The sequence below is a fragment of the Marinobacterium sp. YM272 genome, from assembly GCF_050908845.1.
Lineage (GTDB): Bacteria > Pseudomonadota > Gammaproteobacteria > Pseudomonadales > Balneatricaceae > Marinobacterium_D.
The window spans coordinates 4,235,403-4,349,961 of sequence record NZ_CP194171.1 but is presented as its reverse complement, the minus strand read 5'-3'; the positions used below and the strand labels follow the sequence as shown (position 1 = coordinate 4,349,961).

The following is a 114,559-nucleotide window of genomic DNA, read 5'->3' as shown; positions in this document are numbered from 1 at the left end:
TCAGCTACATGCCGCAACGCTTCGGTCTTTACGAGGACCTGAGCGTACAGGAAAACCTGGATCTGTATGCCGACCTGCATGGACTTCCGCAGGAGGCGCGGCACGAACGCTACCAGCGTCTGCTGCATATGACCGATCTGACCCGCTTCACCGACCGTCTCGCCGGCAAGCTCTCCGGCGGCATGAAGCAGAAGCTGGGGCTGGCCTGCACCCTGGTGCGCTCGCCGGAGCTGCTGCTGCTCGATGAGCCCACCGTCGGTGTCGATCCGCTGTCGCGGCGCGAGCTCTGGGAGATCATCCAGCAGCTGATCGACGAGGAACAGCTCAGTGTGATCGTCAGCACCTCCTATCTGGATGAGGCCAGCCGCTGCGACCGCGTCTATGTACTGCATGGCGGCGAGATGCTGGCGCAGGGAACGCCGCAGCAGCTGCGCCGCGAGGCCGGAGATAGCGCCTTTCTTGCCACGCCACCCCAGGACCAGCCGCCCCGTGAGCTGCAGGCGCGGCTGCTCGATGCCAGTGAGCTGATTATCGATGCCGTGCCCCAGGGCGGTGGCGTGCGCTTTGTCACCCAGCAGGACAGCGATAGCGCTGCGCTGGACAAACTGCTGGCGGGGGCGCCTTATCAGAAGCTGGAGCCGGACTTGGAAGATGGCTTTATGGTGCTGCTACGCCGGCGCCTGGGTGCGGTGGAGGCGAATCCCGAGGCGTTTGAGGCCGGTGGTGAAACCCGAAATGCTGAGGTTGTCATCGAAGTGCGCGATCTTGTGCGCAAGTTTGGTGATTTTACCGCCGTGGCCAGTACCAGTTTCGATGTGCGGCGGGGCGAGATATTCGGCCTGCTCGGCCCCAACGGCGCCGGTAAAACCACCACGTTCAGAATGCTCTGCGGGCTTTTGCCCTCGTCCAGCGGCTTTCTGCAGGTGGCTGGCGTTAACCTGCGCACGGCGCGGGCTTCGGCGCGCAAGCGGGTGGGGTATGTGTCGCAAAAATTCTCGCTCTACGCCAATCTAACGGTGCTGGAAAACCTGCGTTTCTTCGGTGGCGCCTACGGTCTGCGCGGACGCGGGCTGAAACAGCGCATCGATGCGATGCTCGATCAGTTCGATCTGCGCGGCCAGGAGAAAACCCCCAGCGGGCGGTTGCCGGGCGGTTTCAAGCAGCGCCTCGCCATGGCGGCGGGGCTGATCCACGAGCCGGAGATCCTGTTTCTCGACGAGCCCACCAGTGGCGCCGATCCGCTGGCACGGCGGGCGTTCTGGCGCCGTATTACCGCACTGGCCAAGGGCGGTACCACCATCGTCATCACCACCCACTTCATGGAGGAGGCGGAGTACTGCGACCGTATCCTGATTCAGGACGCCGGCAAGCGGCTTGCCATCGGTACGCCCCAGGAGGTGCGCGAATTGGTCGATGAGAAGGGCGGCAAGCTGAGCATGGAGGAGACCTTCATCGGCATCGTCGAGCGCAACCGTCGTGCCCAGCAGCAGGGAGCTGCCTGATGCCCAGCGGCGGCTTTCTCACCCGGCTGCTGTCGCTGATCCGCAAGGAGACGCGGCAGCTGCTGCGCGACCGCAGCAACCTGCTGATCGGCATCGGCCTGCCGATCATCCTGATCTTTATCTTCGGCTACGGCGTCTCTCTCGATGTGCGCAATATCCGCCTGGCGCTGGTGCTGGATGATCGCTCGCCGGCGGCCAGCGACTTTGTTTCCGGCCTGACCCTGTCGCGCTATTTCCACCCGGTACATGCGGATTCGGTGCCGGTGGCGGAAAAGCTGCTGCACGACGGTGCTATCGAGGGCTTCGTTCATCTCGGCAGCGACTTTGCCCGTGATCTCAGTGCCGGGCAGGCGCAGGTGCAGTTGGTCGTCTCCGGCACCGATGCCACCCGCGCCGGTTCCATCATCAACTATTTCAGCGAGGTGGTGGGGCAGTGGTCGGCCAAGGCGGCGGACCGGCAGGGTATCTCCAGCCCGCCGGGGCCGCGGGTCGAGGTGGTGGACCGGCTCTGGTTCAACGTGGCGAATACCAGCACCTGGTTCCTGGTACCGGGGTTGATCGTGCTGATCATGACGCTGGTGGGTACCTTCCTCACTGCGATGGTGATGGCGCGGGAGTGGGAGCGGGGCACGCTGGAGGCGCTGTTCGTCACGCCGGTGCGGCCCACGGAGATCCTGCTGGCGAAGGTCACACCCTATTTCTGCGTCGGTATGCTTGGCCTTGGTCTTTGCATCCTCGCCGCCCGGGTGCTGTTCGATGTGCCGATCGTGGGTGCGCCGCTGATGGTGTTGATCGGCGCCACGCTCTACATGCTGGTCGCGTTGGGGATAGGGCTGCTGATATCGGCGGTAACCCGCAACCAGTTCCTCGCCAGCCAGATCGCGCTGCTGGCCAGCTTTCTGCCGGCGCTGATGCTGTCGGGGTTTATATTCGATATTCGCAACCTGCCGTTGGCGGTGCAGGTGATCTGCCATATTCTGCCGGCGACCTATTTCATGGAGCTGATCCGTACCCTGTTCCTGGCGGGGGATTTCTGGCCGCTGATCATCAAGAACTGCCTGATCCTTGCCGGCTATGCGGTGGTGTTGCTGGGGCTGGCCCGTTTTGTAACCCGAAAGAGCCTGGACTGACGACATGGAAAGCCTGATCTCATTTATCTACCGGGTGATCAACCTCTGCCGTAAAGAGATGCTGGCGGTGCTCAAGGACCCCGCCAACCGGGTGATCCTGATCGTGCCGCCGCTGATGCAGAGCCTGCTGTTCGGCTATGCCGCCAACTTTGATCTGAACGATGTGCCCTACGTGGTGCTCGATCAGAGCAGCACCGCGTCCAGCCGGACCCTGCTCGACCGGGTCGATGGCACTGGGGTGTTTCACCGCGTCGCCACGCTGCACAGCAGTGCCGAGATCGAGCGCTTTATCGGTAACGGCGAGGCCTTGATCGCGTTGCACTTTCCCAGCGATTTCGAGGAGCGCCTCAACGCCGCCGACCGGGCGCCGCTGCAGCTGATCGTGGACGGGCGCAACTCCGCCACCGGCAACTCGGCGGTGGGCTATGTGCGCGCCATCGTGACTGACTTCAACCAGAGTCTGAACAGGGCCACAGCGTCGCCGGTGGAGGTGGTGGCGCGCAGCTGGTTCAATCCCAACCTGGAAACACGCTGGATGATCATGCCGGCGATGATCGCCGCATTGAGCATGATCCAGACCGTAATGCTGACAGCCCTTTCCGTGGCGCGGGAGCGGGAGCAGGGCACCTTTGATCAGCTGCTGGTGACGCCGCACACCCCGTTCGAGATCCTGATCAGCAAGGCGATCCCGCCGATCATCATCGGCCTGGTGCAGTCGACGCTGGTGCTGCTGGTGGCGCTGTTCTGGTTTCATGTCCCCATGGCCGGCTCGCTGGTCACGCTCTACACGGGGCTGCTGATGTTCACCATCGCCAGTGTCGGCATCGGCCTGTCGATCTCGGCGCTCTCGGCCAACATGCATCAGGCGATGCTCTACACCTTTGTGCTGATCATGCCGCTGATGCTGCTGTCGGGGCTGGCCACACCGGTGGCGAATATGCCGGATCTGCTGCAGACCGCCACCTACGCCAACCCACTACGCTTTGCCATACAGTTGGTGCGGGCGGTCTACCTGGAAGGCGCGCAGCTGGCCGATGTCTGGCGGGATATGATTCCTTTGATGCTGATCGCTGTTGTCACCTTGCCGTTGGCGGCCTGGCTGTTCCGCCACCGGCTGGTTTAGCTGGAGTGCTGAATGTTGCTTTATCCACCTCTGAGTTTTCCACACCGCCAGCGCCTGGGTTCGGCCGCCGCCGTGGTTCTGCTGTCGCTACTGGCGGGGTGCACCACGCTGGGCCCCGATTTCGAGACGCCGCAGCCGGATGCGCCGGACGCCTGGAGCCAGTGGCACAGTGGCGATCAGGCTACTGCGGATCTCAATGTGGATAAGGCTGCCAGTGCCGAACTGCTCTGGTGGCGCGAGTTTGATGATCCGCTGCTGGATCAGTTGCAAGCCCGATTGCTGGCAAACAACCCAGATCTGCAGAGCGCGGCGCTGAACTTCACCCGCGCGCGCCTGCAGCAGCAGATCGCCGGCGCCCAGGGCGTCGAGCTCGACGCCAGCGGCAGTCTTGGCCGTCAGCGGATCAGTGAGAACAGCCCATCCATGCGCATGGCCGAGATCTCCGCACCCGGTAACGCCGATCAGCTGATCCAGCGTCTCGCTAAGCCCTACACTCTTTACCAGGCCGGTTTCGATGCCAGCTGGGAGCCGGATTTCTGGGGCAGGATCAGCCGCGCAGTCGAAGCGGCGGAAGCCGAGATGCAGGCCAGCGCCGCCGAGCTTGCCGAGGTGCGTCTGACACTGAGTGCGGAGCTGGCGCGGGCGTACTTCCAGCGTGTTTCGACCGAGGCGCAGATTGACCTGCTGCAGAGCCAGATCGATCTGGCAGGGGAGCAGCTGGAACTGCTGCAGGCACAGCAGGCGGCGGGGGTGATCACCGAACTGCCGGTGGAACGTCAACTGACCAAGCTGCGTGAACTTAACGCCGGCCTGCCGCCGCTGCGCAGTCAGTCCGCGGCGCTGGAAAACGCGCTTGCCCTGCTGCTCGGAGAGCGCCCCGGCGCTTTGGCATCCCAGCTGGAGCCTGCAGGCAATCAACAGCCGGATACGCCGTTGGATAAACCGTTCAAACTGGGCCTGCCCTCTGAGTTGGCCCAGCGTCGCCCCGATATCCAGGTGGCGGAAGCACGACTGCATGCCGCGGTGGCGCAGATCGGCGTGGCCCGTGCCGACCTTTATCCACGCATCACCCTGAATGCGGGGTTCGGCGTCGAGTCTTATCGCGACAGTGCCATCAGCGAGTGGGCCAGCCGCCATTGGAGCATCGGCCCCGGGTTCTACCTGCCGCTGTTCAACCAGGGGCGCCTCAGAACCCGGGTGCAACTCAGCGAACTGGCGCAGCAGCAGGCCGCGATCCGGTACCGCAAAACCGTCCTCGCCGCCTGGCAGGAGGTCGACAATGCCCTGACCGCCTACAGCGCCGAGCTGGAACGCTATGCAAGGCTGAAACAGCAGAAGCAGAGTCTGAGCCGGCAGCTGGAGTTGATTAGCGCCAACCGGGACGCCGGTCTGACCGATAGCAGCGCCGCGCTTCAGGCCCGCGCCGTATTAATCGGTGTGGAACGCCAGTTGGCTGACAGTCTGGCACGGCTGAATATTCAGCGAGTGGTGGTTTACAAGGCGGTGGGCGGCGGTGTTTAAAGTTGATACCTGGCCGGGTGAGTTGCCTCAGGGTGTGCGGTTTGGATAGATGTGATAACGGTCTGTATCTGTCCGTTCGATAATGACCTGATCGCCGGCTTTGAGCTTGTGAGCTTTAAAGAATTCGCCCACCCAGGCTCGCTTCCTGAAGATCTTTTTATCGCCGGCAATGTCGGTGATGACAGGCTGTCCCAGGCCAGAGTAAAGTTCCAATAGCCTCGGGGCCTGGCTGGACAGGTTTGGCCCACCGATAGACTGCGGTGAAAAGAACTCTATCACTGAGGAAAGGTAGAGGTGGTTGTTGTTTAAGTTTCCCTGAGTGAGTTCTATTTTTACGTAAGCTATAAAATCCCTGAATACGTTTTAGCGTACCAGGGATTTTATCCAGCCTTTTCAAGCGGTTGTAATTGTATTGCTGGAGCGTACCGAGGTTGCTCAGAACGCTGGCTGGAACGGCGGCTTCGGCTGGCGCTCGGTCACGCAGATAAAACCTGCCACCAGTGTGAGCACGATGGCCAGTGCGGTAATCATCGCGTAAACCCCTGCCAGGCTGCCGCTGCTGTCGCGGACGAAGCCAGCGATCAGGTTACCCAGCGCACCGCCGAGGCCGAAGGTCACCATGCCGATACCGTTGATCTGCATGGTCGCCTTGGAGCCATACTGCTTGCTGACCCAACCGGCGATGATGCCCCACATCGGGAAGTACATCAGACCGTAGCCGAAGCCTGCCACGGCGGCGAAGCGCGCCGGGGAGTAGGCGAAGGCCACCAGGCTCAGGGCGAAGCCGCCAAATACAGCGAGCAGGGCCAGGCCGTGTCCGCGGCGGTCGGCCAGTTTACCGATCAGAAAGCCGGCGGCCATGCCGGTGAGACCGGTGACTGTCCAGGTGTAGCCGCCCAGTGCCGGCGGCAGTGCCATCTCGGCCAGGTAAGTGTTGAGCCAGGTCGAGAACGGCATGGTGGATGCGCCGACCAGAAAGCAGATCAGGCAGGCGCAGAAAGCGGTACGTTCGCGCAGGATGGTGCGGAACAGCTGCAGCGGGCTCAGGGCGGCGCTGGTTTCCTCGACCAGATGGTTGGCGTGACGCTGTTTCAGGCTGCGCAGCAGCGACAGGGTCAGCAGCAGGGTCGCTGCGCCAAGAACACCGGCCAGAATCCAGCCACTACGCCAGCCGAACAGCGGAATCACCAGCAGAATCAGCAATCCGTTCAGGCCATAGCCCCAAGCGGTGCCGCTGGACGCGGTGGCCAGGTTGGTGGCGCAGTTTTCCGGGCGACCGAAGCGAGTGATCAGTTCCACGATAGCCCCCCAGCTGATCGCGGCGCTGGCCGCCATGATGGTCAGTACCAGGGTGATAACCATCGGGTCGTTCAGCGTTGCCATGCTGAACAGCAGCAGTGTGGTCAGAGAGCCGGTCACGAGCAGCAGACGGCCGGAGTTTACATGATGGCCGATCAGACCCAGGAGCATGGCGCCGGCCAGGTAAGACAGCTGTGTCAGCGCGCCGATGGTGGCCAGGTGCCAGTGGCTGATCTCGATGGAGGTCTGCATCAGGGGCACGAGTGCCGCAAACAGAAACAGGCCGAAGCCGTGGCTGATGATCTGGTTGATCCCGAGCGTAACGGTCATGCGCATTGAATAAGCTCCGCAGGTTCAGGGCCCTTATTGAAAGTCTTGTTCAGGCCAGTGGCGCGATATTAGGCTCTTGCATTCGTTCGGAATATCGATAAATATTCAAATCTACATTCGGTTTTATTGAAGACAGATCTGATGCGAGATTTACCGATCAATCTGCTGCGTACCTTCATGGTGGTAGCGGATACGCTGAACCTCACCGAGGCCGCGAAATACCTGCATAAGGCGCCTTCCACCATCAGCATGCAGCTGAACCGGCTGGAGGATCTGGTAGCCAACCCGCTGATGGAACGTGGCCAGCATGGCGTCCGGCTGACCGCGGCCGGCTTGCAGCTGAAATCCCATGCCCAGCAGTTATTGAATCTGCACGACCAGATCGTGGGCTCATTCCAGAACATCGATATCGGCGGCAAGGTTCGACTGGGCACCCATGACCAGTACGCCAGCCGCACCCTGGCACCGCTGCTGGAGGAGTTTATCCTCAGCTACCCTGAGGCGGATCTGGAGGTGTTCTGCGATCACCGCCCCGATCATCTGGTCGCTATGCTGGAGAAGGGCAAGCTGGATATAGCGCTGGTGGAGATGCTCGCGGATACCGAAGGCGGTACGCGTCTGCGGCGCGATGAGCTGGTCTGGGTCAGCTCAAAAGGGCATAACGTGGAGCAGCAGCCGGTGTTGCCGCTGGCGGTGTTTGATGAGGGCTGCTACCACCGGCTTTATGCCTGCAAAGCGCTGGATGAGGTCGGGATCCGCTACCGTATCGCCTTTACCAGCCAGAGCAGGGCGGGGGTGCTGGCCGCAGTGCGCGCCGGTATCGGCATCGCCATCATTCCGCATCACACGGTGGAGGATGATCTCAATGTGGTCGAGGATATGCCGGCGCTGCCGGATACCGAGGTGACGCTGTTCATGGCGCCAAAAGTGAACGAGGCGACCCAGAGACTGGGGCGCATTATTGAGGACAGCCCCATGTTCTCCGGGGCGGCTGCCTCTGCCTCCTAGGGTTTGTCCGCCCCGTAGGGCGTTCCACAGCGGTTCAGCCCCCTGCAGGCGAATGCAGGCGGGCTGACTGCAGGCGGGCTGACTGCAGGGGGGGGGGCTCAGCTGGAGAACCCCAGACCTGCAACGGGCAGCTCAATTGCCGCGTTTTCGCCGTCGCCCGTTTCCTGTGCGGGTTTCACGCCCATATGATTCATCGACCAGGCGACGCGTTCCTGCGGCGTGAAGTGTGGCCGGCGCAGTGCTTCCACGGCGCGCAGCCGCGGCAGCAGTCCGGTGCCGTTGGCCATTTGAATGGCCAGCCCCGGGCGCGCGTTAAGCTCAAGTAACAGCGGACCACGCTGTGCGTCGATGACGATATCCACACCCATATAACCCAGGTTGGTGGCCTCGAAGCAGCGGCTCGCCATCACCAGCAGCTTGTGCCAGTTTTCGATGCGGATGGCGTTCAGCGGTTGCCCTGTATCGGGGTGATATTCGATGGAACGGTCGTGCTGCACCGCATGCAGCGCCTTGCCGGTACCGATATCCAGACCCACGCCGACGGCGCCCTGGTGCAGGTTGGCCTTGCCATCTGAAGCCTGGGTGGAGAGGCGCAGCATCGCCATCACCGGGTAACCCTTGAAGGCGACGATACGGATATCCGGCACCCCCTGGTGAGAATAGCCCGCCAGGGTCGGCTCGCAGCGCACCAAAGATTCGACCACCGCCACGTCGGGGGAGCCGCCCAGGGAGTAAAGCCCAGCGAGAATGTTGGAGAGGTGGCGCTGGATATCGGCCAGATCCACCTTGCTGCCGGAGGGTTTGACGAAGGCGTCGCCGTCGCGGCCGGTGATCACCAGGATCCCCTTGCCGCCGGAACCCTTGGCCGGCTTGATGGCGAAGCCGTCGAGCTGCTGCACCATCTCACGGAAGCCCTTGATCTCGTGCTGCTCGGTGATCACCTCCAGCAGCTTGGGGGAGCTGACATCGTACTCCGCCAGCACCAGCTTGGTTTTCAGCTTGTTATCCACCAGCGGATAGGCGCTGCGGTCGTTGTAGCGGGCGATATAGTCCACATTGCGTTTGTTCATGTTCAGAATGCCCGCCTGCTTCAGCTGCGACGGGGCGATCCAGTCCTTGAACAAGCGCTGTTTCAGATTACGGATCACAGGTACCTCCTCACTGGTGAGAAGCGGCGCAGCTCGGTGAGCTTGTAGCCGGTGTATTGACCGAGCAGCAGGATGGCGCCCAGCACCACCAGGTGCAGCTCGGGGAAGTTGAAACTAAGGTGTTCTGCCAGTCTCGAGCTCATCACCAGATAGGCGACGACGGCTACCAGCAGACTGCCGCCGCCCTGAATCAGGACCTCGCGGGCGCCTTCCTCCTCCCAGAGAATGGAGACGCGCTCGATGGTCCAGGCCAGGATAACCATCGGGAAGAAGGTCACGGTCATACCGGTGGAGAAGCCCATCTGGAAGCCGATCACGCTGATGCCGACGGTGATAAACAGCACCAGTACTATCAGCGTCGAGATACGCGATACCAGCAGCAGGTTAAGACTCGACAGGTAGCCGCGCATCAGCAGGCCCAGTGTCACCACGCTGATAAAGGCGGCCAGGCCCGGCAGCAGTGAGGTTTGCACGAAAGCCACGGCGATCAGCACCGGCATGAAGGTGCCGGAGGTCTTGATCCCCACGAGGATACGCATCAGGCAGACCACCAGTGCGCCGAACGGCAGCAACAGCAGCATACGGAACATGCTCTGCTGCTCCACCGGCAGCTGGTACAGGCTCAGCGCGCCGAGGTTGTTGCGGTCGGCTTCGGCGCGGGCGACCTGCAGCGCCGGGATGGTCTGGCGCAGCATGGAGAAGTGCACCTGGGAGTCGCTGGCGCCGATCACATCGAGCAGTGAGCCGCTCTGCTGGCGCCACAGCAGGGTGTTTTCCGGTACGCCCTGCTCGCCGGTGCGCGGGTTGAAGGTGACCCAGTGGTCGCCATCGAAGATCTGGATATAGGGCTGCAGGCTCTGTGCCCGGCGTGCATCCTCAAGCACCAGGCCTTCAGCGATTCGCGCCGGTGTATTGGCGTAGTTGAGCAGCTGATCCAGGGTCTGGATTTTCGAGGTGTCACTGAGCAGAAGCTGGGTGTTCTGGTCAGGCTGAGGCGCATTGAGCAGGGCAATCAGCTCGCGGGTCAGGCTTGTTGGGGTGCTGGAGCGGCTGCCGGCCTGGTCGATGAGCGTCAGCGCGGCGGTGGCCCGGGGCTCTTCAAGGAACACCGGCGTCGGTTGCGGCGGCGTATTCACAGCCCCCTCCCGCGGAGACGGCGTCGAGGTCGCCTCGCTGGGGATCAGGCGGGTCTTGAAATAGAGCGTCTGTGGGCCGCTGGCCTCGCGAATCGTCCATTCGGCGCGGCGATCACCGTTGTTTTCGGTGATGGCGAAGCCGTAACCGGGGGAGGCGGCCTGTTCCGACAGGGTATGAAAGCCCGGTGCGCGATCCGGCACGTTGAGGCTCACGGTGACCGGATCTCCCCAGGCCTCGAAGTCGATGCGGGCTTCGACCAGCCAGACCGGCTGTTGTACCCCGGGCAACCAGGGGACGCCCATGGACTGGTTACGCAGCACGGCCAGCGCGATGCCGACCAGGATCAGCATCAGCGTGGTGATGTAAAACGGCGCTTTGGAGTGGCGGGTCATTCGTCGCTGTCTCCCACCTTATCCAGATTTTCCGGCAGGGTTGTCACGTTTTCCCGGCCCACATCGACCAGCATCACGTCACGCAGCACGTTGCGGCCGATCAGCAGCGAGTAGGTGAGCTGATCACGGTCGGTCAGGGTGAATTCGGCGCTCTGGCGGTGGTCGCCGATCATGAACGGCAGCTCGACGACAGCGCGGCGCTCTGACTCATCGGCGGAGGCCTGGATGATCCGCACGTTACGCGACAGCTGTCGCTCCAGGGTGATCGGTTTCTCGTGATTCGGATCTTCGATATCGAAACGGACCCAGCGCTCGCCGTCCCGTTCGAAACGCTCGATGTTGGTGGCGTGCAGGGAGGAGGTTTCCGCGCCGCTGTCGATGCGTGCTTCATAAATGACGCCGGGTATTGCCAGGTAAACCGGCTCCAGCTCACCCACCACCAGCTTGCCCTGGTAGCGGCCGCCGGCCGGAGCCTGGGTGTTGAGGCGGTTGCGCGGCTCGACCACGGGGGCGGGGCGCTTCTTGATCAGGGCGCGCTGCTCCTGCAGCTGGGCGTTCAGGTCACTCTGGCGAAGCTGCTGGCGGGTTTCCAGCAGGTCGAACTGTTCTTGTGTCTGTTGCCGCAGAGCGGTGATTGCAAGCTGTTGTTCTGCCATCTGTTTCTGCAGAGGTGCCAGATCCGCGCGGTCCAGAAACAGGTACTGGTCCTGGGCACAGGCGGTGAGCAGGAAGGTCAGGGGAAGAAGGATCAGCAAACGGAGTGAGCGAAACGCTGAGAACGACGGCGTGGAAATACTGCGAAACATCGAGGGTGTCTAATCCTGAAAGTGATAGATACTGAGGCTGAAAAAGACAGGAGGCGAAGAGGAAAGTTTCACTCTTTGACGTTTTTTTGAACAAAAAACGTTCAAGTCATCGGTTTGCCTGATGGGGAGGGCTCGAATTTCCGAACGGCAAGTTGATTAGCAGAGTGTTATATTTGCCGCCTGTCAGAACGGAGTGATTGTACCATGTTACCGATCAATGTCTGGGGCCTGGCGCTGGGACAGGCGCTGCTGGTGAGCGGAAATATTTTGCTGGTCGCGGTGACCGCGCTGATCGGTCAGTCGATCGCGCCGGACCTGGGGCTGGCGACGCTGCCGGCCTCGCTTCAGTTTCTCGGTCTCATGAGCGCCACCCTGCCAGCGGCGCAGTTGATGCGCTGGTTTGGCCGCAAGGTCGGCTTTCTGGCGGGTAACCTGATCGGTGTCGGCGGCGCCACGCTGGCCGCGTTCTCGCTGGCGCAGTCTGACTTCACGCTGTTCTGTACCAGTACCTTTCTGCTGGGTATGGCGATCGGTGTCGGCCAGCAATACCGCTTTGCCGCCATCGAAAGCTGCTCGCCGGCGCAACATCCCAAGGCGATAGGTCTGGTGATGGGCGGTGGTGTACTGGCCGCTGTACTGGGGCCGAACCTGGCGATCTGGGCCCAGGGACTGGTGCCGGACAGTCAGTACCTGGGCGCGTTTTACGTGCTGATCGGACTCTATCTGTTTACCACCCTGTTGATCGCCATCCTGCCGCTGCCGCCGGTCAACCTGGCGGAACGGCAGGGCGAGACTCGCCCCTATTCACGACTGCTACGCCAGCCTGCTCTGGTGGCGGCGGTGACGGCCGGCGCCATAGGTTACGGTGTCATGGTGCTGGTGATGACCGCCACCCCGCTGGCCATGGAGGCCTGCGGCTTCGGCTTCGGCAGTACCGCCAGCATCATCCAGTGGCACGTGCTGGGAATGTTTCTGCCCTCGTTTTTCACCGGCAAGCTGATCGCCCGTTTTGGCGATACCCGGGTGATTCAGAGCGGCTGTCTGCTGCTGATCGCCTGTGTGCTGCTGAATCAGCTCGGGGTGACCTATTGGCACTTCTTGCTGTCGATGGTGGCGCTGGGGATGGGCTGGAACTTCGCCTTTATCGGCGCAACGACGCTGCTGACCCATACCTACTACCCGGCGGAAAAGGCCAAGGTGCAGGGGATGAACGACTTCCTGGTGTTCGGTTTTTCGGCGCTGGGCGCCATGCTGTCGGGTAAGCTCCAGGCATTGTTCGGCTGGGAGCTGCTCAACCTGCTGATGCTGCCGGCTATCGCTATCGCCATGCTGATGGTCTGGGACAGCGGGCGCCGGCGGGCGCTTGAATCCCGCTCCGATGCAGCGGTGCAGTGATACTCTTGCAGACGCCGAGACCTCTCTTAAAAGTCGTTTAGTATTTTGTGCTGGCGCACTGTTGGATCCAGGTTGTAGTGGTCAACTAATCCCGGACACGGTTTTAAGTTTTTCTTCCGCCGCCACCGGACTGATGCCGCCATTGGCACGATGTGGCCGCTGGCGGTTGTAGTAATCCATCAGATACCGACCCATATCCATTTTGGCGACCATTAGCGAGGAATAACCGGTTTCTGGCACCCATTCCGTTTTCAGGCTGCGGAACAACCTCTCCATCGGCGAGTTGTCCCAGCAATTTCCACGACGGCTCATGCTTTGCTCCATGCGGTAGCGCCAAAGCCGCTGGCGGAACTTCAGACTGGTGTACTGACATCCCTGATCCGAATGGAACATGATGCCTTCAGGGTGCCCACGCCGGTTCCAGGCGTCATCCAACGCCTTGATGACTAGACTCGCGTCGGCTGTCGTGGAGACTGCCCAGCCAACAACTTTGCGGGCGTACAGATCCAGAACGACGGCTAGATAAGACCACTGAGATCCTGTCCAAATGTAGGTGATGTCACCGCACCAGACTTGGTTAGGGTGTAACACATCAAATTCACGGTTCAGCCGGTTGGGTATGTCCACATGCTCAATGGTCGTCCGTTTGTATTTATGGCGGCCTGGCTGCTTACACACTAAGCCGGACTCTTTCATCAGGCGACGGACTAAATAGCGGCCGGCAACGATCCCTTCTGAAGCCAGAAAGTCACAGATACCCCGGCTTCCCAGCGCGCCACGGCTGAGCTTGAAAGCACGGTTTACGTGGGCTTTAAGCTCAAGGCGTTGCGGCTTGATACGCCGCTTTGCCTTCCTGTAGTCATAATAACTGGAACGTTTGATACCAAATGCCTGACAGACCAGATCAACAGGCTTTAACTCTCTCAAACGGTCTATCAGCGCATACGTTTGAACTCGTCTGACATTAAGAGAGCGGAAGCCTTTTTTAATATGTCCTTTTCTTGCTCCAGGCGTTTAACCCTGGCTTCCAGTTCCTGGATGCGCTTCTGCTCGGGCGTCATAGCTTTGCTGGCGGGCGTTTCCCCGTCACGTTCGGCACGTAACTGATCCACCCACCGACGCAGTGCGGTATCACCGATACCAAGTGACCGGCAGGCCTCAACGATGGAATAGCCCTGATCCAGTACAAGACTGGCGGCTTCCAGCTTGAACTCGGGCGTGAAGGAACGACGTTGTTTTTTCATTGAACACCTCTTGGGTGGCAAGGTTACCACCTATCTGGGTGTCCGGAATCATTGAACCACTACAGGTTTCGCCTACTGGCGAGTTAAGGGATTTTGCGAAAAATCCCTTAACAATCCCTAGTCGCCCCTGCAGTTTGGTCGGCTGCGCCGACTGCCCTGTGCTTCTCGACTGAAAGAGCGGGACAGACTCTTAACCTTACAGGAAGTCACTCCTTCGTCGCTCAAACAGCCTGTCCCTTGTTTCTCTTTCAGTCTGCGATGCTCGGCTGCACTGAAGGGGATATTGCTGCGCTTAGGTGGTTGGGCAGCAAGCTGTTGTTACACGTGCGGTTTAGGAAGTGGCGAAGGGGAATTGGTGGGGCAGGGGAAAGTTTTTCCCCTGCCAGTGGCGTCTTATCGCAGGATATTGAAAAGCGTTATCGAGGCCGCCGAGGCAAGCGGAACGCCGCCTGTTTTTAACGCAGCATTCGGCAACGCAGATAGCTTTTAGATATCGAGTACCAGACGCTTGCTCTTGGCGCGGGAGCAGCAGGGCGCGAACTCCTCGTTGGCGGCGTGCTCGGTCGGCGTCATGAACACATCACGGTGATCCGGCTCGCCTTCGAGCAGGCGCACTGCGCAGGTACCGCAGACGCCCTCTTCGCAGGAGAAGGGTACATCCACGTCTCTTTCCATCAGTACTTCCAGCACAGTGCGGTCGGCGGGGATCTCGATAACATCGCCGCTGCTGGCCAGCTGTACCTCAAAGGCGGTGTCGCCCTCCTGGCTTGTTGCTTCGGCGGCAAAGTGCTCGCGGTGCAGGCGCTCTTCCGGCCAGCCGCATTCGCGGGCGGTGTCGAGCACATGATCCATAAAGCCGTTGGGACCACAGACATACAGGTGGGTACCGGCTGCCTGGGCTTCCATCACTGCCTTGGTGTCCATGGTGCTGGGCGTGTCGGTGTGGCTGTGGTGGAACTCCACCCGGTCAGCAAAGGCTGAGTTGCTGATGCGCTCGGCGAAGGCGGTGGTTTCCGGGGTTCGTGTGCAGTAGTGCATCTCGAACTCGCCGCCCTGGTGGTTCAGGCGCTCCGCCATGCAGAGGATCGGCGTGATGCCGATACCGCCGGCGATCAGCAGGTGGCGTTCCGCCTTGGCTTCCAGCGGGAAAAGATTGCGCGGTTCGCTGATCTGCAGCGTGGTGCCCTCGTTCAGCTGCTCATGCACATAGCGCGAGCCGCCGCGAGATTCCGGATCGTTGAGCACCGCAATTTCGTAGCGGTGGTCTTCATTGGGGTGGTTGCAGAGCGAGTACTGGCGGATCAGGCCGTTGCCCAGGTGCAGGTCGATATGTGCGCCGGCACTGAAGGCGGGCAGGGCCGAGCCATCAGGGCGGGCCAGCTCGATAAGGCAGATGTCCGCTGTTTCGCGGCTTTTCTTCGTTATTTTTGCGTCGATCACAGCATGTCCTTTGGCCCGCAGCCCGGGCCGGAACTGTCAGGAGACGCGATGCTTTAGCACCGCGTCTCCCGAATTATTGTTATAGGTTGGAACCGATCAGGCGGAAGCCGTCTTGATCAGATTGGTGTCTTCCTGCTCGGCCTCGATCATGCGATCGATGATGCGGCGGGCCTGAACGCCACCGGCGTCGATATCCAGCTTGAGCAGGTTGCGGTCCGGGAACTCGAGCAGGTTGCGCTGCTGGCGCTCCAGCATCTCAAGATCTTCGGTGAAGATCTTGCCCTGGCCTTCGCGGATCTTCGCGGTCAGCTCGGCGTCCTGCGGCTTGAAGTTACGCGCCATACCCCAGAAGTACCAGTGGCTGGTTTCGGTTTCCGGCGTGATGAAGTCGACAACAATGCTGTTGGCACGTTTGTCGGCCGGTGCATCCGGACCACCTTCACCTTTCAGTGCCACACCAACGTCGATCAGAACGTGGCTCGGCGGAGTGAAGCGGCAGACCTGCCAGCGGTCCACGTCGGCATCAGGGTCCAGATCGTTGGCTTCGAGAGCGGCCTGCCAGAACGGCGGCGCCTTGATATCTTCCATGTAACGGCTGGTGCGAACTTCACCATCGACAACCTTGGTGCGAACCGGTGCTTCGTCGATCTCTTTCTGACCGATGCTGGTGGAGTGCACGTAGGTTTCGTGGGTCAGGTCCATCAGGTTGTCGATCATCAGGCGGTAATCGCACTGGATGTGGAACAGACCGCCACCGTAGGCCCAGTCATCGCTGACAGCCCACTCCAGGTGATGGATTTCGCTCGGGTCGGCCTTGTCGGCGTCGCCCGGCCATACCCAGATAAAGCCGTAACGCTCTTCAACCGGGTAGCTCTTGACGCAGGGGAAACCGCCTACGCGCTGTTTCGGCATGGAGGTGGTCTTGCCGTCACGACCCATCTTCAGGCCGTGGTAACCACAGGTCAGCTGACCGTCTTCAACATAACCGAGGGAAAGCGGTGCGCCGCGGTGCGGGCAGAAGTCTTCGACAGCGGCAACCTTGCCTTCGCCATCGCGGTAAAAAGCCATGCGTTCGCCGCAGATCTGACGGGCCAGCGGCTTATCTGCAAATTCGTCGGGGGTACAAGCGACATACCAGCAGTTTTTCGGGAACATGACAGGGCTCCTAATTTGTGTTTGTTCTACTTATGGATCCAATTTGAGTGAATAATGCACTAGATAGTGTGTGTTTTGCTAGTAATGGATCCAAAAAATTAAGTTGTACTTTAGGTGTATTTACACGGAGCGGGTCCTGCTTATAGCCCGTTTTTTCTGCTTAATACAATGTATTTAAAAGGGTTTTATGAAAATATTTTGCTATTAATCAGGCCGAAGCTGTTCTATAAATTGAATATTGCTGTGCATTTATTGGATCCACACAGGTGTCATAATTGTTTTTTAGGGCGCAGTCTTCAATCCGGACGAACTGGTGTAATGAGCTTCAGTGCCATCAGTAAGTGATATGAGTAAGTGCAATGAACAGATGTGAACAGAAGCGGGGTAGCGACAGCCTATGAGCAGAGCCGGTCAGCGTGTGCTGAGCACTTTGAGGCAGATGATCATTTCCGGTGAACTGGAGGCGGGTGAGCGTATCGCGGAAATTCCCACCGCAGAAAGGCTGGGTGTTTCACGTACGCCGATCCGTATCGCTTTCCGGGCCCTGGAGCAGGAAGGTCTGCTGACCAAGCTGGAACGGCGCGGCTACCGTGTGCGTGAGGTGACCCAGGACGAGGTCAGTGGCGCCATTGAAGTACGCGGGGTGCTGGAAGGTCTGGCCGCACGCCAGGCGGCGGAGCTGGGCGTGTCAGCAGAGATCCGGCGCGGCCTTCTGGAGTGCCTCTCCGAGGGCGATCAGCTGTTCGACAAGGGCTATGTCAGTGAAGAGGATATCGAGGAATATCACGACCTGAATCAGCGCTTCCATGCGCTGATCATAGAGGCGAGCTGCAACCCGGCGATCAGCACGGCCATGTCACGCAACGAGCACCTGCCGTTCGCCTCGGTCACTTCGATCGCCTTCGACCAGAACAATATGAAGCAGGAATACCGCCGCTTTAACTTTGCCCATATGCAGCACCATGCGGTGTTCGATGCGATCGACCGGGGCCAGGGCACCCGTGCCGAGGCAATCATGCGTGAGCATGCCAACGCCACGCTGCGATATGCCGATATTTTCGCTGACAAGGATCCTGACGAGAGTGAGGTTCGGGTGATCGGCAAGGGCGCACCGAGCTCCGATGAGGATGGCTCGGCGGCGCACTGATTGATGCCGCTCAGGCGCTTTTCATTAATGCTGTCGCTATCGCGGCACCCTGGATCGCGGCCGTACAATGACTGCGGCCGTGCGGGAAAGGTAAGCGGCGATCAGGCCGAAATATAAGGTGCACTGCTTACGCGAGCAGGCTCGCGCCGCATGATAATCTCACCCTGACGTACCGACAGCAGCACCTCGCCCTGCTTGCGCAGCACGCTGTAGTCATCTTCACCGTCGAGCAGAATAAAACTGCCCGGCTTGCCGGTTTCGATGCCGTAACGATCCTGTATATTCAGGGTGCGGGCGCTGTTGTCGGTGATCAGGTCCAGCGCGCTCTCGAAGTCGCGGTATCCCATCATCTGGCAGATATGCAGACCGAAATCCAGGCTTCGCAGCAGCTTGCCGTTACCGAGGGAGTACCAGGGATCGAAGATCGAATCCTCGGCGAAGCAGACATTGATGCCCGCTTCACGCAGCTCTTTTACCCGGGTCAGGCCACGACGCTTCGGATAAGTATCAAAGCGACCCTGCAGGTGGATGCTCTCGGTGGGGCAGGAGATAAAGTTGATGCCGGAGTTCTTCAGCAGGCGGAACAGCTTGGAGCAGTAGGCGTTGTCGTAGGAGTGCATCGCCGTGGTGTGGCTGGCGGTGACCCTTGAGCCCAGCTCGTTGAACAGCGCCTCGCAGGCCAGTACCTCGAGGAAGCGGGAGCTGGGATCGTCGATCTCGTCACAGTGCACATCGACCAGGCGGTCATATTTCTTCGCCAGTTCTATGACGGTTTTCATCGACTCGACGCCCAGCTCACGGGTGTATTCGAAATGGGGAATACCGCCGACCACATCGGCGCCAAACTCCAGCGCCTCCTCCATCAGCTTAAGGCCGTTGGGGAAGGAGAGCAGGCCGTCCTGCGGAAACGCCACCACCTGCAGGTCGATCTTGTCTTTCAGCTCATCACGCAGGGTGCAGAGCGTTTTCAGGCCCACCAGGCTGGGGTCGGAGATGTCGGCGTGGCTGCGGATATGCTGCACGCCGTTCTGCACCAGCAGTTCGATGGTTTCCAGTACGCGGCGGCGGATATCGGCCTCGTTCAGCATCGGCTTGCGCTCGCCCCAGCGCTCGATCCCTTCAAACAGCGTACCGCTCTGGTTCCAGTTGGGTTCGCCGGCGGTCAGCGCCGCATCCAGGTGGATATGCGGCTCGACAAACGGCGCGCAGAGCAGCTTGCCACCGGCGTCGATGGCGCCTTCCGGGCATTCTATGCTGCCGCTCTGTTCACTGATCTGGCTGAACAGCCCGGCGGTGATCTCCAGGGTGTGGAGCAGGGGCTTCTGTCGCAGACGGGCATTAACGATTTTCATAGGAACCTCTTCAGTGATCTCCAGCTGTGGGGAGCTGGCTGTCGATATTGTGGTGCTGAAACAGGATTTGCTCGATCAGCAGGGCGTTCTGCAGGTTAAGCCGCACGAAGGCGTCGCCGAGGCGGTGGCCGATCAGCTGCTCTATCCGTTTCAGTCGATGTCTCAAAGTGTTGCGGTGAATGCCCAGGCTCTCGGCGGTCTGCTGCTGGTTGCCGAACAGATTCAGGTATTGGGTCAGGGTCTCTTTCAGCATCAGCGACTGGTCGTCGCGGGCGAAACAGAGGCTGCCAAGCTGCTGCTGGCAGAACTGGGCCAGCAGGTTGCGCTGCGGGATCGCGGCAAACAGCCGGGCGATGCCGAGCTGATCATAGAAAAACAGCCGCTGGCCGCCATGCTGCACGGCGAACTGCACCGCCTGGCGGGACTGCTCCACGGCAGATGACAGCTGGCTCAGGCCCGGCTGCAGATCGCTGGCGCCGGCGTACAGCTGCAGCTCCGGCATCCGGTTCTGAAGCTGATTCAGCGCGGAATCTATTTCGTCGGCCAGGGCGCTGGCGTGGTCTTTCTCGGCGGGCCAGATGGCGATCAGGTCCTGCTCCAGTACCAGTACGGGCCAGTCGATACCGCGCCGTTTGAGCAGTTCGCCGAACTGCTGTTCCAGCTGATTACGCTGGTGGATCAGCTGCCAGTGCTGATCCCGGTCCTCGCTGAGCAGGCGCTGGTGAAAACCGGAGATACGCACCGAGACCACCGCGTAGGGGCGGTTATCGTTCAGGCCCAGCTCGGCAGCGCGCAGGTGGATAAGCTCCGGCGCATCGGCAAAGCCGTTGATCAGCCGGGTCAGGAACAGCTTGGTGGACTGGCCGATCAGGTTGTCCTGCACGATGGCGTTGGAGATCACCTCGGTGACCACTACCATTTTCAGCGAGTAGGGCTGTTCCAGAATCGGGAAATTCAGGGTGTTGGCGAGCTCCAGCACACCGGCAGGAATCTCGCGGATAAATTCGGGCCCGGTGAGGATCACCAGCCCCGCGACCTGATGCTCAACTGCTTCATGTACCAGCTGCTTCAGGTTGGCTTCCGAGCGGGGCCGGTTGATACCGGTGACAAACACCAGTTCGCCGCCTCGAACCCAGGGGGCGATGCAGTCGTTCTCCGCCACGTAGGGCCAGCGGACAGGTCGGTTACCGCCCTGCAGACCGGCCCGGAAGCGGATCTCTTCCAGGCCGGGCAGGCGCGGTATATCGGCGCAGCTTATTGTCATATCAGCCTTCGGCCGCGTCCATTGCCGGGCTGGCAAACGGCATTTTTACCAGGATGCTATAGCAGAGCGCGGCGACGATCACACCCACCAGCGGCGGCAGTACCGGCGAGAAGTAAGCCGCGGCGGAACCTACTACATAGCCACCCAGCCCGATCCAGTTGAACGCCGGCAGACTCACATCGGCGAGCTTTGGATACTTGCCCTTATGGTTGACCCAGAAGTCCGCCATGATCACGCCGCCGATCGGCGGGATGAAGGTGCCGAGCAGTACCAGGAAGGGGATCAGCAGGTTGTACATGCCGCCCACTGCCAGCACGGTGCCGATGGCGGCGCCGGTCACGGTGACGACCTTGCGCTTGTCGGTGCGCAGCAGGTTGCAGCCGGCCACGGCGAAGTTGTAGATGGTGTTGTCCTGGGTGGTCCAGATGTTGAGGAACAGCATCAGCACCGCCAGTACCACAAAGCCCTGGGCCAGCATCACATCGACGATATCCGCCTGCTGGTAGATCATCGCGCCCAGTGCGCCGGTCAGCACCATCAGGCCGTTGCCGACAAAGAACGCAGCCAGGGTCGCGATCACGGCGATCTTCGGCGTTTTGGCAAAGCGGCTCCAGTTGGTGGCCTGGGTACCGCCGCTGATAAAGGTACCGATCACCACGGTGATCGCAGCGGCAAAACTCATGCTTTCCGACGGGCTCTGGCCGAGCAGGCCGGAAACGCCGCCCACATCGACCATGCCGGTGTAGAGGCTGATCAGGATAAACAGCATCATCGCCGGCACGGCAAAGCGCGACAGCAGATCCAGGCCTTTGAAGCCGATCATGGCGGTGATGCAGAACGCCATGCCGAACAGGATCATCAGCGGAATCTCCAGGGATTCCGGCATCCCGGTGGTTTTTACCAGCACCACGGCGATGGTGGCGGTACCCCAGGCGTACCAGCCGATCTGGGTAAAACCGAGCACAAAGTCGGACAGCTTGCTGCCGATCTCGCCGAAACAGAAGCGCCCCATCAGCACAGAGTTAAGACCGCTTTTGCAGGCGATATACGCCAGGGCCGCCGCGTAGGCGCCCAGCAGCAGGTTGCCGATCAGGATCACCAGCATCAGCTCGCCGAAGTCGAAGGCGCTGCCGAGAGATCCGCCCGCCCACATGGTGGCGGTAAAAAAGGTAAAGCCGAGCAGTACAACCGAGGTGGAGAGCAGCCCCTTGCGCTCGCTGTTGGGCACTTCGCTCAACGGGTAATCTGAGTTTTCCATAGCGTGCTCCGCAATGATAATAAGAGTTTGCTTTACGACACTGCACACATAGCAAGGCCTGTTCCAGTCCGGGGTGCGGTGGCGGAGGTGAAGAAAGATTGTGGAATTCCGACGAGTGTTACGTCAATGGCTTGTGCAGAGTGCACAGTAAAGCCGCTGGGGCGCGGAGGCGTTCTGATGTAACACACTGTTCTTGCCCCTCTTCGGTTCATCAAATGTATCATCAGAGTGCGGCGGGGCTGATTGCGGACGGAACTCCCGGCCAGCCGCCGGGATCAGATAATCGCGCAGCCTGTGCTTAAGTCGGCTGGATAAATAACACCCCTGATCGGTTGAAAGGAAAGTAATGCGACTGCGATTTTTTAGTTTCTGGGTCTTGCTGCTGTTGGCGCTGACGCCCCTGCGCGCGGCAACGGATACGGCGCTGCAGACGGCACTGGCGCAGTCGCCCCAGGGCGCCCAGGTGGCGCTGCTGGTGCGGCCGCTGGATGGCGGAGCACTGCAGGCGGAGCATAACAGCGATCTGCTGCTGCCTCCGGCCAGCACTCAGAAGCTGCTCACAGCCCTGGCATCAGAGCTGCAGCTTGGCGCTGATTATCGCTTCAAGACTAGGCTGCTGGGCCAGGGCCGGGTCAAGAACGGCAGTTGGCAGGGTGATCTCAAGCTGCTCCTGAGCGGTGCGCCCGACCTGAGCCGGGCGCAGCTGGGCGAACTGCTGGACCAGCTGCAGGCTAAAGGGATTACGCGGATCGATGGCGATCTGCTGCTCGATGGTCGTGTCTTCAGCGGTTACGAGCGGGCACGGGGCTGGCCCTGGGATAACCTGGGCGTCTGCTACAGCGCCCCGGCGTCGGCTTTCACCATCGAGCACAACTGCGTCGCAGCGAGTCTCGATACAAAGGTGAACGGCAACAAGGCGCGTCTGTTTGTGCCCGAACATCAGCCGGTTGCTGCCGCCGCTGACGTGGAACTGGTCAGTGCCAGCGAGAAGCAGGAGAGCCTCTGCGATCTTAGGCTGGAGCGCGGCCCCGGCAACCGCTATCAGCTGAGTGGCTGTATCACCAAAGCGCAGCGACGTTGGCCGCTGAACTTCGCGGTCAATGATACGGCAGCCTACCTGGGGGATATCCTGCAGCAGGAGCTGCATCAGCGCGGTATTTTGCTTGCCGGCACAACCCGCCGCCTGGAACAGTCAGCCAGCGGCGAGCAGTGGCAGACGCTGGCGCAGGTCAGCTCCGCACCACTGTCTAGCCTGCTCGAAGAGGTGCTGCAGCATTCCGATAACCTCTATGCCGACAACCTGCTGAAGACGCTGGGCGCGCAGCGTAGTGGTATCGGTTCATTCGAGGTTGGCGCCCGCGAGGTCATCCAGATCCTGCGTGAGCAGGCCGGGCTGGAGCTGGGGGTGACTACCCTGAAGGATGGTTCCGGTCTGTCGCGGGATAACCAGCTCAGCGCCCGGCAGCTGGCGGCCGTCCTGAGCTTTCTGAACCGCAATCCGCAGATGGCTGCTTACCAGGCGCTGCCGGTAGCGGGGCAGAACGGTACCCTGAAGTACCGCCGTAGTCTGCGTGAAGCGCCGCTGAGTGGCACCATCCGCGCCAAGAGCGGCACGGTGAACGGTTCCTCCAACCTGGCCGGCTTTCTCCAGGCGGCATCGGGAAAACGCTACCTGTTTGTACTGATGGTATCGGGCATCGCCCGTGGGGATGATCCGGCAGAGATGCGCAGGGCGCGGGCCGAGTTTGAGCGTAACCTGCTGGTCACTATCCATAACCGGGGATGAGTACAGTGCCATGCTGAGCAATAACCTGCTGCGCAAACTGGATATCCAGGATATTGCGATCTTCCTGTCGCTGTTCAAAACGCACAACGCGCGCAAGACCGCCGAGGAGCTCAGCGTCAGTCCGCCCACGGTGAGCTATTCGCTGAAACGCCTGCGCGAAAGCCTTGGCGATGAGCTGTTTGTCCGTGACAGCAGCGGTCTGTTGCCCACGGCGCGGGCGCTCTATATCGAGCCCTACCTGCGCAATGCGCTGGAGGCGATCAACCGTTCAGCAGAAGGCTTGGGCGATGCGGATGACCGGGAACTGCCGCTGGAACTGTGCGTGCCGGAGGCCTTTGAGCTCCTGCTGCTACCCCGTTTGATGAAAGCCGCGCTGGAATGCTCACCGCGCCGCATCCTGCATATGCAGAAGCTGCGTGAAAAACTGCCCACCGAAGAGTTGCTGGCGGGCAAGGTGGACCTGTTCTGCGTGCCCGGTCCCGGCGCCTATTTTCAATTGCATCCGCAGCTGGAACGGCAGCCGCTGTTCGAGGACCGCTTTGTCTGCATGGCGCGGGGCAACAGGCCCAGGCAGATCAGTATCGATGAATATTGCGATGCTCTGCATCTGTATCCCTCACCCTGGCAGTCGCCACGTAACATGGTGGACCTCTGGCTGGAGCAGCTTGGCCGCAGCCGTACGGTGGTGGCCTGGGCCAGTAACTATCAGGCCTGTCTGAATATGCTGGAGCAGTTGCCCTGCATGATGATGCTGCCGGAAAGCCTGCTGCCCGCGCTGCGGATTCCACCTGGAGTACAGATCAACCAGCCGCCGCTGGGCTGCCCCAACTTCACCTTCGATATGGTCTGGGCGCCCTCCAATGACAGCCCCGGGCGGCGCTGGTTGCGGCAGCAACTGGTGCGGATCTGCGAGAGCGAGCTGCAGCTTGGCGGCAGCGGCTGAGTGCACCTCAGGCCAGGGCGGCCAGCTGGCTCCAGGCGGTGCTCAATTCCTTGTCTGCACTTTCCGGCGACAGGTCCAGACCTTGTGCTATTACGCGATGAAAGCGGCTGATACCTAGCAGCCCGAGCAGCTGTTCCAGTGCCGGCAGCTGATGATCATCCTCAGGTGCGAGGATGCCGCCACGGGTGGATACCAGATACACGTCTTTGTCCTTTAGCAGCCCTTTGGGCCCCTCGGCAGTGAACTCGAAACTGACGCCGGCGCGGGCCAGCAGATCGAAATAAGCCTTCAGCTGTGACGGGATCCCGGCGTTATACAGCGGCAGGGCGATCACCACCGCATCGGCCCTGTCGAACTCGTCGATCAGGTCATCGGAGAGACGCCGGTAGATGATCTGGTCGGCGTTCAGCTTATCCACAGGCAGACGCAGCGCATCCCACTGCGACGGGCCGAGGTGGGGTAGCGGGTCGCTGACCAGGTCCCGTGTCAGGAGCCGGGTGCGGGGTTGGTTCTCGATGCGTCGGGCGATAAAGCGCTCACACAGCAGGGAGGATCGGCTGCGCTCGGCGTTGGCGCTGGTCTTCAAGTACAAAAGGCTAGTCATGCTGTTCTCCATCGGTCTTGTATGAATGAGTTTTCCAGACTAGCGACAGGCCAGCCGGCCGGAGTCGGAAAATCCGAACGCGCCTTTTAATCTTTAAACCCCGCCAGTGCGCCGCTGGCGCACTCTGTTCATCTACTCCCCGCGCCCGGCAACGCCTGGGGTGCATAAACAGCTATGGAGAATGATGATGAACAGTTTGATGAAAACGCCGCTCGGCGCGCATCTGATGATGCTGCTCTGGGCTGTGCTGGTGGGCGGATCCTTTCCGTTGGCGGCCACCCTGGATGAAGCGCTGTCGCCGCTCTGGCTGACCGCGGTGCGCTTTCTTATCGCCGCGGCGCTGATGTATCCCTGGGTGGTTAAACAACCTGGCTGGTGGCCGAAGAACACCAGGGCCAGGCTGGGTTACACGCTGCTGGGTGTGTTTCTGGCGGCGTTCTTCGGCTCGCAGTTTATCGCCCTCAACCTGACCTCGGCGCTGTCGGTGGCCGCGCTGTTTGTCACCCTGCCCGCCATCGCCTGGCTGTTGGCCCGGCTGGTGGGTATCGAGCGCTCAGGCGCAGGCCGCCTGCTGGTTTTACTGATCGGTGCTGCCGGCGCGCTGGGGCTGAATCTGCAAGGACGTGCCGGCAGCCTTGGTAGTTTTGGCGCAGGGGAGTGGCTATTTCTGGCCGGCTGTGCGTGCTCGGCCGCTTACTCGGTTTCTTCCCGCGTACTGGTGCTGCGCGACTGGCTGCCGGCCAACCCGCTGCTTGCCACGTTCTGGAGCCTGTTGATAGGCGCACTGCTGATGACAGGCTTGGCGCAGTTCGAATCCGGCGATGGCAGCCAGTTCTGGCAGCTGCTGAGCCTGGGCGATATGGCGGTGCTGGGGTTGCTGGCGCTGTTCGCCAGCTTTATGACGTTCTGGATATTGCAGAGCGCCATGCAGGTGCTGATGCCGAGCAGTGTAGCGGCCTACAGCTACCTGACGCCGCTGGTATCGCTGGGGCTTGCGCTCTATGCGGGCAGCGCGCATCTGAATCCGGTGACCTGGGGCAGTCTGGGGCTGCTGCTGATAACCCTGTGCTGGCTGATCGGGTCGGAGCGGGGCTGTGTTGATGCCCGCTGCCAGCCCGGCCGTAGTTGATCAAACAGGCCACAGGGCAGTCCTGTGGCCTGAAAAGCTTAGATGACCTGAAAAGCTTTTATGGATTAAAAGACTTTGGTCAGCGTCAGGCGCAGCAGGCTGCCTTCGAAATCCTGATCAGCGCTGTATTCGTCGTAAACGGCCAGGTTCAGGCCGGTCATTGTCTGCGGCCAGAAGTAACCGGCTTCGATGCCGATGCCGTGCTTTTCCTGGTCGCCGCCTTCGAGCTGCCAGCGTTCATAACCGGCCAGGCCCACCTCCAGTCCAGTGGCCAGACGTTTGCTCAGTGCCCACTCCAGCAGCAGCTCATCCTCGATGGCGCTGTCGTCGGCGATCGAGTAGCGTCCCAGGGTGCTGAACGCCAGATCCTTGCTGTCGTTGAGGTAGACGTTGCCGCCGAAGGTTAACATGGTTTCGGTGTAACCCAGGCCCGGATCGGCGGGTTCGTCATCCCGGCCGGTCTCGGTCCAGACGCCTATGCCGCCGACGGCATCCCAGCGTTCGCCGTGCCAGCCCAGCACGCTGCCGAAAAAGATATCGCCCAGGCCCCACTCGTCGCTCTCAAGCGCGCCACCGGCGATGGACAGGTCGGTCTGGATAACCGGGATGATGGTTTCAAAGGTGAGGTCGCCGCCCAGGAGTTTCTGCTCGGTCACCCAGATAAAGCGGTTGGCCAGGGCGTTGACGCTAACCTCGCTATCGGCGGGCAGTGCCGTGTTTTCGTCTGCGTCGTAGCGCACGGCGTAGCCTTTGTAGTAAAGGCCGGGGCCCGGCACGACAGCGGCGCGGATCGCCTCGACACCCGGCGTATAGTGGCCGGCGCTGGCGGCGGCAGGAAAGACGGAGGCGAGAGCAGCGGCTAGTATTGTTTTTTTCATTGTGGTGTTTTTCTCCAGGTTCACGGGTTGTCGGCAGGGTTAAAAAGGGCGTGCCGCAGGGGCTGCACGCCAATCCCGAGGCGACAACAACGGAAAACGGGGTTGATAAGGGGGCCGGCACGGAGAGAGGGTCGGCTCCGTGCCGGTTCGGGGGTTAAAGTGTGAAGTCGTTGTTCAGGTCGATGCCCGACTTGCCCGGCGACAGAATGTTGTTCGGGTCCAGTGCACGCTTGATGGCGTGTTCAACCCGTCGTTTCGTTGTGCCGTAGCTCTGCGCGACCCGGTCCTGGAACTGGGTGTTGACCCGGTAAACGGCGTAACCGCGTTTCTCGAACTCATCGAGAAGCTCGTTGAAGCACGCCTCGGCGCGGGCGCGTTCCTCGTCGTTGGTGCGGTCATAGAGCACGTCGATCACGTGGTGCATATCGCGCCAGCCGACGATGAACTCGCCGACATAATCCAGGCCGTGTTTGTTGAGGATCTGTTTCGCCAGCCCGTACTGTTTGTCGCATTCACTGCCTCGCGCCTGGCTGACCGGTGCGAACCACATGGAGCCACCGCCGCCGCGCCAGTTGTACAGGCCAAACTCCTGCAGGTTGGGTACGCCGGTCATCAGCTTGGAGCGGTAGGTGAACGGCTCGGTGCCGCCGGCTTCCTCCGCGGTCACCAGCTTGCCTTTGCCCAGCTGCTTGAGCGCGCCCTGGACGATGTTCCAGTTCACCTCGACCTGTTCCGGCGTACCGTACAGGCAGGCGTAGACGTTCCAGGCACCCAGGTCCTTGTCCTTCTGGATCTGCTTGAGGATCGCCTCGGAGGTGGCGCCCGGTTCATCGGTATAGTCCGAGCGGCGGGTGTTGCAGGTGGCGGCCTCCCAGAGTACGCCGGCAATCACCACGGCGTTGGGGATCACCTGAGCGATGCGCAGCGGACGGATGAACTCGACGATCTCGGCGATATCGGTATCTTCCTCGAACTTGATCTCGAACGGCTTGGAAACCGGTGGCTTGGGCATCAGCCAGAAACCCAGCTTGGTGCAGATGCCGTAGTTGGCCTGGGTGAACATGCCGTCCAGCGTCGGGCCATAGCCCCACTTGAACACCTGCCAGGCATTGTCGCCCTCGACGCCACCCATGCCGCTGCGATAGATCTCGCCGTTGGCCAGGACCAGCTCCATACCGCACTGCATCAGGAAGTGCTCGCCGTACGGGGTGTAGCCGACACCCCGGTCCATGGTGTTGCCCAGGGGACCGGCGATGGCGGAAGGTGCCGGGAAGGAGAGCATCAACGGCAGGTTGTTCTCCTCCAGGTAGTCGTAAAGCTGCTGATAGGTGACACCCGGCTCCACCAGTGCGGTACCCAGATCCGCATCGATATGGATGATTTTGTTCATCTTTTTAAGGTCCAGCACCACCTGGCCGCGCTGGCCGGGAGCGGCGCTGCCGTAGCCGAAGTTGTTGCCGGTGGAGATGGTCCACACCGGGATGCCGTAGCGGTTACAGATCCGGACCACGCCCTGCACCTGCTCTACGCTGGTGGCGGTGACCGCGGCAGAAGGGGTGTTCCGCTCCACATCGCCGGGCATCATGATCTTGGTGTAGGGGGTGAGCTGTTCGCTCTGGATCAGTACATTCTCCTCACCCAGCAGGGCGCGGAACTCTTTGACGGCGGCGTCGAAATCACCGGCGCTGACATCTTTGGGCAGAACGGTATTGGTTTGCTGACTCATCGTTTCAAACCTCAATTACAAAAGAGACAAAGTGGCCTTCAAGGCGCTCGCTGCGCAGCTCCAGGGTGGCGCTATCAACGACGGCGCCCGGTGCTGCCAGCGCATAGCCAAGGTGGCTGGCCCAGCGCGTGGAGAGCCTGCCGGCGCGTTTGCCAGCCAGGTCGAGATTGCGCTTGTGTGAGAAGGGCTGGCGCGCACTCAATGCAAAGCCGGCCGGGGAGTGCTGGAGCTGTTCACCCAGCTCCAGAGCGGCTCCCTGTGTACCCTGGCTGTTGATGACCTGGTGTCGGGTCTGGCCGCGGCTAATGGCGTGCTCGCCGAGCCAGTGCAGGCGGGCGCCGGCGCGGCGGGCCTGGGCGATAAGCAGCTCACCAAGGGCATCGTCGACCATGCCGATCAGGCGTATCGGGCGGCCGCTGTTAAGCGCGGCAACAGCCGGGTCCAGCAGGTTGCTGTGGTCGGCGCGGAGCTTGCGCAGCGAAGTGCCGTTACCCAGAGCCGCCTGGACACCTGCGCCGAAGCTGGCCTCGACAGCGGCGTCGCTGCTGAGCAGCAGAGTCGCCACGCTGCTGGCGGGGTTCAGGCCTGAGGCCGCCCGGGACAGGGCTGGCGCGCCGAGCAGGGCGCCGCCGACGCCGGAGGCCAGCGCGCTCTTGAGGAGAAAACGTCGTTTCGGATCCATCGCTTACTCCTCCCCGGTCGCAGGGCTCTGGTTGATAAATTCAGCCACCGACAGCAGAGCCTGATCGTCGATAAAGGATGAGCGCAGTGCCGGCATGGCACGGAAACCATGGCGCACGATGGCGGTGATATAGGCCGGCGGCAGCTGGCGCCCCTTGATCACTGGGCCTATGCCTTTTTCATGGCAGTGACCGCACACCTTGGCGTAAACCTGTTCACCGTCTTTCCAGGGGCTTTCGGCCTGTGCCAGCGTGCTGCCCGTAAGCAGGACCGCTGCCAGGATAAGTGGGCGCATGAATGGTCGTTTTATTGTCGTTGTCATCGCTATCTCCTCGCCATCAGAAGGGGTAGTGGCGCTGTTCGTGCTGCAGGGTGATCCAGTGATCGGTGGTGAACTCGTCGATCGCCCAGTCACCGTTGAAGCGGCCGACACCGGAGTTTTTCTCGCCGCCGAACGGGGCGTTGGCGTCATCATTGACCGGGATGTCGTTGATATGGGTCATACCGGCGCGGATACCGAGGGCGAAGCGGGTTCCGCGTTCAAGGCTTGAGGTAAATACAGCGCTGGAAAGGCCGTAATCGGACTGGTTTGCCAGGCTGAGGGCGTGTGCTTCATCAGCTGCACACTGGATACCCACCAGCGGCCCAAAGATCTCGTTAAAGGCGATATCCATATCCGGCGTTACATCGGCAAAGACGTGGGGTGGCAGAAGGTTGCCCTGAGCCTCGCCGGAAACCAGCAGGCGGGCACCTTCGGCCTGGGCCTTTTCGATCTTTGTGATCAGGCCCTCGAGCTGACGCTGGTTGATAACCGGGCCGATCGCGGTGTCGATCCGGTCAGGATCGCCCACGCTCAGCTCGCGTACTCGCGCAGCGAAGCGTTCACAGAACTGCGCATAAAGTGGCTCTTCAACAATGATGCGGTTGATCGCCATGCAGATCTGGCCGTTATGCAGAAACTTGCCGAAAACCGCCGCATTCACCGCCTGCTCCAGGTCAGCATCGGCGAGTACCACGAACGGGCTGTTGCCGCCCAGCTCCAACGCTACATGTTTGAGTGTGTCGCCGCCGCTGGCGATACGGCCGATATTGCGGCCCACCTCGGTGGAGCCGGTAAAGGAGATCAGGGCCGGAACCGGATGCTCGACGAAGGCGTCGCCGATCTCGGACCCCGAGCCGACAACAACACTGAACAGGCCCGCGGGAAGGCCGGCTTCCTCGAAGATGCGGGCCAGTAGCAGGCCGCCGCTGACCGGCGTATCACTGGCCGGCTTGACCACAACCGCGTTGCCCAGTGCCAGAGCCGGCGCGATGGAGCGTTGGGTCAGGTGCAGGGGGAAGTTCCAGGGGCTGATGACGCCGACCACGCCCAGCGGTCTGCGGTATACCCGGCTCTCCTTGCTGGCCACGCTGGATTCCAGGATGCGGCCGTGAACGCGGTTCGGCATGCTGGCCGCTTCCAGTGTGATGGCGCGGGCGGCGCCCCACTCGATGCTGGCCTTGAGACGGGTGCTGCCGGATTCGCGGATCAGCCAGTCGATGATCTCGTCACGACGCTGGTCAAAGATCTGCACCGCGTTATAGAGGACCTGGGCGCGTTCGCCGGCGGGCAGGGCTGCCCAGGCGTGTTGCGCCTCGCTGGCCTTGACGAAGGCGGCGTCCAGATCGGCACGGTTGGCCAGGGGGATCTCCAGCAGTGACTCGCTGTTGTAGGGGTTGGTGACCGTCAGAACACGGCCGCTGCTGCCGTTGCGCCAGTCTCCGGCGAGGGGCTGGAGCGCAAGGTTTTGATACGCGTTGGGTGTCTCTTTCATTGTTATCTCTCAGATGACGGGGTTGCCTGTAAGCACTAAGAGGCTGGACCCGCTGGATTTCTTATATGGCGCTGAGGGTGGGGCCCGTCAGACGCTCTCGTTGGGATCGCGAAAATCCACAGCGCCTTAAAGCAAACCGGGTGCCAACTGAGATTCTTTTAAATTAGTCTATATAAAACATATTGTTATGAGTTTTTTGGTTTTTGAGTGAGCGCTTGGTAAACAGGGGTGTTAGAATTTTATTAATAAAAATATCTAGCAGAATGGATAAAAGTAGTCATGAGTCCGAAGCGCTTTCAGGGGCTGGAACATGAGTTTCTGAGCCTGCTCAGGCAACGCAATGCCGGCCTCAGAGTGCATAACCAGCGCGAGTTCACCAGCGGTGGTACGCCCTCCGCCGATGACCTGGCAGCAAGCTTTCACTTCACCGGTAGTGACAACAACATCTGGCTTGCCGGTCAGCGCGTCATGCTGCTGCAGGCTGATATATTCGGTGCCATCCGGCGGGAGTTGATCGACCGCCTCGGCATCGATGCCAGCCGCCGTTTTCTCAAGCGGATGGGCTGGCAGGCGGGCGCCCGTGACGCCGCCAAGGTCGTTGAGCTCTGGCCCAACGGCGATGATGAAAGCCTGTTTTCGGCGGGCCCTCGCTTGCACAAGCTGAAAGGGCTTATCGATATCGAGGTGGTGCAGATTGAGATCGATAACGCCCGCGGTCACTTCTATGGCGAGTTTCTCTGGTACAACTCCATGGAAGCGATGCAGCACCTGGCCACCTACGGTATAGGCAGCGAACCGGCCTGCTGGATGCAGCTGGGCTATGCCAGTGGTTACGCCTCAGGTCTGCTTGGACGCAACGTGATTTTCCGCGAGGTGGAGTGCAAGGGCTGTGGCGCAGCGCACTGTCGCATCATCGGCAAGCCCGCCGACGAGTGGGACGAAGCCGGTGACGAGCTGTTTACCGAGACCGAGGTGGCGCTCTATTCCGAACTGCACGAGCCAGCCCATCCCCATCGTCTGATGGTGGGTGGGTCGCCGGCCTTTCTGGCGGCTACCCGACTGCTATCGCGCGTGGCACCCACCGACGCCAGCGTTCTGTTGACCGGCGAATCGGGGGTAGGTAAGGAGATTTTCGCCCGGGCGCTGCATCAGCAGAGCGAGCGTTCAGACAAACCGCTGATCGCGCTGAACTGCGCCACGCTGCCGGAGAACCTGGTCGAAGCGGAGCTGTTCGGCGTGGAGAAAGGCGCCTTCACCGGGGCTGATCGCCTGCGCCAGGGCCGCTTCGAGCGGGCCAGCGGCGGCACCCTTTTTCTCGATGAAATCGCCACCCTGAGCCTGTCGGCCCAGGGAAAAATTCTGCGCGTGATCCAGGAGGGCGAGCTGGAGCGGCTCGGCGGCGGTAAAACCATCAAGGTCGATGTACGGATCATCGCGGCCACTAACGTGGATCTGCGGGCGGAAGCCCAGGCGGGCCGTTTCCGCGAGGACCTGTTCTACCGCCTGAACGTATTTCCTATCCATCTGCCACCGTTGCGGGAGCGGCGCGAGGATCTGCCGCTGCTGATGAACCATTTTCTTCAGCACTACTGCCGCCAGTACGGGCGCAGCCTGACCGGCTTTACCAGCCGGTTGGTGCATACCCTGTTGAACTACCCTTTCCCCGGCAATATCCGCGAGCTGCAGAACCTGATAGAGCGCGGCGTGATCATCGCCGAGGATGGCGAAGCGCTGGATATCAATCACCTGGCGCTGGGAGGCGAAACCGAGAGCCTGTCCTGGCCACAGCGTCATCCTGCAGCGGAGATGGGCGCTCGGGCGCAGGCTGAGGGTTCTGAGCGGGCAGCGGACAGGGAAGCAGAACGTCACAAGCCTCTTCTGGATGCTGCCGGTCAGGCCATGGCAGAGGAACATCGGCCGCTGGCGGAGCTGGATGCCTTTTTAAGTGGCAGCAGTGAGCGGCTGGAGACCTCGCTGTCGGAGGTGGAATCCCTGCTGATCGACGCCGCCATGGACAGATGCGAGGGCAATGTCTCCGCGGCTGCGCAGATGTTGGGTATGACCCGGGCGCAGCTCAGTTATCGGCTGAAAGGGAAGGTCTAGGCTCTTTAACGCGGATATGTCGTGCTCAGAGGTTCATGCTATGGCGCTGAACCTGGCCGTGTTCGCGGACCAACATTTCTGCGCGAGCCCCTTCTCTGCGACGCAGCGCTTCAACGATAAAGTGGTGTTGGCGATGGGCGTAGATCAGATCGTCATGGACCAGTTTCAGATCGGAAGAGCTAAATACCATCTGTAGCGGTGACGCGAAGGGTACAATATTGCAGCGGTTCACCAGCTCTGCCAGCAGCGGTGTTTCCGAGCCCTCGATAATCAGCTGGTGAAAGCGGTCGTTCATTTCACCGTAGGCATTCTCTTCCGCTTCACGAATCTCTTCACTGGCGACGATGGCGTCCCCCCTGTCCAGGCACTCCTGAAAAGCCTCGTCCAGTTCCGGGGTTAACCCCTTATCGGCAATCATGCGTGCGGCCATCCCTTCAAGCAGAGTTCGCGTTTCCAACGCCGTACGACACTCCTCCTTGGTAAAGGCTCGTACCGCGTAGCCACGCTTGCCAGCTGAGGTCAGCAGTCCGTCCTTGGCCAGTCTCGGTAAAGCCTGGCGGATCGGTGTGCGCGAAAGTCCCAGCCTTTCTGCCAAAGCGGCTTCTGTTATGCGTTCCCCCGGTGCCAGCTCGCCCCTGAGTATCAGCTCGCGAATCTTCGCGGCTGCGATGGAGTGCAGCTTCGCTGGGGTGGCTTCAGACATGGGGCGGTGCTCCTCGGGGGTTATGCTCGGGTTCTTGTCGGGGCGGATGATTACCCCACAGTTGGGATCCCAAAGCAATATATTCTGCTGTCGAAGTTGACAGTTTGTTGGTCTCGAACCTAATATGGGATCCCAAATGAACGGTAAAGCTTCCTGGAAAGGCTATTGTGGCCGGTTTGGGATCCTAATTATAAAAACGTCAAATTTGGAGCTGCACCTTATGAAGACCCCGCTACTACAGGTTCGAGTGGTTGGGATACGCCATCTCACTCCCCGTATCAGCGAATACCTGCTCGAATCCATCGACGGCAATCCCCTGCCGAAATACGACGCGGGTGCCCACATTGAACTTCACCTGGAAGCGCCCGAAATGGGCCGTTTCGTTCGTCACTACTCGCTGATCGGTGGTGACCGGATGGTGAAGGATCCGGCCAACCGATACCGCATAGCCGTGCAGCGGGAGGATCGCGCCAGAGGCTCGGCCTTTATCCACGAGCATCTGGATATTGGTACCGAGTTGAGTATCTCCTGGCCGAAGAATCATTTTGTGCTCGGGCACAACGACCCCCGGGTGCTGCTGATCGCCGGCGGTATCGGTATCACTCCGATCTACTCCATGCTGCAGAGCCTCGCCCGTCGTGGGCGTGACTACTCATTTGTCTACTCCGGGCGTACCGAAGAGGGTATGGCTTACCTCGAGGAAACTATGGCCCTGGCTGGTGAGCGTGGCGAAGTTCACCTCAGTGGCGAGCCAGCGATCGATCACCTGGATCTGAAGGCGCTGTTGGCCGCGCAGCCAGAGAATTGCATTGCCTATGTCTGTGGTCCGGAAGCGATGGTCAACGCGGCCTATGCCGCAGGCGCCGAGCTGGGCTGGCCGGAAGAGAGAATTCGTAGCGAGCGCTTCGGCGTGGCCGCAGCGGGTGAGGATCTGGCGTTCGAGGTTGTACTCGAGCACTCCCAGAAACGTGTGGCTGTTGGTCGCAACACTTCAATTCTGGACGCCGCCGAAGCAGCGGGATTGAGCCTGCTGTCCGACTGTCGCCGCGGTGAATGCGGGCTCTGCTCCCTGCCGGTTATCAGTTCATCGGGTCCTATCGATCACCGTGACCGATATCTCTCGGATGAAGAGAAAGCCAGCGGTGATGCCATCTGTTTATGCGTATCGCGAATCCAGGGCGGAACCCTGGTTATTGACGCCTGAATAAAGCAGGAGTGAAAGATGACTGTTTCAAATGCACAGAACACTCAGGCAGAACGCCTGATTACCAGTACTGGATTTGCCGACCATGAAACTCCCCTGGTGCGTAACTGCTGGTATGTGGCAGCTCGCAGCAGCGAGGTAACCCGTGAGGTGATCAGCCGCCGTCTGCTGGGCGTTGATGTCGCCATGTATCGCACCCTGGACGGGCGTCCTGTGGCCGTTCGCAACCGCTGTCCACACCGTTCCTTCCCGCTGGCAAAGGGCAAGCTGGAAGGGGATATCCTGGTTTGCGGCTATCACGGCATGCAGTTCGACCCTTCCGGTCGCTGCGTCAATATGCCGTCGATGCCGCTGACCCCCTCTAATGCCAACGTGCGCGGTTACCCGATGGTCGAGAAGGGGCCGCTGATCTGGATCTGGATGGGCGACAAGGATCTGGCGGACGAAAGCCGGGTTCCCGATACCCACTGGCTCGATGGTGGTGAGTTCAAGAGCGTGACCGGCTATTACCACATGAAGTCCGACTATGTGGCGATGCACGAAAACCTGCTGGACCAGACCCACTTTCCGTTTCTGCACCCGGGTACCGTGGGTACGCCGGAATACGCGCGCTCCAAGCTGAAGGTGCGCGAGGAGGGTGACCAGGTTGTGATCGACCGGGAACTGAAAAACTCCGCGCCGCCGGGAATCTACGGAATCCCAGCAGGCATCATGGAGAAAAAGGTCGACCGGTTGTCCGAAGCGCGCTTTATATCACCGGCGATGCATGTGGCCTTCGCAAAGATTATCGATCATGAGCCAGCTGAGGGAGCGCCTGAAAGATACCGTTTCAACATTACGCACCTGATCACCCCTGAGACCAATCACAGTATCCATTACTGGTGGTTCAACTCCCGAGACTTCAAGCACGACGACGCGGAAGCGGACGAGTTTCTGAAGTCCGCTTCGGAGCAGGCTTATCTGGAAGACGTCGAAGCGCTTGAGTGGATTCTTGAGGTAGTGACCAGCGATACGGAACCGCAGACGGACCTGAACTTCGCACCGGACAAGCCGGGACTCTTCATGCGCCGGACCCTGCACAACCTGGCGGTGGAAGAGAGCAATGCCTCCTACCACGACGAAAGCGTCCATTGCGGTTAACCCCCTTGTTCCCGTCACCAGTGACGGCCGTTCATCCGGCCGCCGGTGCGGAACGAAGGCAAAATAAGAGTAATAAGAATGAGTACAACTAACCCAACTTTTCCCCTGAATGCCTGGTACGTGGCTGCCTGGGATGCTGAGGTCGGAAGAACGCTGCTGGCGCGCACCATCTGTGACAAGGAGATGGTGTTTTACCGGCGCCTGGATGGCACCGCTGTGGCATTGGCCGATGCCTGCTGGCATCGCCTGCTGCCCTTGTCTGTAGGTAGCCTGGACGGTGATGAGGTCGTCTGTGGCTACCACGGCCTCAAGTTCAACGATGCCGGGCGCTGTACCCATATGCCCTCGCAGGAGACACTGAACCCTTCGGCCTGTGTGCACTCCTTCCCAGTGGTCGAACGGCACCGTTTTGTCTGGGTCTGGCCCGGTGATCCCTCCAAGGCTGATCCTTCACTGATTCCGGACCTGGGCTGGTTCGATGACGCGGCCTGGGCTGGCGATGGCCGAATGACCGAGGTTGCTGCCGACTACCGGTTGGTGATCGATAACCTGATGGATCTGACCCATGAAACCTATGTGCATGCCTCGAGTATCGGTAACGAGGCGTTAGCCGAGGCGCCGTTCGAACCCAGCCATGGCGAGCGCACCGCAACGATCACCCGCTGGGTCCTGAACGAAGAGGCGCCGGCGTTCTGGGCCGCCCAGTTGAACAAGCCGGGCCCCGTGGATCGGTGGCAGTACATCCATTTCCTGGCGCCGGCCACCATTGTGCTTGATGTGGGCGTCGCGCCGGCAGGAACAGGCGCGCCCGAGGGGGATCGCAGTCAGGGGGTGAGCATGTGGGTTGTGCATATTCCGACGCCATCCACGGAGAACACCTGTTACTACTTCTGGTGCCATCTGCGTAACTACCGGGTAGGCGAGCAGGGGCTGACACGTCGAATCATGGAAGCGGCGGTGGGTATCCTGCGTGAGGACGAGGATGTGATCGAAGCGCAGCAGCGGGCCATCGACAAGAATCCGGGGCGTGATTTCAATAACCTGAATATCGACGCCGGCTCCCTTTGGGCGCGGCGCCGGATCAACGACATGATCGCCAAAGAAAATCCGCAGCAGATTCCCGCTGTGTCGGTCGAGTAAGGAGTGCGTTATGCGAAATCTTAGTGTCTGGCACGAAGCGCAGGTTATCGACGTACAGAACATCACGCCGACGGTGAGGGAGATTCATCTGCAGCCCGCCGCCACGGAGTCGGCGCAGCCCGGTTCCCATATCAACGTAAAGGTGATGATCGATGATCGGCCGGATCACCGCTCCTATTCGGTGGTGCGCCAACTGGATAAGGGGGGCCTGGTTATCGCAGTAAAACAGCTGCCCGACAGCCGCGGCGGTTCCCGTTACATGTGGACGCTGGAGCCGGGTGCCCGGGTCAGCGTCACACCGTCCGCCTGTGATTTTGAACTCTCTTACGGTGCCACAGAGTATCTGCTCATTGCTGGTGGTATCGGTATTACCCCCATCTTCGCCATGGCACGTGCCCTGGCTTCCCGCGGTGAAAAGGTGCGGATGCTTTACGCTGCCCGCAGCCGGGATGAGTTGGCCTACGCAGAGGAATTGGGTGCGCTTCTCGGCGATAGTGTTCAGCTGTTTACCGATGCCGATGGTACCCATATCGATATCGCCGCCGAGATCGAGAATCTTCATGCAAAGGGAGAGCTCTACATCTGCGGCCCGCTCGGTCTGATGGAGGCCGTGCGCGGACAGTGGCATAAGCAGGGCCGTGCGCCTGCGGCCTTGCATTATGAAACCTTCGGTTCCAGTGGCCGCCATCCATCGGGACCCTTCACGGTGAAGATCCCGCGCCTTGGGTTGGAGGTGACAGTGCCTAAGGATCGCTCGATCCTGGATGTGCTGACCGAGGCCGGGGTTGAGGTGCTGTCCGACTGCCGACGAGGCGAGTGTGGTCTGTGCGCCATGGAGGTGACCGCTATCAATGGCGAGATCGATCACCGTGATGTGTTCTTCAGTGAAGAGCAGCACAGCGAAAATAAACAGCTTTGTACCTGTGTGTCGCGCGTGGTCAGTGGTTCGATAGCGGTAGACCCGGCCTGGAAAGGAGATCCGGAGCTACGCAAGTAATCCGCTGGGAGCATGTCGCAACGGAAGACGATGATGAGTTCATGGTCTTCCGTTGTTAATTTGGGAACACCAACCTCTATTTTCCTCTCTTGCAGGCTTTAAGTCTTTGCCTCAGTAGCACAGATCCATTAGCGATATTTCTATCCCATTTTAGATGAACTTTTTATCAATAGTGGTTGATGTGGATAACGTCTCGTGACAATATGTAACCCAGGTTAACAGTAACCATAGTTTACTTAAATTTTCTGTTATGAAATCCCGTATATAAATGGCTTTATTATCATTTTAATAAAGTGGTGTTTTTTTTCTTTTAAGTAAATAAAAGGCTTCGATTTATATTTTGGAGGTTTGAGGGTTAAAAATAAATTAATCAAAAAATAAAATGCAATTTGCAAATAAAACCATAAATAAAAATAATGAGGTTCGAATGCATATCAAAAGCAAACTGGCTGCTGCTGTCATGGCGGCTTCTATGGCTGGTCAGGTTTCGGCAGTGGAACTGGGTGAGTTCAATGGCACCAGCTTCTCCATAGGTGGCTATGTCAAAGCTGAAGGGATGTTCACCCAACCTGATGATGGAGATAACTCTTTCGAGGGCAGTGTACGGCAGAGCCGTCTGAACTTCGCCGCGAAGCGCGATATCGAGGGACACAAGGTTATCGGCTTTATCGAAGGTGACTTTTGGAATAACAACACCGAAGAAGAAAGCTCCTATGCGCTTCGCCTGCGACACGCCTATATCAACGTGGATAACCTGACGATCGGTCAAACCTGGAACGGACAGTTCTTGGCGTCGGCTCCCGTCGACGTAGGTGCGATCAACTTTTTCGGTGCCGGTAACGGAACCTTTGCCGGCAGTGGCTCGGAGATAAGGCCGGACCTGGTCATGCATTACACCCTGGGTGGTGCCCGCTTCACGCTTCAGGATCCGTATTATGACGACGCAGACTTCCCCGATTTGGTAGCGGCCTATACCTGGCGCACAGAAGGCGGGCATATCTTCAATGTCGCTATGAGTGGTCGTGAAGTTTATACCGGAGTTTATACCGGAGAGGACGACTCCGACTATGGCGTGGCGCTGGCCGCCGGTGCCAAGTTCAAGTTTGGCAATACCGACGTTTCGATCAACGGTTTCAGCGGCAAGGGCGCAGCTGCTTATACCAGTTGGGGTTATAACGGTGCTAAGGGGCCAGCGACCTCCGATGTGAACGCAGAAGGGGAGCTGATTACCGTTACCGGCTTTTCCGCCGGCGTTGCTCACCAGTTTACCGACAAGCTAAAGGGCATAGTGCGCTATGGCCAGGTCACCGCTGATGAGTTCGATGCGGCGGTCGCGTTTACTGATGACGATACGCTCAAGTCCACAAACGTTTCGCTGATTTACAGTTACCTTCCCCAGCTGGATCTCGGAATCGAGTGGCGTGATCTGAATGCCGCGACTCGCCCGCCGACTTCCGCGTCCTCTTCGTTGCGACCGGCAGGTACCCAGGTTGAGCTGATGGCCATGTACAAGTTCTGAGCATAGGTTCTGAGTTGGTCCCACCGGTGGTACACCGGTTCTCAAGGCGCTTCGCAGGTTTGTGAAGCGCTTTTTTTGTGCCCGTTTTACGGTGACTCTTGGTTTTTTTCCGAGTAATAGGGAGAGAAGCCAGCGGTTGTTGGGAGGCTCAGACGTGATAACGGCGATGACGAAAAAAGAGAGGAGGCTATCCTCTCAAGGACCTCTCAGGCGAGGAGTAAAGCTGAGACCGGAATGGGGATTGGACGCCAGCCGGGGGGGAGGGCTGGCGTCTGTGTTCAGGCGGCGACTGAACCGTGAGGGTCGATAACAAACTTGGTTGCCGCACCGCCATCGAAATCGGCATAGCCCTGGGGTGCCTGGTCGAGAGTGATCATCTTCACATTGACGGCATCGGCGATCTTGACCTTGCCAAACAGGATCGCCTGCATCAGCGGACGGTGGTACTTCATCACCGGGCACTGGCCAGTATGGAAGCTGTGGGATTTTGCCCAGCCGAGACCGAAACGCATGCTGAGCGCGCCTTGCTTGGCGGCTTCATCGACAGCGCCGGGGTCCTCGGTGACGTAGAGTCCCGGGATACCGATCTCACCGCCGGCACGGGTCAGTTCCATGGCAGAGTTGAGTACGGTGGCCGGTGCTTCCTTACCGTGGTTGCAGCCACAGGCGTGGGCCTCAAAGCCGACGCAGTCCACAAAGGCATCGACCTCACGCTCGCCGAGGATCGCTTCCACTTTATCCGCCATATCGCCCTCTTCGGTGAGGTCGATGGTTTCACAACCGAAGCTGCGTGCCTGCTTCAGACGCTCTTCATTCATGTCGCCGACGATAACGCAGGCGGCGCCGAGCAGTTGTGCGGAAACGGCGGCGGCAAGGCCGACAGGGCCGGCACCGGCGATATAAACGGTAGAACCCGGGCCGACGCCAGCGGTTACACAGCCGTGGAAGCCGGTCGGAAAAATATCGGACAGTAGCGTCAGGTCCTGGATCTTCTCCATCGCCTGGTCGGCATCCGGGAATTTCAGCAGGTTGAAGTCAGCGTAGGGCACCATGACGTACTCGGTCTGACCGCCGACCCAGCCGCCCATGTCGACGTAGCCGTAAGCCGCGCCCGGACGCGCCGGATTGACGTTCAGACAGATGCCGGTGTTGCCTTCTTTGCAGTTACGGCAGCGGCCGCAGGCAATATTGAAGGGCACAGAGACCAGGTCGCCGGGCTTGATAAACTCCACATCGCTACCGCACTCCACGACCAGCCCGGTAATCTCGTGTCCTAGAACGAGGCCCGAAGGAGCAGTGGTACGACCGCGAACCATGTGCTGGTCGCTACCGCAGATATTAGTGGTGACAACTTTTAAAATGACACCGTGCTCGCATTTCCGGTTACCCAGTTCAAGCTTGGGATAGGGAATATTTTCGACAGCTACCTCGCCGGGGCCTTTGTAAACGACACCTCGGTTGGAATGAGAGTTGCTCATTGCTTTTCCTCTAAGAGTTTTTAGAATTTTATGCCTGAAGGTAAGGGAAATATTGATTTCCATTTGAAAAGTTACTCTTTGATATTTGCAATGACCAATACAGAATGATCTATAAGGTATACGTTTTTTTAATTGGCTTATTCTCGCTGTGTTCTTATTAATTGATCTATGGCTTTAGATGAAATTAGGTGATGTAATCTTTAACTGAAAAATAATTAGTGATAGTCGGTTATGAGCTTGCATTATTTTCAGGCGATTAATTAACGCCTGAAGGAACTATCGAAACTTAGACGGGGTATCGCGGACAGGATGTCCGGGTAGGGTACTTTGCTGTTTATTGAATTCGATCGCCTGGAAGCAGGCGCCAGGCGGATGACGGGACCGGCATCGGATTGGTTAGCCCCGTCGGTTTCTCCTGGCGCTAGATTTGTGGCGATGCTTCAGCCGAGATCATCTTTTCCAGCAGGGCGATGAGCTGTTTCCGCTCGGTATCGCTGAGGTTGGATGCCAGCAGGGCTTCGTATTTAAGCGTCTGCTCGGTCAGGAAGGCGAGCTCATCCTGACCAGGTTCGGTGAGGTGCAGTGAGTAGCTGCGGCGATCACCTTTCTTGGCGCGGCGCTCAATCAGGTTCATCTCCTCCAGCCGGTCAATCACCTTGACGATACCTGCACGACTGATATCGAGCTTTTTTGCCAAATCAGACTGGGTAATGCCGGCGTTTTTGCTGATCAGCGTCAGCGCTGTCAGCCGGGCCGGTGAGATCGCATCCTGACCGAAGGATTTGTAGAACAGATCGTATGCATAGACCTGAGCACGCTTGATGGCATAACCCAGAGCGCCATTCAAGATTGCCAGGCTGTCCGTGCTGTTTGTGCTGCTGGATAGGGCTTTCTCGCCAGACTGGGACTCTTTAAGTGCCACTAAGGGCCTCCTTCGGGTATTGGATTTATTGAGCGAAGGTTTCGCTGCCTGTGCTGGAAACATGAGATTGAGGTGTCTGGCTGCACTCCACTTTCAGTCTCACCTGAATTTTTTCACACCAGCCTGTTGATGTGGCCATCATACCATGACAATATGCTAACCAGGTTAACAAATAACACGGTTTACAAATCGGTCTGTCAAAACAGCTTGGCTGGCCGAGGATGCGGAGAAGGTGGTTAGCCCTCTCCGTGACAAGAATAAAAAAGCCAGTGTAAGGAGAATAATAATGACCGAAGTAACAGTTGGCACCATGCCACTGGTAGAGGTTTCCATTGATGAAGCCATCGCCACGATCACACTGAACCGTCCCGACAAACGCAACGCTCTGAGCATGACCATGGTTACAGAGCTGCAGGCGGCGTTTTCAGGGCTACCTGCTTCAGTAAAGGCCGTCATCCTCACCGGTGCCGGCGAACACTTCTGTGCTGGCCTGGACCTTTCCGAACTCAAGGAGTCGTCCTCCGCAGAAAATATCGAAGGCTCGATGCTCTGGTACGAGGCGTTTCGCCAAATCCAGTTTGGCCGTGCCCCGGTTATCACCGTACTGCATGGCGCCGTAGTAGGGGGCGGACTGGAGCTGGCATCCGCTCTGCACGTGCGTATCGCGGAAGAAACCGCCTATTTCGGGCTTCCGGAAGGGCAGCGCGGTATTTTTCTCGGTGGCGGCGGATCGGTCCGAATCACCAAGCTTATCGGTTTCTCACGGGTGGCTGAAATGATGCTCACCGGGCACGTGGTGGATGCTAAAGAAGCTCACCAGATCGGGCTTGCCCACTACGTGGTTAAACCGGGCGAGGGTATGAAAAAGGCTCGCGAACTGGCCGAAAAAGTCGCTTCCAACCTGCCGCTGTCCAACTTCGCCATTCTTAATGCGCTGCCGCTGATCGCCGAGCAGCCGATGACTCACGGCCTGTTTACCGAATCGCTGATGGCGGCGATCACCCAGGATGCGCCGGAAGCGAAAGAGCGTGTAAACGCCTTTCTGCAGAAGCGTGCCAACAAGGTGGTGCTCGAGTAAATCCCTATAGATCAAACAGTTCACTGTAGTTAAACGAACATCATAAAAATAATAGTTGAGGCTCGTTATGAATATGCAGAACAGTGCTGGCGCTGCTGGCCAGTCCATCCTGGGCGATGCTCGCCGGGATATCCGTCCCATCCTCAATCCTGAATCTGTTGCCATCATCGGTATGTCCAGCAAGCCCGGTTCCGCCGGTCAGGTGGTGCTGAACAACCTGCTTGAAGGTGGTTTCAAGGGTGAGGTTCATCTGGTAGGCCGTAGCGGCGGCATGCTGGGAGATCGTCAGATCCTGACCGATATATCGGAGCTGCCAGAAGGCGTGGAGCTGGCGATTCTGATGCTTCCCTCCGGTGCGGTGCTGGATGCGGTCAAAGCCTGTGTGGCCCGTGGTGTGCGCAGTGCAGTCTGTTTTGCCTCCGGCTTTGCCGAAATGGGTGCCGAAGGCCGCGAACAGCAGCGGATTATCGCAGAGACCGCAGCTGCCGGCGGCATGACTCTACTGGGACCCAATACCGTTGGCTATTTCAACTACGTCAACGCCTTCTACGTCATGATGGTGGAGCTGGATCTGCCAGCACCACTGGATCCCGAAGAGGGCCCCGCCGTGGCAGTTGTTGCGCAGAGTGGCGGTATCGGCGCACATATTGCCGCGTCGCTAAGGGCGCGCGGAGTGCCGCTCTCCTACATGATGACCACCGGTAATGAGGCGCAGACCGGGCTGGCAGATATGATCAGTCATTTCGCCGCTGATGAATATACCGGAACCATCGTCGTGTACGCCGAGCAGATCCGTTCAGCGCCGGATTTTGTCAGGGCCGTAAAAGACGCCCGCGCCCGTGGTAAGGGTGTCGTGCTGCTCCACCCCGGTCGCAGCGAACGCTCCCAGGAAGCGGCCAAGTCTCATACAGGTGCGCTAGCGGGCAACCATGCGGCCATGCAGTTGATGGCTGAGTATGCCGGTGTCACGGTGGTCGACAGCCTGGAAGAGGCGATCGATGTCAGCCAGCTGCTGCTGCGTTATCCCACAGCGCCGGTCGGTGGAATGGGGCTCGCGACAGCTTCCGGTGCCATCTGCGGTCTGACCCAGGATTACGTCGAACCTCTGGGGCTGGAACTGCCGCCGCTTTCGGAAGAACAGGTTGCGGGACTTAAGGAGCATCTGCCCGATTTTCTGCCGCCGCGTAACCCCCTTGATTTGGGTACCCTGGTCAGTTTCCAGCCCGATCTGATCGAAACCGGGGTCAAGGCCCTGCTGGCAGACACCTCAATCGGTAGCGCTATGATCTCCATGGCGATGCCGGGACCTGAAGCCTCACTGGTCTGGTTGAAATACTACCTGGCGGCTACTGCCGGTAGCGACAAGCCCGCCATTTTTGTCATGCAGAATGAAGATGTGCCGCTGTCCGCGGATTTTATCGCGGAAGCACGCCGCCATCGCGCCATCATTATGCGTTCTCCGGAGCGTGCCATCCGTGCGCTTGCCCGTATTACCCGTTTTGGTCGTCGCCAGGCGATGCAGCAACAGCAAGAGGCTGCAGTGAGCCGTGATGCATTGACCCGGCTCGAACTTGGCCGGGGTGTACTGCCCGAGTGGTCAGGCAAACAGATATTGCGTGAGCTTTCCATTCCTGTACCGGCCGGTGCATTGGCTCGTTCTGCGGATGAAGCGGTGAGCATCGCTTCTGACATCGGCTATCCGGTGGTGATCAAGGCGCAGTCGGCCAGGCTGGCGCATAAAAGCGAGGTGGGCGGTGTGCTGCTCAACATCGCCGACGAAGCGCAGCTGCGTAGCGCCTGGACACAGCTCTACGCCAATGTCCGCAAGGCTGAGCCGGATCTGGAGCTCGACGGCGCCCTGGTAGAGAAAATGGGTGAGCGTGGACTTGAGCTGGTCGTTGGTGCCAGCCGTGATCCGCAGTGGGGCCCGATTCTGATGGTCGGCCTGGGTGGCGTCTGGGTCGAGGCGCTCGGTGATGTTCAGCTGCTTCCACCTCAGCTTCCCCGTGAAGCCATTATCGAAAAACTGCACGGCCTGAAAGCCTCCAAGCTGCTGACCGGATTCCGGGGCGATCCCGCCGTGGATGTGGAAGCGGTGGCCGATGTGGTGGCCACGGTCGGGCAATTGATGGTCGAGCGTCCTGAGATCCAGGAGATCGATATCAACCCGTTGGTGGTATACGCGCAGGGCAAGGGCGTCGCTGCTCAAGACGTACTGATTGTTACTGAATAAGTCATTTTTCTAGCAACTGAATTTCTGATTCGTATCAAGGAGTACGTTATGCAGCTCGAAGGAACAGCAGTATTGGTCACCGGTGGCGCCTCAGGTCTGGGCGAAGCGACGGTGCGGCATCTGGCCTCTCTCGGCGCCCGTGTGGCCATTCTCGATATTCAGATGGAGCGGGCCGAAATGCTGGCCGCCGAGATAGGCGGTATCGCGATTCGTTGCGATGTGACCGATGCCGATAGTGCCAGCGCCGCGATTGCGCGGGCGAAAGAAGCGCAGGGTGTTGCCCGCTTGCTGGTTAACTGCGCCGGTGGCGGTGCGGCGAAACGGGTGGTGGGACGTGATGGCCCGATGCCGCTCGAGGACTTCACCAAGATCATCAACCTGAATCTGGTGGGCAGCTTCAACATGACGCGCCTGGCGGCAGCCGACATGATCGCCGCCGAGCCTGATGCCAATGGAGAGCGGGGTCTTATCCTGCTGACCACCTCGGTAGCAGCTTATGAAGGCCAGATCGGTCAGGCGGCCTATACCGCGGCGAAAGGGGCCTTGGCCGCCCTGCCGATCCAGCTGGCGCGAGAGTTTGCCCAGTTCGGAGTCCGTGCGATGGGCATAGCGCCAGGTATCTTTCATACGCCGCTGCTCGATACAGCGCCTCCGGAAGTACAGAAAGCATTGGGTGAGTCTATTCCCTTCCCTCAGCGTTTGGGGCAGCCGGCAGAGTTTGCTGACCTGGTCGCACATATAGCGACCAACAGCTATCTGAACGGCGATGTAATCCGAATCGACGGCGCCACACGGCTGGCTCCGCGCTAAAAGAGGAGATGATCTCATGTTGAAGTTCAATCCTCCTTTGCGTGACCTCCAGTTCGTTATTCATGACGTTCTGGATGGTGTGAGCGGGTTAGCTGAGCTTCCTGCTTATGAGGAGTTCGATGCTGAAACCCTCGATGCGATTGCCGATGAGGCGGGACGCTTCGCGTCGGAGCAGTTGCTGTCGGTTAATGAGCAGGCGGACAGGGTTGGATGCAGATGGAATGAGGGGACGGTCTCCATGTCTCCTGGCTTCTCAGAGGCCTGGAACGCCTATCGCGAGCTTGGATGGCCATCGATGTGCGCTCAGCCCTCTGAGGGTGGCCAGGGTTTGCCCAAGCTGGCGTTCAGTGTTGTCAGTGAGTTCCTGTCGGCGAGCAGCCATGCGTTCGTGATGATAGCGACCATTAATCACTGCACCTCGACCTGTCTGCGCAGCTCCGCCACACCTGAGTTGCAGGAGAAATGGATCCCGGCACTGACCAGTGGCGAGGTGCTGTCTTCGATGTGCATCACCGAGCCTCAGGCTGGCTCGGATGTGGGGTTGCTCTCCACCAAGGCTGAGCCCGATGGTCAGGGCACCTATCGCCTGAGTGGATCGAAGATCTTCGCAAGTGGCGCAGAGCACGATCTGACGAAAAATATTGTTCATCTGGTGCTGGCCCGGATTCCCGGGGCGCCGGCGGGAACGCGCGGCTTAAGCCTGTTCCTGGTGCCAAAACTGACCGATGACGGGCAGTCCAATGGCGTCCACTGTGACGGGATCGAGCACAAGATGGGTCTGCACGGCAGCCCGACCTGCTCCTTGCGCTTTGATAACGCCCAGGGATGGCTGGTCGGTGAAGAAAACGCCGGCTTAAAGGCGATGTTCGCCGTGATGAACGAAGCACGTCTGCTGTCAGGTTTGCAGGCTGTGGGCATGAGCGAAACTGCCATGCAGAACGCCTGGGAATATACCCTGGAGCGTCGTCAGGGGCGCTCTCCACAAGGTGAACAGCCCTGCCAGCTGATTGAGCATGTCGATGTTCAGCGCATGTTGCTGACGCAAAAAGCCTGGACCGAAGCGGGACGCTTCCTGTTGCATTGGACGGCTCTGCTGATGGACCAGGCCGAGTCGCATCCCCAGGTTACCAAGCGTGTTGAGGCAGCGGATCTGTTGCCTTTGCTAACCCCCATCGTGAAAGGGTTCCTGTCCGAAAACGCGCAGGAATCCACCTCGCTGGCGCTGCAGCTGTTTGGCGGCCACGGCTATGTCACCGAAACCGGTATTGAGCAACTGACCCGTGACGTCAGGATCACCACGATCTACGAAGGCACGACAACGATTCAGGGGCAGGATCTTCTGATCCGCAAGGTGCTGTCTGATGGTGGGCGTCGTCTCAATCGTCTACAGACCTCGATTCGACTCTGGCTGGACGAGCACAGCGGTCAGGCTCAGCTGTTGGCCTTCTGCAAACCCCTGGCTGAAGTTTCCGAAATGGTCGACCGGGTGACCCGTCAACTGATCGATAGACATACGGCGGATCCGATCTCTGTATTGGGTGCCTGCACCGCTTATCTGCGGCTTATGGGGCACCTGGTATTTGCCTGGGCCTGGGCCCGGATGGCGGCGGTCGCGCTGAGTCAGGGGGACGATGACTGGTACTCACTCAAGGTGGAAACGGCGCGTTTCTACTTCAACCAGTTATTACCGGAAATCAAAGCGTTGGAACTTGCGATCGCGCAGAGCCCGAAAAGTATCGGGCATTTGATGGGCGCATCCAGCAGCACTGAGGAGAAACGCCATGAGTCTTAAGGGACAGGCCTATGTTGTCGGCGCGTTCGAGCACCCGACAAGACACGCGGTCGATAAATCGCTGGGACAGCTGCATGCGGAAGCGGCCCTTGGGGCCCTGGATGATGCCGGGCTCAGCATTGAGGATGTAGACGGTTACTTCTGTGCCGGCGATGTGCCGGGCTGGGAGTCTCCCGGGATTGGCCCCCTGTCGGTGGTCGAATACCTGGGGCTTAAGCTGCGCCACCTGGATACCACCGAATCCTGGGGTTCTGCCTATATCAACCATGTTGAACACGCGGCGAGGGCGATTGCTGCCGGCAAGTGCAGGGTCGCTCTGATCACCCAGGCGGGCAGGCCGCGGGCGGAAAAATTTTCGCCGGCAGCGAGCCATCTGATGCAGGCGCAGACAACGGCGGAGTCCCAGTTTGAGCTGCCCTATGGTCCGGTGGTGACCAACGTGTATGGCATGTGTGCGGCAAGACATATGTACGAGCACGGAACCACCTCTGAACAGCTGGCGTGGATCAAGGTCGCCGCGTCGCACCATGCTCAGCACAACCCCAATGCCGTGCTGCCGAAAGTGGTGACCGTGGAGGATGTGATCGAGTCGCCGATCGTCGCGACTCCGCTGCACCGTCTCGACTGCTGTGTCATCAGCGACGGTGGCGGTGCGCTGGTGCTGGCACACCCCGAGGTGGCCAAGGGACTCAAGCGGCCGCTGATTACGCCAACGGGAGCAGGCTTCACCGTCAAACACCTTAACGGCGGTTACTTCGATATTCTCGCCTCGGGCGCGGTGCAGACTGGTAAAGAAGCGTTTGAACAGGCGGGTGTGACCCCCGGGGATATTCAGTACGCCTCTCTCTATGACAGCTTCACGATCACCGTGCTGGTGCAGCTGGAAAACCTGGGCTTTTGTGAGCCGGGGCAGGGCGGTCGCTTTGTGGCTGATGGCGGCCTCATCTCGGGCGTCGGCAAGCTGCCTTTAAACACCGACGGCGGTGGGCTCTGTAACAACCATCCGGGTAACCGCGGCGGTATGACCAAGTTGATCGAGGCTGTTCGCCAGCTGAGAGGCGAGGCCCATCCTGCTGTTCAGGTGCCCGATTGTCGTCTGGCGCTGGCCCATGGCACCGGCGGACAACTCGGTGCCCGTCACGGCAGCGCAACCCTGATTCTTGAGCGAGAGGACTGATGATGGAAAGTCGTATACCTGCTTCTCCGCAGCCCTGGCCGGAAACCGAGCGTTTTTGGGAAGCCGCCAACCAGGGCCGCTTCATGCTGCAGCGCTGCTGCGATACCGGCAAGGCGTTCTTCTACCCGCGTGCGCACAGCCCCTTCACCGGCCGCAATCACTGTGAGTGGTTCGAGGCCAGTGGTCGGGGCACGCTGTACTCCTTCAGCGTGCTGCCAAAGGCCAGGCCGCCGTACTGCATCGCCTATGTCGAGCTGGAAGAGGGGCCGATCATTCTGACCAATATCGTTGGCGCAGACTTTGATCGCCTGGAGATAGGCCAGCCGGTGAAGGTGACCTTTGTCGACAGTGAAAACGGGCAGAAGGTGCCGATGTTTTCACCGGCCGGCTAAGGCAGCAGATCAGTAGGAAACCCGCCTGAATGGGCATCCAGTGGGTGCTCTCAGGCCGAGTGCGGCCGGAGGTTGGGTTTCCTCTTAACCCCTAACACAGATTTCAAAGGTAAATAACAGAGCGAAAGCGCTGCAAAGCGATCCGTTCCATTCCCCAAGCGTTGGTATAGGGCTTACAGGCCCGGCGTAACCAATAGAAAATTAAAATAAGAAGGACGTAACCATGCTGATTAAAAAAACGACTCAAGGTCTAATGCTGGCTTTGGCCCTTACTACAGGGTTTACCCAGGCAGCCGAGGCCCGGGACCTGAGGTTGGCGCCAGGAGTGGTGCAGTTTCACCCCGGCTATAACCCCCTCTATACCGAGTTTCAGACCCAGTTGCCGAAGCAGTCCGGTGGCAAGCTGAGTGGCAGAATGCTGGGTGTCGAGGCGGTATCGATTAGCGGGATGCGCACCGGCCTCAGCAGCGGACTTGTGGATGTGGGTCCCTTCCTGCCCGCCTATTTTCCAGCGGATCTGCCGGAGATGAACCTAGTCGGTGACCTGGCGTTTCTCGGGGACGATCCTCAGGCCATGGGTGCCGCGATGACCGAGTACATCGTCACCTGCGGCGACTGCCAGAACGAACTGCGTAAGCTTGGCATAACCTATACCAGCTCCTACTCATCCAACATCTATCACGTGCTCAGCACCAAACCGATTAAGGATAAGGCGGACCTGAAAGGGATGCGCCTGCGCGTCGGCGGACCACAGTTTTCACGCTGGGTCGAAGCCATGGGTGCTACGCCGGTGAGCACGCCAGTGACCGAGACTTTCGAGGCGCTGTCCCAGGGAGTTATCGACGGCACGGTGACCTCATCTGCCGATATCGTTTCCTTCCGTCTGGACGATACGGTGGGCTACATCTCTTCGATTAACCTGGGTACCTATCACTCCGTTATTACCCATGCTGTTAACGCCAAGACCTGGAAGTCACTCAGTGCCGATGAGCGTAAGGCGATTGCTGTTTCGTCGACCCTGAGTGGCGCACTGGCCACGGATCGCTGGACCGAGATCTCCGCAGAGGCCGAGAAGAAGGATGTGGAGATTATCGAGCCAAGCGCTGAGCTGGTTGAAGCCACCAACGCTTTTGTCGAATCGGACCTGGGTGTCGCCGCCGCGCAGGCCGGCGAGCGCTACGGCATTGAACATGCCGCGGAGAAGATTGCCCGTTTCCAGAAGCTTGTGGACAAGTGGCACAGCATCTCCGAAGAGGTAGAGGGTGATTCGGCGATGATGGCTCAGGCGGTCAACAGGGAAGTTTGGGACAAGGTCGATTTCTCAACCTACGGGATCTGAGATCGCGCCTGAAATTGGCGGGTCCTGCACCTGGGCTCGCCACTTCCCGATATTGGCCAGACAGGAAGAATAATATGAGCCTTTTAGTGAAACTGGCGGACCGCTCCTCGGTCTGCCTGGCGTTGCTCGGCACCCTGGGTATCCTGGCGATGATGCTGCACATCGTGCTCGATGTGGTACTGCGGGCGACGCTATCCGTATCCATACCTTCAACGCTAGAACTGGTAACGCGTTACTACATGGTCACGCTGGCGCTGCTGCCCCTGGCATGGGTGGAGTGGCGCAAGCAGATGATCTTCGTCGAATCGCTCAGCGGAATGTTCGGCAAACGTCTGACTCGTTGGCTGGATGCTCTGGTGGCATTAGTGTCGGCTGGGATCTATCTGGTTCTGGTGGTCGCCACCTGGAACAAGGCGGTGGAGCAGTACGAGATCGGCGCCTACGTCATGTCACTGGACTTCCCGATGCCGGTCTGGCCCACCTATTTTGTTCTACCGCTCGCCTTTGCATTGGCCGCGCTGGTCTCCCTGGTGCGAGTCCCTCTGATCATCACTAAAAACGAAAATTACGACCGGGTATGAGGCAGTATTATGGGTGTTGAAATTGGCTTGTATGGACTCCTTCTGCTGCTGGTGCTGCTGGCGCTGCGTGTGCCCGTTGCGCTGTCGCTGATCCTGGTATCCCTGGGGGGCGCCAGTCTGATGTTCGGCACGGATACGGCGATCAGTTTGCTGGCCGCAAAACCCTATGAATTTGTCGCCAAGTGGACCCTCAGTGCGGTACCGATGTTCCTGCTGATGGGGTTTGTCTGTTATCACTCCGGGCTTACATCCGGACTATTTAATGCCGCCAAGGTAGTTTTTCGCTGGCTGCCGGGAGGTCTAGCGATCTCCAGTATCTTCGCCAGTTCCGGCTTTGCTGCGGTGTGTGGCTCCAGCGTCGCCTGCGCAGCGGCGATGGGGCGGATAGCGATCCCTGAAATGGTTCGAAGCGGGTACAAGCCCAGCTTTGCCTGCGGCACCATTGCTGCTGGCGGGACCATCGGAGCTCTGATTCCGCCGAGTATCCTGATGATCGTTTACGGTGTATTCGCCCAAGTCTCGATTACCCAGGTGTTCCTTGGCGGTATTACTATCGGCCTGCTGACGGCAGTCAGCTATAGCTTGATCGTGCTCGCAGTCAGCTGGTTGCGACCGGATATCGCACCGCGTAAAGCGGAGGATGTTTCCCATTACTCTGTGGCCCGGGCTCTGATTGAGATCTGGCCGGTTATCGTGCTGGGCGTACTGGTATTCGGTGGTCTGTTCAGCGGCCTGTTTACCGCCACAGAGGCGGGCGCTGTGGGAGCGATGGGGTCAATCCTTATTTCTCTGGCGCTGCGCAGATTGGATATGCCCAAGGCGAAAAAGGCATTCCTGGAGACTCTTTCGACCACCGCATCGCTGATGATTATTGGTATCGGTGCCAGCATGTTTACCGTGTTCCTGAGCCTCAGTGGTGTGGCGGCATACATTTCCACGGCGGTTACGGGCTGGAGTCTCTCCTACCTGGAACTGATGCTGATCGTGGTACTGATCTACCTGCTCCTGGGGCTGTTTATGGAGCCGTTCGGCGCCATGCTGGTGACTCTGCCGATCTTCCTGCCGGTATTCGAGCTCTATGACCTGAGCCTGATCTGGTTTGGTGTATTGCTGGTCAAACTGCTGGAGATCGGCATGATCACGCCGCCGGTGGGGATGAATATCTTTGTCATCCGCAGTGTCGCCAGTGAGTATGCCTCACTGATGGATATTTTCCGGGGCGTGGCTATCTTCCTTATAGCCGACCTGGCCGTTGTGGCACTGGTCATTCTTTTCCCCGAGATCGTCATGTTCCTCGGCGGCAGCTGATAGCCCCTTTTCTCTCTGAGTCCCCTTTGGTCCCTTTTTTGAGGCTGCACTCTGCAGTCTCAAAAGGGGAGCTTTTTTTGAAACAGCTTTTAGGTATGGATCATATGAAAGTACTTGTTTCCGTAAAACGCGTCATCGACTACAACGTCAAGGTACGCGTCAAGGCCGATAACTCCGACGTGGATCTGGCCAACGTCAAAATGGCACTCAACCCGTTCTGCGAGATCGCGGTTGAAGAGGCGATCCGCCTGAAAGAGGCCGGTGTGGCCTCCGAGGTCATCGTGGTTTCCATCGGCCCGAAAGCGGTACAGGAACAGCTGCGCACCGCCATGGCCCTGGGTGCCGACCGTGCCATCCAGGTTGAGACCGATGACCTGCCCGAGCCGCTCAACGTGGCCAAACTGCTGGCAAAAGTGGTTGAAGCGGAAGAGCCAGGCCTGGTTATTCTCGGCAAGCAGTCCATCGATTCCGACAACAACCAGGTAGGCCAGATGCTGGCCGCCCTGACCGGTCGTCCCCAGGGTACCTTCGCCTCTGAAGTGAAAATCGACGGCGATAAGGCTCAGGTGACCCGCGAAGTGGATGGCGGTCTGCGTACCGTTTCCCTGGACCTGCCGGCCATCGTTACCACCGACCTGCGCCTCAACGAGCCGCGCTACGCCAAGCTGCCGGACATCATGAAAGCCAAGCGCAAGCCGCTGGATGTGAAGACCCCGGCGGACCTGGGTGTTGAGCTCAAGCAGCATATTTCTCAGCTGAAGGTGGAAACACCGGCCCAGCGTGAAGCGGGCATCAAGGTGGACAGCGTGGATGCGCTGATCGACAAGCTGAAAAACGAAGCCAAGGTCATTTAAGGAGGCTGGGATGAGCATTTTACTGATTGCTGAACACGACAACAGCGCACTCAACCCGGCGACCCTGAGTGCCGTCACCGCCGCCAGCCAGATCGGTGGCGACATCACCCTTCTGGTGGCAGGTAACGGCTGCCAGGCCGTGGCCGATGAAGCCGCCAAGGTTGCAGGTGTATCCAAGGTCCTGCTGGCCGATAACGCCGCCTACGAAAAAGGCCTGGCGGAAAACCTCAGCGCCCTGGTCGTGGAACTGGCCTCCGGCTACAGCCACATCGTTGCAGCGGCCAGCAGCACCAGCAAAGACGCCATGCCGCGCGTCGCTGCCCTGCTGGATGTGGGCCAGCTCAGCGAGATCATCGCCGTTGAGTCTGCCGATACCTTCAAGCGCCCGATCTATGCCGGTAACGCCATCGCCACGGTTCAGTCCCAGGACGCCATCAAGGTGATCACCGTACGTACCTCGGCGTTCGACAAGGCCGCTGCCGAAGGTGGCAGTGCCAGCGTTGAAGCCGTGGGCACCGCCTGCGATGCCGGTACCTCCAGCTTTGTCAGCGAAGAGATGGTCAAATCGGATCGTCCGGACCTGGCGGCCGCAGGCGTGGTGATCTCTGGTGGTCGCGGTATGGGCAATGGTGAAAACTTCGCCCTGCTGGAAAAAGTGGCCGACAAACTCGGCGCCGCCATCGGTGCCTCACGTGCCGCGGTGGATGCGGGTTTTGTCAGCAACGATCTGCAGGTCGGTCAGACCGGCAAGATCGTAGCGCCTGAGCTGTACATCGCCGTGGGTATCTCCGGTGCGATCCAGCACCTGGCCGGTATGAAAGAGTCCAAGGTGATCGTGGCGATCAACAAGGACGAAGAAGCGCCGATCTTCCAGGTGGCCGATTACGGTCTGGTAGGTGATCTGTTCGAGATCCTGCCGGAGCTGGAAGCGAAGCTCTAAACAGGGTCTACCGCTTGGAGAAACACACTATAACTATCCGAATCGGTGATCAGATCAGGGGAGTCAAATGAGGCTTGGGATATCGGGAGGCTGAGATACAAGGCGGGGTAACGGCATACTGGCAACCTCTGAAACGAATAACAGAGCCGCCTGTCTCTGGAAACAGGTTGGCAGGAGTCTGTTCCTCCTGCCAACCTGTAGAGAGGTTTACTCAGTCGGGCAGCTTGCGCTCAGCTCCAGCGCGCGGGCGTAGACCTCGCGGCCAGGCAGGCCTTTCTCTTCCAGGGAAGCCAGATAGCTTTCGGTGGCTTCATCCAGTACTGGTTTCCAGGCCGGGTTTTCGGCGCCGCCTTCAACGGTGTAGATCTCGTCACCTTTATCGATCGCCTGCTGACGGCCGATTTCATCGGATTGGTCGTAGTTGACGCCGGCGATCTTCGCCCAGGCCTGGCCAGAAGCGCGGTCGATGACCTGCTTCAGATCATCCGGCAGACCGTTGTAGACATCCTTGTTCATGGTGGCGATGAACGACAGGGAGTACAGACCACCCACTTCGGTGTGGTAGGGGGTCAGTTCGTTCAGGCGGAAGGAGAGCTGGCCTTCCCAGGGGAACATGATGCCGTTGATTACACCACGCTGGGCAGACTGATAGGTTTCCGGAGCCGGCATGCCGACCGGCTGGGCGCCCAAGCGGGACAGCATGTCGCCAACCACGGTGGTCGGGCGGCGGATACGCATACCTTCCAGGTCTTCCGGCACTTTTACCAGCTTGTCGGTGCTGTGCAGGTGGCCCTGACCGTGAGTGAAGAAGAACAGCGGGTGAGTATCCTGATACTCGGAGTCGATCAGGCCTTCGTCATACAGACTCTGGAGTATGCAAGAGCCCTGCACCGCGGTTTTGACCACGCCCGGCAGTTCCACTACCTGGGTTAGCGGGAAACGGTTGGCGGAGTAGCCCTGGACGGTAGCGGTCACGTCCATGATGCGGTTGGTAACCGCGTCGTACTGAGCCGGCGGTTTGGCCAGGGTACCCGACGGATAGATCTCTACCGCGATGCGGCCATCGGATTCTTTCTGTACCTGGTCAGCCCAGGGCTGGAAGATGTTTTTGTGGGTGCCAGCCACGGCAGGCCAGATGTGGCCGAAACGCAGGGTAACGTCGGCGGCCTGAACCTGGACAGCGCCCAGGGTCATTGTAGCGGTGGTGGCGATGGCGGCAGCAAGCTGTGTCAGTTTCATTAGATGATCCTGTTTATTGTTATAGCGCCCTACTCAAAAGCTGTGAGTGATCAGGCGTTGTTGTTATGGTTTTTTATGGGGTTGGTTGGTTTTTATGCACTGGTTATAAGCCCTTGGTTTTAAGGCAAGGGTGCTTAAGGATGCATGAACAAGTTCATCGCTTCCTCAGATATCCAGCACCAGGCGTTTGCTTTTGGCACGCGAGCAGCAAGGCGCGAACTCCTCGTTGCTGGCGTGCTCCGCGGGTGTCATGAACACGTCACGGTGGTCCGGTTCTCCTTCGAGCAGGCGCACGGCACAGGTGCCGCAGACGCCCTCTTCGCAGGAGAAGGGTACATCCATATCCTTGTCCAACAGCACTTCGAGCACCGACTTGTCGGCCGGTATCTCGATCACCTCACCGCTGCTGGCGAGCTGCACTTCAAAGGCGCCATCATCATCATGATTGATCGCCTCGGCGGCAAAGTATTCGCGATGCAGCTGGCTGTCCTCCCAGCCGGCGGCCCGAGCCGTTTCCAGGACATGGTCCATAAACGGGTTGGGGCCACAGACGTACAGGTGAGTGCCGGGCTTGGGTGAGCCCAGCAGTGCGGCGGCATCCATGCGGGTAGAGGGCTCGTCACGGCTGTGATGAAAACTCACCCGGTCGGCAAAGTCCGATTGCTGAATGCGCTGGCGGAAGGCGGTCTGGTCCGCGTTGCGGGTGCAGTAGTGCATCTCGAACGAGGCGCCCTGATGGGCCAGACGCTCTGCCATGCAGAGAATCGGCGTCACGCCGATACCGCCGGCGATCAGCAGATGATGCTCGGCACTGTGCTCCAGCGGAAACAGGTTGCGCGGCTCGCTGATCTGCAGCGCATCGCCCTCATTCACCTGGTCGTGCACGGCGGCGGAGCCACCCCGGGATTCGGGATCGCGCAGCACACCGATCTCGTAGCGGTGGCTTTCGCTTGGGTGGTTGCAGAGGGAATACTGGCGTACCAGCCCGCCTGGCAGATGCAGCTCGATGTGGGCTCCGGCACTGAACGGCGGCAAGGCGGCGCCATCCGGTCGGGCCAGTTCAAGCAGGCAGATATCGTCGGTTTCGTAGCTTTTGCTGACGACGTTTACATCTATCACGGCACTGTCTCCTGTCCCGACACGCGGGCGAGCTTTTTTCTAATTATAAATAGCTGATACCGGCTGCCAGGGTCAGGGGCTGACGCTGGCGATCTTGCTGTTCTGCTGCTCTTTTTCCAGCAGCTTGTCGATGATGCGGCGTGCCTGAACGCCCCCGGAATCGATATCGAGTTTGAGCAGGTTACGTTCGGGGAACTCGAGGATGTTGCGCTGCTGGCGCTCCAGCATCTCCAGGTCTTCGCCGAAGATCTGGCCCTGGCCCTCGCGGATCTGGTCGGTCAGCGCTTCATCTGTCGGCTTGAAGTGGCGCGCCATGCCCCAGAAGTACCAGTGACTGGTCTCGGTTTCCGGGGTGATAAAGTCGACCACGATGCTGTTGGCTTTGTGCTGCGGATCGGCGTCATAGCCACCATTGCCGGCCAGCGCTACGCCAACCTCGATCATCACATGGCTGGGCGGATTGAAACGGCAGATCTGCCAGCGGTCCACGTCGGCATCAGGGTCCAGACCGTTGGCTTTGAGTGCAGCCTGCCAGAAGGGTGGTGCCTTGATGTTTTCCATATGGCGGACGGTCTGCACCTCGCCATCGACCACCTTGGTTTTGACCGGCGCTTCGTCGATCTCTTTCTGACCGATGCTGGTGGAGTGGACGTAGGTCTCATGGGTCAGGTCCATGAGGTTGTCGATCATCAGCTTGTAATCGCATTTGATGTGGTAGAGACCGCCACCGTAGGCCCAGTCGTCGCTGACTGCCCACTCCAGGTGGGGGATATCGTCGGGGTTGGCCAGGCTGGCGTCGCCGGTCCAGACCCAGACAAAGCCGTAGCGCTCTTCAACGGGGAAGCTCTTGATGCAGGGGAAGCCACCTACGCGCTGTTTCGGCATGGAGATAGTCTTGCCGTCCGCGCCCATTTTCAGGCCGTGGTAGCCGCAGACAAGGCCGCCATCTTCAACATAACCCAGGGAGAGCGGGGCGCCCCGGTGGGGGCAGAAATCCTCGACGGCGCCTACTTTTCCGTCTGTGTTGCGGTAAAACGCAATACGTTCACCACAGATCTGTCGGCCGAGCGGTTTCTCGGCGAATTCATCGGGTGTACAGGCCACGTACCAGCAGTTCTTGGTGAACATGACGGACTCCTTCGATTGGTGCTTCTTGTATTTATGTATCCAACAGGAACCTATATTGCCTTATTTAACGCAGAAAAGGCCAGAATGGATCCATAGTATTTAAGTATTAGATAAAAGTTTTTCGGTTATGCGGATTATCTTGGGTTATTGGATCCAATGGCATCTTTTCTGGCTGCAGTAACGATAGTCCAGAATCCGCGTATTGGGCAGAAAAAAGCCGGACTCAAAGGTCCGGCTGGAAAACTGCGCCCCGGAGGAACGGGGATAGGGAAGATTGTTAACTAATGCTGGGGAGTCTCAGTTCATCATCGTGTTCGGCAGCAGTAGGGCGATCTGCGGAAAGGCAACCAGCAGAACCACGGCCAGAATCATCACCAGCCAGAACGGTATGATGCCGGAGAAGATATCCTGCAGGCGGATATCCGGAGCCACCGATTTAACAATAAACACGTTGATACCTACTGGCGGACTTATCAGCCCCATCTCCAGCGCCAGTACCACTACGACACCAAACCAGATCGGATCGAAGCCTAGGTTCGTGATTACCGGGAAGAAGATCGGCATGGTCAACACCAGCATGGAGAAGCCTTCCAGGAAACAACCCAGTACCACGTAGCAGGCCAGGATCAGGCAGAGGATCAGAATCGGGCTTACATCCAGCCCGGTGAGGAAATGACCCAGGTTCTGCGGGATATGACTCAGCGCCAGGAATGGGTTCAGCAGGTGAGCGGCGATCAGGATAATCATCACCGTGGAGGTGGTGGTCAGTGTGCTCTGTGCCGCACGCCAGGTCGCTTTCATAGTCAGCTTGCGCATGGCGACACCGAAAACGATGGCAAGGCCCGCGCCCACGGCAGCCGCCTCTACCGGGGAGAAAATACCGGTGTAGATACCGCCGATGGTCAGCAGGATGATCATCAGGATCGGTACAGCGCCCAGCAGCCCGTCGCCTTTCTCGCGCCAGCTGGTTTTAGGGCCGGCCGGTGCGCTCTCTGGCTTGAGGTAGGACTGTACAAAAATCCACGCGATAAACAGCAGGCAGAGCAGTATCCCCGGCAATACACCGGCCAGGAACAGGCGGCCGATCGACTGCTCGGTGAGGATGGCGTAGATCACAAAGCCGGTGGAAGGCGGAATCAGAATACCCAGGGTGCCGCCTGCCGCGACGGCGCCGGCCGACAGCTTGGGCGAATAGTTGAAGCGGCGCATCTCCGCCAGGGAAACCTTGCCCATGGTCAGCGCGGATGCCACGGATGAACCGCAAAGGGCAGCAAAACCAGCGCAACCGATGACCGTGGCAGAGGCCAGGCCGCCGCGGACGGAGCCGATCAGCGCATAGGCGGCATCATAGAGTTTACGGCTCATGCCGGTTTCGGTGGCGATATTACCCATCAGGATAAACAGCGGGACCACGATAAGATCGGCATTGGATGCCAGGGTAAAGCTTTCGCTGGCCAGTACACTCATGGCGGAGGTGCTGCTGTCCAGAATGGTGATGCCGACCAGACCGACAACGGCGATGGCGAATGCCACCGGGATGCGCAGCATCATCAGCAGCAGTAACGCCAGGATGCCCAGAGCGCCAATGATTTCACTACTCATTCGTTTACCTCACGGGCGACAAACAGGGATAGCAGGTGGTTGATCGACTTCAACAGTAGACTCAGGGCGGTCAGCAAAGAAAAGCCAGCCAGTGCGTACTGAAAGGGCGCCTTTTCCAAACCAAGAATATTGGTGCTCAGGCCCAGCATCTGTGAGATCTCGGCGGCTTCGATGACGGTGTAACCGATCGCTGCGAACAGCGCAGCGCCGGCCAGATGGCCGATGATATCGAGAACACGGTTCATCAGCGGCGGAAACATTCTCTCGAACAGATCCACGGCGATAAAGCCACTGTTCTTTTCGCAGTAGGCCATGCCGCCGAAGACGATCAACACCATCGCCATCTGTGTCAGGTCCTGAGAACCGGAGAGCGGGCTACCGAAGAAACGGCCGATCACATCCACCAGGATGGTCACCAGCACCAGTAGCAGCACTGCGGTGGAGAAAATGCTGGACAGGCTGATAAGCCTGTCCGTCAGAACGATCAAGGGTCTTGTGAGCGTTGCCATAGATTCGATTATCCGGGCTTATTGCTTGAGCATGGCGTCGAGTACGGCTTTACCGCCATCGATCTCTTCCAGGCTCTTTTCGACAAACGGCTCGGCGATAGCGCTGAACGCTGCGATCTGCTCTTCTGTCAGGTCGACAACGGTAGAGTCGGTATCGGCTCGCAGTCGGTCCATGGTTTCAACGGCCAACTTATTCCAGGCCATCTCGCCGCTTTTAGAAAGCTCTCTGCCACTGCTGGCGTCGATAGCCGCTTTCTGCTCGTCGGAGAGGCTGTCGTATTTTTTCTGGTTCATTACCAGGTAGAACATGATATGTCCCAGCGGGGCGCCGACAGTATAAGTGGTGGCCACCTCATCCAGTTTGAAGTCGTTGATCGCGCTGGCCCCTGTTGCGACACCGTCAATCAGGCCGGTCTGCAGAGAGTTGTAGATTTCGCCGGCGCTCATCTGTACCGGAGTAGCACCGTAGGCTTCGATCAGCTTGCCGGTCATGGCGCCGGATACGCGGATCTTCAGCCCCTCGAGATCTTCAGGTGAACGGATCTCCTTGTCTTTCATGATCAGTACGTTGGGTTCGCTGACCCAGAGCGCCAGTGGCTTGGTGCCGGGGAATTCGCTTTTCAGCTGGCTGTCGTAGGCGTTCCAGAGCATATCGTAGCCACTGGTGCCTTCCGGAATCACGCCGGGCAGTTCCACGACCATCGATTTTTTGAACTGGGACGAGGTATAGCCGGACAGGCCCCAGGTGATATCGGCTACGCCCTGCAGCGCACGCACGTACTGTTCCATTGGGCCACTTCCCAGTTCGCCGCCCGGGTACACCTTAATGGTCAGATCACCGTTTGTTTTGTTCTCAACCTGTTCCTTCAATGGATCGATAATCGATTTGTTGAGTACATGGGTGGTGGATACAAAGTGGGCCAGCTTCAGTTCTTCAGCGGCCTGGCCGATGTTGGCGGTCAGCAGCGCGGCGCTGGATGCGAGGCAGAGAAGGGCTTTACGCAGAGATAGGTCCATCGGGATGGCTCCTGTGTTTTTGTTGTTTTCAGGACTTTGGAAGCGATGAATGGGGCTAGTCGGTCAGGTGGCCTGTTAAGGAACCTTTCGCTGCCTTGGCCCATTCGTGGCTTTAGTTCTACTTTCGAGCCTACTCTCTGGAGGTTAGCAATAACCAATGCAAAAACACCGATCGGGCATACGTTTTTCCTATTTGTTGTGTGCAGGTCGCGGTTAATAAGAAAAATGAATGGCGCTGATGGGGAAAACTATTGGTCTGCTGGCCTAGTGCGGTGCCAGTATGGAACCAATGAAATCCGGCCCGCACGATGGGCTAAAGAGATGAACAAGACGAGGGTTGGGAATGCTTCCTCAGATGATGTTGCTGCCGGGTCTGATGTGCGATGACGCGGTCTGGACAGAGCAGGTAAAGGCGCTGGTGCCGATGATTGATTGCCAGATTGCCGATTATGGCATGGCCGAAACTATCGGTGAGATGGCGGATCGGGTGCTAGCGAACGCACCGCAGCGTTTTGTGCTCGCCGGGCACTCCATGGGTGGGCGTGTGGCGCTTGAGGTGTGCCGCAAGGCGCCGGAGCGAGTCACTCACCTGATCCTGATGGATACCGGCTACAAGCCCCGTGCCGCAGGCGAGGCAGGTGATAAAGAGCAGGCCGGGCGTTTTGCGCTGCTGAACAAGGCCCGGGAAGAGGGAATGCGCGTCATGGGCCAGCAGTGGGTCCAGGGCATGGTGCATCCCGACCGTCTTGATGACAAAGCGCTCATCGAAGATATTCTGGCGATGATCGAGCGCAAGACGCCGGAGATCTTCGCCGCCCAGATCAATGCGCTGTTGAACCGCCCGGACGCCACGCCGGTGCTGGAGTCACTGACCTGCCCAACCCTGCTGCTGTGCGGGCGTCAGGACAGCTGGAGCCCACTGGAACGGCACGAGGAGATGGCCGAGTTGGTGGCGAACGCTCAGCTTGGTGCCATTGAGGATGCGGGCCATATGAGCACCATGGAGCGGCCGGATGAGGTGTCGGCGGCGATCAAGCAGTGGCTGGAGGCTGAGCTATGAGCGATCTGGATCTTCTGCAGCAGCTCAAGATCGAGCGCGATCTGACCCGGCTGGTGCTGGATGCCGCGCACTTTGCCGACAGTCGGGAGTTCCGGCAACTGGCGGAGCTTTTTGTAACAGAGGGGGTTCTGTACCGCCCCACCGCACCGGATAAACCGCTGCAGGGGCGAGAGGCGATCTTTGAATCCTACAACGCGCGCCCCGAGCATCGGCTAACGCGCCATCTTTGCAGCAACTTCCGTATCGATATCGAAAGCGCCGAGCGTGCCCGGGTTCGCTGTTATGCCCAGGTGTTTGGTGCCGACAAGCGCGAAGATGCCGGGGATCACCTTGGCCCACCCGCCGAGGCGAGGATCATGGTGGGCGAGTTCGATGACCTCTGTGTGTTCGAAGCTGGCCGCTGGTTGATCGCCGAGCGCCGGGCCAGTTTTACCCTGCATCAAACCCTGTAAACGCAGACTTCTAACGGGTTTAGAAAGTAACGCGTTTCAGCTTCGGAGCAATCCTAATGTCAGTAGACCAGGACCGCTGGGGCATACCCGGCACGTACGTGTTCGACCTGAATTTATCCCGCAAGGGATATGCCGTGAACAAAATGTGTAACTCGCTGCGCTATGCCGAAAACCGCGAGGCTTATCTCGCCGACGAAGAGGCGTACATGGCGCGCTACAACCTGTCAGAGGAGCAGAAGCAGGCGATTCGCGATCGTGATTGGCTGCAGCTGACCCGTCTGGGCGGCAATCTGTTCTTTTTCCTTAAGCTGGGCGCGACTGTCGGCCATGGGCTCTACCCCATCGGCGCACAGATGCGCGGTGAGAGCTACGAGGATTTTCTTAAAACACGAAATGTACCGGAGGCCACCTGATGGCGAAGATAGTTGCAGGTATCGGCTCCTCCCATGTGCCCTCTATAGGCCGGGCCTACGATCAGAAAAAACAGGCGGATCCGGCCTGGCAGCCGCTGTTCGATGGCTATGAGCCGGTCAAACGCTGGCTGGAAGAAGAGGTCAAAGCCGATGTGGTGATCCTGGTCTACAACGACCATGGCACCGAGTTCTTCCTAGACCGTTACCCGACCTTTGCCATGGGCGTGGCGGACAGCTACCAGGTGGCCGATGAAGGCTACGGCAAGCGGCCGCTGCCGGAATTCCCCGGCGATGCGAACTTCTCCGAGCACCTGGCCAATTCACTGGTGGGCGATGAATTCGATATGACCCTGTGCCAGGAGATGGCGCTGGACCACGGTTTTCTTACCGCCATGCCGCTGCTCTGGGAGCCGGGCGAAGACGAATGGCCGGTAAAAGTGGTGCCACTGCTGGTGAACGTGATCCAGCATCCGCTGCCCACCGGACAGCGCTGCTTCAAGCTCGGCCAGGCGCTACGCCGTGCCGTGGAGTCCTACCCTGAGGATCTGCGCGTGGCGATTGTCGGTACCGGCGGGCTTTCCCATCAGCTCAATGGCGAACGTTTCGGCCTGATCAACGAAGAGTGGGACCAGGCCTGGCTGCAGAATATCCAGGACGATCCCAAGGCGCTGGCTTCGTTGTCCCATAAAGAGGTGATGACCGCCGCGGGTGCCGAGGGCGGTGAGGTGATCATGTGGCTGGTGATGCGCGGTGCGATGACCGAGCAGGTGAAAGAGGTTCACCGTTTCTACTACGCACCGATGACCACCGGCATGGCCGTGCTTGCTTTGGAAAACGAGGGCAATACCCCGGCATAGCCGTGAATCTGCCGAAGTAAGAAATCATACATAGCAGGGTGTTGAAAAGCGTTATCGAGGCAGCCGAGGCAAGGAAAAAACAGGCGAAAAAGCGCAGTTTAGTCGTCTAAATGAGCATTTTGAGCCTGTTTTTGACGCGGCATTCGGCAACGCAGATAGCTTTGCGACGTCCTGTTAATGGAAGTGGCGTTTATCGCCACCGGTCAGGCTCAAGTTACTGCCGATATCGGCCAGAATCTGGCACAGGGTGTTCAGCGGTTGGGACGGCTTACTGTCGTTCCGGATCAGCATGCCGATCTCGCGCCGGCTACCTTTAAGTGGCACCGGCAGCAGCGTCAGTTGACCGCCGTGGACCTCGAAATGAACCTGGTGCGGTGACATCAGGGTGAGTCGATCGCTGTCGAGCAGCAGGGAACGAATCGTGATCAGGTTGCCCGCTTCGATGCCGATCTCCGGTGCTTCGAGGCCGGCATCGTGGAACTCCTTCTCAAAACAGCGGCGCGCTGGCGTGCCCTGACGCGGCGCGATCCAGTTGGCGTTCCGCAGGGCTCTCAGCGTCAGATCGTCGCGGCGGGCCAGCGGATGATCATGGCGGGCGACCACGGCCAGACGATCCTCATAGAGAGCCGTCTGGGTGATCTCTGGGTAAACCGGGGTCTCGCGCAGGGCGCCGACCAGAATATCGATCTCGCCGTTACGCAGGGCGGTGATCAGGGATTCGTAGGTGCCATCAATAAGCGTGGCTTTGACGCCCGGCATCTCCCGGGTCAGGCGATCCAGGGCGCGGGGAACCAGTAGCGAGCTGGACATGGGCAGCGCACCGATCACCAGGTGCCCGCGTCCATTATCCTGCCAGGCGTGCAGATCCTGGGAGATCAGGCAAAGTTCGCGCAGCGCTACCTTGGCGTGGTGGATCAACAGCGCGCCACATTGGGTGGGGCGCATCCCCTGCTGGGTGCGCAAAAAAACGGCAACACCCAGCTGACGTTCCAGATCACGCAGGTTGCTGCTGATGGCTGGTTGGGTCAGGTTCAGGTGTTGTGCGGCCAGGGGTTCTACCTGGAAATCGGCCAGCGCGACCAGCACCGTGAGTTGTCGGTAGGAAAGGCGTTGTGCCAGGCGTTCGAAGTTGCCTTCGGGTTCCAGCGCGGCGAGCCCAGCCTCTGCATCGGTCAGGTGGCCCAATGCCCGGCGCAGGCGGCGCACCACGATCTCGCCGATCTCGGTGCAGATCATGCCGCTGTGGTGGCGCTGGAACAGCTCGACACCGAGGGATGATTCCAGTTCGCGAACGGCACGGGTCACCGAAGGCTGAGACAGGTGCAGAGCTTCGGCGGCACGCATAACGCCGCCGATGTCGGCGACGGTGACCACGGCGCGCAGACGGCGCATGTTGGGCTTGAAGTCGGGGTTTGTGCTCGGAGTGGACTGCATGAGGCGCCTCCGGGAGGCTGATTGTTATATTTATTGATCTGGATCAAAGCCTAATCGATCATGGTTGGAATCAAAACATCTTAATCGCGCATTTATTGAGCGCAAAATGGAATTAATAACTAAAGATACGGTCCTTAAACAGGCGCTTTTGCCAGCACACTGACCGAAGCCGAGGGGCTCCTTATGGATATGATCACCAATCTGCGTACCTTTCTGGCGGTGGCCAATCATGGCAGCTTCGCCTCTGCCGCGCGGCACCTGCATGTGGTGCCCTCGGTGGTGGCGAAGCGGATCGCGCAGCTGGAAAAGTCCGTGGGCTCGCGATTGTTCGAGCGCTCCACCCGCACCATTACTATTACCGATGCGGGCCAGAGGCTGCTGCCGCGGGTGCGGCATTCGCTGATGGAGTTCGAGGAGCTGCTCAAGGATGCCCGGCGCGATGACGGCAAGCTGGAAGGGCATCTTCGCTTGATGTTGCCAACGACGCTGTCGATGGCGCACCTGTCGAATGCCATCGTCGAGTTCATGAAGGTGCATGACCGCATCACGGTGGAAACTGTGCTGGCGGATCGCTCGGTGAGCCCGCTGGAGGAGGATGTGGATATCATGGTCAGTGGCCGTCTAGCTCACTACGACGGCGTCAGCCAGGTGCCGCTGGCGCCCACCAATGTGCTGCTCTGCGCGTCACCTGAATACCTGGCAAAGGCGCTGCCCATCAATCACCCCAGCGATCTGGTGGATCACACCTGCCTGACCTTTAGCCCACAAGGCACCACCTGGGCGTTTGAGTCCGAGCGCGGCCCGCTGTACGTGGATGTGCAGACGCGACTGTCATCGGATGACAACCACACTCTCTGCAGGGGTGTTGAGCGTGGGCTGGGGATTTCGGTGTTGCCGCGTTATATCGCCCACAAGGGGTTGGAGTCTGGAAATATCGTGCCGTTGCTGGAGCACTTTCCGCCCCAGGATCGCTGGTATAAAGCCTATATACCGCGGCGTAAGGAACGTCTTGCCCGGGTCGAAGCGATGTGTGAGTGGCTCAGGCTGGCGATCGAGCAACTCAACGCCCAGGGCGCCTGCAACCCGATCTTCGATCACTGTGATTAACAGTGAAAAACAGAAAAGCTAGGGGTAATAGTCCTGTAAACGAGGCTTCCAGGCTGGTTTGCTATCAAGGCGGACTTTTGTAGGCATAGTGGGGCAGTCCAACACAGATGCATGGTCGAAAAAGTCCAACACCGAGAGCAGGCCAGCCTGGCAGTCTCATCCGCGGGTGTCTTTGACGTTTTCCATCACCACAAACGTACTGGTCTGAAGCACATGGGGCAGGGCGGAGATCTGCTCGCCCAATACTGCCCGGTACTCCTCCATGTTGCGGGTTCTGACCTTAAGCAGGTAGTCGAAGTTACCGGCGATCATGTGACACTCCTCCACCGCTGAGATCTTCCGCGTCGCGGCATTGAACGCTTCCAGCGCGGCGGTGCTGGTGTCGTTAAGCGTCACCTGGGCAAAGGCGATATGGTCCAGCCCCATCTTTTTCTGATCGATCAGTGCGGTGTAGCCGCGGATATAACCCTGCTCCTCCAGCCGCCGCATGCGGATCTGGCAGGGGGTCTTGGATAGCCCCACCTTCGCCGCCAGGCTGGTGACCGTAACTCGGGCATCGAGCTGCAGCTCCGTGATGATGGCCCGGTCGAATTTATCCAGATCGTTCATGGTATTAGCGCAGCCGCTGGTGAAATTGACTATTTACGCTAATTTAACAGGACAAAAGTCATTTTGGTATTTGAATAAAAGTCGATATACCACGTTGATGTTTTCTATATAGGAAAAGTGTATGCGATAGCTTGCGTAGAATGCATCGGCAAGAAAACGTATAAGGAGGAGCGACGACCATGGCTCAGATGCAGACTACACAACCGACAATGGAAACAAGCCGCGAAGCGATGCGGGCCAATTATCTGGCCGATGAGCACCGCGTTATCAGCGAGCTGATTGCCCAGGCAAACCTCTCCGAGCAGGTGCGCAAAGCGATCTCCGGGCGTGCGGCTGATCTGGTCCGCGATGTGCGTAGCAACTCCAAACCGACCATGATGGAGAAGTTCCTCGCCGAGTACGGCCTGACCACCAAGGAAGGCGTAGCACTAATGTGCCTGGCGGAAGCGCTGCTGCGTGTGCCGGATAACGTCACCATCCATGAGCTGATCGAGGACAAGATCTCCTCCGGCAAGTGGAGCGAACATCGCGGTAAATCCAACTCATCGCTGATCAACACCACCACCTGGGGCCTGATGATGGCTGGCAAGGTGATCAGTCCGTCCGATACCCGCAGCCTGGTGGAAACCCTGCGCCAGCTGGTCAAGCGCATGGGCGACCCGATGGTGCGTACCGTGGCGCATCAGGCGATGAAAGAGATGGGGCGTCAGTTTGTGCTCGGTCGCACCATCGAAGAGGCGCAGAAAAACGCCCGCAAGTATGAATCCAGGGGCTACACCTACTCCTACGACATGCTTGGCGAAGCGGCGCGCACCGATGCGGATGCGCTGCGCTATCAGCGTGACTACGCCAGTGCGATCAAGGCGCTGGCGCTGAACTGCAAGCATGAGGATATCCGTGACAACCCCGGTATCTCGGTGAAACTCTCCGCCCTGCATGCGCGCTACGAATACGGTCAGCGCGACCGTGTGATGAGCGAGCTGGTGCCCCGTGCGCTGGAGCTGGTGAAGCAGGCGAAAGCCGCCAACATGGGCTTCAACATCGATGCGGAAGAGGCGGATCGTCTGGACCTTTCCTTCGATGTGATTGAAGCGATTCTGTCCGACCCGGAGCTGGCTGGGTGGGACGGCTTCGGCGTGGTGGTGCAGGCGTTCGGCAAGCGCGCCTCCCAGGCGCTGGACTGGCTCTATGCCCTGGCGGAAAAGCTGGATCGTCGCATCATGGTGCGTCTGGTAAAAGGCGCCTATTGGGACGCCGAGATCAAGCGTGCCCAGGTGATGGGGCTGGATGGTTTCCCGGTCTATACCCGCAAGGCGTGCAGCGATGTCTCTTACCTGGCCTGTGCGGAAAAACTGCTGGGCATGACCGATCGCATCTATCCGCAATTTGCCACCCACAACGCTCACTCCGTTTCCGCCATCGTTGAGCTGGCCAAGGGGCGTGACTGCTTCGAGTTCCAGCGTCTGCACGGCATGGGGGAATCTCTGCACGAAGCGCTGATGAACGGCGACGGCAAGCGCTGCCGCATCTACGCGCCTGTAGGTGCACACCAGGACCTGCTTGCTTACCTGGTACGTCGTCTGCTGGAGAACGGCGCCAACAGCTCCTTCGTTAACCAGATTGTCGATACCCGCATTACGCCGGAGCAGATCGCCCGCGATCCGGTGGCACTGGTGCAGTCGCTGGGCGAGAACGTCTCCAGCAACAAGATCGTGCGTCCGCAGGATCTGTTCGGTGAAGGTCGCCGTAACTCCAAGGGCTGGGATCTGACCGATCCGGTGGAAGTGGAATTCATGGAAGCCCAGCGTGGCGCCTTCCGCAGCTCCACCTGGAAAGGCGGCCCGGTACTGGCTGGATCAGTGGTAGGTGCCGAGCAGAAAGAGGTGCGTAACCCGGCCGATCCGAACGACCTGGTCGGTCAGCTGACCCTGTCCGCGCCGGAAGATATCGAGAATGCGATTGTTGCTTCCCAGCAGGGCTTTGCGAGCTGGTCCCAGCTCTCTGCCGAGGAGCGTGCCGCGCGAATCGATCGCGTTGCCGACCTGTATGAACAGAACACCCACGAGCTGTTTGCGCTGACCTCCCGCGAGGCAGGCAAGACGCTGCTCGACGCCATCGCCGAGGTGCGAGAGGCTGTGGACTTCGCCCGTTTCTACGCCAATGAGGGCGTGCGTATCGATGGTGAAGGCGACGCCCGGGGTGTGATCACCTGTATCTCGCCGTGGAACTTCCCGCTGGCGATCTTCACCGGCCAGGTCCTGGCGGCGCTGGCGGCAGGCAACAGTGTGCTGGCCAAGCCCGCGGACCAGACGCCGCTGATCGCGACCCGCGCCGTGGAGCTGATGCATGAGGCAGGCATCCCGAAAGAGGTGGTACAGCTGTTGCCGGGCGCCGGTGCTTCGGTGGGTGCGGCGTTGACCTCTGATCCGCGCATCAACGGTGTCTGCTTCACCGGCTCCACCGGTACAGCGCAGATCATCAACCGCGTGATGGCGGAGAAAATGGCGCCCGATGCTCCATTGGTGGCGGAAACCGGCGGTCTCAACGCCATGATCGTTGACTCCACGGCACTGCCGGAACAGGTGGTGCGCGATGTGCTGGCGTCCTCTTTCCAGAGTGCCGGCCAGCGCTGCTCTGCGCTGCGCATGCTCTACGTGCAGAAAGATATCGCTGATCATCTGCTGGAGATGCTGTTCGGGGCCATGGATGAGCTGCGTATGGGTAATCCCTGGGAGCTCTCCACCGATGTGGGGCCGGTGATCGACAAGGTCGCCCAGGCGAAGATCGAGAACCATTGCGAGAAGTTCGCCCAGAAAGGCCGGGTGCTGAAGTCCCTGGCGAAGCCGCAAGAGGGGATCTTTGTGGCGCCGACGGTGATCCGCCTGGACGGTATCGAAGAACTCGAAGAGGAGATCTTCGGCCCGGTACTGCACGTGGCTACCTTTGAAGCCAATGAGCTGATCAAGGTGGTGGACGATATCAACGCCAAGGGCTTCGGTCTGACCTTCGGTCTGCACACCCGTGTGGACAGCCGTGTGAACCGCATCGTCAACCGGATCAAGGTGGGTAACACCTACGTGAACCGTAACCAGATCGGCGCCATTGTTGGCTCCCAGCCGTTCGGTGGTGAAGGCCTGTCCGGTACCGGGCCGAAAGCGGGCGGTCCGCACTATGTGCGCCGTTTCAAGAACAGCGCCGTTTCTCCGTGTGACGCTGCCGACGCGGCCGTCGTTGTAGGTGCCGATAAGCTGAAGGCTGGGCTCAGCCAGCTTGCCGATGTTGAGGCTCCGGATGTGGAGGCCCGTGGCGCTGCGCTCAAGCCGTTTTTCCCCAAGGCGCCAGCGGCGCTGGATGCGGAACCTGAGCTGCTGCCGGGACCGACCGGCGAGTTGAACCGCCTGTCCAACTGCCCACGTGGATTGATTCTCTGCCTGGGCCCGGACAGTACGACAGCGCTGGAACAGGCGGTCGTGGCGCTCTCCCAGGGCAACAAGGCGGTTGTTATCGCCCCGGGCGCTGCTACTGCGCTTGCAGGGGCCGCCGAAGCCGGGCTACCGGTGATCGGTATTGATGGCGTGCTGCAACCGGAGGCGCTGATTCTCGCCAGCGGTTTCGACGCGGTGATCAGCTGTGCAGGACCCGACATGCTGAAGGAGTACCGCCAGGCGCTGGCCGAGCGCAGCGGAGCCCTGCTGCCGCTGCTGACCGAGCACCTGCTGGCCGAACGCTACGTGATCGAGCGCCACCTCTGTGTCGATACGACGGCTGCTGGCGGTAATGCAAGTCTGATCGCCGCATCTGAGTAAGTCAGGCCAAAGGCCGTGACGTTAAAATTCGGCACCAATAAAAATAAGCATTAGTGAATTTAATTCAGAGGTATAGATGAACAGCGTTGGCGCGTTGCAGGACGGGGAAGCACAGAGTAAGGAAGCTGATGTGTCGGTTGCGATAGAGTCAGATGAAGAGGGCAGTTTTATCCGCTCGTCCAATTGAGGCATATGCCCCTTTATTGAACTTGGACTGAGCCTATAGAGGAACGCGGCGAGTCCAAAAGGGCAGATCGACGTTCCGTGAAAAAGCCCGGGCGCTGTCAGGCAGCGTCCGGGCTTTTTGCGTTTTTTAACATTTTATTCGATCGCGCCAAGACGCATGTTCTCACCGCGGGCGCGCAGGTATTCCATGGTCAGCAGCAGCAGACCGGAGATGATCACCAGCAGGGTGGCCACGGCAAGGATGGTCGGGTTGATCTCCTCGCGCAGGCCGGAGAACATCTGGCGCGGAATGGTGCGCTGTTCGGGACCCGCCAGGAAGAGCACCACGATCACCTCGTCAAAGGAGGTGACAAAAGCGAACAGGGCACCGGAGATAACGCCGGGGCGGATCAGCGGCATGATCACCTTGAAGAAGGTGTAGACCGGCTTGGCGCCCATCCCCAGGGAGGCGCGCACCAGCGAATAATCGAACCCCGCCAGCGCCGCGTTCACCGTGATCACCACAAAGGGCGTACCCAGGGCGGCGTGGGCCAGAATCACGCCGATGTAGCTACCGGCGATATCCAGCTGGGTGTAGAAGAAGAACATGCCCGCCGCGGTGATGATCAGCGGTACGATCATCGGCGACAGCAGCAGTGCCATGATCATACGCTGGAACGGCATCTGGCCGCTGCTCAGGCCGATGGCGGCGGTGGTGCCGAGCACCGTGGCGATCAGCGTCGCCATCAGGCCGATGTAGAAGCTGTTCTTGATCGCCAGGATCCATTTCTGGTCGGCAAGGATCTCCTCGTACCACTTGGTCGAGTAGGCGTTGGGGTCCAGCGCCAGCATGCCGTCGGTGAAGGTGAAAAAGGGCTCGGCGTTGAACGACAGCGGGATGATCACCAGGATCGGCGCCATCAGGAACAGCAGTACCAGGTAGGCGGTCAGCTTGACGCCGGACAGGCCCAGCTTCTGCCAGATTGTGAAATAACGTGGAAACTTACCCATCTCAATGCACTCCTCAGCCCAGCTTCAGGTTACTGATGCCCACCAGGCGGTCATACAGCCAGTAGAGCAGGGTGATCAGCAGTAGCAGCAGGGAACCAAGCGCGGCGGCAAGCTCCCAGTTGTTGGACGACTGCATGTGGAAGGCGATGATGTTGGAGATCATCTGCCCCTCGGTACCACCGACCAGCGCGGGGGTGATGTAGTAGCCGATGGAGATGATGAACACCAGCAGTGCGCCGGCGCTGAGACCCGGTACGGTCATCGGCAGGTAGATGCGAATAAACGCCGGAATCGGCTTGGCGCCCAGCGACAGGGCGGCACGGAAGTAGCTTGGATCTATCCCCTTCATGACGCTGTACAGCGGCAGGATCATGAACGGCATCAGTATGTGGGTCATCGCGATTACCGTGGCGAACTGGGTGTATAACAGCTCCAGCGGCTCATCGATGATATGCAGTGACATCAGCGTGGAGTTGATCACGCCGTTGGTCTGCAGCAGTGCGATCCAGGCCGTGGTACGTACCAGCAGCGAGGTCCAGAACGGCAGCAGCACGAAAATCATCAGTGTATTGGCGATCCGCGAGGGCGCGTTGGCCAGGTACCAGGCCAGCGGAAAGCCGATCAGCGCGGTCAGTGCGGTGATGTAGAAAGCGATCTTGAGACTTTTCCAGTACAGATCCAGGTAGATCTGGGTATCCCGCTGTACGATCTCGCCCTGGGGATTGCGCTCCAGGTCGAGGGCGGTGAGGTAGAAGTCATCCTTGATGACGGACCCCGACTTTTTCATCGCCCGCCAGACGTTTACGTCTAACCACTTCTTGTTTGCATCCAGTACCAGTTGGCCACCACTGCTTTGCAGCTCGGCGAGATCCACGCGGCGCACCTTGCGTGCGGTGGACTTGATCAGGCTGGAGGCACCGGGATAGGCGCGGTTGATCTCTTCGGCCAGTTTGCCGGAGCGGCGCTCGCCGGCCAGGGTCTGCAGTTCCACGGCGAAGGTGTTGAGCGCGGCCGTCGGCGGCAGCTCCCCGGATTCTTCGCTCCAGTCATCCAGTTGCGCCAGCGTATCGGGTATCAGCTCGGCGACGGTGGGGTGGTAGAAGCTGCGGTACAGCATCGTCCCGATCGGGGCGACAAAAGTGACGAAGATAAACAGCAGCAGCGGCGCGACGAAAAAGATCGCCAACCATTTGCGGCGGCGGATGTTGCGGTCGGCCTGCCTGATCTCGTCTGGCGTCAACTCTGGGTTGGACATGCGTTAGAACCCTGTCAGGCCGGGCCACCCGCCGAGGGCGGCCCGGTGTAGTGCGCGTTTAAGTGCTCGAACTTTAACCGCTTACTGCAGCAGCCATTCGTTGAACTTCTCGCCGAGAGACTCGCCGTAGTCAGCCCAGAAGATGGAGGAGGCTTTCAGGCCTTCATCCAGGTGAGCGGACGGCAGCTTCGGCACGATGGCTTCATCGATGTACGCGTAGGAGGACTGACGGGTTGGGCCGTAAGCCACGTCAGGCATGCCGGACAGCGGCTTGGAGCCGGTGGCGAACTTGATGAAGTCGATCGCCAGCTCTTTCTTGTCGGTACCGGCAACGATTGCCCAGACGTCCAGGTCGAAGACATGACCGTCCCAGACCATTTCAAACGGCTTGTTCTCTTCCTGGATGGCGGCGAAGAAACGGCCGTTGGCGGACTGAACCATGACCGCGCCACCGTCGTTCAGCAGCTGCGGTGCCTGGGACCAGCTGTCGAACCAGACGATGTCGTCCTTGATGGTGTCGAGCTTGGCAAAGGCGCGGGCCTGGCCTTCCTCGGTGGAAAGCAGGTCGTAAACCTCGCCCTTGGGTACACCGTCAGCCAGCAGAGCCCACTCCATGTTTACCTGCGGACGCTTGCGCATGGCGCGCTTGCCCGGGAAGGTGGCAGTGTCGAAGAAGTCTTCCATCGAGGAGGGCTCGCCGCCTTCGATGGTGTCATGGTTGTACGCATAGAGCACGGTCCAGACGATGTTGCCGACGCCACACTCGTTGGCCAGGGCGTCCTCACTGAAATCCTCGGCGGCGGGGGTACCATCGTCGCCCGGGGGCAGCTGATCCATCGGGAAGACTTCGAGCAGACCTTCAGAGCAGGCGCGCTCCAGGTCGATCACTTCCATATCGATTACATCCCAGAGAATGTTGCCGCTCTCGACCTGGGCCTTGAGCTCGGCGACGCCGCCGGAGTAGTTCTCGAACAGGATGTTGGTACCGGTTTTCTCCATGTACGGGTCGATCATATGCTTCTGCTGCGCAGCTCCGTAGGAGCCCCCGAAGGAGACCGCGGTCAGTTCGTCAGCGCTTGCCAGGTTGGCAGACAGGCTGACGGCTGCAGCGGCCGCCAGGGTTAACAGTTTCTTCTTCATTGGATCACCTCTTCCAGACATTGAGTCATTGGTCCATAGACGTCGGGCATGCCTCATGCTGCCGCGACACTATCCTTGCTGGCCGGTTTGTCGAGCGCCAGGCCACGGTCCGTGGCCCAGGTCAGGCGGGTCTGGGAACCCGGCTCGATGACCGGTGCATCCTGATCGTTAAGCATTTTCACCATCAGCTCGGCGCCGTCGCTCATCTTGAAGAAGTAGCGGATGGCATCGCCCACATAGAGCCGGGTGATAAATTCGGCACTGATGACGTTATCGAATTCCCGGCCCGGCTCGGCGATAAACAGGTTTTCCGGCCGTACCGACAGAATGCATGGCTCGCCTTGGGGCGGGCAGTTGATATTCAGTGCCGTGACGCGATCGCCACGGGACAGGCTGATGGTGGCGGTCTGCTCGTTGCACTCCTCCACGGTGCCGTGAATGTGGTTGTTCTCGCCGATAAAGTCGGCGACGAAGGAGTTGGCCGGGGTTTCGTACAGCGCCGAGGGGTGCGAGCACTGCTGCACCACGCCGTCATTGAACACGGCGATGCGGTCGGACATGGTCAGCGCTTCGGTCTGATCGTGGGTCACATAGATAGCGGTGAAGCCGAGCTGCTCATGCAGACGTTTGATCTCGTACTGCATGTGCTCACGCAGGTTCTTGTCGAGGGCGCCGAGCGGCTCATCCATCAGCACGATGCTGGGCTCGAAAATCAGCGAACGGGCCAGGGCGACACGCTGCTTTTGGCCGCCGGAGAGCTGTCCGGGGTAACGTTTGCCAAAGGCATCGAGTTCCACCAGGGCCAGGGCGTCCTTGACCTTCTGCTTCACCTCGGCGGCGGGCAGTTTGCGCACTTTCAGCGGGTAGGCCAGATTTTCGGCGATGGTCATGTGCGGGAACAGGGCGTAGTGCTGGAACACCATGCCGATATTGCGGTGGTAGGGCGCCACATCCTGTACCGACTTGCCGTTGATCTCGATGGCGCCGCTGGTGACATCTTCGAACCCTGCCAGCATCATCAGGCAGGTGGTCTTGCCGGAGCCGGAAGGACCCAGCAGCGTCACGAACTCGCCTTTACGGATATCGAGGTTGAAGTTCTTTACCACCAGATTCTTCTGGTCATAACTTTTCTTGACGTTGATGAAGCGAACGTATTTGTCGTTGACGTCGGAACCAGACACTTCTTAACCCCTCACATTGCTGTCCATGGGCGCGCGATGGTGTTACCTGAAGGCAAACTACGTACCAGCTTGTTGCTAACTGGCGCGTTACAGTCGTTTCAGGAGGTAACCTGAGACGGCGCTTTAAGCAGTCTAGGCACAAATGCACTGGTTTTGTGCTTTTTGTGCACATTTTTGGTCAAATTTTACTTTTGCAGTAAAGATAGCTTTTAAAGGGTTCAACTAAAGTTGAATTCTCTCGACTGGGTGGTCAGGATACGAGTGGCTCGTTTTGTAACATCCGTTCCCTGACCTTTCTTAAAGCGTTTAATAGCCGCTCAACCCGTCGAATGCACTTCGACACTGGTCACGCCCCGATAGGGCGTCACTTCGTACAGCCCGCCCAGAACCATGTATTCCTGTTCGCCGTGTAACTGCCCCGGCAGCAAGCTGTCGAAACAGACAATCTTGGTCAGCGGTACCTCCACCTGCAGAATCCTGTGGCCGAAGCGCAGCGCCTCTTCCGGATCCAGGCTGAATGAACTCAGGTTGTTGAACAGCTTGAGAGGCCTACCCCGGTATTCACCGAACAGGTGGCCGACACTGCCGCGATAGAGCCTCAGGTGGGTCTGTGAGGGATATCGCTGCGCCAGTTCGTACTGACAGTAGGTGTAGAGCAGGTCGAGCTGGGTTTCCAGGGCGTTGGTGTTGTAGATGCCGCGCACACGCTCCTCCATGAAGCGATCGTAGGCATCGCTTTCTGGCCCCGGGATCGGCTCGCGGTGGAAGCGGGTCAGCAGGCCGAAGCGCGATTCCACCCAGCCTTTCCAGACTGCACCCTCGCGGCTGTCGGAATCGAAGAACCAGCCGCGCAGCAGACGCTTGTAGTGCGCCTTGGGCCGCGCTTGAGGCTCGTCCAGATCCGAGTCCGGCAGATCAGTGGCAGGTAGTCGGAACCTCAGGGTCATGTAGTTTCTGAACCGCTCCAGGCGCTGTTCTGCGCTGGCGCTCCTGTCCAACTGCTGCAGCAGGTCGGTGTAGAGCGCCTTCACTCCATCCAGCTCGAGCGGTGCGGGGGCGAGCTGGTATTCCAGGCTCGCGATGACCTTGGCGGGCAGGTTGCAGCGGTTGAGCGCTAACAGGGCGCTGCGCGGCGGCTGGGGGCAGGGCGGATTGGTGGTCATCGGGGGTCCGGTTCAGAGAGGATGTTTGATCTTAGCGGTTTACAGCGGGTCTGGTGCTGATCTGGGTCTGTTGCGGCTCAGGGAGTGATCAGTGTGGGCACCTCCGACAGGGGCGCCTCTTCGTCGCGCAGCAGGGGGGCGGGAAGGATCAGCAGGTTGACGTGCCAAGCGCGCAGCAGCGGTTTGAGCTGTGCTTTCTCCAGCGTGGCCAGGTCGGTGCGCAGCGCAACCCCGGGGGGCAGGTCGTGGGCGCGATGCCAGGGTGAATCGGGCAGCGCCAGCAGTACGATGGGCAGGTCCAGTTCAGCGGCGATGCGGCGGGCGTCCTCCAGAGCATGGTCGGAGGCACTGTCGCCACTGTGGATAACCGCCAGATGAGGTTTGCTGCTGCGGCGCAGGTCATCCCGGTAGGGCTTGAAGCCTGCCCGGATGCAGAGCAGTGCCGAATCCGCCTCGGGGCGTCGTGTTGCATGGGGGCTGACACGATCGACCTGCCAGTTGAATGGCTGCTGCAGGGCGATCTCCGCGAGCAGCTGGTTGAGCAGGTTGAGCCGGCGCTGCATACGCCGGTCGAGGCTGGCGCTGTTCAAGGGCCGGTGTGTCGCGCTGGAGCGGCAGATTTCGGTGGCAAAGGGGAGCTCGGCCAGGGTGTTGAGGGCTTCATCCTCCTCCAGTTGTGCCAGCAGGTCGGCGTCCAGGGCCCGTGCCAGCGCCACCCAGCGCGCCAGTTCCTGGCGTTCCGGAAGGCTGGTGTCGAAGCGAATCAGCAGTTGCCGGATCATGACGGCCCCTCGTTACTGCTCTGACTTGCCGCTGAGTTTGCGGGCCTGCTCGGTCCAGTCCAGCAGCTGCTGCTGAACCCGTCCATTGACGCTGGCGGGTGGGTAGCGGCCGCTGTCGTCCGCGTTGCCCGGTTTGCGCTCGAACAGCAGCTGGATCAGTTCGTCCAGGGTACTGACGGCGTAGATACTGAACTGCTGGTCACGGCAGGCCTGCACCACCTCTTTATCGAGTATCAGGTGGTCCACATTGGTTTTCGGAATCACCACCCCCTGGTCGCCACTCAGGCCACGGTTGCGGCAGAGTTCGAAGAAGCCTTCGATCTTTTCGTTGACGCCGCCGATCGCCTGGATTTCTCCCTGCTGGTTGATCGAGCCGGTGACGGCTAAGGACTGCTTGATCGGTAGCCCCGAAATGGCGGAGAGCAGCACACAGAGCTCCATGGCGGAGGCGCTGTCGCCATCGACCATGCCGTAGGACTGCTCGAACACCAGGCTGGCGTGCAGTGACAGCGGGGCGTTGCGGGCGTAGCGGGCACCGATGCAGTTGGCGAGAATCATCACACCCTTGGAGTGGATCGGGCCGCCGAGCTCGGTTTCGCGCTCGATATCGATCAGTTTGCCGCTGCCCAGGCGCGCCGTGGCGCTGATACGGGCCGGCTTGCCGAAACGCTGGTCACCGAGCTGGAATACAGACAGGCCATTGCCCTGGCCCACGGCTGTGCCGCTGGAGGCGAGCATAATGGTGCCGCGTTCGATCTGTTCCTGCATCACCTCGGAATACTGGGCGCTGCGGGTGCGCGCCAGTTTCAGCGCACGGCTGACATGCTCGGCGGCCACTTCGCTGGCGCCGGCCTGGGTGGCGCAGTAGCTGGCTTCGCGCAGCAGGTCCACCAGCTGGCCCCGATTGAGGGAGAGCTTGGCGCTGTCATCCACCCGGCGTGAACTCTGTTCGATCACCCGCTCAAGCCCCGACAGGGCGAAGGGTGCCAGTGCCTCCTCCTGCACCAGTTGGGTGATCAGGCCGAGATAGCTTTCGATATTGTCCCGGGAGCGGTCCAGCTGCTCGTTGAAGTCGGCGTAGATCTTGAACAGCGAACTGAACTCCGGGTCGTAGGCCTTGAGCAGGTAGTAGAGCCGCCGTTCGCCGATCAGAATCACCTTGACCTTCAACGGCATGGGTTCCGCTTCCAGTGATCGGGTACCGCTGATGCCGTACATTTTTTCCAGCGGGTCGATGCGGATTTCGTGGTTGCGCAGGGCCCGTTTCAGCCCTTCCCAGGCAAAGGGGTAGGAGAGCAGTTTCTGCGCGTCGACGATCAGGTAGCCACCATTGGCGCGGTGCAGAGCACCGGGCTGGATCAGGCTGAAGTCGGTGCTCAGGGTGCCGAAGTAGGACTGGTATTCGATCCGCCCGACCAGGTTCTGGTAGCTGGGAATATCCTCCACCACCACCGGGGAGCCCACATCACTGCTGTGGCTGACCAGCAGGTTGATATGGTAGCGGCGGAAACTGTCGCCCTTGGCGAGCTTGTGCAGCGGTGTCTTGGCGTTATCGTCTTTCTCCGGCGCAAAAAAATCATCCACGTTCTCGATCATGTCCTGGTGTACCTGATCGAGAAATGCCAGCACTTCGGTTTCGGTACCGTAGGTGTCGCGCAGCTGGGACAGGGCCGGGTCGATGATCGAGTGGGTGACCTCGTCCTCCAGCGCCTTGATCGCCTCGCGTTGCTCCTGCTGCAGCCTGGGCAGCTCCCGCACCAGCTCCGTGAGCTCGGCGTTGAGCCGCTCGAGGGCTGCCTTGATCCGGTCCTGCTCCTCCTTGGGCAGCGCCTTGAACTGGTCCGGTGTCATCAGCTTGCCGTCTTTCAGCGGCCCCAGCGTATAGCCGGCCGGCGTGCGCATCAGGGTGATCTGGTCCTCGTGGGCTTTTTCGCCCAGCGCCTTGAACTCGTTTTCCTCGCGCTGTTCGAACTCGTCGGTCAGCTCCTGTACCCGGTTGCGGTAGTCGTCGCTCTTGAACGTGGCAGGGATGCGGATCAGCAGTTGTTCCACCAGCTGCTGCATATCCCGTGACAGGGCCTGGCCGAGGCCCTGGGGCAGGCTGAGCATCTTCGGCTCGTGGCTGCGTTCAAAGTTATGCACATACACCCAGTCCTGGGGTGCTTCGCCCTGGGCAGCCTGGGCATTGATGGTGCGGGCCACCAGCTCGCGCCGGCCGATGCCGGTGGAGCCGCTGACAAAGAGGTTATAGCCCGGGTGCTTCATGCCCACGGCGAAGTTGATCGCCTCCATGGCACGGTCCTGTCCGAGCGCGGCAAATTCCGGCGACAGATCGGCGGTGGACCTGAAGCCGAACTGGCTCAGGTCGCAGCGGTGATAGAGCTGGTCAGCATCCAGCGGTTTCAGATCCATTACACCCATCCTTATTCATGGCTGTCCCACAGACAGCGTAGATCAGATGGCGCAAATGCGGCAGCACTTCTGTGTTGCCGTTTGTCCTGCGTCAGACCAGCAATAGCAGCCCACCGGCGGCCATACTGAGGCCGAGACCCGGTATCAGCGGGCGTAACAGCTCCCAGTTGCCGGCCATACCCGCCAGTATGCCCTTGACCAGGGTGTTGCTGATCGCGGCCAGGGTGATACCGACCACGGCAACCCGGTCACGGATACCGTTTTCCGCCATCCGGCTCAGCGTCAGCGTGATCGCGTCCACATCGGTCAGCCCCGCCACCAGGGAGACTATCCACAGCCCCTGCTCACCGATCTGGGCGAGTATCCCCTCGGCGGCCAGCATAATCACCGCCAGCAGCAGGCCGAATTTCAGAGCCGGGCCGATCTGGAACGGCTTCTGCTTCATCTGCGAGGTGTCCACGTTGCCGTGTGGTTCATCGTTGTGCCAGAGCCAGAGTGCGGTGGCCAGGCTGGCCAGGCTCATGCCGCCCAGCGGGATCGACAGCTGCTGCAGCAGCTCGACATTGAGCACCGCCACCAGCAGCAGAATACGTGGATACATGATGGCACTGGCGAGCAGAATGCCACCCGCCAGCAGGCGGTACATCGGCATCTGCTGGCTCATGCGCGCGAGGCTCAGGGTGGTGGCGGTACTGGAGGCGACACCACCAAAGGCGCTGGTGATCATCACCCCCTTGTCGGGGCCGGTCAGGCGCATGGCAAAGTAGCCGGCCAGGCTGATGGCAGTGATCAGCACCACCATCAGCCAGATCTCGTAGGGGTTCAGCGCATCCCAGGGGCCGTAGGTCTGATTCGGCAGCACCGGTAGCAGCACCGCGGAGATAAGTCCCAGTTGAAGGATGCCGCGCAGCTCCTCGCCACTAAGGCCATAGATCCAGTCATGCAGGGTTTCCTTGAAATGCAGCAGTACCGTGGTGATCACCGCGGCACCCACCGCCAGGCTGGATTCGCCGATCGATACCAGCAGACCGAGCAGAAAGGTGAGCAGGGCGGCAATCACTGTAGTGGTGCCGAAGTCCCGGTCATCGTCACTGTTGAGGCGGTAGCCCAGTGCCAGCAGGGTGGAGAGCCCAAGCAGCGTGGCCACCGGGATCCAGGGTGTCAGCAGGAGGCCGAGCATCCCGGAGACCTGACCGCTGACCGCCACCAGGGCAAAGGTACGGATGCCGGCCACGCGGCCACCGGCGCGCAACATGCGCTCGTGCCAGCCGCGCTCCAGGCCGATAAGCAGGCCCAGCGCCAATGCTGTCAGCAGTTGGACGATTGGTTCGTGGATCATGGGAAGGGCTCCTTGCCGGGAAAATCTCTTTTCTATCTTAAGCGTAGAAAAAAATGGCGCTCATGAGAGCGCCCAAGGCTTAGAGCAATATCGAAGTTCTGGCTTGCTGCGCGAACCCTGCTCTTTGTTGCCACTTTTCGACAGGCGACGAGCCTGCCTTCAAAGTGGCGCCGCGATCAGGATTCGCTCAGCAGCCCGGTGTCAGGAGAGGTAGCTGGTCTGCTTTGATAGCGAACCAGCCTTTAAACCTGACGGGGTGTGAGGGCAGCAGTCCCTTACATCTGCCCCTGAGTTTCGTAACGCACGTGCCAGCTCAGCGCCTCTTCCAATAGGTGCGGTGTGTGCATGCCGCGGCCAGAGTGCAGGGCGCGTTCGTAGTAGTCCATTAGCGCCGGGCGGAAATCCGGGTGGGCGCAGTTGTTGATGATCTCGTGGGCGCGCTGGCGCGGTGACAGGCCACGCAGGTCAGCAAGGCCCTGCTCGGTGACGATGATCTTCACATCGTGCTCGGTGTGATCCACATGGGAGACCATCGGCACGATGGCGGAGATGGCGCCATTTTTCGCGGTCGACGGTGATACGAAGATCGACAGGTAGCCGTTACGGGCAAAGTCGCCGGAGCCGCCGATGCCGTTCATCATCCGCGTGCCCATGATATGGGTGGAGTTGATGTTGCCGTAAAGGTCCGCCTCGATAAGGCCATTCATGGCGATCACGCCCAGGCGACGGGCCAGTTCCGGATGGTTGCTGATATCCTGCTGGCGCAGGATGATCTTGTCGCGGTAGAGATCGATGTTGTTATCGAACTCGGCGATCCCCTCTGGGCTCAGCGAAAACGCGGTGGCCGATGCGGTCGCGAGGGTGCCGGATTTGAGCATCTTCAGCATGCCGTCCTGGATCACCTCGGTGAAGGCGGTCAGGTTTTTGAACGGACCGGCATCCAGGCCTTCGAGCACGGCGTTGGGGATGTTGCCGACACCGGACTGGATCGGCAGCAGCTCTTTCGGCAGTCGGCCCAGCTCGATCTCGCGGTGGAAGAAGTTGAGAATGTGCTCCGCAATCTTGCGGGAAGTCTCGTCCGGCGCCTTGAACGGGGTGTTGCGATCGGCAGCGGAGGTCTCCACCACGGCGATCACCTTGTCCATCGGGCAGGCCAGGTAGGGCTCGCCGATGCGGTCAGAGGGATCGGTAATCATGATCGGCTTGCGGTTCGGCGGCAGGGCGGTGCCGTAATAGACATCGTGCATCCCTTCCAGCTTGGCGTTCTGTTTGCTGTTGACCTCGAGGATGATCTTGTCCGCCTGCTCGATCCAGGTCTTGTTGTTACCCACCGAGGATGAGGGAATCAGGCTGCCGTCTTCACGAATGCCGGCCACTTCGATCACCGCCAGATCCATCTTGCCGAGGAAGCCGGACCAGGCGTACTGGGATACTTCAGACAGGTGGATATCCACGTAATCCATCTTGCCGGTGTTGATGCGGTCACGGCAGATGGGGTCGCTCTGGAACGGCAGACGCATGTCGATGCCGTCCACTTCGGCCAGCACACCATCCAGTTCCGGAGCGGTGGATGCGCCGGTCCATATGCTGATACGGAAGGGGTCGTTCCCGGCGGCGTTAAGCTTGCGGATACGCTCTGCCAGGGCGCCGGGAACAGCCTTGGGATAACCCGCGCCGGTAAAACCGCTCATGCCGACATTGATACCTGCAGGGATCAGCTCGGCCGCCGCTGCGGCGCTCATGACGCGAGCGCGCAGAGCCGCGCAACGAATGCGTGATTCGGAAGACATAGGACTTTCCTCAGATCTTTTAATTGTCGACAAGTGTGGAGTTGGAGTTATTGCTGCCGACGAAGGGGTAGTTATAAGAAGGGCGATTATAAAGGGATAGAGGCCCGGCTCTAGGGTGGGGATCTAGTCTATTAGTCTAAATTTGCAACAAAGTTGTCGACATTGTGCTGTTTTTTGCATCAAAGTGTTGTAGGTTTTGGGGCCGGAATCGATGCAAAAAGCGAAGAAAAAGCCCCGCCGTTTCGGGCAGGGCTGGTTTTCTGGTGTCGCCGCTGAACCTACTTTTTCTTCAGCGGCGCAAAACCGTCGTTGCTGATGGGCGTCGGCGCTGCCGGCTGAGCACGGCGTTTGCCCACCTGCTTTTTATCCCGCGCGCGTTTCTTCTCTTTCGGCTTATCCCCGGCCTTCTTGCTGTCTTTCTTCTTGCGGGTACCGGCGGCCTTACCGTTGCTCTTCACCTTTTTCGGCCCGCGATAGCTGCCTTCGATGCCTTGCAGCGTGCGCGGTTCGAATTTGAGGTGCAGGTAGCGTTCGATACTGGCCTTCAGGTTCCACTCGTTGGGCGCGATCAGACAGATCGCCAAGCCCTCGCGACCGCTGCGGCCGGTACGGCCAACGCGGTGTACATGTTCGTCACCGCTGCGCGCCAGGTCGAAGTTAACGACCAGGTCGATGCCTTCGATATCCAGGCCGCGCGCTGCTACATCGGTGGTGATCAGGATATTGATGCGGCCCTCGCGCAGCAGGTTGAGTACGCGGGTACGTTCCGGCTGGCTGAGTTCACCGTGCAGCACACCCACGCGCAGTCCCTTGGTCTGCAGCTTGGAATTGAGTGATTCGCTGAGGGCACGGTAGTTGGTGAAGACGATCGCCTTGTCGTACGTTTCGTTCTTCAGCAGCCACTCGAGCTGACGTTCCTTGAGCTTGGCATCGTCCGCCAGGATCACTTGCTGACGGATGTGGGTCAGTTCCGTCTGAGCGGTGCTGAGCTGGATCGTTTCCGGCTCCTTCAGCACGCGATCGAGGATGTCGCCGACGCCTCGATGGGTCAGGGTCGCGGAGAACAGCATGCTCTGACGCTCAGAACGGCAGGCGTCGGTGACAAACAGCACCTCTTCGCGGAAGCCCATATCGAGCATCCGGTCCGCTTCGTCGAGAACCAGGAATTCGAGGTCGTCGAAATCCAGGGTCCTGCGCTCCAGGTGCTCCTTGATGCGCCCCGGGGTGCCGACGATGATCTCCGGATTCTTGCGGATCTTGGCCGCCTGATTCTCGTAGTTCTCTCCACCGCAGACCGACAGGGCTGTGACGCGGGTAAAAGCGGCGAGCTTTTCGCACATCGCGGTGACCTGCTCGGCCAGCTCGCGGGTTGGCGTCAGGATCAGGCCGCGGGTCCCGCTGCGCGGCGCTGATACTTCAACGCAGCGCTGCAGAATCGGCAGCAGAAACGCCAGGGTTTTGCCGCTGCCGGTCTCTGCGCTGACCATCAGGTCCTTGCCTTCGAGTGCGGGGGGCAGTGCAGTGGCCTGCACTTCGGTGGGCTTGGTGAAACCCAGGGTATCGATCGCCTTCATCAGGCGTTCATGAAGAGATAACTCATCGAACACGGGGGGGTATTTCTCCGCAAAATGGGATAGCGCTGAAGGAGGCTCTGCGCTTTGTGTATGTAAAGACGAATCCTAGCAGAAAAGCGGCGTAACGCCGATCAATGGATGAACAGAGTTTGCCAGCGCGCTTGCTGCGCCCCCTTGGTTGAGTTGCCCCCGTACTCTTCCAGCACTTATCCACAGATACCGGGGATAAGTGTGGGTAACATCCTGGTGCATTGCAGCAAGGGGTGTGTTCCCAGCGATTTTCGACGCACGCAGGTCGAGCCGAATATTGGGTATCTTCATCGCCGTGAAATCGATAACGGCAGTTTATTGAAATAGCTCAAAGCTATTGCTTGTTTATCTATAATTAATTTTTCCCTTACCTCTCCTGCGGTTACTCTGAACCCAGTTGCAAATCAATGAGATCCGAGGAGAACAAGATGTTGGAAAATCGTGAAGGACAGCGTGTCCCCGAAGTCACTTTCCCCACCCGAGTGAATAATGAGTGGGTCAATGTCACCACGGAAGAGCTGTTTGCCGGTAAAACCGTGATCCTGTTCGCGCTGCCCGGTGCCTATACGCCGACCTGCTCAAGCACCCATTTGCCGCGGTACAACGAACTGGCGCCGGTATTCAAACGTGAAGGTGTGGATAGCATCATCTGTCTGTCGGTAAATGATCCGTTCGTTATGAGCGCCTGGGCCGGTGATCAAAGCGCCGCCAACCTTTACATGCTGCCGGACGGTAACGGCGAGTTCTCCGAAGGTATGGGGATGCTGGTAGAAAAACGTGACCTGGGCTTTGGCAAGCGCAGCTGGCGCTACTCCATGCTGGTGAAGGATGGCGTGATCGAAAAGATGTTCATCGAGCCGGATGTGCCGGGCGACCCGTTCGAAGTGTCAGACGCCGATACGATGCTCGATTACATCAACCCCAAGGCCGAGTTGCCATACCGGGTTTCAATGATCACCAAGCCAGGCTGCCCGCACTGTGTGCGCGCCAAGAAGCATCTGGCAGAGAAGGGGATGGCCTACGAAGAGATCCAGTTGGGGCAAAACGGCATCACCTACTCCACGTTGGCGGCGATCAGTGGCCGTGGCACCGTGCCGCAGATCTTCATCGATGGCGAACATGTGGGCGGCGCCGATGAGCTGGAGCACTGGTTGGCTCGCTAACAGGACTCTGTAGCCGAAACCTGTCAGGAACAGCGCCATCACGGCGCTGTTTTTTTATCCGACAGGGCGTGAACTTGCGTTCACCCGATCTTTTGAATACAAAAGCTTGGAGGGCTGTTGGCCGGTCCGGCAGCGACTTCAGAGGGGGCAGGGTGATGCGAGTCTATATTGCTGTTCTTGTCGTTGCACTGTTGGCGGGGTGCAGCAGTAACGGCCCACGCTATTCATCCCCAAACCTTCCCGATTCCGATTATTCCCGCCGCGCCGATCTGCACGGCCAGTATCAGTCCTGGAAAGGAACCCCCTACCGTCTGGGCGGGCTGGGCCGCAGTGGTATCGACTGCTCCGGATTTGTCTACCGGGTGTTCGATGATCTGTACGGTATGAAGCTGCCCCGCACCACCGAAAGCCAGGTTGAACTCGGTTACAGTGTTGATCGTGATGAACTGGAAGTGGCTGACCTGGTGTTTTTCAAAACCGGCTGGCGTACCCGCCATGTGGGCATCTACATCGGCGGGGGAGAGTTCCTGCACGCCTCCACCAGCCGAGGTGTGGTTATCTCATCGCTGGATAACCCCTACTGGCGTCGCCACTACTGGACCTCCAGGCGATTTGCCGACTGAGTAATTGGTATAAGTCCCGCTTGTTTTCTCTCTTTTATACACTGCGATCCCTTCACGCTGGAGCATCCAGTCAACTTACCCCCAGTGGATAACCTTTGATCGACGTTTCTGTGAGTAATCCTTGGGGATAAACGAGGTAGATCACCTGCCCTCAGCGTTGTAAACAGGCAAATTGGCCCGATTTGCCTGTTGACATTTTTCCGGTCATCAAAAGTTTTCCCACGCTGTATGATTAGTGATCGCTTTTCTTCAGCCCAGGTATGACGGGGCTTTGAATCTTAATTCCTCGTGATGTCCCAAACTTATCCTCACAGTTGCACACAGATTCTGTTTGCAACCTGGGTGTCATAGAAGGTCAGGACTCCCGGGCGCTTTTCCCTGTGGGTAGAGTGTTGGGATGACTGTGTGGGTTGTGTTGATAACTTCTCGGCTCTGGGGGAAACGCCCATCCAGTCACGACCCTGAAAGGGTCTGTGCATAGTTTTTGTTTATAACTCTGACAGTAACGGGCGACATTTAGGCTGGTTGGCTGTTTTTGGCTGGAGTAAATTAGGCTCAACGGGAGGCCGGCAGCCCTGGCGCTGCGGTCGGAAAAGCGTTTCTGCTGCGGGAAAGCTCAATGATCTATATCCGCCACTGCCTGACATGGCTACTGATGGCGATACTGGTGTCGGGATGTGCCGACGACAAGCAACCGCTGCGATTAGGCACCGTGGTTTGGCCCGGATATGAGCCCATCTATCTGGCGCGCTCTCAGGGCTACCTGGACAGCGAACAGCTGCGCCTTGTGGAATTGTTGTCCACCGGTGAAGTGATGCGCGGCTTCCGCAACGGCGCCCTGGATCTCGCCGCCCTGACGCTGGATGAAACGCTGCTGCTGGCGCAGGAGGTGGACGACCTGCAGATTCTGCTTGTTACCAACACCTCGTTCGGTGCCGATGCGGTACTGACACGTGGAGCCAGCAGTATGCAGGCGCTGAAAGGGCGCAGGGTCGGTGTCGACTCCACGGCGCTGGGCGCTTATTTCCTGTCCCGCGCACTCAGTAAATCCGGTATGACACTGGCCGATATACAGCCGGTTCCCCTGTCGGTGGACATGCACGAGAAAGCCTTCCTGTCAGGACGCGTTGATGCCGTGGTGACCTTCGAGCCGGTGCGCTCCCGCCTGCTGGCTGCCGGCGCAACAGAGGTGTTCAGCAGTCGTGAAATACCCGGTGAGATTATCGACCTGTTCGTGGCTCGTGGCGAGGTGCTAAGCGAGCGTCCCGAGGCGATCAAGCATCTGATTAAAGCCTGGTATCGAGGTGTGGAGTTCCTGCAGAAAAATCCCGCGGAAGCCCAGAGTCTGATGACGGACCGGCTTGGCCTTAGCAAGGAACAGGTGGCAATAGCGCTGCAGGGGCTCAGGATTCCCGGTCGGGCAGAGGTTCAGGATATGCTATACGGCAATGAAGCTAACATAGGTACCCAGGCACAGCGCGTGTACCGGATCATGGAGGAGAAAAAACTGCTCACCGAGAAAATTGACCTGGATCGAATCGTGGCGGCGCAGTCTGTATGGGATTGAAACTGGCGTCACCTCCACTGCGTTTGATGTTACCGCTGTTCATTCTGATTGGCGGCGTTCTGGCGCTGCTGTTCGTCCTCTTCGTTGCGCGTCCCTATCTGTTGTTCCTGACCGATTCCAATGCCCGGACCGAGATCAGCTATTCGGTCAACCGGCTGCAGGGATCCCTCGAATACCTGCTGCTGCGCGGGGACCTGCAAGGCGTTCAGCGCGAGGTCGCCGCGACCAGCATGCGCAGGTATGTCAAACACCTGATTGTTCTCGACGACAAGGAGCGGGTGCTGGCCTCTTCACGGCTTGCAGACCGCGGCCAGGAGATTGAACGCCTCAACCTTCACCTGCCGGCCTCCTTTCTGGCCGAGATTAAGCGCTCCGGCGGCCTGAGTTTTTACGATTCGCCACAGGAGAACACCATCTACGGAGCGGCGCCGGTCCGATTGCCGGACCCGGCGGAGGCGCGCCAGTCCAGCCGCGGACTGCTGATTATCGAGGTAGATACCCGGCTGCTGGGTAACAACCTGCTGGGCCGGATCGACAATTTCTTTCTCTGGATCGCGGGCTTTATCCTGGTGAGTGCTTTCCTGGTCTGGTATGCCGGCGAACGCCTGGTCAACCGCAGGCTGAAACGGATCATGGCGGGTATTGGTGACCTGGAAGCGGGGCGTTATCACGCGGGTGTTGAGCTTGAGGGCAGGGATGAACTGGGGCAGATCGCCACGGCCCTGAACCGGCTCGCTTCATCGCTGCACTGCAGCCGACGGGAGCTGGAAAATCAGATCCAGCTGTTTGACGGCGTGATGAGCCATATGCCGGCGCTGGTGAGTATCGTGACCGAGGAAAACGAGTTCCTGTATGTGAATCCCCGCTTTCGCGAGTTTTACGGTAACGACCCGGTGGCGGCAAAACTGTCGATCAGGCGTTATTTCCCGGAACAGATATCGGGCCGTCACGAGCAGCTAAATGCCCAGGTACTGGCCAAGGGGGGAGCGATGCAGCTCCACCTGACAACCAGCTACGCAGGCCGGGAAACCACCTGGTTCATGATCAAGTTTCCCATCATGGATGGCGACCGGCGCGCCGTCTGTACCGTGTCCCTGGATATCACCGAGCAGGAAACCAACGAGCAGCTGGTGGTGCTCTCCCGGCGCATCTTTGAGAACACCTCGGAAGGCATCGTAGTGCTTGATGATAAAAGCCGTATTGTCGAAGTGAACGCCTCCTTTGCCCGTATCTACGGCAGCTCCAAGGAGCAGCTGGTTGGCAAAAGAATCGACCTGGTGGACCCCAGGCTTGGATCGCCAGCGTTGATCAAGGAGGTGGACAGCGCCCTGGCCGAGGAGGGGCGATGGCAGGGGGATCTGGACTGCCGTCGCAGCGATGGCTCGGTCTATCCGGCGCGTCTGTCGGTGAGTTCGATCACGGACAATGACGGCCGTGTCAGTGGTTTCTTCGCCATCTACCAGGATATCAGTGCCGAGAAACAGGCCGAGGCGTCACTGCAGGAGCTGGCCTATTTTGATGCCTTGACCGGGCTGTACAACCGGGCGTCGTTCAAGCTGCAGCTGCAGCAGGCTCTGGAGCGCCTGAAGCGCTACGATGAGCACTTTGCCGTGCTGTTTATCGATCTGGATCGCTTCAAGGAGGTGAACGACTCTTTCGGTCACGAACGGGGCGACCAACTGTTGGAACAGGTCGCGAGTCGTCTCAAGCATCTGCTCCGCGAGCTGGATATCGCCTGCCGCCTCGGGGGCGATGAGTTCACCGTGCTGGTACCCCATGTCAACGAAGCAGAGCAGCTTGGCGTTATCGCCGGCAGGCTGATTGATGCGATCAGCGAGCCATACAGCATCGATGATCAGGAGCTGCGTATCGGCTGCAGTATCGGCATCGTGGTGGCACCGAAGGACGGCGATGAGAGCGACCTGCTGATGCGCAACGCCGATGCGGCGATGTATCACGCCAAGGACTGTGGACGCGGCCGCTATGCCTTCTTTGACAGCCAGATAGATGATCGAAACCGCCGCCGCATGCAGATAAAAAACGGCCTCAGACTGGCGCGGCAGCGGGAGGAGCTGAGCCTGGTCTATCAACCGGAAGTTGATCCTCTGACCGGCGAGGTGGGAATCTATGAGGCGCTGATGCGCTGGTACAGCAACGAGATCGGTGCGGTGTCACCGGTTGAGTTTATCGCCGTGGCGGAGGAGTCCGACCTGATCGAGGAACTGACCGAGTGGATGATCGAGCAGGTGGCCAAGGACTGCCAGCAGGCGCCGCTCAAAGCGTGCAAGATCAGCATCAACCTGTCGACCCGTCAGTTCCAGAGTGAAAGCTGGCTGCGCCAGATAAAGACCGCCGTCAGCAACGGGTTTATCGATCCTGAGCGCTTCTGTATCGAGGTCACCGAAAGTGCCCTGGTGGAGGATTTCTCCCGGGCCAACCTTCAACTGCAGACGATCAAGAAGCTGGGGATAGCGGTGGCGATCGATGATTTCGGTACCGGTTACTCGTCGCTGTCATACCTCAAGCGGATGCCGATCGATTACCTGAAGATCGATCGCTCTTTCGTTGCCGATATCGGCCAGGACCCGGATGACCAGACCATTGTCGAGACAGTGATTGTCATGGCGCATGCACTCGGCCTGAAAGTTGTGGCCGAGGGGGCCGAAAACGAGGAGCAGGTGGCGTTTCTGACCGCGAACCGCTGTGATCTGATCCAGGGTTACTACTATGCCAGGCCGATGAACCTGCATGATCTGGCGCAACAGGCAGAAAACAACTGAACACTCTTTGATCAATTTAAACAATGAGTTAAAGAAAGTTCAGATAAGCGGTTGACACTCAAAATTTAGAAGGTAATATTTGCGCCCATCCTTACGGAGGGATGGCTGAGTGGTCGAAAGCACCGGTCTTGAAAACCGACGAGTCGCGAGGCTCCCAGGGTTCGAATCCCTGTCCCTCCGCCATTTAAGGATGTGCTTATCGAAAGATAGGTAACGGGTTATTCCTCGATAGCTCAGTTGGTAGAGCAGTAGACTGTTAATCTATTGGTCGCTGGTTCGAGTCCAGCTCGAGGAGCCAACCCCTGATTCTTTACCCTGTAAAGAGTTGGAAAGTGTAGAAAGAGTTTGAGCGGGTCGTTAGCTCAGTTGGTAGAGCAGTTGGCTTTTAACCAATTGGTCATAGGTTCGAATCCTATACGACCCACCACTCTCAACTCACTCCTGCGGGTCGTTAGCTCAGTTGGTAGAGCAGTTGGCTTTTAACCAATTGGTCATAGGTTCGAATCCTATACGACCCACCACTTTCTTCTCCCTTCCCCTGTAATTCGATTTTCCCTGTATTTATTTTCATGTACTGGCTCGATCTTTGATACCGAGGCAGGAAACACCGGCTTTTTCTCTCCGCGACTTCCCTGTGCGTTGATTCTGCCCCCGGCGTTTATTTGTCTGCCCGTTCAGCGGTAATCGATCGCGGTAATCTCAAACCACTCTTCGCTGCCGTCCGGCTTTTTCAGCCAGATCTCATCACCGACCTGTTTTTTCAGCATCTGCCGCGCCAGGGGCGCATCCACGCTGATATAGCCGGGTTTGTCGCCGATCTCATCGGCACCGACGATGCGGTGCTCCCGGGTTTCACCCTGTTCATCCTCAAGCGTTACCCAGGCGCCGAAAAACACCGTGCCGCGGTCATCCGGGGCGCGATCGACCACGCTGATGTTATCCAGGCGCTTGGACAGGTAGCGGATGCGGCGATCGATCTCGCGCAACTGTTTCTTGCCGTAGATATATTCCGCGTTCTCAGAGCGATCGCCCTGGGCGGCCGCTTCCTTGACCGCCTGGGTGACCTCAGGGCGTTTTTCCTTCCACAGGTACTTCAGCTCGCCATTCAGGCGATCGTAGCCTTCCTGGGTGATATAGGGCGCGCTACGGGGCGCGGGCGGACGCCAGCGGGACATTGCAACTTCCTGAATTTATAAAAGAATTAAAGGATAACGCTGTCGGGCCGATAGAGGAAAGACGGCTTGGGAGTAATGATGCAAACGGATTCAATTCAACAGCAACGGATAGAGACCTACACGGCGGATCTGCCGCAGGCGGTGCAGTCCTCCAATGGTGCCCGGTTCGCCATGCTGCTGAGTCTGATCGCCTCCAATCAGGAGGTCTACAGCCCCCAGCGCCAGCCTGTCCGGGGTGATGGCAGTTTCGAACTGGAGCAACCCGGGCTCAGCTACCCGGACCCGAATGAGTTCTATACCCCCGAGGTGGCCGGCCGGCTTAATCGCGCCGTTAATCTGCATGAGCGAGGCGAGTTCGCCTACCTGGTCAGTCATGTCGATACCGGGGCGCACACGCCGGCACAGGCAAGCCGGGCTGTGGACAGTTTTGCCCAGGTTGCACTCGCCGCCAGCGGCCGTATGATGCTCGATACCATTGCGCAGTCGCGCCAGTCTGTTTCGACCAGCGCCTGAGCTGGTGTTACCCCTGTTATTCTGCCCTGAGCGCTATTCATGTCGGACAAAAATCAATCCCGGGCGATGCTGCTTGGCGGCCTCGCTGTTTTTCTCTGGTCCACCGTCGCCACGGCGTTCAAACTCGCGCTAGAGTGGTTAAGCCCCCTGCAACTGCTGGCCTGGGCGAGTCTTTTTTCCACGCTGTTTCTGATGGGCGCGGTCAGCTGGCAGAAACAGTGGGGCGCAGTCGGTCACTTTTTTCGCCAGCAGCCGCTGTTTGCCCTCCTGTTGGGTGTCATCAACCCGGCGGTCTACTACCTGGTGCTGTTTCGCGCCTATGATCTGCTGCCGGCGCAGCAGGCGCAGACGATCAACTACACCTGGGCGCTGACCCTGTCTTTGCTGGCGGTACCCTTTCTGAAACAGCCACTGCGCCGCCGCGATATGATCGCTCTGGCCGGTGGTTACTTCGGCGCCCTGATCATTGCCACCCGGGGAAATCTGCTGGCGCTGGACTTCGACAGTATTGAGGGAGTGGTGCTGGCGATGGTCAGCACCCTGTTCTGGGCCATGTACTGGATCCTGAATACCCGCGCCACAGCGCCGGCCACAGCCTCGCTGCTGGCCTGTTTCCTGGTCGGTACGCCGCTGGTATGGGGGTTGATGGCCTGGCAGGGCGAGCTGGTCGCGCCGACCTGGCAGGGGCTCGCAGGGGCGGCCTACGTGGGGCTGTTCGAGATGGGAGTGACCTTTATGCTCTGGCTCGGCGCCATGCGCTCAGCGGTGCATGTGAGCCGGGTCAGCAACCTGATCTTCCTGTCACCCTTCCTGTCGCTGGTGTTTATCCGCTACTTCCTCAACGAGCCGATCGCTCCGGCCACGTTCATCGGCCTGGCGATGATTATCTGCGCGGTAATCTACCAGCAGCGCGGTGGCTCTGAGGACGCTGCGGTGGAAACGGCCGAGCCTCAGAACCAGCGTTGACGCCTGAAATACCAGACCTGAAGCGCGACCAGCAGGGTCAGTATCAGCATGAAAATCCCGAAGGCGTAGGGATTGTCCGAGCCGGGAATTCCGCCCACATTGATACCGAGCAGGCCGGTCAGAAAGCCCAGCGGCAGGAACACGGCGGCGATCAATGAGAGCAGGTACATGCGCTGGTTAAGCTGATCGGACTGCTGGCTGACCAGGGTATCCTGGGCCATGGCGGCGCGTTCGCGGATCATGTCCAGGTCTTCGATATGGCGCAGCAGGCGGTCGCTGATTTCACGCAGTTCGAGGCGGCTGTCGTTCGATAGCCAGGCGGCCCGGTCATTCAGCAGCTGGCTGAAGGCGTCACGCTGGGGGCCGAAGTAGCGTCTCAGGGTAATGGTCTGGCGTCTCAGGGCGGTCAGTGACTGGCGCAGTTTTGTCGGGTTGGCGTCTTCCAGCAGCTCCAGCTCCAGGGAGGAGAGCTGCTCCTCGATATCCTCGACCACATCGCCCATCCGCTCCACCAGCCGCTCACTGAGCCGCACCAGCAGGTCGGCACTGTCGATCGGCCCCTCCCCGTTGCGGCACTCCTCGACCAGGCCCGAGACCGACATGAGGCGGCGCTTGCGGGTGGAGATGATCCGCTCCGGCGTGACGAAAAGACGTATAGACACCATATCTTCAGGGTCGGCGCCGGGGTTCAGGTTGACTCCGCGCAGGGCGATCAGCAGACCGCCGTCCACGGCCGTGGCGCGGGGGCGGGTGTTCTCTGTCAGCAGGGCATCGCAGACCAGTTCGTTGAGATTCGCCTGATCACGCAGCCACTGTGCCTGCTCGGCGTCGGTGTAGTCCAGGTGCAGCCAGGCCAGGCCCTGATCCGGCTGCCAGGTGTTGATCTGTTCGGGACTCATTTCCCGGGCGCCGCCCTGGCCGTCCAGCAGCAGGGCGTGCAGCGGTTTGAGCGCCAGGAAAGAGGGGCTCAGCTTGTCTGCCACTGAATCTTCTCGGCGTTGCCGTTTTCGATACGCCACCACTCGTCGGGATCGTCACCCTCCGACCAGCCCGAGGCGATGCAGCGTACCTGGGTATCCAGGGCGTTGGCAATTTCATGAGCGCAGTCCAGGTCCTTGGCCCAGGGGGTCTGCTCGGAGCGGAACCAGATGCTGATCCAGGCTTTGCCCACCGCTTTTTCATGAATCATGACCGGTACCGGGCAGCGGTCGATGACGATCTCGAGAGCGTGGGTGCCGCCGACGCTGTTAACGGGCTTAACCTCGTCGCAGCGTTCGCCCAGCCAGTGCAGAATCTCCTCCAACTGCCGGTTCTTGATGTAGACCTCGATATCGGGGTGACGCTGTTCACTCATCTTTGCTGTCCAGGAAACTGAGGATTCGGAGTACGCTCAGGCTGAGGTAGCCTGTCGCAGCGAGTATGATGCCGGCACCGATCAGGATCAAGCCAAGCAGCGCGGCCAGTTCGGCGCTGATGCCGGGCGGCATCAGGTACTGTCCGGCGCCGATCAGGCCAAGCCCCAGGGCAAACAGCGTAAAGCCGCTCAGCAGCAGGGAGAAATTTTCTCTCGGACTGTTGGCGCGTTTGTGCAGCCACTCTCTGATGCGCATCAAGACCTCCAAGCTTCCGTTATAGCCTGCTGCCCGGGCCGGGATCAATGAGCGGCGGTGTTATTGGCGCCGGTACAGGCCGAAGCGGATGTCGGCATGGCAGCCCAGGCTTTCGCGGGTGAGGATTCGATCGCGGGTTTCACTGCGAATGCGGTGGCCGTGAGGTGTCATCTCCAGCAGGTCGGTCAGCGCTTCGCTGCCGCCGACTTCAAAATCGAACTTGAGCGTTTCTGTGCGGACCGGTTCGAACAGCGGTTCCAGATCGGCACCGGGGTCGAATTCGCGGCGACGCACCTCGTCGTAGATCAGCTCGCGCAGCTCGATCAGGTGGTCGGGGCCGGGCCAGACAACCAGCAGCAGTCCGCCGGGACGGATCACCTTTGCCATCGGCTCCGGCATCACCCGGCTGAACATCAGGGTCAGCGCATCCAGGCTGGCCTCCGGCAGGGGCATATCGGCGCCGGTGGCGACCAGCCAATCGATGTTTTTGCTGCGCTGACAGGCGCTGCGTACGGCGTCCCGGGAGATATCCAGGCCGGCGATATTGGCCTCCAGTCCGGCAGCCTCCAGCGCTTCCTCGATCTGCGTGGTGTAGTAGCCCTCGCCGCAGCCCAGGTCGAGCAGGTTGGGGTTGGCGACACCTTCAAGCTGCTCGACCAGAAGCTGGGTCAGGCGCTCGGCAATCAGCCAGTAGTAACCGGCATCAAGAAAGCGGCGGCGTGCCTGGATCATTTCGCCGCTGTCACCCGGGTTCTTTGACTTCTTGCGCTGCGGCAGCAGCAGGTTCCAGTAACCCTGGCGGGCGCGGTCAAAGTTATGACCGGCGTCGCAGCGCAGCTGACGGTCTTCGTTGGCGAGAGTCAGTGGTGCCTGGCATACCGGACAGCTCAGCTTGATCATCGGCTCAGCTCTTCACCAGCAGGCGGGCAAGGATGTTTTCGTAGACGCTGGACAGGATATCCAGATCTTCGATGCGCACACGCTCGTCGATCTTGTGGATGGTGGCGTTGACCGGTCCAAGCTCCACCACCTGGGCACCGGTGGGCGCGATAAAGCGGCCATCGGAGGTACCGCCGGAGGTGGACAGCTCGGTCTCGTTGCCGGTGACGGCGCGAATCGATTCGCGGCTGGCGTCCACCAGTGATCCTGCGGAGGTCAGGAAGGGGTTGCCGGAGAGAATCCAGTCGATATCCCAGTCCAGGCCGTGGCGGGTCAGAATCTCGCAGACGCGCTGCTTGAGCTCATCCGCGGTGGTCTCGGTGGAGAAACGGAAGTTAAACGCCACTTCCACCTCGCCCGGGACCACGTTGGTGGCGCCGGTACCGGCGTGGATGTTGGAGATCTGGAAACTGGTGGGCGGGAAGAAGTCGTTACCCTCGTCCCAGAGCGTCGATGACAGCTCGGCCAGGGCCGGTGCCGCCTCGTGAATCGGGTTGCGGACCAGGTGCGGGTAGGCCACGTGGCCCTGAATACCGCGTACCTTCAGGGTGCCACTGAGTGAGCCGCGACGACCGTTCTTGATCACGTCGCCGACCTTCTCGGTGCTGGACGGCTCGCCGACGATGCACCAGTCGATCTTCTCGTTACGCGCTTCAAGATGGTCGATAACGCGGGTGGTGCCATTGACGAACGGGCCTTCCTCGTCGGAGGTGATCAACAGCGAGATTGAGCCTTCATGCTCGGGATGGTTGGCGATGAAGCGCTCCAGCGCGGTCATAAAGGCAGCGATGCTGCCTTTCATGTCCGCAGCACCACGGCCGTAGAGGTAACCCTCCTCTTCCGTGGGCTCAAAAGGCGGATGGGTCCACTGCTCGGCCGGGCCGGAGGGGACCACATCGGTGTGGCCTGCAAAGCAGAACAGGGGCCCTTCGGTGCCGCGTCGCGCCCAGAAGTTGGTCACCTCTTCGAACGGCAGGCGCTCGATCTTGAATCCGAGCTTTTGCAGACGGCCGATCAGCAGTTCCTGACAGCCGGCGTCTTCGGGGGTGACCGAAGGACGGCTGATCAGGTCGCAGGTGAGTTCCAGTGTTTCTGAGCGGGGGGACATAACGGGCTCCAAAAAAGCAGCCCGAAAGTGCTACAAACGCAGCAGCTTTCGGGCCGTTTCTGATTAGTTGTGCTTGTGCAGCTCTTCATTCAGTTCGATCGCGCTCTTGTTGGTTTTCACCTCGATGCGACCGTTCTGGGAGTTGCGGCGGAACAGCAGGTCCGGCTTGCCGGCCAGGTCAGCGGCCTTGACCACTTCCACATCGTTGTTCTGGTCGTCCAGAACGGTGACCTTGGAACCACCGGTCACGTACAGGCCCGCTTCCACGGTGCTGCGGTCGCCCAGCGGGATACCGAGACCGGAGTTGGCGCCCAGCAGGCAGTTTTCGCCTACTGAAATGACCACGTTGTTGCCGCCGGACAGGGTGCCCATGGTGGAAGCGCCGCCACCCACGTCGGAACCGTTGCCCACGACGACGCCTGCAGAGATACGGCCTTCAACCATGCTCACGCCCAGAGTGCCGGCGTTGAAGTTGATGAAGCCTTCGTGCATGACAGTGGTGCCTTCGCCCACGTGCGCGCCCAGACGGATGCGCGAGGTGTCACCGATACGGATGCCGGCCGGTACCGCGTAGTTGGCCATTTTCGGGAACTTGTCCACAGACTGAACGTCGAGCACCTTGCCCTGGGCACGCGCAGCCAGCTGACGACGCGGCAGGTCTTCCAGGGATACGGCGCCTTCGTTGGTCCAGGCCACGTTCGGCAGCAGGCCGAACATGCCGGTCAGGTTCAGGCCGTGCGGCTTGACCAGGCGGTTGGAGAGCAGGGCCAGCTTCAGGTAAACCTCGGCGGTGCTGCTCGGGCCTTCGTCGCTGGCCAGGATGCACAGAACCAGCGGCTGCTTGGAACCTTCCAGGACCTCGGTGACCAGTGCCTGATCTTCAGCGCCGACAGACAGGAAAGCGCCTTCCAGTTTTTTCAGATCAGCAGCGTTCAGTTCGATCGCCGCGTTGCCGCCTTCGTAGGCAACAACACCGGATACGGCGTCGATGAGCTCGGCGCTGGCGTTCAGCAGCGGCGCGTTGTAGTAAACCTCAAGCCACTCGCCGGCGCTGGATTTGGTGCCGACCCCCAGGCCGAATGCGAAGTTTGCCATCTTGAATATCCTCGTAATGCGTTGAAATCGTTTTATGTATAAGTCGTGTCAGACGCCAAACAGTGCGGCGTATTCTTCGGCCTTGAAACCGACACGGATGGTGTCGCCATGTTCCAGGACCGGGCGTTTGATCAGCGTCGGGTGCGTCACCAGCAGGGCGCGCAGCCCGGCTTCGTCCACATCCCGTTCCGTTTCCGGCAGCTGGCGCCAGGTGGTGCCGCGCTTGTTCAGTACGGTGTCGATACCGAGGGCATCGCACCAGCGGTTGACGCTGTCAGCGTCCAGTCCATCCTTGCGGAAATCGTGAAAGCTGAACTCGATGCCGTTGGCGTCCAGCCATTTGCGGGTTTTGCGAACGGTATCGCAGTTGCTGATTCCGTAAACGGTGGTCATCTCAATAATCCTTACAGCGATTCGACGTAGCGGCGGATCCGCTCCGAGGCTTCGATCACCTCGGAGACGGTGGCCACCAGTGCCATGCGCACGAAGCCGGCGCCGGGCAGGCGGCCATCTTCCATCGGCCGTGACAGGTAACTGCCCGGCAGTACGGTCAGGTTCTGCTGTTCGTACAGGCCGCGGGTGAAGACGTCATCGGCGATCGGCGTCGGCGTCCAGAGGTAGAAGCTGGCATCCGGCTTCTTCACTTCCAGTACCGGCGACAGCACCTTGATGGCAGCGTCGAATTTGTGGCGGTACTGGCTGCGGTTTTCCAGCACGTGGTCTTCATCGTTCCAGGCGGCGATAGAGGCCAGCTGGTGCTGAATCGGCATGGAGCTGCCGTGGTAAGTGCGGAACAGCAGGAACGGCTCCATCAGCCCCGCATCGCCGGCGATAAAGCCGGAGCGCAGACCCGGCAGGTTGGAGCGCTTCGACAGGCTGTGGAACACCACGCAGTTGCGGTAGTCGTGACGACCCAGTTCGGCGCAGGCCTGCAACAGACCGGCCGGCGGGTTGGCCTCGTCAAAATAGATCTCGGAGTAGCACTCGTCTGAGGCGATGACGAAATCGTACTCGTCGGACAGTTCGATCAGCTTCTTGAACTGCTCGATGCTGTGGGCAGAGCCGGTCGGGTTGCTCGGTGAGCAGACGAACAGCAGCTGGCAGCGCTTCCAGACATCCGCCGGGATCGCCTCGTAATCCGGTACAAAACCGGTTTCCGGCAGGGTCGGCAGGTAGTAGGGCTCGGCGCCTGACAGGTAGGCCGCGCCTTCGTAGATCTGGTAGAAGGGATCAGGTGTCAGCACCAGTGCATCCGGCTCGCGGCTCACCAGCGCCTGGGTGAAGGCGAAGATCGCTTCGCGGGTGCCGTTGACCGGCAGTACGTGGCGGTCCGCATCCATCGAGCCTGCCTGCAGCTTGAAGCGGCGCTCACACCAGCCGGCGATCGCCTGGCGCAGTTCCGGCATCCCCTTGGTGCTGGGGTAGTTGGAGACGCGATCCAGGTTCTTTTTCAGCACGTCGAGCACGAACGGCGGCGCCGGATGCTTGGGTTCACCGATCCCCAGGGAGATATGTTCCAGATCGGCGGGCGGTGTCACGCCGCGCTTGAGCTCTGCCAGTTTTTCAAACGGGTAGGGCTGTAGGCGATCCATATCGGGGTTCATGCGGCTCATGGGGCTGTCCTTCAGGCTGAACTATAACCACGCCAAGTATGCGGTTTTGGCGGCATTTAGGGCCGCAAAGTATACCGGATGGCGAGTAATCGGCCAATCGCTCTGTCCCTGTGAAAGGTTCCATTTGGCGCTGTTTGGATTAACGTGAAGGCAATAGCGGTTGGCCGCTCAGCGCTGCATTATGCTGGTATAGGCTGGTGCCGGGTTGTTGAGTTTTAAACTGGCGGGGCGGGTAAGCCCAATCCCCGCGGTTGCGCCGCCACAATGGCGCGGGTCAGCTGTGCAGAGTGTTGCGAGCAGGGGGCCGTGGTCAGTGAGGAGAATAGAGTGAATAAACCTGAGTTACCGACGATCCTGGGTCACCGGGGTATCGCCTCACTGGCGCCCGAAAATACGCTCGGTGCGGTCCGGGAGGCGGCGCGCCAGGGCGTGAGATGGGTCGAGATGGATGTCAGTCTGCTGGCGGACGACACGCCGGTTATCTATCACGATGACAGCCTGGACCGTCTGTCGGACAGGCGCGGTGTGTTAGCCGAGCTGCGCCTTGATGAACTGGCCGACGTGAATGTGGCCGCACACTTTGATGGCTGGGGCAGAGAGCCGCTGCCGACACTGAAACAGATGCTGCGACTGCTTCAGGAACAGGGCTTGGGATTCAACTTGGAGATCAAGGACCAGGGGCTGGATCCGGGCCGGGTAGTTAAAGCGATAGCGCGTGATCTGGCAGGGTTCGATCCCGCACAGATGGTGATATCCAGCTTTAACTATGCACTGCTGGAAGAGTGCCGCAGACAGCTGCCTGTGTTTGCCCGCGGCCTGTTATGTGAGCAGCTGGATGCAAACTGGCGGGATGCGCTCGAGACACTGGATGCGTTCAGCCTGCACTGCTTCTGGCAGGGGCTGGATGAGTCAGCGATAACGCAGGCAAAAGCGGCGGGGTATAAGGTGCTGGCGTGGACAGTCAACGATGTGGAAAAAGGGCGCAAGCTGCTGCAGCTGGGCGTGGATGCGTTGATTACCGATCTGCCTCAAGGTTATAGCTCAGTTGCATGAGAATAGGGCAGTGTAAGAGTCCCGGTGATTAATCTTTCCAACAACCGAAGGTGAGCCTGTTGGCGACAAATTTTGATTCGCAGCGTCTGTCGCGGATAAGCGTGCTGCTCAGCGATGTGGACGATACGCTGACCAGCAGCGGCCGCCTCCTGCCCGATACCCTGGCGATGATCTATCGGCTGGAGGAGGCGGGTATCAAGGTGATTCCGATCACCGGCGCCTGTGCCGGCTGGTGTGACCATATGGCCCGGGCCTGGCCGGTTAGCGCTGTGATTGGTGAGAACGGCGCGTTTTATATGCGCCGTACCGACAACGGGTTTGAACGCAGTGACTGGACGCCGCAGGCGCAGATGCGTGCCGATCAGGCGGAGGTGAAAACTGTCGTTGAATCGCTGATTCTGCCTGAATTTCCGGGACTGGCTCTGGCGGCGGATCAGCCCTACCGGCTGGCCGATGTGGCGATCGATATCGGTCAGGATGGCCGGCTCGATCAGCAACAGGTGGCCGACATTATCGAACGCCTGCACCGGCGCGGTATCAATGCCCGGGCCAGCTCGATCCATATCAACGCCTGGCGCGGCAGTTTCAGCAAATACGCCATGGCGGTCCGACTGCTCGAAGACCTCTATGGACTCAGTGGTACACCGCTGCAGGAACAGGTGGCGTTTGTGGGCGATTCCGCCAATGACGAAACCCTGTTCGAGGGGCTCAGCTGTACCTTTGGCGTGGCCAATATCGCCAGGGCCCTGGCGTATATGCAGCACCGGCCGTTGGAGGTGCTCAGCCGGCCGATGGGGGCGGGGTTTGTGGAGCTGGGCGAGCGGCTGCTGGCCGCCCGCGCCCACTGAAAAGTTAATGTTACTCTGAAGGCCCGGTCAACTGAGCCGGGTCCAGCATCTGTTCCAGCTCCTCCCGGCTCAGGTCGGTTTCCTGCTCCACCACATCGATGATCGGCCGCCCTTCGGCGTAGGCCTGTTTGGCCAGGGCCGCGGCCTTTTCGTAACCGATGACCCGGTTCAGCGCCGTGACCAGTATCGGGTTGCGCGACAGAGCCGCGTTGATCACATCCTCGCGCACCTTGAAGCTGCTGATCGCCTTGTCCGCCAGGCTGACGGCCGCATTGGCCAGCAGGACGAGGCTGTCCAGCAGGTTGTAGGCGATCACCGGCAGCATCACGTTAAGCTGGAAGTTGCTGCGCTGGGCGCTTAGCGCCACGGTGGTGTCGTTACCGCACACCTGCATGCAGGTCATCAGCACCGCTTCCGGAATCACCGGGTTGACCTTGCCGGGCATGATCGAGGAGCCGGGCTGCAGCGCCTGCAGCTCGATTTCGCCGATGCCGGCCAGCGGGCCGGAGTTCATCCAGCGCAGGTCATCGGCGATCTTGATCAGCGAAGTGGCGCAGGTGCGCAGGCCCGCGGAAAGTTCCAGCGCCGTATCCTGGCTCGACAGGGCAGTGAAGCGGTTGCGGGCCGGTGACAGGGTCATACCGGTAATGGCGCTGAGATTGCGGCAGAACCGGGCGGGAAACTCCGCCGGGGAGTTGATGCCGGTGCCCACGGCGGTGCCGCCCTGGGCCAGCTCGGCGAGACGCGGTGAGGTCTGCTCCAGCCGCTCCAGCGAGGTATCGATCTGCTGCTGCCAGCCGCTGAGCTCCTGTCCCATCGTCACCGGCATGGCGTCCATCAGGTGGGTGCGGCCGGTTTTGACCCGCTTGTTCAGGTCATCGCTTTTGTGATCGATCGTATCGCTGAGGTGGCGCAGCGCCGGCAGCAGCGTCAGGTGCAGCTCACTCAGCGCGCTCAGATGCAGCGCCGTGGGGATCACATCGTTGGAGCTCTGGCTCATGTTGATGTGATCGTTGGGGTGCAGCTTGAGGTTCGCGTCCTTCTCAATCAGGTGCGATAGGACCTCGTTCATGTTCATGTTGCTGCTGGTACCGGAACCGGTCTGAAACACATCCACCGGGAACTGGTCGTGAAACTCGCCGTCGATGATCCGCTGGCAGGCGGCGCTGATCGCGGCGCTGTGCTCGGCTTCAAGCAGGCCCAGCTCGGCATTGGTCTGCGCACAGGCAGATTTGATCTGGGCGAGGGCTTTGATGAACGCAGGAGGCATGCGTCGGTCGCTGATGTGGAAGTTATCCACCGCCCTCTGGGTCTGGGCGCCGTAAAGTGCGTCCTCAGGTACCTCGACCGTACCCAGGCTGTCGTGTTCTTTGCGTGTCATACATCCTCCCGTGTGGTTGCTACTCGGGTGCCGTGACCGCCTCGTGCTCCTCGCGGGGGCGCAATCCCAGGCGCTCACGGGCTCCTTCCAGTATGGTTAACATTGAGGGAACCACAACCAGAATCAACAGGGTGCCGTAGGCCAGACCGAACACGATGGAGGTGGCCATCGGGATCAGGAACTGCGCCTGCAGCGAGGTTTCGAACAGGATCGGTGTCAGGCCGCCGATGGTGGTCAGCGAGGTCAGCAGCACCGCGCGCAGACGCTGACAGGCCGCTTCCACCACGGCGTCATGGACGTCCAGCCCCTGAGCCCGCAGCTGCTTGTAGAAGGTCACCAGCACGATCGAGTCGTTGATGACGATACCGGACAGGCCAAACACCCCGAACAGCGATAGCACCGTCAGTGTCTGCCCGGTGATGAAGTGGCCTAGCAGGGCGCCGGTGATCCCCAGCGGAATCGCCAGCATCACTGTCAAAGGCCAGCTGTAGGAGGCGAATACCCAGGCGAGGATGATGTAGATCAGCGCCAGGGCGATGACCAGGCCGAGCTGCATGTCGGCCAGGGTTTCACGCTGATCGCGGTTTTTGCCCTCGAAGCTGGCGGACACTCCGTATTCTGCGCTCAGCCCGGGAATCACCTCCTGGCGCAGGGATTCAATCACCTCGTTGGCGTTGGTCTGGTTTTCGTTCAGGTCGGCGGAGACATTGATCGCCAGTTGGCCGTCGATACGCTGCAGACTGTCGAAGCCGCGGCGCGCCGTAAAATCGACCACGTTGGTCAGCGGTGTCACGCTGCCGTCCGGCAGCACGATGGGCAACTGCTCCAGGGTACCCAGGCGTTTGCGCACCCGGTCCGGCAGCATGACCCGCACCTCGATCTGATCCTGTCCCTCGTAAAAGGTCTGCACCTCCGCGCCGTCGAAGGCGGAGCGCAGCTGGCGTCCCACCTGCTGCAGGCTCAGCCCCGCTGCCTCGCCGGCCGGCGTCAGGCTGTAGATCAGCTGCGAGGTGCCAAAGGGCAGGTCGTCATCCACGTTATAGAGACCGCTGTACCCCTTCAGGTCCCGTTGCAGCTGCAACGAGGCGGACTTGAGGGCGTTCAGGTCGGGCCCGGTGAGTTTTACCTCGATCGGTTTGCCGGGCGGCCCGCCCTGACTGACATCGATGGAAAAACGCTCGATACCGGCCGGTAAGCGGATACGCTCGCGCCACTCGCGGATGAAGCCGGAGGTGGTCATGCCGCGATCATCCGACGGGTAGAGCTCCACCGACAGTACACCGAACTCATCGCCGCTGGAGTTGCCGGCGCCGGCGCGGCTGAAACTGGCGGTGCGCAGTCGCGCCAGGCTCATCTTGACCTGGTCGCCGCCGAGGGCCTGGTCGGTCTCGTCGAGGCTGGTGCGCAGGTGTTCGATAAAGTTTCGCACCTGGCTGATATCGCTGCCGGCGGCGAACTGGACGTTGGCGTTAAGCGTGTCCTGCTCCACCGACGGGAAAAAGGTGAATTTGAGCCGTCCGCCCGCCACCAGACCGATACTGATGATCAGCAGGCCGATCGCCAGGGCGATGGCGGTCCAGCGGAAGCGGATCGCCCGCTCCACAAAAGGCCTGAACATCTGGTCGCGGAAATGGTTAAAGCCAGCGTCCAGCCGCTCGCGCAGCCGGCTTGGGTGGACCGCATCGGTGCGGTGCAGGGAATGGTAGAGGTGGCCGGGCAGGACCAGAAAACACTCCACCAGCGAGGCGAGGATCACGCAGATCACCACCGTGGGGATGTCTCCCATGATATTGCCGATGATGCCGCCGACGAGCAGCAGCGGCAGAAACGCGGCGATGGTGGTCATCGACGAGGCGATAACCGGTGCCTTCATGCGCAGGGCACCACCGATGGCGGCCCGGCGCGACGCCTCGCCCATCTGCGCGTGGGTCAGGGTGTCCTCGCCGACGACGATGGCGTCATCGACGATAATCCCCAGCGCCATGATCAGGCCAAACAGGGAGATCATATTGATGGTGCCGCCGATGGCATAAAGAATCGCCAGTGTGGCCATGAACGAGACCGGGATGCCCACGGTGACCCAGAGCGCCACGCGGCCGTTCAAAAACAGGAACAGGATGGCGACCACCAGCACCAGCCCGCTGAGGCCGTTTTTCAACAGCAGGTCGATACGGTCCTGGATCAGCTGCCAGCGCTCCTGGTAAGGGATCAGTTCGACCCCCTGGGACAGTGTCGGGCGGGTCGCTTCGAGCCACTGGTTGAAAATCCGTGCGCCCACCAGGCTGTCGTCATTTTCGGTGCGCTTGAGCTCCAGTAGTATGGCGGGCTGTCCCTGATAGCTGAGCAGCACCTGGTCATCCGCCGCACGGCGCTCGATCAGGGCGATATCGCCCAGGCGCAGCAGCTGGCCTTCGTCGGCAGCGAGCAACGGCAGCTGCTCGAAACCGCGCACGTCGCGCTGCTGGCCGAGGCTGCGCAGCTGGCGCGAGCCGTCGTTCTGGGCTGCGGTGCCGGCCGGCAGGTCGATACTGCGCTGCTGGATGTTGGCGACCACCTCGTCGAAGGTCATACCGAGCCGTGACAGCTCCTCCGGCGACAGCTGGATCGCCAGCTCCTGGTCCGGCAGGCCGACGAAATCGATCTTGCGGATACCGCTGGCGAGCAGCTCCTGCTCGTACTGGCGCGCCAGTGTGCGCAACTCCTCAAGGCTGGCGCGGTCGCTGGTGATAATCAGGTCGGCAATACTGTCGTAGCGGGTAACGCGCTGCACCAGCGGCTCGTCCACATCATCCGGCAGGTCGCCGCGCACCGCATCCACCTTCTGCTTGGCCTCGGACAGGGCGTAGTCCACATCGGTATCTTCGGTGAGTTCGATGCGCACGGATGCCACGCCATCGCGGGCGGTGGAGATGATCTGGTCGATGCCATCGAGGGAGCGCAGCTCCTCCTCCAGCGGCAGCAGGATCGAACGTTCCACGTCCTCGGCGGTGGAGCCGCGCCAGCTGACCTGCACGGTCAGCACATCGAGTTCGAAGGTGGGGAAAAACTGCACGTTCAGTTTCTTGATACTGAACAGGCCGGCGATGATCATCAGCGCCATCAACAGGTTGGCGGCGACCCTGTGCGTGGTGAACAGGGTGATCAGGCCGGATAAAAATCCATGGCCGCTGGCTGGTTGCTGCTGCATGCTCGACTCCCTGGATTATTCCGCGGCTTTTTCGGTCACCTGGACCAGCAGACCGGCGATGGCGTTGGGTAGCTGGGTGGTGATCACCTGCTCCCCGGCCCTGAGGCTGTCGGATTTCACCAGGATGCGGTCTGCGCCGTCACTGCGGGTCAGCTGGCCGACACGCTGAACCTGCACCGGCTCAAGCCGTGACTCCACCACCCTGTAGACCCGGTCCGTGCCATAGAGAGCGGTGGGTGGCAGGGCGATAAGGTCGGGCTGGGGCGGCAGCGAGAGTTCCAGGCTCAGCGAGCGGCCAGGCTCGGGTATCAGCCCCGGGTCGATAAAGCGGAACAGGGCATCGACGCCGGCCTTGCCGGAGGAGACGGTGGCGCCGAGGCGGTCGAGCCGTAATTTCAGGGGTTCTCCATCCAGGCGGGTGTGGGCGATCACCTGCCTGTCCGTGGCGCGGATGAACGGGCGCAGCTGACTGAGCAGCCGCTCAGGAATCTGGGCGCGCACTTCAAGCTGCTCCAGGTCATACAGGTCGATCAGGGCATCGCCGTTGCGTACGCGATCGCCGCGGGCAACATGGACTGCGGCAACACGGGCGGCATAGGGTGCCTTGATTTGGGTGCGATCCAGGTCCAGCTGCAGGCTTTCCAGCGAGGCTTGCAGGCGCGCTTTTTCCGCATTCAGCTGCGCCAGCCGGTGCGGATGATCAGCGATCGCTGCGCGCAGGCTGTTGAGGTTCAAACGCTGCTGCTGCAGCGCGGTCTGCGCACTGTCGATCTGCTGCTGGCTGACCAGGTTACGGCCGACCAGGTTGTTGTAGCGCTGAAGATCCTGCTCTTTCAGAGCCACCAGCTCCTGCTGCAGCTCCAGGTCGGTCAGATCGCTGCGGTGGCGCACCTTCTCCGCTTCAACCTGGGCGCTGGCGCTGTCGAGCTGTGCCTGCAGCTGGCGGATGCTGATCTCCACATCGCGCGGGTCGAGGCGCAGCAGCGGGGTGCCAGCGTCCACCTGCTCCCCCTCCAGCGCGCTAATCGCGATCACGTCCGCCTCCACTGCGGCGCTCAGCGTCGCCATCTGTGGGGTTTCCACCGCGCCATAGAGCGTCACCTGCGGCTGCAGCTCTTCCGGCGTGACGCTAACCGCATGAACACTCCAGCTGCGTTCGCTGATCGGCTGTGCCGGGGCCTGGGGGCGGGTGGCCTTGAGCACGCGGAAACTGAACACCGCTAGGAGAATAATCAGGATCGGCAGTAACCATTTCAGGTGCCGTTGTATAAAGCTTTTGGCGGACATGTACATTTCCCTGTCTGATACTGTCCAGCGCGCGGTCTGGATCAGCGCGCTACGCTATATTGGATGGTTTGATTCTATCGATTCGGCGCGACATCTGCCGCTGGATTTGCAAAGCTTTACAGTTAACCCTGTCTAACAATCAATACAACACCGGGGAGGTCGGCATGCGTCGTGGAGAGATACTGTCACTGGACAGCGCCGGGTTTCATCGCCTGCGTTACCAGGAGTGGGGCAGCGCCAGTAACGAGCGGGTGCTGATCTGTGTTCATGGCCTGGCACGCAACAGCCGGGATTTCGACGACCTGGCACTGGCACTGAGTCGCAACTACCGGGTGATCTGTCCCGACCTGCCGGGCCGCGGCGAGAGCGAGTGGCTGACCGATCCCGGGGATTACGGTCTGCCCCAGTATGTTCAGGATATGGTGGTGCTGATCGCCCGTATCGGAGCGGAGAAGGTGGACTGGATCGGCACATCGCTGGGCGGCCTGATCGGCATCTGCCTGGCGGCCCAGCCGAACACTCCGATCCGGCGCCTGGTACTCAATGATATCGGGCCGTTTGTGCCTCAGTCCGCGTTGCAGCGCATCAGCGATTACCTGGGCGATCATCGCTTCGATGACGAGGTGCAGATGGAAACCTGGATGCGTGCCCTGTACACCGCCTTTGCCGATATCAGCGACGACCAGTGGAAACATCTGATCGCCCATGGCCAGCGTCGCTGTGAAGACGGTCGCCTGGGGCTGCACTACGATCCGGGTATCGCCCGTAACGCCGAGTTGAGTGCGCAGGCCGATGTGGATATCTGGCCGTTGTGGGACAGGGTCGGTTGTCCACAGATGCTGCTGCACGGCGCAGATTCCGATGTGCTGACGGCGGAGGTGGTGTCGCAGATGCAAGCCAAACAGCCCGCTTTGCAGGTACACTCCCTGCCCGGTATCGGCCATGCGCCGGCACTGATGTCGAAACAACAGATCGCCCTGCTGGTGGAGTGGTTGCGCGCGACCCAGTCGCAGGTGTTTACAGGGGATTAAAACCGATGAGTCTGCTCACCCGCTGGCCCAGAGAGCAACTTGCGTTGACTGCTGAAGAACGCGGTCAGGCGCTGCAGGCCGTGGAACAGGCGTTTGCGCCGACACTGAAGTCCCTTGAGGTGGATATCGGCCTCAAGGAGTTGTTTGAGCATGTTTACGTGCCCCTGGCCGCCTGGCTGGTGGAGCGCCAGAGGGGGCAGGACAAGCCGCTGGTTATCGGTATCAACGGCGCCCAGGGGGCCGGTAAGTCAACCCTGTTCAACCTGCTTGAAGTGATCATGGAGGAGGGGTTTGGCCTGCGGGTGGTCGGCTTTTCCATCGACGACCTGTACAAGACCCGGGCCGAGCGTGAGGAGCTGGCGCGCCAGGTGCATCCGCTGATGAAGACCCGGGGCGTGCCCGGTACCCACGACGTGGAGCTGGGCATAGAACTGCTGCAGTCGCTGGTGAACGCCGGTGCCGAGACACTGACCAAGATTCCGGTCTTCGACAAATCGATCGACGATCGCTGCCCGCCCACGGTCTGGCAGGAGTGGCTGGGGCCGGCGGACGTGATCGTTTTCGAGGGCTGGTGCGTTGGCGCCCAGGCGCAGACGGAGGAGGAGCTGGCAGAGGCGGTCAATCAGCTGGAACAGGATGAAGATCCGGATGGCACCTGGCGGCGTTATGTCAACGAACAACTGGCGGGGCCTTACCAGCGCTTGTTTGAGCAGCTCGATCTGCTGCTGATGCTGAAGGTACCGAGCATGCAGGCGGTCTACCAGTGGCGCGCCCAGCAGGAGGAGAAGCTCGCAGACCGGATGCGCTATATCTACGATACCCAGCAGCCCACCTCACACCTGAGGATCATGAATCCGTCCGAGATCCAGCGCTTTATTGCCCATTACGAACGTCTGACCCGCGCCATGCTGGCCGAACTGCCGGGTCAGGTAGATATCTGTCTGGATCTGAACGAAAACCACAAGATCTCCGACATCCTGATCAACGCCGGTGAGCCCGTGTCACCGGCGCGCGAGGGCAGCGTGGCGTTCAGCCTCTAGCCGCTGCGAAGGCCAATTAACGATCAGATCGGCAGCAGGGTGGTGGAGGCAAAACCCACCACCACCGATTTGATCGCCCGGTTGGTCTTGTCGGAGACGATCCTCGCCATCATGTCCTGGTAGCCGATCAACTGCGCAAAAATCCGCTCGAAACTGTAGTTCGGCACCCCGTTCGCGGCGATGCCGTTGGTCAGCAGGAACAGGCGGCCATCGGGCTGGCGTCGGTTGTTGAGGCGCCAGTCGATCGCCTCCAGATTGCGCGCGCTGTTGAACAGTTTCTGCTGGTCGATTTCGTTGAGCAGGTAGAACTCGTCCCGGTAGCTGTAGGACGCATGCAGCATGCCGCTGATTCCCACCATCAGGGCGAATACCCGGTCGCCGCGGAACTCGGGATCAAACACCAGCGGGATGGCGTCGATGCCGTATTTGCCGCCCAGTTCCGGGTGGTTGATCAGGCGCGGGGAGTCCAGCAGCAGTTGCAGGCGGCGGCTGACGGTGATGCCGGGCGGGCCTTTTTTCAGCTCGCGCGGGTTGCGCTTGTAGAGCTTGATCGTCAGCTCCCGCACCCGTTCATTCACTGCGTGGATGTGCAGGTCGGCGACCATGTCGATATCCGACTTGGCCAGGCTCTTGAATTGAAACGGCTTGGCCTTCTCTCCCGTGGCACATCCCTGAAGTATCAGCAGCAGTGCAACAACCAGCAGGCGGGTCATCAGTCCTTTCCTTCTGTCTCATCCATGGCTGTGGCCTCGTCGTCGTACAGGGTGAACGCCGTGCGCTCCTGTACCGTCGGCGCATCGAGGTCCTCGGTGCTAAATCCTATACCGCCGCCCACCAGGGTCTCCAGGCTCGAGACCTTGACCTCCAGGCCGCTGAACAGCCCGGCCCGGGTGCGCACCCCGCTGTCGTTGAAAAAACGACTGGAGCGGCGTACCAGTGTGGCATGGGCCGGCTTGATGTGGGCATAGACCTTGACGCCATCGCCGCGCAGATTGATCTCGTAACCGGTGATCTCGCCCACCGGTACCTCGCGATACAATACCGGACTGCCGATGGCGATGGAGCCGAGCCGCTTGGCGTGAAGTTCTACGGTTAAACCCGCCCGGGGTTGATAGGCGGGTGTTTCACGCAGGGCGATAAAGTCGCTGCTGCTGGGGCCATCGCCCGGCAGCACCTCGACATGGTTGCCAAAGATAATATTGGCCGGGTTTTCGATACCGCTGAGGCGGATCTGCGGCTCGCTGATCCAGAAACGGCTGCCTTCCCGCGCCAGGAAACGCCCCTCTTCGAACAGGCTGGCACTGGCGACCCTGGCGCCGTCTTCGCTGACGATGCGGACCTTGTCGATACGGCCCACCTGCTGGCCCCGGTAGCGTATCGCCGCACCGTCGGGCAGCTCGATTCCGGGGGCAAAACTGATCTGGATCGGCAGCGAGCGCTCGCGAGAGGCATCCCGATCCGGGTACAGGGTGAAACGGGTGCCGGAGGCGATCGCTTCGCCGCCGTCCGGCGTGTCGAACGCGATACCGCCCTTGACCAGCTGCTTCAGGGTGCCGGTATTGACCTTTACGCCCTCCTGCAGGCTGGCGCGGGCCTCAATGCCGCCGGCCACCCAGAAGCGGCTGGCGCTGCTGACCAGGGAGCGGTGGGCCGGATCGATCGCCAGGTCGATCTGCACCGAGCCGCCGTTGTCTCCGAGCCGGTAGTGGCTTACTTCGCCCACCTCCAGTCCGCGGTACAGCACCGGTGCGCCTATGCCCAGCGCACCCAACTGATCGGCTTCCAGTAGCAGCTTCAGCGAGGCTGAGGCGGCGGTCTCAAGGCGGCCATTATCACTGGCGCTGTCGCGGTCGGGGTAGAGTGCGAAGCGTGGCAGCGCCTGCTCCAGCCCGCCCGGTTGATTGTTCGGGTTGAACAGGCTGATGCCGCCCTGGAGCAGGGTCTGCACGCTTTCAGTATCCAGCGTTACCGCGTCGATATCAGCGGAGAAGTGGATGCCGCTGCTGTTCCAGAAGCGGGTGTTGTCACCAATCAGCTGGCGGTACTTCTCACGCACCACCGCATGGATCAGCACCTGACGGCCATCGGCGGTAAGTTCGTAGCCGTTGACTTCACCGATCGGCAACTGGCGGTAAAGCAGCGGCGAGCCGCGGCTGATGGAGCCCAGTTCATCGGCCAGCAGCTCCAGCTCCAGCCCCTGCTGGACCGGTGGCCTGGCGGGCGGTTCGTCCAGGGCTCTGAAACTGAAGGTTTCGTTGCCGGGCCCCGGTGCCAGCTCGATATACTGCCCGGCCAGCAACTGCTGCAGGCTCAGGTCGCTGGAGCTGAGGCTTGGCTGCACCAGCCAGAAACGGCTGCCGGCGCGCAGCAGCGGACGGGCGCGCGGGTCGATGAGCAGCTCGGCGTGGAGAGCGTCGAAATCGTCGGTGAGCTTGATATCGCGCACGCGGCCGATACGGATGCCGCCGGTTCTGACCTCGGTGCCGGGGCTCAGCTGGGTGTTGGCGGCGAAGGTCAGCTTCACCGGGATGCCGTCTTCGGCGGCTTCGTAATCGGCAAACAGCCGGAACTGGTCGCCATCTTCGGCGACCGGGTTGTTCTGCGGATCGGGGGTATAAAAGTGCACACCGCCGGCGATGATGGTGGCCAGAGAGCCGAGTCGCACGTCGATATCGGGCAGTTTGCCCTTGATCTCCAGGCTGCGGGCGTTCCAGAAACGGGAGTGTTTCTTCACCAGGTGGGTGTAGCGGGCGTCGATAAACAGGTCCACCAGAATCTGGTCATCGTTGGCGCTGAGGCGGTAATCGATCACCTCGCCGACACTGACATCACGGTAGTAGACCGGTGAGCCACGCCGAACCGCGCTGACCGAATCGGCGAACAGGGTGATGTAGAGTCCTTCCTTGTCACGTTCCGCCGGGGGCGGTTCGTCGTCGGCGATAAAATAGCTCGATTCGGCACCATCGCCGGGCCGGATGCCGATGTAGTGGCCCGAAACCAGGGTTTCCAGGCCGCGCACACCGGACAGGGATATCTGTGGTTTGACCAGCCAGAAACGGGTGTTTTCCCGCAGCAGGGATTCGGCATGGGCGGCAATCTCGATCTCGGCGGTAACGCTCTGCAGATCCTCGTTCAGGCGCAGGCTGCGCACGGTACCGCTGGGCAGGCCGCGATAGATCACCTGGGTCTTGTTCTCTTCCAGGCCTTCCGCGGAGCTGAACACCACTTCAACCATCACGCCGGCTTCGTTATAGCTCTTGAATACCAGCCAGCCAGCGATGAGCGCGGCAAGTAACGGCAGAATCCAGACCGCCGAAGGACCGCGGTGACGGCGGATTCTCGGTCGGGTTGCCCCGGATTCTGTGGTTTCAGGATTTTGATCCACTCGTGCTCTCCTGCAGATGGCGGTCCCAGATGAGACGGGTATCCAGCGACCCGGCCGCCAGCATGGTGAAAATGACGACCCCGGCGAAGGCCAGTGCGCCGGCCTGACCGTCGATGTACGCCAGATTGCCGAACTGTACCAGGGCCACGAGTATACCGACGACGAAGATATCCAGCATCGACCAGCGACCGATCCAGTGGACGATGCGGAACATCACCATTTTCTGCTGCATATTGGTGGTCCAGCCGTGCTGAATCGCCAGCAGCAATACGGCCACGGCGATGATCTTGCCGACGGGAATCAATATGCTGGCGGCGAGCACTATGATGGCGATGCCCCAGAGACCGTGCTGGGCCAGCTCGATCACCCCGCTGAAAATCGTCGACGGGGAGCCGCGCCCAAGCGTGGTCACCCGCATGATCGGCAGCAGGTTGGCCGGCAACAGCAGAAAGGTAGCGGTGAGCAGCAGCGCCCAGGTGCGCTTCAGTGAGCCGGGCGTACGGGCGTGCAGGGGCGCGTGGCAACGGGGGCAGTGGCTGCCCTCCCTGGCCAGAGGCCAGAGAGCGCCGCAGTCATGGCAACGGATCAGACCCTGCGCCAGCGCGCTGTGCTGCCAGCTATTCATCGGCGAACTCCTTCTTTGTGACGTCTTCCGACAGCGCTTCGATCTGATGCCAGAAAAGATCCGGATCCAGCTGTGATGAACTCAAGGTGGTCACCAGGATCAGTGTGCCCAGTGAATACAGGCCCAGCCCGGGATGGACCTCGGCGATATCCACCAGCTTGACCACCGAGACGAGTACGCCGATCAGGTAGACCTCCAGCATGCTCCACTCATCCAGGTGTTGATAGCCACGCATCGCCAGTGCCAGTCCCGGCCAGGGTTTCTGCAGGTGAAGCGCCAGTGACAGGTAGGTAAGCAGCACAAACTTGGTCAGTGGAACCAGCGCCGCAAACAGCAGAATACAGAGCGCCACCACCGGCAGATTGTCGTCATAAAGCGCCATGGCGCTGGAAAAAATGGTCTGCGCCTGCTGGCGGCCCAGCACCTCCAGCGTCAGTACCGGGAACAGGTTGGC

General features: G+C 60.0%; 96 protein-coding genes, 4 tRNA genes and 1 pseudogene (2 of these 101 only partly in view). 48 read left to right on the top strand and 53 right to left on the bottom strand.

Annotated features, from left to right (window positions below):
- The 5 genes and pseudogenes from ACQUQP_RS19530 to ACQUQP_RS19510 form a co-directional block, all read left to right on the top strand.
- Positions 1–266 (top strand): annotated as a pseudogene (locus ACQUQP_RS19530) (ABC transporter ATP-binding protein) (its annotated part extends 148 nt beyond the left edge of the window); the annotation flags it as partial.
- A gap of 135 nt (positions 267–401) precedes the next feature.
- Positions 402–1,502 (top strand): ABC transporter ATP-binding protein, encoded by a 1,101-nt coding sequence (locus tag ACQUQP_RS19525; RefSeq protein ID WP_432698725.1) that lies wholly within the window; start codon positions 402–404, stop codon positions 1,500–1,502.
- Entirely contained in the window at positions 1,502–2,632 is a 1,131-nt protein-coding gene (locus ACQUQP_RS19520; RefSeq protein WP_432696699.1) for an ABC transporter permease, read from the top strand. The genes ACQUQP_RS19525 and ACQUQP_RS19520 overlap by 1 nt, the downstream gene beginning before the upstream one ends.
- 4 nt (positions 2,633–2,636) lie before the next feature.
- Entirely contained in the window at positions 2,637–3,755 is a 1,119-nt protein-coding gene (locus ACQUQP_RS19515; RefSeq protein ID WP_432696698.1) for an ABC transporter permease, read from the top strand.
- A gap of 12 nt (positions 3,756–3,767) precedes the next feature.
- Positions 3,768–5,276, top strand: a complete 1,509-nt coding sequence (locus tag ACQUQP_RS19510) for an efflux transporter outer membrane subunit (protein WP_432696697.1) — start codon at positions 3,768–3,770, stop codon at positions 5,274–5,276.
- A gap of 435 nt (positions 5,277–5,711) precedes the next feature.
- On the opposite strand, the gene ACQUQP_RS19505 is transcribed toward ACQUQP_RS19510, so the two are convergent.
- Positions 5,712–6,911 (bottom strand): MFS transporter, encoded by a 1,200-nt coding sequence (locus ACQUQP_RS19505; protein WP_432696696.1) that lies wholly within the window; start codon positions 6,909–6,911, stop codon positions 5,712–5,714.
- Positions 6,912–7,046: 135 nt separating this feature from the next.
- Between ACQUQP_RS19505 and ACQUQP_RS19500 the strand changes: the two genes are divergently transcribed.
- Positions 7,047–7,913, top strand: a complete 867-nt coding sequence (locus ACQUQP_RS19500; RefSeq protein ID WP_432696695.1) for a LysR family transcriptional regulator — start codon at positions 7,047–7,049, stop codon at positions 7,911–7,913.
- Between the two features lie 98 nt (positions 7,914–8,011).
- On the opposite strand, the gene ACQUQP_RS19495 is transcribed toward ACQUQP_RS19500, so the two are convergent.
- Genes ACQUQP_RS19495 through ACQUQP_RS19485 form a run of 3 tightly spaced genes read right to left on the bottom strand, consistent with a single transcriptional unit; the run spans position 8,012 to position 11,396 of the window.
- Positions 8,012–9,061: an alpha-L-glutamate ligase-like protein gene (locus ACQUQP_RS19495; RefSeq protein ID WP_432696694.1), complete on the bottom strand. Its 1,050-nt coding sequence runs from the start codon at positions 9,059–9,061 to the stop codon at positions 8,012–8,014.
- Positions 9,058–10,590, bottom strand: coding sequence for an inactive transglutaminase family protein (locus tag ACQUQP_RS19490; RefSeq protein ID WP_432696693.1), 1,533 nt, complete (start codon positions 10,588–10,590; stop codon positions 9,058–9,060). Before ACQUQP_RS19490 ends, ACQUQP_RS19495 begins: the two co-directional genes overlap by 4 nt.
- The gene (locus tag ACQUQP_RS19485; protein ID WP_432696692.1) at positions 10,587–11,396 is read right to left on the bottom strand and encodes an ATP-dependent zinc protease family protein; all 810 of its coding nucleotides are present in this window, start codon (positions 11,394–11,396) and stop codon (positions 10,587–10,589) included. The genes ACQUQP_RS19490 and ACQUQP_RS19485 overlap by 4 nt, the downstream gene beginning before the upstream one ends.
- A 204-nt stretch (positions 11,397–11,600) precedes the next feature.
- Here ACQUQP_RS19485 and ACQUQP_RS19480 point away from each other — a divergent pair, with 204 nt between their 5' ends.
- Positions 11,601–12,791, top strand: a complete 1,191-nt coding sequence (locus ACQUQP_RS19480; RefSeq protein ID WP_432696691.1) for an MFS transporter — start codon at positions 11,601–11,603, stop codon at positions 12,789–12,791.
- A gap of 81 nt (positions 12,792–12,872) precedes the next feature.
- Here the strand turns inward: ACQUQP_RS19480 and ACQUQP_RS19475 are convergent.
- The 3 genes from ACQUQP_RS19475 to ACQUQP_RS19465 all read right to left on the bottom strand — a co-directional run bounded on the left by ACQUQP_RS19475 (position 12,873) and on the right by ACQUQP_RS19465 (position 16,630).
- A protein-coding gene (locus ACQUQP_RS19475; RefSeq protein ID WP_432695585.1) for an IS3 family transposase occupies positions 12,873–14,035 on the bottom strand; the annotation gives its coding sequence in 2 pieces (ribosomal slippage) (positions 12,873–13,780 and positions 13,780–14,035; 1,164 coding nt in all).
- A 486-nt stretch (positions 14,036–14,521) separates the two neighbouring features.
- Positions 14,522–15,475, bottom strand: coding sequence for a PDR/VanB family oxidoreductase (locus ACQUQP_RS19470; protein ID WP_432696690.1), 954 nt, complete (start codon positions 15,473–15,475; stop codon positions 14,522–14,524).
- Positions 15,476–15,571: 96 nt separating this feature from the next.
- On the bottom strand, positions 15,572–16,630 hold the full coding sequence (locus ACQUQP_RS19465; RefSeq protein ID WP_432696689.1) for a Rieske 2Fe-2S domain-containing protein: 1,059 nt from the start codon (positions 16,628–16,630) through the stop codon (positions 15,572–15,574).
- A 397-nt stretch (positions 16,631–17,027) separates the two neighbouring features.
- On the opposite strand from ACQUQP_RS19465, the gene ACQUQP_RS19460 reads away from it, so the two are divergent.
- Positions 17,028–17,777, top strand: a complete 750-nt coding sequence (locus tag ACQUQP_RS19460; RefSeq protein ID WP_432696688.1) for a GntR family transcriptional regulator — start codon at positions 17,028–17,030, stop codon at positions 17,775–17,777.
- Between the two features lie 101 nt (positions 17,778–17,878).
- Here ACQUQP_RS19460 and codA read toward each other — a convergent pair whose 3' ends face one another.
- Genes codA through codB form a run of 3 tightly spaced genes read right to left on the bottom strand, consistent with a single transcriptional unit; the run spans position 17,879 to position 21,651 of the window.
- A complete protein-coding gene (codA, locus tag ACQUQP_RS19455) occupies positions 17,879–19,129 on the bottom strand; it encodes a cytosine deaminase (protein ID WP_432696687.1) in 1,251 nt (416 codons plus the stop codon).
- 10 nt (positions 19,130–19,139) lie between these two features.
- Positions 19,140–20,393 carry a PucR family transcriptional regulator gene (locus ACQUQP_RS19450; RefSeq protein ID WP_432696686.1) on the bottom strand — a complete coding sequence of 418 codons (1,254 nt, stop codon included), beginning with the start codon at positions 20,391–20,393 and terminating at the stop codon, positions 19,140–19,142.
- A gap of 1 nt (position 20,394) precedes the next feature.
- Positions 20,395–21,651, bottom strand: coding sequence for a cytosine permease (gene codB / locus ACQUQP_RS19445; RefSeq protein ID WP_432696685.1), 1,257 nt, complete (start codon positions 21,649–21,651; stop codon positions 20,395–20,397).
- Between the two features lie 346 nt (positions 21,652–21,997).
- Between codB and dacB the strand changes: the two genes are divergently transcribed.
- The gene (gene dacB, locus ACQUQP_RS19440; RefSeq protein WP_432696684.1) at positions 21,998–23,437 is read left to right on the top strand and encodes a D-alanyl-D-alanine carboxypeptidase/D-alanyl-D-alanine endopeptidase; all 1,440 of its coding nucleotides are present in this window, start codon (positions 21,998–22,000) and stop codon (positions 23,435–23,437) included.
- 10 nt (positions 23,438–23,447) lie between these two features.
- Positions 23,448–24,380, top strand: a complete 933-nt coding sequence (locus ACQUQP_RS19435; protein WP_432696683.1) for a LysR substrate-binding domain-containing protein — start codon at positions 23,448–23,450, stop codon at positions 24,378–24,380.
- 7 nt (positions 24,381–24,387) lie between these two features.
- On the opposite strand, the gene ACQUQP_RS19430 is transcribed toward ACQUQP_RS19435, so the two are convergent.
- A complete protein-coding gene (locus ACQUQP_RS19430) occupies positions 24,388–24,984 on the bottom strand; it encodes an FMN-dependent NADH-azoreductase (protein ID WP_432696682.1) in 597 nt (198 codons plus the stop codon).
- Positions 24,985–25,171: 187 nt separating this feature from the next.
- On the opposite strand from ACQUQP_RS19430, the gene ACQUQP_RS19425 reads away from it, so the two are divergent.
- The gene (locus ACQUQP_RS19425) at positions 25,172–26,113 is read left to right on the top strand and encodes a DMT family transporter (RefSeq protein ID WP_432696681.1); all 942 of its coding nucleotides are present in this window, start codon (positions 25,172–25,174) and stop codon (positions 26,111–26,113) included.
- A 65-nt stretch (positions 26,114–26,178) separates the two neighbouring features.
- On the opposite strand, the gene ACQUQP_RS19420 is transcribed toward ACQUQP_RS19425, so the two are convergent.
- From ACQUQP_RS19420 to ACQUQP_RS19400, 5 genes are all read right to left on the bottom strand, one after another.
- The gene (locus tag ACQUQP_RS19420) at positions 26,179–26,991 is read right to left on the bottom strand and encodes a SphA family protein (protein ID WP_432696680.1); all 813 of its coding nucleotides are present in this window, start codon (positions 26,989–26,991) and stop codon (positions 26,179–26,181) included.
- Between the two features lie 154 nt (positions 26,992–27,145).
- Positions 27,146–28,717, bottom strand: coding sequence for an FAD-binding oxidoreductase (locus ACQUQP_RS19415; RefSeq protein ID WP_432696679.1), 1,572 nt, complete (start codon positions 28,715–28,717; stop codon positions 27,146–27,148).
- Between the two features lie 4 nt (positions 28,718–28,721).
- Positions 28,722–29,399 (bottom strand): hypothetical protein, encoded by a 678-nt coding sequence (locus tag ACQUQP_RS19410; protein WP_432696678.1) that lies wholly within the window; start codon positions 29,397–29,399, stop codon positions 28,722–28,724.
- Between the two features lie 3 nt (positions 29,400–29,402).
- A complete protein-coding gene (locus ACQUQP_RS19405; protein WP_432696677.1) occupies positions 29,403–29,720 on the bottom strand; it encodes a c-type cytochrome in 318 nt (105 codons plus the stop codon).
- 16 nt (positions 29,721–29,736) lie between these two features.
- Positions 29,737–31,212, bottom strand: a complete 1,476-nt coding sequence (locus ACQUQP_RS19400) for an aldehyde dehydrogenase family protein (protein ID WP_432696676.1) — start codon at positions 31,210–31,212, stop codon at positions 29,737–29,739.
- Between the two features lie 279 nt (positions 31,213–31,491).
- Here ACQUQP_RS19400 and ACQUQP_RS19395 point away from each other — a divergent pair, with 279 nt between their 5' ends.
- A complete protein-coding gene (locus ACQUQP_RS19395; RefSeq protein WP_432696675.1) occupies positions 31,492–33,315 on the top strand; it encodes a sigma 54-interacting transcriptional regulator in 1,824 nt (607 codons plus the stop codon).
- Positions 33,316–33,340: 25 nt separating this feature from the next.
- Here ACQUQP_RS19395 and ACQUQP_RS19390 read toward each other — a convergent pair whose 3' ends face one another.
- A complete protein-coding gene (locus tag ACQUQP_RS19390) occupies positions 33,341–34,018 on the bottom strand; it encodes a GntR family transcriptional regulator (RefSeq protein ID WP_432696674.1) in 678 nt (225 codons plus the stop codon).
- A gap of 220 nt (positions 34,019–34,238) precedes the next feature.
- Between ACQUQP_RS19390 and ACQUQP_RS19385 the strand changes: the two genes are divergently transcribed.
- The 5 genes from ACQUQP_RS19385 (at position 34,239) to ACQUQP_RS19365 (ending at position 40,018) form a co-directional block, all read left to right on the top strand.
- Complete coding sequence (locus ACQUQP_RS19385) at positions 34,239–35,222, top strand: PDR/VanB family oxidoreductase (protein ID WP_432696673.1); 984 nt, start codon at positions 34,239–34,241, stop codon at positions 35,220–35,222.
- 18 nt (positions 35,223–35,240) lie between these two features.
- Positions 35,241–36,362: a Rieske 2Fe-2S domain-containing protein gene (locus ACQUQP_RS19380; RefSeq protein WP_432696672.1), complete on the top strand. Its 1,122-nt coding sequence runs from the start codon at positions 35,241–35,243 to the stop codon at positions 36,360–36,362.
- A gap of 78 nt (positions 36,363–36,440) precedes the next feature.
- Entirely contained in the window at positions 36,441–37,502 is a 1,062-nt protein-coding gene (locus ACQUQP_RS19375; RefSeq protein WP_432696671.1) for a Rieske 2Fe-2S domain-containing protein, read from the top strand.
- 10 nt (positions 37,503–37,512) lie between these two features.
- On the top strand, positions 37,513–38,499 hold the full coding sequence (locus ACQUQP_RS19370) for a PDR/VanB family oxidoreductase (RefSeq protein ID WP_432696670.1): 987 nt from the start codon (positions 37,513–37,515) through the stop codon (positions 38,497–38,499).
- 427 nt (positions 38,500–38,926) lie between these two features.
- Positions 38,927–40,018: a hypothetical protein gene (locus ACQUQP_RS19365; protein WP_432696669.1), complete on the top strand. Its 1,092-nt coding sequence runs from the start codon at positions 38,927–38,929 to the stop codon at positions 40,016–40,018.
- A gap of 278 nt (positions 40,019–40,296) precedes the next feature.
- Here ACQUQP_RS19365 and fdhA read toward each other — a convergent pair whose 3' ends face one another.
- Together fdhA and ACQUQP_RS19355 are read right to left on the bottom strand one after the other, a co-directional pair.
- Positions 40,297–41,496: a formaldehyde dehydrogenase, glutathione-independent gene (gene fdhA / locus ACQUQP_RS19360; RefSeq protein WP_432696668.1), complete on the bottom strand. Its 1,200-nt coding sequence runs from the start codon at positions 41,494–41,496 to the stop codon at positions 40,297–40,299.
- Between the two features lie 421 nt (positions 41,497–41,917).
- Positions 41,918–42,418 (bottom strand): MarR family winged helix-turn-helix transcriptional regulator, encoded by a 501-nt coding sequence (locus ACQUQP_RS19355; protein WP_432696667.1) that lies wholly within the window; start codon positions 42,416–42,418, stop codon positions 41,918–41,920.
- 286 nt (positions 42,419–42,704) lie between these two features.
- Here ACQUQP_RS19355 and ACQUQP_RS19350 point away from each other — a divergent pair, with 286 nt between their 5' ends.
- The 11 genes from ACQUQP_RS19350 (at position 42,705) to ACQUQP_RS19300 (ending at position 54,922) form a co-directional block, all read left to right on the top strand.
- Positions 42,705–43,496, top strand: coding sequence for a crotonase/enoyl-CoA hydratase family protein (locus ACQUQP_RS19350; RefSeq protein WP_432696666.1), 792 nt, complete (start codon positions 42,705–42,707; stop codon positions 43,494–43,496).
- 67 nt (positions 43,497–43,563) lie between these two features.
- Positions 43,564–45,729 (top strand): acetate--CoA ligase family protein, encoded by a 2,166-nt coding sequence (locus ACQUQP_RS19345; RefSeq protein ID WP_432696665.1) that lies wholly within the window; start codon positions 43,564–43,566, stop codon positions 45,727–45,729.
- Positions 45,730–45,777: 48 nt separating this feature from the next.
- Entirely contained in the window at positions 45,778–46,539 is a 762-nt protein-coding gene (locus ACQUQP_RS19340) for an SDR family NAD(P)-dependent oxidoreductase (RefSeq protein ID WP_432696664.1), read from the top strand.
- A 16-nt stretch (positions 46,540–46,555) separates the two neighbouring features.
- A complete protein-coding gene (locus ACQUQP_RS19335; RefSeq protein WP_432696663.1) occupies positions 46,556–48,331 on the top strand; it encodes an acyl-CoA dehydrogenase in 1,776 nt (591 codons plus the stop codon).
- A complete protein-coding gene (locus ACQUQP_RS19330) occupies positions 48,321–49,508 on the top strand; it encodes a thiolase domain-containing protein (RefSeq protein WP_432696662.1) in 1,188 nt (395 codons plus the stop codon). The genes ACQUQP_RS19335 and ACQUQP_RS19330 overlap by 11 nt, the downstream gene beginning before the upstream one ends.
- Positions 49,508–49,900 (top strand): Zn-ribbon domain-containing OB-fold protein, encoded by a 393-nt coding sequence (locus ACQUQP_RS19325; protein WP_432696661.1) that lies wholly within the window; start codon positions 49,508–49,510, stop codon positions 49,898–49,900. The genes ACQUQP_RS19330 and ACQUQP_RS19325 overlap by 1 nt, the downstream gene beginning before the upstream one ends.
- 223 nt (positions 49,901–50,123) lie before the next feature.
- On the top strand, positions 50,124–51,239 hold the full coding sequence (locus ACQUQP_RS19320) for a C4-dicarboxylate TRAP transporter substrate-binding protein (RefSeq protein ID WP_432696660.1): 1,116 nt from the start codon (positions 50,124–50,126) through the stop codon (positions 51,237–51,239).
- A gap of 74 nt (positions 51,240–51,313) precedes the next feature.
- A complete protein-coding gene (locus tag ACQUQP_RS19315) occupies positions 51,314–51,820 on the top strand; it encodes a TRAP transporter small permease (RefSeq protein WP_432696659.1) in 507 nt (168 codons plus the stop codon).
- A 9-nt stretch (positions 51,821–51,829) separates the two neighbouring features.
- Positions 51,830–53,128, top strand: coding sequence for a TRAP transporter large permease (locus ACQUQP_RS19310; protein WP_432696658.1), 1,299 nt, complete (start codon positions 51,830–51,832; stop codon positions 53,126–53,128).
- Positions 53,129–53,232: 104 nt separating this feature from the next.
- A complete protein-coding gene (locus ACQUQP_RS19305; protein WP_432696657.1) occupies positions 53,233–53,982 on the top strand; it encodes an electron transfer flavoprotein subunit beta/FixA family protein in 750 nt (249 codons plus the stop codon).
- A 10-nt stretch (positions 53,983–53,992) separates the two neighbouring features.
- The gene (locus ACQUQP_RS19300) at positions 53,993–54,922 is read left to right on the top strand and encodes an electron transfer flavoprotein subunit alpha/FixB family protein (RefSeq protein WP_432696656.1); all 930 of its coding nucleotides are present in this window, start codon (positions 53,993–53,995) and stop codon (positions 54,920–54,922) included.
- 207 nt (positions 54,923–55,129) lie between these two features.
- On the opposite strand, the gene ACQUQP_RS19295 is transcribed toward ACQUQP_RS19300, so the two are convergent.
- The 6 genes from ACQUQP_RS19295 to ACQUQP_RS19270 form a co-directional block, all read right to left on the bottom strand.
- Positions 55,130–56,161, bottom strand: coding sequence for a TRAP transporter substrate-binding protein (locus ACQUQP_RS19295; RefSeq protein ID WP_432696655.1), 1,032 nt, complete (start codon positions 56,159–56,161; stop codon positions 55,130–55,132).
- A 165-nt stretch (positions 56,162–56,326) separates the two neighbouring features.
- Positions 56,327–57,280, bottom strand: a complete 954-nt coding sequence (locus ACQUQP_RS19290) for a PDR/VanB family oxidoreductase (protein WP_432696654.1) — start codon at positions 57,278–57,280, stop codon at positions 56,327–56,329.
- A 72-nt stretch (positions 57,281–57,352) separates the two neighbouring features.
- Complete coding sequence (locus ACQUQP_RS19285) at positions 57,353–58,408, bottom strand: Rieske 2Fe-2S domain-containing protein (protein ID WP_432696653.1); 1,056 nt, start codon at positions 58,406–58,408, stop codon at positions 57,353–57,355.
- A 297-nt stretch (positions 58,409–58,705) separates the two neighbouring features.
- Positions 58,706–60,010, bottom strand: a complete 1,305-nt coding sequence (locus tag ACQUQP_RS19280; RefSeq protein ID WP_432696652.1) for a TRAP transporter large permease — start codon at positions 60,008–60,010, stop codon at positions 58,706–58,708.
- The gene (locus ACQUQP_RS19275) at positions 60,007–60,519 is read right to left on the bottom strand and encodes a TRAP transporter small permease (protein ID WP_432696651.1); all 513 of its coding nucleotides are present in this window, start codon (positions 60,517–60,519) and stop codon (positions 60,007–60,009) included. The genes ACQUQP_RS19280 and ACQUQP_RS19275 overlap by 4 nt, the downstream gene beginning before the upstream one ends.
- A gap of 18 nt (positions 60,520–60,537) precedes the next feature.
- Positions 60,538–61,536, bottom strand: a complete 999-nt coding sequence (locus ACQUQP_RS19270) for a TRAP transporter substrate-binding protein (protein WP_432696650.1) — start codon at positions 61,534–61,536, stop codon at positions 60,538–60,540.
- A gap of 343 nt (positions 61,537–61,879) precedes the next feature.
- Between ACQUQP_RS19270 and ACQUQP_RS19265 the strand changes: the two genes are divergently transcribed.
- Genes ACQUQP_RS19265 through ACQUQP_RS19250 form a run of 4 tightly spaced genes read left to right on the top strand, consistent with a single transcriptional unit; the run spans position 61,880 to position 64,318 of the window.
- Positions 61,880–62,596, top strand: coding sequence for an alpha/beta hydrolase (locus tag ACQUQP_RS19265; protein ID WP_432696649.1), 717 nt, complete (start codon positions 61,880–61,882; stop codon positions 62,594–62,596).
- Positions 62,593–63,048: a nuclear transport factor 2 family protein gene (locus ACQUQP_RS19260; protein WP_432696648.1), complete on the top strand. Its 456-nt coding sequence runs from the start codon at positions 62,593–62,595 to the stop codon at positions 63,046–63,048. The genes ACQUQP_RS19265 and ACQUQP_RS19260 overlap by 4 nt, the downstream gene beginning before the upstream one ends.
- A 56-nt stretch (positions 63,049–63,104) precedes the next feature.
- Complete coding sequence (locus ACQUQP_RS19255; protein ID WP_432696647.1) at positions 63,105–63,461, top strand: protocatechuate 3,4-dioxygenase; 357 nt, start codon at positions 63,105–63,107, stop codon at positions 63,459–63,461.
- The gene (locus tag ACQUQP_RS19250) at positions 63,461–64,318 is read left to right on the top strand and encodes a class III extradiol dioxygenase family protein (RefSeq protein ID WP_432696646.1); all 858 of its coding nucleotides are present in this window, start codon (positions 63,461–63,463) and stop codon (positions 64,316–64,318) included. Before ACQUQP_RS19255 ends, ACQUQP_RS19250 begins: the two co-directional genes overlap by 1 nt.
- A gap of 174 nt (positions 64,319–64,492) precedes the next feature.
- Here ACQUQP_RS19250 and ACQUQP_RS19245 read toward each other — a convergent pair whose 3' ends face one another.
- A complete protein-coding gene (locus tag ACQUQP_RS19245) occupies positions 64,493–65,752 on the bottom strand; it encodes a LysR family transcriptional regulator (protein WP_432696645.1) in 1,260 nt (419 codons plus the stop codon).
- 183 nt (positions 65,753–65,935) lie between these two features.
- Here ACQUQP_RS19245 and ACQUQP_RS19240 point away from each other — a divergent pair, with 183 nt between their 5' ends.
- The gene (locus ACQUQP_RS19240; protein WP_432696644.1) at positions 65,936–66,859 is read left to right on the top strand and encodes a LysR family transcriptional regulator; all 924 of its coding nucleotides are present in this window, start codon (positions 65,936–65,938) and stop codon (positions 66,857–66,859) included.
- A 156-nt stretch (positions 66,860–67,015) separates the two neighbouring features.
- Here ACQUQP_RS19240 and ACQUQP_RS19235 read toward each other — a convergent pair whose 3' ends face one another.
- Complete coding sequence (locus tag ACQUQP_RS19235; protein WP_432696643.1) at positions 67,016–67,468, bottom strand: Lrp/AsnC family transcriptional regulator; 453 nt, start codon at positions 67,466–67,468, stop codon at positions 67,016–67,018.
- 179 nt (positions 67,469–67,647) lie between these two features.
- Between ACQUQP_RS19235 and putA the strand changes: the two genes are divergently transcribed.
- Entirely contained in the window at positions 67,648–71,274 is a 3,627-nt protein-coding gene (putA, locus tag ACQUQP_RS19230) for a bifunctional proline dehydrogenase/L-glutamate gamma-semialdehyde dehydrogenase PutA (RefSeq protein WP_432696642.1), read from the top strand.
- 321 nt (positions 71,275–71,595) lie between these two features.
- On the opposite strand, the gene ACQUQP_RS19225 is transcribed toward putA, so the two are convergent.
- The 10 genes from ACQUQP_RS19225 to ACQUQP_RS19180 all read right to left on the bottom strand — a co-directional run bounded on the left by ACQUQP_RS19225 (position 71,596) and on the right by ACQUQP_RS19180 (position 85,119).
- Positions 71,596–72,450 carry an ABC transporter permease gene (locus ACQUQP_RS19225; protein ID WP_432696641.1) on the bottom strand — a complete coding sequence of 285 codons (855 nt, stop codon included), beginning with the start codon at positions 72,448–72,450 and terminating at the stop codon, positions 71,596–71,598.
- A 13-nt stretch (positions 72,451–72,463) separates the two neighbouring features.
- Entirely contained in the window at positions 72,464–73,705 is a 1,242-nt protein-coding gene (locus ACQUQP_RS19220) for an ABC transporter permease (protein ID WP_432696640.1), read from the bottom strand.
- An 81-nt stretch (positions 73,706–73,786) separates the two neighbouring features.
- Positions 73,787–74,845: an ABC transporter substrate-binding protein gene (locus ACQUQP_RS19215; protein ID WP_432696639.1), complete on the bottom strand. Its 1,059-nt coding sequence runs from the start codon at positions 74,843–74,845 to the stop codon at positions 73,787–73,789.
- Between the two features lie 53 nt (positions 74,846–74,898).
- Positions 74,899–76,026 (bottom strand): ABC transporter ATP-binding protein, encoded by a 1,128-nt coding sequence (locus ACQUQP_RS19210; protein WP_432696638.1) that lies wholly within the window; start codon positions 76,024–76,026, stop codon positions 74,899–74,901.
- Positions 76,027–76,343: 317 nt separating this feature from the next.
- Positions 76,344–77,189, bottom strand: coding sequence for an NAD(+)--dinitrogen-reductase ADP-D-ribosyltransferase (locus ACQUQP_RS19205; RefSeq protein ID WP_432696637.1), 846 nt, complete (start codon positions 77,187–77,189; stop codon positions 76,344–76,346).
- Between the two features lie 77 nt (positions 77,190–77,266).
- The gene (locus tag ACQUQP_RS19200; protein ID WP_432696636.1) at positions 77,267–77,971 is read right to left on the bottom strand and encodes a hypothetical protein; all 705 of its coding nucleotides are present in this window, start codon (positions 77,969–77,971) and stop codon (positions 77,267–77,269) included.
- A gap of 12 nt (positions 77,972–77,983) precedes the next feature.
- Positions 77,984–80,383: a Lon protease family protein gene (locus ACQUQP_RS19195; protein WP_432696635.1), complete on the bottom strand. Its 2,400-nt coding sequence runs from the start codon at positions 80,381–80,383 to the stop codon at positions 77,984–77,986.
- 91 nt (positions 80,384–80,474) lie between these two features.
- Positions 80,475–81,722, bottom strand: coding sequence for an MgtC/SapB family protein (locus ACQUQP_RS19190; RefSeq protein WP_432696634.1), 1,248 nt, complete (start codon positions 81,720–81,722; stop codon positions 80,475–80,477).
- A gap of 275 nt (positions 81,723–81,997) precedes the next feature.
- Complete coding sequence (locus ACQUQP_RS19185; RefSeq protein ID WP_432696633.1) at positions 81,998–83,512, bottom strand: acetyl-CoA hydrolase/transferase family protein; 1,515 nt, start codon at positions 83,510–83,512, stop codon at positions 81,998–82,000.
- 278 nt (positions 83,513–83,790) lie between these two features.
- Complete coding sequence (locus tag ACQUQP_RS19180; RefSeq protein ID WP_432696632.1) at positions 83,791–85,119, bottom strand: DEAD/DEAH box helicase; 1,329 nt, start codon at positions 85,117–85,119, stop codon at positions 83,791–83,793.
- A 425-nt stretch (positions 85,120–85,544) separates the two neighbouring features.
- Here ACQUQP_RS19180 and ACQUQP_RS19175 point away from each other — a divergent pair, with 425 nt between their 5' ends.
- The 8 genes from ACQUQP_RS19175 to ACQUQP_RS19140 all read left to right on the top strand — a co-directional run bounded on the left by ACQUQP_RS19175 (position 85,545) and on the right by ACQUQP_RS19140 (position 91,770).
- On the top strand, positions 85,545–86,279 hold the full coding sequence (locus ACQUQP_RS19175; RefSeq protein WP_432696631.1) for a glutathione peroxidase: 735 nt from the start codon (positions 85,545–85,547) through the stop codon (positions 86,277–86,279).
- Positions 86,280–86,434: 155 nt separating this feature from the next.
- Positions 86,435–86,902 carry an NlpC/P60 family protein gene (locus tag ACQUQP_RS19170; RefSeq protein ID WP_432696630.1) on the top strand — a complete coding sequence of 156 codons (468 nt, stop codon included), beginning with the start codon at positions 86,435–86,437 and terminating at the stop codon, positions 86,900–86,902.
- A 619-nt stretch (positions 86,903–87,521) separates the two neighbouring features.
- Complete coding sequence (locus tag ACQUQP_RS19165; protein WP_432696629.1) at positions 87,522–88,469, top strand: ABC transporter substrate-binding protein; 948 nt, start codon at positions 87,522–87,524, stop codon at positions 88,467–88,469.
- Positions 88,460–91,249 (top strand): EAL domain-containing protein, encoded by a 2,790-nt coding sequence (locus ACQUQP_RS19160; RefSeq protein WP_432696628.1) that lies wholly within the window; start codon positions 88,460–88,462, stop codon positions 91,247–91,249. The genes ACQUQP_RS19165 and ACQUQP_RS19160 overlap by 10 nt, the downstream gene beginning before the upstream one ends.
- A 95-nt stretch (positions 91,250–91,344) precedes the next feature.
- Positions 91,345–91,432 (top strand) — tRNA-Ser (locus ACQUQP_RS19155).
- A gap of 39 nt (positions 91,433–91,471) precedes the next feature.
- A tRNA-Asn gene (locus tag ACQUQP_RS19150) sits at positions 91,472–91,547 on the top strand.
- A gap of 53 nt (positions 91,548–91,600) precedes the next feature.
- Positions 91,601–91,676, top strand: a tRNA-Lys gene (locus ACQUQP_RS19145).
- An 18-nt stretch (positions 91,677–91,694) separates the two neighbouring features.
- Positions 91,695–91,770 (top strand) — tRNA-Lys (locus ACQUQP_RS19140).
- A gap of 153 nt (positions 91,771–91,923) precedes the next feature.
- Here ACQUQP_RS19140 and greB read toward each other — a convergent pair.
- The gene (greB, locus tag ACQUQP_RS19135; protein WP_432696627.1) at positions 91,924–92,424 is read right to left on the bottom strand and encodes a transcription elongation factor GreB; all 501 of its coding nucleotides are present in this window, start codon (positions 92,422–92,424) and stop codon (positions 91,924–91,926) included.
- A 78-nt stretch (positions 92,425–92,502) separates the two neighbouring features.
- On the opposite strand from greB, the gene ACQUQP_RS19130 reads away from it, so the two are divergent.
- Together ACQUQP_RS19130 and ACQUQP_RS19125 are read left to right on the top strand one after the other, a co-directional pair.
- Positions 92,503–92,937 (top strand): hypothetical protein, encoded by a 435-nt coding sequence (locus tag ACQUQP_RS19130; protein ID WP_432696626.1) that lies wholly within the window; start codon positions 92,503–92,505, stop codon positions 92,935–92,937.
- 39 nt (positions 92,938–92,976) lie between these two features.
- Complete coding sequence (locus ACQUQP_RS19125; RefSeq protein ID WP_432696625.1) at positions 92,977–93,903, top strand: DMT family transporter; 927 nt, start codon at positions 92,977–92,979, stop codon at positions 93,901–93,903.
- Here ACQUQP_RS19125 and zntB read toward each other — a convergent pair.
- The 8 genes from zntB to dapC form a co-directional block, all read right to left on the bottom strand.
- Positions 93,888–94,886, bottom strand: coding sequence for a zinc transporter ZntB (zntB, locus tag ACQUQP_RS19120; protein ID WP_432696624.1), 999 nt, complete (start codon positions 94,884–94,886; stop codon positions 93,888–93,890). The two genes, ACQUQP_RS19125 and zntB, sit on opposite strands and share 16 nt — an antisense overlap.
- A complete protein-coding gene (locus ACQUQP_RS19115; RefSeq protein ID WP_432696623.1) occupies positions 94,871–95,257 on the bottom strand; it encodes a hypothetical protein in 387 nt (128 codons plus the stop codon). The genes zntB and ACQUQP_RS19115 overlap by 16 nt, the downstream gene beginning before the upstream one ends.
- Positions 95,250–95,513 carry a hypothetical protein gene (locus tag ACQUQP_RS19110; RefSeq protein ID WP_432696622.1) on the bottom strand — a complete coding sequence of 88 codons (264 nt, stop codon included), beginning with the start codon at positions 95,511–95,513 and terminating at the stop codon, positions 95,250–95,252. The genes ACQUQP_RS19115 and ACQUQP_RS19110 overlap by 8 nt, the downstream gene beginning before the upstream one ends.
- Positions 95,514–95,573: 60 nt before the next feature.
- Entirely contained in the window at positions 95,574–96,413 is an 840-nt protein-coding gene (locus ACQUQP_RS19105) for a putative RNA methyltransferase (protein WP_432696621.1), read from the bottom strand.
- A gap of 4 nt (positions 96,414–96,417) precedes the next feature.
- Positions 96,418–97,560, bottom strand: a complete 1,143-nt coding sequence (gene dapE, locus ACQUQP_RS19100; protein ID WP_432696620.1) for a succinyl-diaminopimelate desuccinylase — start codon at positions 97,558–97,560, stop codon at positions 96,418–96,420.
- 63 nt (positions 97,561–97,623) lie between these two features.
- On the bottom strand, positions 97,624–98,655 hold the full coding sequence (gene dapD, locus ACQUQP_RS19095; RefSeq protein WP_432696619.1) for a 2,3,4,5-tetrahydropyridine-2,6-dicarboxylate N-succinyltransferase: 1,032 nt from the start codon (positions 98,653–98,655) through the stop codon (positions 97,624–97,626).
- A 48-nt stretch (positions 98,656–98,703) separates the two neighbouring features.
- Positions 98,704–99,048 (bottom strand): ArsC family reductase, encoded by a 345-nt coding sequence (locus ACQUQP_RS19090; protein WP_432696618.1) that lies wholly within the window; start codon positions 99,046–99,048, stop codon positions 98,704–98,706.
- An 11-nt stretch (positions 99,049–99,059) separates the two neighbouring features.
- Positions 99,060–100,259: a succinyldiaminopimelate transaminase gene (gene dapC, locus ACQUQP_RS19085; RefSeq protein WP_432698724.1), complete on the bottom strand. Its 1,200-nt coding sequence runs from the start codon at positions 100,257–100,259 to the stop codon at positions 99,060–99,062.
- Between the two features lie 336 nt (positions 100,260–100,595).
- Here dapC and ACQUQP_RS19080 point away from each other — a divergent pair, with 336 nt between their 5' ends.
- Both ACQUQP_RS19080 and ACQUQP_RS19075 read left to right on the top strand, forming a co-directional pair.
- The gene (locus ACQUQP_RS19080) at positions 100,596–101,321 is read left to right on the top strand and encodes a glycerophosphodiester phosphodiesterase family protein (RefSeq protein ID WP_432696617.1); all 726 of its coding nucleotides are present in this window, start codon (positions 100,596–100,598) and stop codon (positions 101,319–101,321) included.
- A 59-nt stretch (positions 101,322–101,380) separates the two neighbouring features.
- The gene (locus ACQUQP_RS19075; protein ID WP_432696616.1) at positions 101,381–102,169 is read left to right on the top strand and encodes an HAD-IIB family hydrolase; all 789 of its coding nucleotides are present in this window, start codon (positions 101,381–101,383) and stop codon (positions 102,167–102,169) included.
- Positions 102,170–102,179: 10 nt separating this feature from the next.
- Here ACQUQP_RS19075 and ACQUQP_RS19070 read toward each other — a convergent pair whose 3' ends face one another.
- Genes ACQUQP_RS19070 through ACQUQP_RS19060 form a run of 3 tightly spaced genes read right to left on the bottom strand, consistent with a single transcriptional unit; the run spans position 102,180 to position 108,024 of the window.
- Positions 102,180–103,550: a class II fumarate hydratase gene (locus tag ACQUQP_RS19070; RefSeq protein WP_432696615.1), complete on the bottom strand. Its 1,371-nt coding sequence runs from the start codon at positions 103,548–103,550 to the stop codon at positions 102,180–102,182.
- 19 nt (positions 103,551–103,569) lie between these two features.
- Positions 103,570–106,737, bottom strand: coding sequence for an efflux RND transporter permease subunit (locus ACQUQP_RS19065; RefSeq protein ID WP_432696614.1), 3,168 nt, complete (start codon positions 106,735–106,737; stop codon positions 103,570–103,572).
- 15 nt (positions 106,738–106,752) lie between these two features.
- Positions 106,753–108,024, bottom strand: coding sequence for an efflux RND transporter periplasmic adaptor subunit (locus ACQUQP_RS19060; protein WP_432696613.1), 1,272 nt, complete (start codon positions 108,022–108,024; stop codon positions 106,753–106,755).
- Between the two features lie 164 nt (positions 108,025–108,188).
- On the opposite strand from ACQUQP_RS19060, the gene ACQUQP_RS19055 reads away from it, so the two are divergent.
- Positions 108,189–109,055, top strand: a complete 867-nt coding sequence (locus ACQUQP_RS19055) for an alpha/beta fold hydrolase (RefSeq protein WP_432696612.1) — start codon at positions 108,189–108,191, stop codon at positions 109,053–109,055.
- A gap of 5 nt (positions 109,056–109,060) precedes the next feature.
- Positions 109,061–110,095 (top strand): hypothetical protein, encoded by a 1,035-nt coding sequence (locus ACQUQP_RS19050; protein WP_432696611.1) that lies wholly within the window; start codon positions 109,061–109,063, stop codon positions 110,093–110,095.
- Positions 110,096–110,118: 23 nt separating this feature from the next.
- Here ACQUQP_RS19050 and ACQUQP_RS19045 read toward each other — a convergent pair whose 3' ends face one another.
- The 4 genes in view from ACQUQP_RS19045 to ACQUQP_RS19030 are tightly spaced (each overlapping or abutting the next) and all read right to left on the bottom strand, a layout consistent with a single transcriptional unit that may run on beyond the window.
- Complete coding sequence (locus ACQUQP_RS19045) at positions 110,119–110,808, bottom strand: hypothetical protein (protein ID WP_432696610.1); 690 nt, start codon at positions 110,806–110,808, stop codon at positions 110,119–110,121.
- Positions 110,808–113,480: an MlaD family protein gene (locus tag ACQUQP_RS19040; protein WP_432696609.1), complete on the bottom strand. Its 2,673-nt coding sequence runs from the start codon at positions 113,478–113,480 to the stop codon at positions 110,808–110,810. Before ACQUQP_RS19040 ends, ACQUQP_RS19045 begins: the two co-directional genes overlap by 1 nt.
- Positions 113,464–114,105: a paraquat-inducible protein A gene (locus ACQUQP_RS19035; protein ID WP_432696608.1), complete on the bottom strand. Its 642-nt coding sequence runs from the start codon at positions 114,103–114,105 to the stop codon at positions 113,464–113,466. Before ACQUQP_RS19035 ends, ACQUQP_RS19040 begins: the two co-directional genes overlap by 17 nt.
- Positions 114,098–114,559, bottom strand: the 3' portion of a protein-coding gene (locus ACQUQP_RS19030; protein ID WP_432696607.1) for a paraquat-inducible protein A. 189 nt of this gene lie beyond the right edge of the window; 462 of the gene's 651 nt are visible here — the last part of the coding sequence; the start codon falls outside the window, past its right edge — the gene reads right to left on this strand; its stop codon occupies positions 114,098–114,100. The genes ACQUQP_RS19035 and ACQUQP_RS19030 overlap by 8 nt, the downstream gene beginning before the upstream one ends.

What these genes read in the sequence shown, in the direction of transcription:
- fdhA (WP_432696668.1), bottom strand. Translation starts at nt 41,496, where the DNA reads ATGAGCAACTCTCATTCCAACCGAGGTGTCGTTTACAAAGGCCCCGGC.
- ACQUQP_RS19415 (WP_432696679.1), bottom strand. Translation starts at nt 28,717, where the DNA reads ATGAGTCAGCAAACCAATACCGTTCTGCCCAAAGATGTCAGCGCCGGT.
- ACQUQP_RS19380 (WP_432696672.1), top strand. Translation starts at nt 35,241, where the DNA reads ATGACTGTTTCAAATGCACAGAACACTCAGGCAGAACGCCTGATTACC.
- ACQUQP_RS19045 (WP_432696610.1), bottom strand. Translation starts at nt 110,808, where the DNA reads ATGACCCGCCTGCTGGTTGTTGCACTGCTGCTGATACTTCAGGGATGT.
- ACQUQP_RS19385 (WP_432696673.1), top strand. Translation starts at nt 34,239, where the DNA reads ATGAAGACCCCGCTACTACAGGTTCGAGTGGTTGGGATACGCCATCTC.
- ACQUQP_RS19245 (WP_432696645.1), bottom strand. Translation starts at nt 65,752, where the DNA reads ATGCAGTCCACTCCGAGCACAAACCCCGACTTCAAGCCCAACATGCGC.
- ACQUQP_RS19390 (WP_432696674.1), bottom strand. Translation starts at nt 34,018, where the DNA reads ATGTCTGAAGCCACCCCAGCGAAGCTGCACTCCATCGCAGCCGCGAAG.
- ACQUQP_RS19215 (WP_432696639.1), bottom strand. Translation starts at nt 74,845, where the DNA reads ATGAAGAAGAAACTGTTAACCCTGGCGGCCGCTGCAGCCGTCAGCCTG.
- ACQUQP_RS19330 (WP_432696662.1), top strand. Translation starts at nt 48,321, where the DNA reads ATGAGTCTTAAGGGACAGGCCTATGTTGTCGGCGCGTTCGAGCACCCG.
- ACQUQP_RS19240 (WP_432696644.1), top strand. Translation starts at nt 65,936, where the DNA reads ATGGATATGATCACCAATCTGCGTACCTTTCTGGCGGTGGCCAATCAT.
- ACQUQP_RS19225 (WP_432696641.1), bottom strand. Translation starts at nt 72,450, where the DNA reads ATGGGTAAGTTTCCACGTTATTTCACAATCTGGCAGAAGCTGGGCCTG.
- ACQUQP_RS19275 (WP_432696651.1), bottom strand. Translation starts at nt 60,519, where the DNA reads ATGGCAACGCTCACAAGACCCTTGATCGTTCTGACGGACAGGCTTATC.
- ACQUQP_RS19250 (WP_432696646.1), top strand. Translation starts at nt 63,461, where the DNA reads ATGGCGAAGATAGTTGCAGGTATCGGCTCCTCCCATGTGCCCTCTATA.
- ACQUQP_RS19490 (WP_432696693.1), bottom strand. Translation starts at nt 10,590, where the DNA reads ATGACCCGCCACTCCAAAGCGCCGTTTTACATCACCACGCTGATGCTG.
- ACQUQP_RS19350 (WP_432696666.1), top strand. Translation starts at nt 42,705, where the DNA reads ATGACCGAAGTAACAGTTGGCACCATGCCACTGGTAGAGGTTTCCATT.
- ACQUQP_RS19185 (WP_432696633.1), bottom strand. Translation starts at nt 83,512, where the DNA reads ATGTCTTCCGAATCACGCATTCGTTGCGCGGCTCTGCGCGCTCGCGTC.
- ACQUQP_RS19300 (WP_432696656.1), top strand. Translation starts at nt 53,993, where the DNA reads ATGAGCATTTTACTGATTGCTGAACACGACAACAGCGCACTCAACCCG.
- ACQUQP_RS19255 (WP_432696647.1), top strand. Translation starts at nt 63,105, where the DNA reads ATGTCAGTAGACCAGGACCGCTGGGGCATACCCGGCACGTACGTGTTC.
- ACQUQP_RS19235 (WP_432696643.1), bottom strand. Translation starts at nt 67,468, where the DNA reads ATGAACGATCTGGATAAATTCGACCGGGCCATCATCACGGAGCTGCAG.
- ACQUQP_RS19510 (WP_432696697.1), top strand. Translation starts at nt 3,768, where the DNA reads ATGTTGCTTTATCCACCTCTGAGTTTTCCACACCGCCAGCGCCTGGGT.
- ACQUQP_RS19345 (WP_432696665.1), top strand. Translation starts at nt 43,564, where the DNA reads ATGAATATGCAGAACAGTGCTGGCGCTGCTGGCCAGTCCATCCTGGGC.
- ACQUQP_RS19515 (WP_432696698.1), top strand. Translation starts at nt 2,637, where the DNA reads ATGGAAAGCCTGATCTCATTTATCTACCGGGTGATCAACCTCTGCCGT.
- ACQUQP_RS19410 (WP_432696678.1), bottom strand. Translation starts at nt 29,399, where the DNA reads ATGGATCCGAAACGACGTTTTCTCCTCAAGAGCGCGCTGGCCTCCGGC.
- dapD (WP_432696619.1), bottom strand. Translation starts at nt 98,655, where the DNA reads ATGGCAAACTTCGCATTCGGCCTGGGGGTCGGCACCAAATCCAGCGCC.
- dacB (WP_432696684.1), top strand. Translation starts at nt 21,998, where the DNA reads ATGCGACTGCGATTTTTTAGTTTCTGGGTCTTGCTGCTGTTGGCGCTG.
- ACQUQP_RS19460 (WP_432696688.1), top strand. Translation starts at nt 17,028, where the DNA reads ATGAGCAGAGCCGGTCAGCGTGTGCTGAGCACTTTGAGGCAGATGATC.
- ACQUQP_RS19370 (WP_432696670.1), top strand. Translation starts at nt 37,513, where the DNA reads ATGCGAAATCTTAGTGTCTGGCACGAAGCGCAGGTTATCGACGTACAG.
- dapC (WP_432698724.1), bottom strand. Translation starts at nt 100,259, where the DNA reads ATGAACCCCGATATGGATCGCCTACAGCCCTACCCGTTTGAAAAACTG.
- ACQUQP_RS19200 (WP_432696636.1), bottom strand. Translation starts at nt 77,971, where the DNA reads ATGATCCGGCAACTGCTGATTCGCTTCGACACCAGCCTTCCGGAACGC.
- ACQUQP_RS19070 (WP_432696615.1), bottom strand. Translation starts at nt 103,550, where the DNA reads ATGACACGCAAAGAACACGACAGCCTGGGTACGGTCGAGGTACCTGAG.
- ACQUQP_RS19435 (WP_432696683.1), top strand. Translation starts at nt 23,448, where the DNA reads ATGCTGAGCAATAACCTGCTGCGCAAACTGGATATCCAGGATATTGCG.
- ACQUQP_RS19205 (WP_432696637.1), bottom strand. Translation starts at nt 77,189, where the DNA reads ATGACCACCAATCCGCCCTGCCCCCAGCCGCCGCGCAGCGCCCTGTTA.
- ACQUQP_RS19090 (WP_432696618.1), bottom strand. Translation starts at nt 99,048, where the DNA reads ATGACCACCGTTTACGGAATCAGCAACTGCGATACCGTTCGCAAAACC.
- ACQUQP_RS19485 (WP_432696692.1), bottom strand. Translation starts at nt 11,396, where the DNA reads ATGTTTCGCAGTATTTCCACGCCGTCGTTCTCAGCGTTTCGCTCACTC.
- ACQUQP_RS19190 (WP_432696634.1), bottom strand. Translation starts at nt 81,722, where the DNA reads ATGATCCACGAACCAATCGTCCAACTGCTGACAGCATTGGCGCTGGGC.
- ACQUQP_RS19175 (WP_432696631.1), top strand. Translation starts at nt 85,545, where the DNA reads ATGTTGGAAAATCGTGAAGGACAGCGTGTCCCCGAAGTCACTTTCCCC.
- ACQUQP_RS19500 (WP_432696695.1), top strand. Translation starts at nt 7,047, where the DNA reads ATGCGAGATTTACCGATCAATCTGCTGCGTACCTTCATGGTGGTAGCG.
- ACQUQP_RS19395 (WP_432696675.1), top strand. Translation starts at nt 31,492, where the DNA reads ATGAGTCCGAAGCGCTTTCAGGGGCTGGAACATGAGTTTCTGAGCCTG.
- ACQUQP_RS19335 (WP_432696663.1), top strand. Translation starts at nt 46,556, where the DNA reads ATGTTGAAGTTCAATCCTCCTTTGCGTGACCTCCAGTTCGTTATTCAT.
- ACQUQP_RS19065 (WP_432696614.1), bottom strand. Translation starts at nt 106,737, where the DNA reads ATGCAGCAGCAACCAGCCAGCGGCCATGGATTTTTATCCGGCCTGATC.
- greB (WP_432696627.1), bottom strand. Translation starts at nt 92,424, where the DNA reads ATGTCCCGCTGGCGTCCGCCCGCGCCCCGTAGCGCGCCCTATATCACC.
- ACQUQP_RS19505 (WP_432696696.1), bottom strand. Translation starts at nt 6,911, where the DNA reads ATGCGCATGACCGTTACGCTCGGGATCAACCAGATCATCAGCCACGGC.
- ACQUQP_RS19130 (WP_432696626.1), top strand. Translation starts at nt 92,503, where the DNA reads ATGCAAACGGATTCAATTCAACAGCAACGGATAGAGACCTACACGGCG.
- ACQUQP_RS19170 (WP_432696630.1), top strand. Translation starts at nt 86,435, where the DNA reads ATGCGAGTCTATATTGCTGTTCTTGTCGTTGCACTGTTGGCGGGGTGC.
- ACQUQP_RS19165 (WP_432696629.1), top strand. Translation starts at nt 87,522, where the DNA reads ATGATCTATATCCGCCACTGCCTGACATGGCTACTGATGGCGATACTG.
- ACQUQP_RS19260 (WP_432696648.1), top strand. Translation starts at nt 62,593, where the DNA reads ATGAGCGATCTGGATCTTCTGCAGCAGCTCAAGATCGAGCGCGATCTG.
- ACQUQP_RS19280 (WP_432696652.1), bottom strand. Translation starts at nt 60,010, where the DNA reads ATGAGTAGTGAAATCATTGGCGCTCTGGGCATCCTGGCGTTACTGCTG.
- ACQUQP_RS19050 (WP_432696611.1), top strand. Translation starts at nt 109,061, where the DNA reads ATGAGTCTGCTCACCCGCTGGCCCAGAGAGCAACTTGCGTTGACTGCT.
- ACQUQP_RS19430 (WP_432696682.1), bottom strand. Translation starts at nt 24,984, where the DNA reads ATGACTAGCCTTTTGTACTTGAAGACCAGCGCCAACGCCGAGCGCAGC.
- ACQUQP_RS19055 (WP_432696612.1), top strand. Translation starts at nt 108,189, where the DNA reads ATGCGTCGTGGAGAGATACTGTCACTGGACAGCGCCGGGTTTCATCGC.
- ACQUQP_RS19315 (WP_432696659.1), top strand. Translation starts at nt 51,314, where the DNA reads ATGAGCCTTTTAGTGAAACTGGCGGACCGCTCCTCGGTCTGCCTGGCG.
- ACQUQP_RS19060 (WP_432696613.1), bottom strand. Translation starts at nt 108,024, where the DNA reads ATGTCCGCCAAAAGCTTTATACAACGGCACCTGAAATGGTTACTGCCG.
- ACQUQP_RS19320 (WP_432696660.1), top strand. Translation starts at nt 50,124, where the DNA reads ATGCTGATTAAAAAAACGACTCAAGGTCTAATGCTGGCTTTGGCCCTT.
- putA (WP_432696642.1), top strand. Translation starts at nt 67,648, where the DNA reads ATGGCTCAGATGCAGACTACACAACCGACAATGGAAACAAGCCGCGAA.
- ACQUQP_RS19285 (WP_432696653.1), bottom strand. Translation starts at nt 58,408, where the DNA reads ATGTTCACCAAGAACTGCTGGTACGTGGCCTGTACACCCGATGAATTC.
- ACQUQP_RS19310 (WP_432696658.1), top strand. Translation starts at nt 51,830, where the DNA reads ATGGGTGTTGAAATTGGCTTGTATGGACTCCTTCTGCTGCTGGTGCTG.
- ACQUQP_RS19115 (WP_432696623.1), bottom strand. Translation starts at nt 95,257, where the DNA reads ATGAGTGAACAGCGTCACCCCGATATCGAGGTCTACATCAAGAACCGG.
- ACQUQP_RS19035 (WP_432696608.1), bottom strand. Translation starts at nt 114,105, where the DNA reads ATGAATAGCTGGCAGCACAGCGCGCTGGCGCAGGGTCTGATCCGTTGC.
- ACQUQP_RS19365 (WP_432696669.1), top strand. Translation starts at nt 38,927, where the DNA reads ATGCATATCAAAAGCAAACTGGCTGCTGCTGTCATGGCGGCTTCTATG.
- ACQUQP_RS19220 (WP_432696640.1), bottom strand. Translation starts at nt 73,705, where the DNA reads ATGTCCAACCCAGAGTTGACGCCAGACGAGATCAGGCAGGCCGACCGC.
- ACQUQP_RS19160 (WP_432696628.1), top strand. Translation starts at nt 88,460, where the DNA reads ATGGGATTGAAACTGGCGTCACCTCCACTGCGTTTGATGTTACCGCTG.
- ACQUQP_RS19195 (WP_432696635.1), bottom strand. Translation starts at nt 80,383, where the DNA reads ATGGATCTGAAACCGCTGGATGCTGACCAGCTCTATCACCGCTGCGAC.
- ACQUQP_RS19305 (WP_432696657.1), top strand. Translation starts at nt 53,233, where the DNA reads ATGAAAGTACTTGTTTCCGTAAAACGCGTCATCGACTACAACGTCAAG.
- ACQUQP_RS19480 (WP_432696691.1), top strand. Translation starts at nt 11,601, where the DNA reads ATGTTACCGATCAATGTCTGGGGCCTGGCGCTGGGACAGGCGCTGCTG.
- ACQUQP_RS19325 (WP_432696661.1), top strand. Translation starts at nt 49,508, where the DNA reads ATGATGGAAAGTCGTATACCTGCTTCTCCGCAGCCCTGGCCGGAAACC.
- ACQUQP_RS19340 (WP_432696664.1), top strand. Translation starts at nt 45,778, where the DNA reads ATGCAGCTCGAAGGAACAGCAGTATTGGTCACCGGTGGCGCCTCAGGT.
- ACQUQP_RS19375 (WP_432696671.1), top strand. Translation starts at nt 36,441, where the DNA reads ATGAGTACAACTAACCCAACTTTTCCCCTGAATGCCTGGTACGTGGCT.
- ACQUQP_RS19125 (WP_432696625.1), top strand. Translation starts at nt 92,977, where the DNA reads ATGTCGGACAAAAATCAATCCCGGGCGATGCTGCTTGGCGGCCTCGCT.
- ACQUQP_RS19520 (WP_432696699.1), top strand. Translation starts at nt 1,502, where the DNA reads ATGCCCAGCGGCGGCTTTCTCACCCGGCTGCTGTCGCTGATCCGCAAG.
- ACQUQP_RS19265 (WP_432696649.1), top strand. Translation starts at nt 61,880, where the DNA reads ATGCTTCCTCAGATGATGTTGCTGCCGGGTCTGATGTGCGATGACGCG.
- ACQUQP_RS19295 (WP_432696655.1), bottom strand. Translation starts at nt 56,161, where the DNA reads ATGAAACTGACACAGCTTGCTGCCGCCATCGCCACCACCGCTACAATG.
- ACQUQP_RS19420 (WP_432696680.1), bottom strand. Translation starts at nt 26,991, where the DNA reads ATGAAAAAAACAATACTAGCCGCTGCTCTCGCCTCCGTCTTTCCTGCC.
- ACQUQP_RS19525 (WP_432698725.1), top strand. Translation starts at nt 402, where the DNA reads ATGCTGGCGCAGGGAACGCCGCAGCAGCTGCGCCGCGAGGCCGGAGAT.
- ACQUQP_RS19400 (WP_432696676.1), bottom strand. Translation starts at nt 31,212, where the DNA reads ATGAAAGAGACACCCAACGCGTATCAAAACCTTGCGCTCCAGCCCCTC.
- codA (WP_432696687.1), bottom strand. Translation starts at nt 19,129, where the DNA reads ATGAAAATCGTTAATGCCCGTCTGCGACAGAAGCCCCTGCTCCACACC.
- ACQUQP_RS19110 (WP_432696622.1), bottom strand. Translation starts at nt 95,513, where the DNA reads ATGCGCATCAGAGAGTGGCTGCACAAACGCGCCAACAGTCCGAGAGAA.
- ACQUQP_RS19105 (WP_432696621.1), bottom strand. Translation starts at nt 96,413, where the DNA reads ATGATCAAGCTGAGCTGTCCGGTATGCCAGGCACCACTGACTCTCGCC.
- ACQUQP_RS19270 (WP_432696650.1), bottom strand. Translation starts at nt 61,536, where the DNA reads ATGGACCTATCTCTGCGTAAAGCCCTTCTCTGCCTCGCATCCAGCGCC.
- ACQUQP_RS19465 (WP_432696689.1), bottom strand. Translation starts at nt 16,630, where the DNA reads ATGTTCCCGAAAAACTGCTGGTATGTCGCTTGTACCCCCGACGAATTT.
- ACQUQP_RS19450 (WP_432696686.1), bottom strand. Translation starts at nt 20,393, where the DNA reads ATGACAATAAGCTGCGCCGATATACCGCGCCTGCCCGGCCTGGAAGAG.
- ACQUQP_RS19425 (WP_432696681.1), top strand. Translation starts at nt 25,172, where the DNA reads ATGAACAGTTTGATGAAAACGCCGCTCGGCGCGCATCTGATGATGCTG.
- ACQUQP_RS19405 (WP_432696677.1), bottom strand. Translation starts at nt 29,720, where the DNA reads ATGACAACGACAATAAAACGACCATTCATGCGCCCACTTATCCTGGCA.
- dapE (WP_432696620.1), bottom strand. Translation starts at nt 97,560, where the DNA reads ATGTCCCCCCGCTCAGAAACACTGGAACTCACCTGCGACCTGATCAGC.
- codB (WP_432696685.1), bottom strand. Translation starts at nt 21,651, where the DNA reads ATGGAAAACTCAGATTACCCGTTGAGCGAAGTGCCCAACAGCGAGCGC.